This is a genomic window from Promicromonospora sp. CA-289599, assembly GCF_050936155.1.
Lineage (GTDB): Bacteria > Actinomycetota > Actinomycetes > Actinomycetales > Cellulomonadaceae > Promicromonospora.
In genome coordinates, this window is record NZ_JBNJNI010000001.1 from 3,761,757 (window position 1) to 3,872,410 (window position 110,654).

Below are 110,654 nucleotides of genomic sequence, written 5' to 3' on the forward strand. Positions count from 1 at the left end.
GCGCTCGAGACGTGGATGCCCGTCTTGCCGTTGACGTAGGTGTTCTCCGGCTGCAGGTCCGAGCCGTCCGGGTCGAAGTGCAGTCCGTCGATGCAGAAGTTCGCGAACTCGAGCGAGCTGATGCGCGGGCTCCCGCTGCGCTCGACGTAGAAGGCGGCGCCCTTGGACTCGTCCTCTCCTGTGCCAGGCGCAAGGTCGACGAGAACGCGGCTGCCTCCGGGCCAGAGCTCGTGCAGGTCCGGCCACTCGTCCTCGGGGACGTTGAACCGGATGCTCGAGGACGTGAAGCCGTGCCCGGCACCCTCGATCCGGAGGAAGCTGATGTCGATCACGACCTGCGTGCGAAGACGGTAGTCACCCGGCGGGATGTAGATGACGGCGCCGGGCTTTCCGCCGTCAGCCGTGACTGCCTGCCGTTGCTTGACGTCCGCGATGATGCTGTTGATGACCTGGCCGATGTCCTCGGCCGGGTCCCCGACGGGCCACGTCGTCACGTCGTAGTGGTTAGCGCCGGACAAGAGCACTGCCCTCCAAGATCGTGAGGCGTCCGTCGATCCACGCGACGGGCTGCGGGTCCGTGATCTCTCCCACCCAGCCGCCGTCTCCGTCGTTGTTGCGGAACGCGAGGAACTGCGAGTGCCCGGCCCGGTCCTCCACCAGCCGCCCGACGTACAGGTGCTCGTCGGTGACCCGGTACGACTCCTCGGTCCTGAACGGCCCGGCGAGCGAGTCCGTAGGGAACGCCCACACGCCACCGGTCGGATCGTCCCCGCGCCGTCCGCGCGAGAGCTCCGATCCGAGGCAGGAGAACAGGCCGACGGGACGGCCGTCGACGTTCACCGTCTGCGCGACCTCGATGTGGCCGAAGCCTGCGCCGGGCTGGGAGAGCGGCGGCTGAACGGTCCAGGCCTTCAGGTCGGGCGACGTGGCGTGACCGATGACCCCGCGGTCGTCGGCGTCACCGTGGTTCGCACGCGCGGTGATCAACATGTGCCAGGTCTCGCCGTCGCGGAAGACCCATGGGTCGCGCCACGCCTGATCGGGCCACTGCCGGGTCTCGGCCGTCTCGTACCACTGCGGGTCTGGTACGAGAACCTGCCGCCCCGGCTCACGGTGCCAGGTGAAGAGGTCGGCCGAGACCACGGAGCTGATGCGCTGGTTCAAGCCTCCTTCGGCTCGACTGACCGCCGTGTAGAACATGCGCCACGTCCCGTCGTCCTGGCGCACCACGGACCCGGTCCAGGTCGCGAGGTCGTCGAACGCCGGCGAGTCGTCAGGAAGGACGGCGTCCGCGTGCTCGGTCCAGCTCGACAGGTCCGTCGACGTCGCATGCCCGATGGTCGCCCGCCAGTGTCGCCGGTCGGGGTCGATGAGGGCGCGGGAGGCCTTGAGGAAGAAGAGGTGATACCGGTCGCCGTCGTCGGCGATCCAGAAGTCCCAGATCCAGGAGGAGGCAAGTCGAAGCATCGTGCACCTTTCAGTCGGCGTGTGGCGCGGCGACTGAACCTCGTATGACGAGGGGGCAGTCGAGAAGCGTGGGTTCGTCGGCGAGCTGCTTGCGGTCGGCCTCGCCGTGGAGGAGACGCACCAGGGTGTCGACCGCCCAGGCGCCCATCTCGTAGTGCGGCAGGGCGACAGTGGTCAGTCCGGGGAAGAGGTTCGCCGCGATCAGTTCCTGGTTGTCGAATCCGACGATCGACAGGTCATCCGGAATTCCGAGGCCGAGCTCTGTCGCCGCCCGGTAGGCGCCCATCGCCATCCGGTCGTTGTAACAGAACAGCGCCGTCGGGCGATCGCTCCTGCCCAGGATCTCCCGGGCCAGCTCGTAGCCCGGGAGCGTCTCCGACGGAGCCGACAGGACGAGCGAAGCGTCATAGGGAATCTTGTGCTTTTCCAGCACGCTTCGATATCCCTCGAGCCGGCCATGGGTGGCCGGCACGTCGTCGTCGTTGTTGAGGAAGCCGATCCGGGTATGCCCGGCTTCGACGAGATGCGTGACCGCGGCGACCGCGCCACCCACCTCGTCCGGAACGGCCGCGGGAACTATCCCCGCCCTGTCGGTCGAGTCGATGAGGACCGTGGGGAGCCCCTGCAGATTCGGCGGCAGGGAGACCATTCGGTGGTACATCGTGGCGTACAGGACGGCGTCGACCTGCCGGTCGATGAGCGCCTGGACGTCGTCCTTGTGCGAGTTGGGACCGGACTCCCGGTCCGTGTTGATGATGACCAGGGTCAGGTCGTGCTCCCGCGCCGCATTCTGGGCGCCGAGAATGATCCGGCCCGCGTGCGGCGTGGTCGCGATCTCCTCGCTGAGCAGGCCGATGAGCCCGGAGCGGTTCGTGCGGAGTGCCTGCGCCGCACGGTTCGGTCCGTATCCGAGAGTCTTGGCGGCTTCGCGCACGCGTACTCGCGTCTCTTCGGCGACCCGTGTATGAGGAGTGTCGTTGAGGACGTGCGAGACCGTCGTCACCGATACGCCGGCCAGCTTGGCGACATCTCGGATTCCTGTGCTTTTCACGGCCATAGCTCTTCCTCCTCCGGTGCAAGGGATTGGTTGATGTGCCGATTGTTTATATGCGCTCTCATGTTGCTCATATGTCGTGAATTATCCCTTGACCGCGCCGAGGGTGAGCCCTGCAACGATGTGCCGCTGGAGGAAGAGCGTCAGCAGGATGACGGGGATCGAGTAGACCGCCGCGAGAGCCGTCATCCCGCCCCAGTCCAGCCCGAACTGGCTCTGGAAGTTGGCGATCACGACTGGTGTCGTCTGGGCGCGCACTGAGGTGAGCAGGAGAGCGAACAGGAACTCGTTCCAGGAGGCCAGGAAGGCGAAGATCGCGGTCACCGCGAGCCCCCCGGACACGAGAGGCAGGACGACACGCACCATCGCCTGCGGACGGCTGCAGCCGTCGATCTGCGCGGCCTCGCCGAGCTCGTCCGGTACCGCCTCGAAGAAGCTCGCCATCAGCCAGATCGACAACGGGAGCGAGATCGTGGTGTGCGCCAGCGCGAGCCCGAAAGAGGTGTCCGTCACCCCGAGGCCGCGCATGACCTCGACGAGCGGCGCACCGACCGCGATCGTGGGCACCATGCGCGTGACAAGTGCGGCGACGACGAATACCCGACCGCTCGGCGTGCGGAAGCGCGTGATCGCATAGGCGGCGGGCACGGCGAGAACGAGCGAGAGGGCAGTCGAGACGACCGCTGTCACCACGCTGTTGATCACCGCGGCCGGCACACCCTCACGGGCGAGCGCGGATACGTAGTTCTCCAGGGTCAGTATCTCGGGGAACACGCTCGGCGGCACCGCGATCGCGTCGAGCGGCGTCTTGAAGGACGTGAGAAGAAGATAGATGAACGGAAAGCCGTAGAGGATGATCGCGGCCGCAAGAAGAAGCCAGAGGACGACGCGGCTGCGACCGCGGGTTTCGAGTGGATTCATCGTGCACTGCTTCCTGGACGCCAGATGAGCGTGATTGCGGCGATGGCGACTGCCAGCATCACGATGAGGTAGACGGTGCCCATCGCGCTGGCGAGACCCGGATCACCGAACCTGGTCATGGTTCGGTAGATCAGGAGGCTCAGTGTCGTCGTGCTGCCCTGCGGGCCGCCGTCGGTCTGGATGAGGATGATGTCGAAGGCGCGAGCCGCATCGATGCCGCGCACGATGAGGGCGACCGCGATGACCGGTCGCAGCAGCGGGATGATGATGCTGAACAGGATGCGCGGATACCTGGCGCCATCGATCCGGGCGGCCTCGATCACGTCCCCCGGGATGTTCTGCAGGCCCGCGAAGAGCACCAGGGTGATGAACGAGGTCGTGAGCCAGATGTCCGGGATCGCGACGGAGAACAGCGCGATGCCGGGGTCGCTCAGCCACTGGACCTGATCCGGGCTCGACAGGATGCCCGCCTCGAAGAGCAGCTGATTGACGATCCCGAAGTTGTCGATCAGAAGGAAGCGCCACAGGAGGCCGGCCACGACGGGGGCGATCATGAGCGGATACATGAAGACCGTACGGAACACGGCCGATCGCTGGCCGAGCGCGGTGAACAGCAGAGCGATGGCGAGTCCGAGGACGAACTCCATGCCGACGACGACGAGCGTGTACGCCACCGTTCGGACCGACGCCGACCGGAAGGCGTCCGAGGCGAAGGCGTCCGTGTAGTTCGCGAGCCCGACGAACGTCCTCGGTGCACCGGCGAACGGAGAGATCTCGAAGAAGCTGTCATAGATGAATCGGGCGAGCGGCCACAGCACGAACGCCGCGAGGAACAACACCGCCGGTGTCATGAGGAGCAGGGCGAACCGGCGATCGCCTCGATCCTTGCGGCCTGTTCGCGGGCGGCCCGAGGCCAGAACGGTGTGCGCCGTCCCGGCCCCGGCGTGGCGGGAAGGGGTGTCCACGGGTGATGTCTCCTGAGCTCTGGATCGCCTACTCGACGATCGCTTCGATCTGACCCTTGGCCTCTTCGAGAAGCTTGCTCGTGTCCGCGCCGGGCTCGACCGCCTTCTGCAGCATCGGCACGAGCGCCGAGTCGACGATCTCCTGCCAGTTCTCGGTCGCCGGACGAGGTAGCGACTGGGGCGACTCGAGCGTGGCGACCAGCGCTGGATAGTTCTCGTACCCGGCCGCTCCGGCCTTGCTCTCGAAGGCGCTCTTGCGAGCGACGAGGCCCAGCGACGTGTCGGCCGAGAGGTCGTTGTGCTCGTAGGCGAACCGGATGAAGTCCTTCGCCGCTTCCGGGTTCCTGCCGGTGGCCGGCGCCGAGAGGTACCAGGCCCCCGGGACACCGGCGACGCCGCCTGATCCGCCGATCATGGGCGCCACGCCGATGTCGTCCTTGACGGGCGAGTCGTCGGGGGTCTGCCGGTAGGCGTGCCCCCAGAACCGCATCATCGCGAGCTGGCCCTGGTAGAAGAGGTTCTGTGCTCCCGCCCAGTCCAGCTGAGCAGCCCCGGAGGGGGCGTACGGAAGCAGGCTGACGTAGTAGTCGAGGGCGGCCTTGTGCGCTTCGTCGTCGATGGTGACCTCGTTGGTCTCGGCATCGAGGACCATGCGCTCCTCGCCGGCCTGGGACACGGTGGCCAGCCACTCGGTCTCCACCGCAGCCTTGACGTCGGTGCCGTAGAGATCGGTCTTGCCGTCACCGTCGGTGTCTCGCGTGAAGAACTCCGCCGCATCCTTGTACTGCTCCCACGTGGTGGGGGGAGCGAGCGGATACCCGTACTCCGCCTCGAAGTCAGCCTTGTTCTTCTCGTCCTCGAAGAGGTCGGTGCGGTAGAAGAGGATCTCGGAGTTGGTCCATACCGGCATCCCCACGAAGTGGCCGTCCACCTGGGCCTCGGACACGAGACCGCCGAACAGGTCCGACTGCACCTCGTCGGTGACGACGTCGTCGATCGACGCGAGCCCGGGCGCGAAGGCGGTCAGCCAGATGGCGTCGAGCGCGGCGACGTCGAACGACGGTTCTCCCGCCTTCAGCTCCGATGACACCCGGTCGTAGAGGCCGGCGTACGGGAGCTCGACGAGCGCGACCTCTGTGCCCGTCTCCTCCTGGTAGAGGTCGGCCACGGGCTGAAGCTCGGCCTTGCCGCCTCCTTCGACCACGACGGTCAGCGTCCCGCTGTCCGAGGCCGGCTCGGTCGTGCTCCCACCGCCGACGCCGCAGCCGCTCAGGACCACGGCTGCGGCGCCGACGGCCGCGGCGGCAGCGGGAGCGCGCCGGACGTGCCTCTCTGCGTGCATACGAAACTTCATCATTCCGGACTCCACTCGTCATCGAGGTTGAGACCCTCAGTCGCCAAAACGTATTGGCAAATCGTCTTGGCACGAGATTAGCGGTGCCGTCCGCATCACGCAACGTTCGTCCGGCAGAACTGCCTCACGCGGCAGGTTCGACCTGCCCCAGCGCGGCGACCGGGATCACCCGTGCGGCGGCGGGGGCCGGCAGGCCGCCCGCGTGGGCGATGCGTCCCCCTGCCACCGGGCCGCGGGCGGTCAGCCCTGTGCGAGGCTCATGGAGATGTACGCGGCGAAGCCTGCCCGCTTCGCGAACCGGACCGGTCGCCGGGCGGACTCGGCGAAGCCGAGCTTCGTGTACAAGCCCAGGGCCGGGGTGTTGGTGTCCTTGATGTCGCGGAGAACGTACTCCTCGTACTCCGGTAGTGCTATCAGGTGGCGCATGAGCGCGGTCGCGACGCCGCGTCCCTGGTACCGCGGGGCGGTGGCGACGAAGCCGATCTCCGCGAGGCCGGCCCGCGCGCCGTCGTACGCCCCGAGGAACTGGCTGCGCACGATGAGGTAGCTCATCGTGCCGTGAACAGGGCCGAGGTGCCGCCGGATCGCGTCCCGCCGCGGGGCGAAGCACTCCTGCGTGCCCTCGGTGACGGATGCGAGGGCCGCCGGTTCGCCGTCCACGACGGCGACGTAGAAGCGGTCGAGCAGGAGCATGTGCTCGAAGGCGTCGGTGAGGACGCGCGGGTCGTCGGAGAAGTAGGCGAAGTCCTCGGCGAAACCGCGGACGAGGACCTCCGTGATCCCGCGTCGGTACGGTTCGCCCAGCTCGTCGCCGCGCTTGACCTCAATCATCGTCGCTCCCTGCTGTGAGTATGAGTGTGAGTGTCGGTGTGGCTGCTGTGGGTGTCGCCGCTGCGGGCGGGGTCGTGAGCGTGCGGAGCACCAGCTCGGCGCTGGGCAGGTTCAGGTCGTGGCGCAGCGCGAGGCGCATGGTGGTGAGGCCGGAGAGCGTCGCGAAGTAGCACACGGTCATGGTGTCGGGGTCGCCGTCGGCGAGCTGTCCGGCCTTCTGGCCGCGGCGTACGACGGCGGAGAAGGCCCGCCAGAGCGACTGGTGCGGCGCCAGGAGCCGCGCCCTCGTCCCGGTCGGGGTGTCGGTGCTGAACCCCTGGCTGACGACCTCGGAGAACTCCGCCGCGCCGTCGTCGGCGGCCAGGTCCGCCAGGTAGGCGGTAGTGAACTCGCGGATCAGGTCGGTCGGCGAGCCCGGTCCTTCGAGGCGCGCCGCCGCCGCGGTGAGGCCGGTGGCGGCCTGGACCAGGAACTCGTCGAACAGCTCGTGCTTCGTCGCGTAGTGGCGATAGATGGACCCGATGCTCAGGCCGGCCTCCGCGGCGATCGTCCGGATGCTCGCGGCGGTGAACCCGTCCCTGGCGAAGACGCGGATCGCCGCGGTCTGCACGGTCTCTCGTGTCGCGGCCCTCAGCGCCTCGTTCTGTGCGGTCGTGCGGGGCATGGCGTCCTCGGCCTCGAAGGTTTGAATGAACAAGTGTTCACTATACCGCCGACGGTCCGGCTGTGTCGCGGCTCCGCCGGCGCTGAACGTAGGTGTCGGAGTGGTTCCCCACACCGACGGGTGCCGGTCGTCCGGAATTCACCTGCGCGTCGGTGGCCGGCGCTTGCATGAGCTGACGAGCCAGGCCATAGCGGGTACGAGGAGAGAAAACATGCGCGGAAAAACCATCGTCGGTGCGGCCCTCGCGGCCGCGACCCTGTTCGCGGGGCTGGCCACGCCGGCGTCGGCCACCTCGCCCGGACACGACGTCGACCTGGGTGAGCCGCACGACGCCGCGCACGCCCACAACGACTACGAGCACGAGCGGCCGCTGTACGACGCGCTGTCCCACGGCTTCACGAGCGTCGAGGCGGACGTCTGGCTGGTCGACGGCGAGCTGCTCGTCGCCCACGACCTCGTCGACGTCGACCCCGCCAGGACGCTGGAGAGCCTCTACCTCGACCCGCTGCAGGACCTGGCGCGCGGCCGCGGCAGGAGTGTCTACCCCGGCTGGGACGGCAGCCTGCAGCTCCTGATCGACATCAAGTCCGAGGGCGAGGACACGTACGCCGCCGTCCACGAGGCGCTCGCCGAGCACGCGCGGCTCATGACGCGCACCGTGCACGGCAGGGTGCGGACCGGTCCGGTGACCGCCGTCATCAGCGGCAACCGGCCGCTGGAGACCATGCGTGCGCAGCCCGTGCGGTACGCGTTCCACGACGGGCGGGCGGGGGACCTGGGCTCCGGCCTCCCGGCGAGCCTGATGCCGCTGGTCAGCGACAACTGGACCAAGCTCTTCACCTGGCAGGGCGAGGGCGCGATGCCCGCCGCCGAGCGGGAGCGCCTGCACGCCTTCGTGGACCAGGCGCACGCCGCGGGCTACCGGGTCCGGTTCTGGGCCACGCCCGACCAGCCCGGCGCGGCGCGCGAGGCGGTGTGGAGCGAGCTGGCCGCCGCCGGCGTCGACCACATCAACACCGACGACCTGGCGGCCCTGGACGCCTACCTCACGTCCCACTAACCGTCAGTTGAGTGCTGGCTATCTGCGCTGTCCGGGGTCGGAAAGGCACAAATAGCCAGCACTCAACGAGCCGGGGGTTGCGGGCCCGAGGAGGTCAGCGCCGCAGCTCGACAGCGCTCAGGCCCGCGAGGCTGAGGATCAGGCGGTCACCGGCGTCGACGATCGTGGCGAGCACCTGGTCACAGCCGCCGCAGCGGGCCACCAGGCCGGGCGCATCGGTGTAGACCACCGCCTCGGCGATCATGGCCATCCGGCCGCAGCCGCCGCAGCGGGCGCGGGCTGAGGTCACGTCGGCCCTGAACACCTCGGAGAGTGCGCCCGCGAGAACGTTGCCGTCGAGATGATGTGTCATCAGATGCCTCCGAAGCGCTCGGTGTGGATGTCCGTCGCGGGATGGCCGAGCTCTTGCAGCCAGCCCGCGACCGCCTCGACGAACCCCGTCGAGCCGCAGACGTAGATGCGCGGCCGCTGCGCCGCCGGGACGGTGCGGGCGGCGAGCGACTCGCGAGTGACGCGCCCGACGGCGTCGGGCCAGCCGTCCGGCGCCTCGCGCGTGTAGACGAGGTCCAGCCCGAAGGCCGGCCCGGCGAGCGCGGCCAGCTCGTCCGCGAAGAAGATGTCCGCCGGGGTGCGCACGGAGTACAGCAGCTGGAAACGGGTGGTATCGGCGGCGGCACCGTGCGCGGCGGCCATCGCATACAGCGGGACGACGCCGGATCCGCCCGCGACGAGCTGGACCGGTCGCTTGCTCTCGCCCGGCCGCCAGACGAAGAACGCGCCCAGCGGGCCGTGCAGCTCGAGGTGGTCGCCGGGCCGTATCTCGCGGACCAGGAACGGCGAGACCTCGCCGTCCGGCAGCTCGTCGACCACGAGGACCACCTGCCCCGCCGGGGTGGACGAGGCGATCGAGTACGACCTGCTCGCCTGGTAGCCGTCCGGGGCGGTGAGCCGCAGGTCGACGTGGCTGCCCGCCTCGCTGCCCGGCCAGGTGGGCACGTCGAGGACCAGCCGCGCGGCGGTGGGCGTCTCGTGGCGCGTCTCGACGACGGTCGCGACGTGCCACGCGGGGCGCGGACGGGACCGGGGAGCCGGGGTCACGGGTCGTGCGCTCACCAGTAGCGCTCTTCCTTCCACGGATCCCCGTAGAGGTGGTAGCCGTACTGCTCCCAGAACCCCGGATCGTTGTCGGGCATCATCGTCAGCCCGTTCAGCCACTTCGCGCTCTTCCAGAAGTACAGGTGCGGCACGAGCAGCCGGGCGGGCCCGCCGTGCTCGGGATCCAGGGGTCCGCCGTCCGCCTCGGTGGCGATCCAGGCCTTGCCGTCCAGCAAATCCTCCAGCGGGATGTTCGTGGTGTAGCCGCCGTAGGAGTGGGCCATGACGTACTCGTGCTCGGACTCGACGTTCTCGAAGACCTTGTCGAGGCTGACGCCGCGCCAGTCCATGTCGAGCCTGGACCAGTGGGTGACGCAGTGGATGTCGACGGTGACGTCCTCGACCCCGAGCGCGAGGAGCTCGTCCCAGCCCCACCGGTGCTCCGTGCCGGTCTCGTCGCGGATGGTGAGCTCCCAGTCCGCGGTCTCGACGTGCGGGGTGGGGCCGGCGCTGAGCACCGGCCAGTCCTGGACCAGCGTCTGGCCGGGCGGCAGCCGCGTGTCCGGTTCACGTCGGCGGCCGGAGAAACCACGGGTGGCGAAGGACATGCTGACTCCCGTCCGAGCGACCTGCGGCCGGGCCGGCGAGCCCGGCTCGATGGTGGGATCAGCGTAGAGCCGCAGGCCGCCCCGTGGGGCGTGGAACCGGACCTTGCTTGCGGGCGAACTTCCGGGTCGCTCGGGACCACTGCGGTCCAGCCCGCCGACGTCGTAGGGTCGGGCCCATGACCAAGGAGTCGTTGCGGCCGGACGAGCTGGAGGCCTTCGAAGGCTTCCGGCCGCGTCTTGAGGCCATCGCCTACCGCCTGCTGGGCTCCGCCGCGGAGGCCGAGGACGCCGTCCAGGAAGCCTTCCTGCGCTGGGAGGCCGCCGACCGCGCGCAGATCAGGGTGCCGGAGGCCTGGCTGACCCGGGTGCTGACGAACCTCTGCCTCACCCAGCTGGGGTCGGCGCGCGCCCGGCGGGAGGTCTACGTCGGCCAGTGGCTGCCGGAGCCGGTGCTCGGCGGCGACCCGATGCTGGGGCCCGAGGACACCGCGGAGCAGCGCGACTCCGTCTCCACGGCGGTCCTGGTGCTGATGGAGCGCCTCACCCCGAACGAGCGCGCCGTCTACGTGCTGCGGGAGGCGTTCGCCTACTCGCACGCGGAGATCGCCGAGATGCTCGACATCACCGAGGTCGGCAGCCAGCAGATCTTCCACCGCGCCAAGCAGCACCTGGCCACCGAGCGGTCCCGTGCCGCCGTCGACCTGGCCGCGGCCCGGCAGGTGGTGGAGGAGTTCCTCGCCGCCGCGACGAGCGGCCGGACGGAGCCGCTGATCAGGCTGCTGACCTCGGACGCGATGGGCGTGGGCGACGGCGGCGGCAAGGTCCCGGCACGTACCAAGCCGTTCTTCGGTGCCGAGACCGTCGCGAAGTTCCTGCGCGGGCTCTTCAAGCCTGCCGAGGCCAAGCGGGCGGCGCTGGGCGGCAGCCCGGACGTCTACGCCTGGACCGCCAACGGCAGCCCGGCGCTGGTCGCCGTCGTGGACGGCGAACTCATCGGCGTCATGACGCTGGAGGTGACCACCGACGGCATCGCAGCGGTGCTCAGCCAGGTCAACCGGGACAAGCTCGGCCGCGCCGCGCGGCAGTGGGCGGCGTCGGACCACGGCGAGCCGCTGATCAAGGGCTGGTGACCGGGCTCACAGCCGCGGGTGTCAGGGATCGGTCGGCCATCTGGTTCAGATGGCATGACCGATCCCGCGACCCGATCCCGCGACAGACGGAGTGATCCCATGAAGCACCGCATCGTCGTCCTCGGCGCCGGCTACGCCGGCGCTTCCGCCGCAGGCCGTCTGGCACGGCGGCTGCACGCCGACGACGTGGACGTCGTCCTCGTCAACGCCGAGCCCGACTTTGTCGAACGGGTCCGCCTGCACCAGGTGGCGGCGGGGCAGGAGCTGCGACCGCGGCCGCTCCGCGACATGCTCGCCGGCACGGGAGTCACCCTGCGCGTCGCGCGGGTCACCGCCGTCGACGTCGACCGCAAGGTGGTCGCGCTGACTGATGCCGATGGCGGCGCGGCCGACGGCGCTGACGAGCTGGGCTACGACACGCTGGTCTACGCCCTGGGCAGCTCGACGGCAGAGCACGGTGTGCCGGGCGTCGCCGGGCACGCCTACGACGTCGGGAGCCGGCCCGGTGCACTCAGGCTGCGCGACCGGCTGGCGGGGCTGGCCCCCGGCGGCCGGGTGGTGGTCGTCGGCGGTGGGCTCACCGGCATCGAGACGGCGAGCGAGCTCGCCGAGGCCCGGGCGGACCTGGGTGTCACCATCGCCGTCCGCGGTGAGCTGGGCGACTGGCTCTCGCCGTCGGGCCGACGGCACCTGCGCGCGGCCTTCGCCCGCCTCGGCATCACCGTGCACGAGCACGCCGACGTCGAGCAGGTGGGCGCCACCGAGGTGCGGACCGGCGACGGCACGACGATCCCGGCCGACGTCACCGTGTGGTCGGCGGGGTTCGCGGTGCACCCGATCGCGGCGGCCACGGCCCTGCGGGTCTCGGCGAGCGGCCAGATCGTCGTCGACGGCACCATGCGGTCGGTCTCCCACCCGGACGTCTACGCGGTGGGTGACGCGGCGCTGGCGGACGGCGCGCTCGGTACACCGCTGCGCATGTCGTGCGCCTCGGGCCTCCCGATGGCGTGGCAGGCGGCCGACTCCGTCGCCGCGCGCCTGACCGGCGGCAACCTCCCGAACATGCCCCTGCGCTACGTGCAGCAGTGCGTCAGTCTGGGCCGGCAGGACGCCGTCATCCAGATGGTCACCGCCGACGACCGGGCCAAGCCGGCCGCACCCGGCGGACGCCTCGCCGCCGCGTACAAGGAGCTCGTCTGCAAGGGCGCCGCGTACGCGGCCGCTCACCCGCTGCCGTACCCGGTGCGCCGCCGCCGCCTGACCGCGCCGGCCCGCACGACGAGGCCGAGCCGCGTCTAGTCTTGCGCCATGAACGACAGGCCAGTCATCCTCCTGGTCGTCGGCGAGCATGCCGACGTCGTCGAGCAGGAGTTCCGTGCTCGGTACGACCGCGACTACCGGATAGTGGTCGCCACAGGTTTCGACGCGGGCCTGGACCGGGCGCGGGACCTGGTGCGCGACGGCGTGCAGATCGCGATGGTCGCGGCCGAGCACGTCCTGGACGAGGGCACGTCGATCGAGTTCCTGCACCTTGTGCCCGCCGTCGTCGCGACGGCGCGGCGGGTGGCGCTCGTGTGGTTCGAGGACTTCGCCGACGCCATCGACGATCTGCGTGCGGCGGCGCTGCGGCGCGACATGGACACGTTCGCCCTCATCCCACGCGGTCCGCGCGACGAGGAGTTCCACACCGCGCTGATCGAGCTGCTGTCGGAGTGGGGATGGTCGGTCGGGCGGCCGCTGGTGACCGTCAACGACCTGGTCGCGGAGCCCGGCGACCGTGCCGCGGCGGCGGTCCGGGACCTCCTGGAGCGCCTGGGCTTCCCGTACCGTTCGCTCGCGCCGGGTGACGACGAGGCGCAGGAGATCGTCGAGGCCGCCGGGGCCGGCGCGGAGCTCCCGCTGGTGCGGACCTTCACCGGCCGGGTGCTCTCGGCGGCGACGCCCGCAGCGGTCACCGAGGCCATCTACGGCGGGTTCGACTCGATCCCCGACGGGGTGATCGCGGACGTGGCCATCGTCGGTGGCGGCCCGGCGGGGCTCGCCGCGGCCGTCTACGCGGCGTCCGAGGGGCTGGCCACGGTGATGCTCGAGCGCGACGCCATCGGTGGCCAGGCCGGGTCGAGCTCGATGATCCGCAACTACCTCGGCTTCCCGCGCGGGATCTCGGGCATGCGGCTCGCCCAGCGGTCCCGCATCCAGGCGGGCCGGTTCGGCGCGCAGTTCTTCACCGGGCGCCCGGCGATCCGGATCGAGCCAGGGCCGGCGAACGAGCCCGAGCACCAGCACGTGCACGTCGCCGGCGCCCAGATGTGCGCCCGGACCGTCGTCATCGCGACCGGGGTGAAGTACCGCCGCCTGGGCGTGCCCGCCGTCGACGACCTCGTGGGCGCCGGCGTCTACTACGGCGCGGCGACGTCGATGGCGCGCGAGATGCAGGACCGCGACGTCTACGTGGTCGGTGGCGGCAACTCGGCCGGGCAGGCCGCCATCCATCTCGCCAAGTTCGCGGGTGCGGTGACGATAGTGGTCCGGCGCGAGAGCCTGGCCGAGACGATGTCGGCCTACCTGATCCGCGAGATCGAGGCGACGCCGAACATCCAGGTGTGGACCCGGACCGTGGTCATCGACGGCGGCGGGGAGGGACGGCTCCAGTGGCTCCGGCTCGAGAACCTGGACACCGGCGAGCCGTTCAAGACCCTGGCCGACGGCCTGTTCTGCCTGCTCGGCGCCGAGCCCGACTGCTCGTGGCTGCCTGAGGGCGTGGCGCTCGACGAGCGGGGGTTCGTGCTCACGGGCCGGGACGTGCCGCGGGAGTTCTGGGTCGACGGCCAGCCACCGGCCAGCCTCGAGACGACGGTGCCGGGCATATTCGCGGTCGGCGACGTGCGCGCGGGCTCGATGAAGCGGGTCGCCTCGGCGAGCGGCGAGGGCGCCTCGGTCCTCCCGCTGGTCCACGCCCACCTGGCCCAGATCAGGGCCCGCGAGTTCGCGCAGTAACCACCCGGACCCGTTGAGTGCTGGATATTCGCCCTTCCTGACGTGCTGGAGGGGCGAATATCCAGCACTCAACGGGTCCGGGTGGTCGCTCGGGGAACGGCCGTGCAACTTTTCGCCCTCGCGCGGTTCCGCAGGTTCTTGCTTACCGTTTCGACTGTGAAGCGCACCCCAGCCAGCCTGGGCGTTCTCGCGGCGGTAGTGCTCGCCGCGCTGAGCGCCGTCGTCCCGGCGATGTCCGCCACCGCGGAGACGTCCACCGGATGGGCCGGCTGGGAGCCGCTTGCCGGGACGGCGGGGGACTGGTCGACGACGGTGCGGCTGCCGGCCGGCGGCTTCCCCGCCGCGACCGTGACCTCCGACTCCCGGGGCGGCGTCGGCGTCGTCTCCGGCGCCTCCTCGTGGCTCGGCCCGGCGACACCTCCGGGTGAGGTCTTCGGGTCGAGCCGCGACCAGCAGTACCTCAACCTCCGCCCACAGGCGGACCGGCCGACGACGCCGTCGACCACCACCTACACCTTCGAGCACCCGACGCCGGCGGGCGGCTGGGCGCTGGTGCTGGGCGACATCGACGCCGACCGTGCGGTCGTGACCGCTCGCGGCGCGGACGGCCGGCTGCTCGCCGGCGCGGAGCTGGGCTGGCAGGGCGGCTTCAACTACTGCCAGGGGGCGCGGTCGCCGTCCTGTGCGGGGGCGCCGGAGGACGTGCCTACCTGGGACCCGGCCACCGGCGAGCTGCTCGGCAACGCCGGCGCCGCCGACACGTCCGGCGCCGCCGGCTGGTTCCGGCCCACCGCGCCGATCGTGAGCCTGACCGTCGAGTTCTACCAGCGCAGCGGCTTCCCGGTGTACCAGACGTGGTTCGCTTCCCTGGCCCGCGACATCGCCGGGACCGTGGACCTGGTGGACGCAGACGGTGCGCCCCAGGGTGTCCTTCCCGGCGCGACCCTGACGCTCCTCGGCCCGGACGGCGCCGAGCTCGACACCGCGACGTCGGACGAGAGCGGCCAGTACATCTTCCCCGGCTACGTCGCGGCGCCCGGCTACCGCGTGGAGCTCACCACCGTCCCAGAGGGGGATGGCGCCTACCCGCACGGGCTGACCCCCTTCGGCGAACGTATGGTCGACGAGATCGACCTCAGCTCCGCCGACGCCAACGACGTCGACCTCGCGGCACGCGAGATCCAGCCCGTCGCCGTGAGCGGCACGGTGCTCACCGACGACGACGCCCCCGTCCCCGGCGTGACCGTCACGCTCACGCCGGTCGGCGGTGGCACCCCGCTTACCGCGGTGACGAGCTCGGCCGGCGAGTACCTGATCGATGACGTCGGGTGGGACGCCGGCGACGACCGGCCGCAGGACTACACGTTCGCGCTGAGCGACCTGCCCGAGGGATACGTGACGGCCACCGCGCCGGACGGCATCACCATGGCGGTCGGCCAGGAGGAGCCCAGCGCCGGCAACGACTTCGCCGTCCGGGCGCCGGCGTCGCTCTCCGGCACGGTGACCGTCGGCGAGGAAGCGCTCGCCGGGGTCGTCGTGACCCTGACCGGCCCGGACGGGACGGCCGGCACCACGACGGCGGCCGACGGCACCTATGTCTTCGACGGCGTGCTCCCCGGCGACCACACGGTGCGCGTGACGCCGCCCGACGGGTACCGCGCCGACGGACGGGAGGTACGGGACGTCACCGTCGCGGCCGAGGACCTGGCCGGCCTGGACTTCGGGCTGTCCCGCCCCGGCGCCATCGGCGGCACGGTGACCGACGACGCCGACGCCCCCGTGGCCGACGCCACGCTGACGGTGGCCGGTCCCGGTGGGTCGATCACCCTGGCCTCCGACGCCGCCGGCGGGTACTTCACCGGTGACCTGGCGCCCGGCGACTACGTGATCACGCTGACCACGCCCGACGGCTACACCGCTGACGTCACCGAGCGTTCGGTGGAGGTGACCGGCGCCGGGGAGAACTGGCTCGAGGAGCACTTCGACGTCGTGCGGGAGCCCGTGCCTACGCCGAGCCCCGCTCCGAGCGCGACGCGGAGCCTGGGCCCGACGCCGGACGCGACACCGGAGCCGTCGGCCGGTCCGGCCCCCGGATCGGACGGCGCGGGAGGGCCGGGTTCCGGCGACCTCGCCGCGACGGGCGCGACGGTCGGGTCCATCGGCCTGGCCGCGGCCATCCTGGTGGCCCTGGGTGTCGCGCTGGTACGCGCCTCCCGCACGGGCTGACGTTTCCGCAACCGCCCACTGGTCGAAGCGGCCCGGCTCGCCGCCGCCGCCGCTAGCCTGTGCTCCGGGCACGGAGACGGGAGACGCCTCGATGGAGCGGACAGACGCGCACCACCACCTGTGGGTCCGCACGCGGACGCCGCAGCCCTGGATCGACCCGGTGTCGATGCGGGCGATCGACGCGGACTTCACCACCGACGACCTGGCGCGCGCCCTGGCGGGGCAGCACGTGACCGGGACCGTCGTGGTGCAGTCGGTGCCCACCGAGGCCGAGACCACCGACCTGCTCGCCGTCGCGGAGCGCACCCCGGTGATCCACGGCGTCGTCGGCTGGGTGGAGCTCGCGGACCCCGGCGTCGCCGACGCGCTGGCCGGGCTCCGCTCCGGGCCCGGCGGCCGGTACCTCGTGGGCGTCCGGTCGATGGTCCAGGCGGAGCACGACCCCGGCTACCTCGACCGCGCGGACCTGCGCCGGGGCATGCGGGCAGTGGCCGAGCAGGGGCTGACGATCGACCTCGTGACCAGGCACGAGCAGCTGCCCGGCGTAGCCCGGCTCGTGCGCGACCTGCCAGACGTCTCGTTCGTCCTGGACCACCTGGGCAAACCACCGCTCGCGGATCCAGGACCCGCCGCCGGCGGCGGCCTCGCCGGATGGGCGGACGCGATCCGCGAGATCGGCACCCACCCCAACGCCACCGCGAAGCTGTCCGGCCTCGTCACCGAGGCGTCCTGGACCGACTGGTCGAGCCGGGACCTGCGGCCAGCCGTCGACCGTGCGCTGGACGCCTTCGGACCCGAGCGGCTCATGTTCGGGTCGGACTGGCCGGTGAGCCTGCTGGCAACACGCTACGCCGAGTGGGTGGAGACGCTGACCGGTCTGCTGGCTGGACTGACGTCCACGGAACAGGCGGCGGTCTGGCACCGTACTGCCCGGCGCGTCTACGGACTGCCGGCGGAACGCGCGGAGCCCAACACTGACGCGGAGCCCAACACCAAGGAGCACGGATGAAGTTCGCCCGGATCGGAACCCCCGGCCAGGAGCGCCCGGTGGTGCACGACGGCACCGGCTGGCGCGACCTGAGCCCGCTGACCGCGGACGTCGACGGGGCGTTCCTGGAGGCCGACGGCGTCGCGCGCACCCGGGCGGCGCTCGCGGCGGGGACGCTCGCCGCGGTGGAGACGGACGGCGTGCGGTTCGGCTCGCCCGTGGCCCGGCCGTCCGCGATCGTGTGCGTCGGCATGAACTACGCGGCGCACGCCGCCGAGTCCGGGTCCGCGCCGCCGCAGGCGCCGGTCATCTTCCTCAAGACGCCGAACACCATCGCCGGTCCGTACGACACGGTGACGATCCCCCGGGGCAGTGCAAAGACGGACTGGGAGGTGGAGCTCGCGGTGGTGATCGGCCGCCGCGCCTCCTATCTCGACTCGCCCGGGCAGGCCCGCGACGTGATCGCCGGGTACGCCGTGGCCAACGACCTGTCCGAGCGGACGTGGCAGCTCGAGGAGTCGGGCGGCCAGTGGTCGAAGGGCAAGTGCGCGCCGGGGTTCACCCCGTTCGGCCCGTGGCTCGTCACGCCCGACGAGGCCGACGGCGCCGACCCCGCGGGCCTGCGCCTGCGGTCGTGGGTGAACGGCGAGCCGCGCCAGGACTCCACGACGGCGGACCTGATCTTCGGCGTCGACGTGCTGGTGCACACGCTGAGCCAGTACCTGGTGCTGGAGCCCGGCGACGTGCTGCTCACGGGTACGCCGGAGGGCGTCGCGCTGTCGGGCCGGTTCCCGTACCTGCAGCCGGGCGACGTGGTGGAGACCGAGATCGACGGCCTGGGGCGGCAGCGGCAGGAGTATGTGGCCTGGCCGGGCGTGTGATCGTGGTCACGGTGCCCGGCGCCGACGGCTGATCTCGGCGACCCGTTTCGCGGTATGCGAAGACGCCGGGCGGAAAGTGGCACCGAGCACCCCCTGACATGCGGAAAGATGCGCGCATGAGGTTCGAGTACTTCGCAGTCGCGGACGACGAGACAGCAGCCCTGACCATCGACGGTGGCGAGATCGACGGCAGCGTGGGATCCCACGTGGTCGACCCCGCATCGGTGCTGGGTCAGCTCGAACGACTGCTCGGTGGCCCGGTCGGCGACGACGGTCTGCGCAGCGCCCAGCTCGTGGCCGAGAGCGCCGACGGGGCCCGGCTGGTGATCCGCCTGTCCAACCATCTGGTGTCCCTGTTCGGGATGGTGCGCCCGGCGACGCTGGACGACGTCGTGAAGCACTGGTCGCTGTCCCGCCGGTTCCGCCGTGCCGACCCGGAGGACCTGAACGCCTTCGCCGCCGGGCTGAACGAGCTCTGCAAGGGCAGCGGCAAGCGCGTCTACTGCCGCGCGACCGCCGACGAGGCGGAGCTTGCCCCGGGCCGGACCCCGGTCGGGGCCGGCGTCGGCGCGGGTGTCGGTGCGGGCGTGGACGGCGACCCGGAGGAGCCGCGTCCGCTGCCCCGGCGGCGCTGACGTTCAGCCGCTACCCCTGTCCAATTGACCGATAGCGTCGCTGCGGCGACGCTATCGGTCATCCACGCCTAGGTGTTTTCCACGACTGACAGGTCAGTAAGTTAGTCCGTAGGGTGAGGTGTCGCCGCACCGTCGCGGCGCTCGAACTCTTGCCGGAGGCTTGTCATGTCACCTGTTCGGAAGCTGGTCGGCGCGCTCAGCGCCGTCGTACTGGCCGGGCTGCTCGGCGTCGTCGCGTCACCCGGCGCCGTCGCCGCCTCGACCGGCACCATCGTCAGCTCGGCGAGCGGCAAGTGCCTCGACGTCGCGGAGGGGTCCACCGCGAACGGCAACCGGCCCCAGATCTGGGACTGCACCTCGAACAACGCCAACCAGACGTGGACGCTCGCCGACGACGGCTCCGTCCGCGGCCTCGGCAAGTGCCTCGACGTCGCGAACGGCTCGACGGCGGACGGCGCCGTCGTGCACCTGTGGGACTGCTTCGGCTCGCTGGCGAGCCAGAAGTGGACCCTGACCGCGGCCGGAGACCTGGTGAACCAGGCTGCGAACAAGTGCCTGGACGTCGCGGGGGGTGCGACGGCGAACGGTACCCGGGTCCAGCTCTGGAGCTGCACGGGCGCTGGCAACCAGAAGTGGTCCCACAACGGAGGCTCCGTGCCTGGACCGAACCCTGACCCCGTCCTCCCCAACCCGGCCAACCCGGACCTCGGCCCGAACGTCGCGGTCTTCGACACCTCCATGTCCGACTCCGCGGTCCAGGCCAAGCTCAACAGCGTCTTCGACGCCCAGGAGACCAACCAGTTCGGTCCTCAGCGGCACGCGATGCTGTTCTACCCGGGCTCGTACGACGTCGACGCGAACGTCGGCTTCTTCACGCAGGTAGCGGGCCTCGGCCTCGTACCGGACGACGTGAACATCAACGGCCACGTCCACGTCGAGGCTGACTGGTGGCCGGACGGCTCGCAGAACGCCACGCACAACTTCTGGCGCGCCGCTGAGGGCCTCTCCGTGACGCCCGCCGACGGCAACGACCGCTGGTCCGTCTCGCAGGCGGCGCCCTACCGGCGCATGCACCTGCGCGGCAACCTCGCCCTGTCCGACGGCGGCTGGTCGTCGGGCGGTTTCATCGCCGACTCGAAGGTCGACGGGCAGATCAACTCCGGCACCCAGCAGCAGTTCCTCACGCGGAACTCGGCCATGGGCAGCTGGACCGGCTCCAACTGGAACCAGGTGTTCGTCGGCAACACCGGGGCGCCGTCGAACAGCTTCCCGAACCCGCCCTACACGACGATCGCCGCGACGCCGAAGATCGCTGAGAAGCCGTACCTCTACGTCGACGACAGCGGCTCCTACCGGGTGTTCGTCCCCGCCGTCCGTACCAGCTCGACCGGTACCACCTGGGCGAACGGCAACCCCGCCGGACGGTCCCTGCCGATCAGCGACTTCCACGTGGTGCGCCCTGGCGACACCGCCGCGAGCATGAACACGGCGCTCGCCGCGGGCAAGAACCTGCTGGTCACTCCCGGCACGTACCAGGTCAACCAGACCCTCCAGGTCAACCGGGCGGACACCGTGGTGCTCGGGCTGGGCCTGGCCACCTTCGTGCCGCAGGGCGGCATCAACGCCATGAACGTGGCCGACGTCGACGGCGTCCGCCTGGCCGGCATCATGTTCGACGCCGGGACCACCAGCTCCCGCGTGCTGCTCCAGGTGGGCCCGACGGGCTCCTCCGCCGACCACGCGGCGAACCCGACGGTGCTGTCCGACGTCTTCATCCGTGTGGGCGGCTCCATCGCGGGCAAGGCCGAGGTGAGCATGGAGATCAACAGCGACGACGTGATCGGTGACCACGCCTGGATCTGGCGGGCCGACCACGGCAACAACGGCACGGTGGGCTGGACCGTGAACACCGGCCGCAACGGCCTCATCGTGAACGGCGACGACGTGACCATGTACGGCCTGTTCGTGGAGCACTACCAGCAGTACCAGACCATCTGGAACGGCGAGCGCGGGCGCACGTACTTCTACCAGAACGAGATGCCGTACGACCCGCCGAACCAGGCCGCGTACATGAACGGCTCCACCGAGGGCTGGGCGGCGTACAAGGTGGCCGACTCCGTGACCGACCACCAGGCCTGGGGGCTGGGCAGCTACGCGTTCTTCAACGTCAACCCGTCGGTGGCGAACGCGCGGGCCTTCGAGGTGCCGGTGTGGCCTGGCGTGCGGTTCCACAACATGGTTACGGTCTCGCTCGGCGGTACCGGCACCATCCGGCGGGTCATCAACAACACGGGCGAGACGGTGAACAGCGGCCGCCAGGTGACGTACCTGACGACGGGCCCGTGACCCACTGCTGACGTCAGTTCGAGAGGCTCTGGACGACCACGACCCCCAGGGTCAGGGTCGTCCAGAGCCTCTCGAACGGGTGCTCGCGGTGGCGTAATTCCCGGGAGTGAAGCCCAGGGTGTCGCCTACGCTCCGAACGTGATTTCCTTCGAGACACTGCGTGACCTGCCGCACCGTGAGGCGACCGGACGTCTGCTCGCCGACGGCTGGAACGTGTGCGGCATCGGGGACTGGGCGACGGTCTGGCGGTCGCCCGACGGGGCGCAGGTCGCCAGGGTGAGCCCGTTCGAGCCCGCGTATGAGGTCTTCGTGGAGCTGTGCCGTGGTCTCGAGGGGCATCCGTTCCTGCCGCGGATCGACTTCGACGCTCCGCTGGCCGGCGGGGGCCGTCTCACGGTGCTCGAGTTCCTGCTGCCGGCCGACCGGGTGGAGGCGGACGCCGTCGTCGAGCGCTGGGCCGCCGCCGTGCCGGACGACCCGGTCACCGCCGTCCGAAGAGATGCCGAGCGGCTGGATGCCGAGGCCGCCAGGTCCGTTCCGTTCTGGGGCGGGCTCGACCACAACCCGGGCAACGTCATGAAGGACGCCTCCGGCGACCTCAAGCTCGTCGACCTGTTCTACGCCGCGGGCCTGGAGATCTACCGGGTCCTGCTGGAGGACCCGGCGCGGATCACCGAGGCCTTCCCGCCGGACCGGCGCGCCTACCTCCTCGACATCGCGGCAGTGGCCCGGATGTCCACGCCGGACGAGATCGCGGCGCTCCGGACGGCGGCGGAGAGCCTCGGCGGTCAGCCGCCGTACCGCCGCGCGACCTCGTCGAACGCCTCCTTGCGCTGACAGACGCCGTCGTCCGTCACGGCCATGACGCCGAAGCCGGCCTTGTCGAGGTCGAGGCTCGGGTCCTCCCGGCGTGTGAAGTCGGGCATGGCGAAGGTGAAGACGAAGCAGCCGTGGACGCCTTCCGCGTCGTACAGGTCGATGAGCTCGCCGAGGTAGCGGGCTTGGACGGACTCGTCGCGCGGATGGTCGTCGCGGATGCGCGGCGGTTCGGCGAACCAGTCGACTATCTGGAACGAGCCGGCGCCGCGCTGGTCGGCTCCGGTGAAGGCACCGCAGCCGAACTCGGTGATGACCACCGGCTTGCCCTCGTTGTCGCGGACCAGGCCGCGCAGCCGGTCGGGATAGGTCGCCTGGTTGCGCGCGCCTCGGTACAGGCTGACGCCGACCACGTCGAACGGCGACCAGTCGACCTCCTCCCACCCGGCCGCCGAGTAGGTCAGCGGGCCCTGGAAGTGCCGGCGTGCGATGGCCACGGTGCGGAGGAGCAGCCTGTGGAGGCGCCTGTTGACCCGGCGCCGCAGCAGGCGGTGGAACCGCAGGATGAGCTTCAGCCGCAGGAACGAACGGAACCCAGGGACTATGCCGGGCACGGTGTGCGAGAGCTCGGTGCCGACGAGGAGCGTCACGCGGTCCGGGTGCTCGCGCCGCAGCGCCTCGGCCGCGGCGGCCACGGCGGCCAGCCGCTCCAGCAGCTCGCGTCGGGGCCGGTCGGTGTGATCCGGTCTGACGTAGACGGCGAGACCGACGTCGAGGGCGACACGAGCGGCCTCGATCAACCGCTCGACGTCGCCGCCCGTCACCATCACCGTGTCGCAGTGCAGGTCCCGCTCGATGATCTCGAGATCCCGGCGCACGTCGTCCGCGCTCGACTCCCCGATCAGGTAGGAGATGCCGTGGACCTTCAGCATGCGTTCGCCTCCGCTCGGCGCAGGCGCAGGGCTGCCACAAGCAGCAGTGTCGCGACGCCGACGAGCAGCACGGCATTGACCGCGTACTTCGTCGTGAGGTCGACGTCACCCAGCGGTTCGACCAGGAAGGAGATGCTGGCACGCACGACGAGGGCCGCACCGGCGACGGCCAGCACCTGCCGGCGTCCCCAGCCTTCGCGGCGCGACCAGCGCAGCAGAAGCCATCCCAGTGCGAAGGCCGCCGCGACGTTCGCCGTCACACCGAGCCACGTCGCCGGCAGCAGCTGGTTGGCGTACAGGACGACGGCGGTGAGGACGCCGACGAACCACCATGACGGCACCTTGCCAGGCGAGGGGACCTGCTTGCGCCCGACATTGAACGCGGCAGCGATCAGAGCAGCAGCGACCAGGGCGGCACCGACCAGCTGGGCCGCTGTCGCTGTGGAGTCAGCGGCGGTGTCGCTGTAGAGGAGTGCTGCGGCCAGGACCCACAGGACCGTGATGGCGACGATGCCCGGTTTGCCGAGCCACCGCCGGTTCGCGATGCGGGGCGCGCAGGACTCGATCACCGCGATCGGAGCGGCGAAGCTCCAGATCACGTGCCCGCCGACATAGCCAAGGAGGCTGGCGGCGTCGATTCCCAGGCCGGGGATGACCGTCACCGGTGCCTGGGTCGCCCAGTCCGGGTCGTCGGCGGCGAAGTCCCGGAAGAACAGGCTCTGATCGATCAGGCCTGCTTGGATCACTCCGGCGGCCGTGGCAAGCAGCAGGATCGTCGGCCAGCCGCGGCCGGTGCGCCGGGCGACCTCGCGGATGAGGACGGCGACCGAGCCGTAGAGCGGCCCGAGGATGACCAGGCCCGTGAGGAGGTCCAACGGGCGTCCGGTGGCATCGAGGTAGCCGACGAGGTACTCGGCGCTGATCGGGGAGAGCGCCAGCAGCCCGAGCACCGCCGCCCAGCGCTGCCAGAACCTGGGTAGCGCGGTGCGGGACCGTGCATCGGTCGCTTGCGGTGTCGGGGTCGTCAATGGTCGACCTTTCTCACGGCGAGCTCAAAAGTGGTCGCGAGCTCGTCCGCGTAGGCGCGGACGTCGGTGTCGGGCCGGGCGTGCAGCTCGGTGGGGACGGCCTCGAGCGCGGCCAGGAGCGTTGCCGCCATGAGCCGGGACGAGAAGGAACGAAACTCCCCGTCGTCCTGGCCGCTCCGCAGCAGCTGCTCGAAGTCGCCGATCGACTGCTCCCGCTCCTGCGCCCCCCAGCCCTCGGCGCCCTCGATCTGCCCGACGGCGACGAGGCGTGCGGGCCGCGCGGCGCAGTAGTGGACGAAGCCCTCGATCACCGCTCTCAGCACCGCGACGTGGCCCTCGGCGCCCTCGACGCGTTCCTCTATGGCGCGTTCCATGTCGGCGTTCACCTCGGTCACGACCTGCTCCATGAGCTCCTGCTTGTTGCGGAAGTGGTAGGAGATCAGGCCGGGGCTGATCCCGGCGCGCTGCGCGATGCGCGCGAAGGACGCCTTGGCGTACCCGAGCTCGGCGAGCGTGTCGACGGCCGCCTCGACGATCTGCGCCCGTCGCGCCGTCTCGATGAAGGATCGACCTTTCTGATCGACCGACCTGTCGTTTGGTCGCATGACCAGGATTCTACACACTCGACCAGTGGAGGCTCCGCACGAGCGTACCCACCCCGCAGATCAGCGCTGGGCCGCCGGGCGCACGATGATCTCGTTCACGTCGACGTCGGCCGGCTGGTCCAGGGCGAACGAGATGGCGCGGGCTATCGCGTCCGCCGGGATGAGGTTGCGGCGGAACGACTGCATGTAGGTCTGCGCCCCGGTGTCGGAGATGTGCTCCGCGAGCTCGCTCTCGACCGTGCCGGGCGTGATCGTGGTGACCCGGACGCTCGGGTCCGACTCCATGCGCAGGCCCTCGGTGATCGCCCACGCGGCGAACTTGCTGGCGGAGTACACGGCCGACGTCGGGTACACCTCGTGCGCGCCGATCGAGGCGACCGTGACGACGTGCCCGCCGCCCTGCCGCCCGAAGTGTGGCAGCACCGCGGCGATGCCGTGGAGCAGCCCGCGCACGTTGACGTCGATCATCCGGTCCCACTCGTCCACGAGCAGCGCGTCGAGGCGGGACAGGGGCATGACGCCCGCGTTGTTCACGATGACGTCGATCCGCCCGTGCTCCTCGACGACGCGGTCGGCGACGGCGCGCACGTCGTCGCGGTCGGTCACGTCGAGCCGGTGGGCGCTCGCCGCCCCGCCGTCGGCCCGGATCTTCTCGACCAGGGCGTGGAGGCGGTCCGTCCGGCGGGCGCCGAGCACCACGTGGTGGCCCTCCGCCGCGAGCCGGAGCGCCGTGGCCTCGCCGATGCCGCTGCTCGCGCCGGTGACGAGGATGATCTTGGGGGTGTTCGTCTCTGTGCTCATGCACCCAGGCTGCGGCGCCGCGCCGGGCCCAGGAAGGACGCCGTCCTCCTGGGTGCAGCACACCCTGGATACGCGCGGCCTGCCGGGTACCGTCGAAGACATGACCGCATCACCGCTCGGCGACTACCTGCGCGGCAGGCGTGCGCAGCTGACCCCGGAGGCGCTCGGCCTGCCCGTGTACGGGAGGCGCCGCGTCGTCGGCCTGCGGCGCGAGGAGGTGGCGATGCTGACCGGCGTCAGCGTGGACTACTACGTGCGGCTCGAACAGGGACGCGAGGTGAGCCCGTCGCCGCAGGTCCTGGACTCGCTCGGCGAGGTGCTGCGCCTGGACGACGACGGCAGGCAGCACCTCTACCGGCTGGCCGGCCTCAGCCCCCGGCCGGCGAGCCCCGCGGCGGTCGAGGAGGTCGACAGCGCGCTGCTGGAGCTCATGCTCTCCTGGCGGGACACCCCCGCGCTCGTGTTCGGACGAGCCTTCGACGTGCTCGCGAGCAACCCGCTCGGCGAGGCGCTGTTCAACGGGTTCCCGTTCTCCCGGAACCTGACCCGCGCGACCTTCCTCGACCCCGCCGCGCGCACCTTCTACCCCGACTGGCATGCCGTCGCCGAGAACACCGTCGCCGGGCTCCGCCTGGCCGACGGGCTCACACCGGGCAGCCCGGTGATCCGCGCGGTCGTCGACGAGCTGCGTGTCAAGAGCCCCGACTTCGGGCGGATGTGGGACCAGCACGACGCCCGCGGGAAGCGCCTGACCAGCAAGCGATTCCTGCACCCCGAGGTGGGCCACCTGGAGCTGCGGGTGCACGTGTTCGACGTCCGCGGCGTGCCGGGGCAGGAGCTCGTCGTCTACCACGCGACCCCCGGCTCGCCGGCCGCCGAGGCGCTGGCCCTGCTCGGCACGATCGCCGCGACGAGAGCGATCGGCTGACGCCGCCCGACTCTGTCATCCTTGACCCGTGACAGACCGGATCCCCACCGGAGTTCCGACCCGGCCGGGACCCCGGCCTCGGGTGGACATCCCGTATCCCCGCTTGTCCCCAGGACTGCGCAGCTACTTCGCGACCGAGGGTGGGGGAGCGACGCTCCTGCTCGCGGCGTCGGCCATCGCCCTGGTCTGGGCCAACGTGGCGGGCGGCTCGTACCACGCACTGTGGGAGACGCCGGTCAACCTCACGGTCGGTACCTGGGAGCTGCACCTCTCGCTGCACCACTGGGTGAACGACTTCCTCATGGCCGTGTTCTTCTTCGTGGTCGGCGTCGAGGTCAACCGCGAGCTCACCGTCGGCGAGCTGCGCACCTTCCGCGCCGCGTCCGTGCCGCTCTTCGGGGCGATCGGCGGGCTGGCCGTCCCGATCGGTATCTACCTGCTGATCAACCCGTCCGGCCCGGACGCGTCCGGCTGGGGACTGCCGATGTCCACGGACACGGCGTTCGTCATCGGCGTGCTCGCGCTCGCGGGGCCACGCTGCCCCGACCAGCTCCGCGTCTTCCTGCTCACGCTCGCGATCTTCGACGACATCGGCGCCATCGCCCTCCTCGGCATCTTCTACTCCGACGCGCTCTCCATGGGCGCGCTGGCGCTCGCGGCGCTGCTCACGCTGGTGCTGTTCGCGATGCGCTGGATCGGCGTCTGGCAGATCCCGCCGTACCTGCTCGTGGGCCTGATCCTGTGGGTGGCGGTCCTCGAGTCCGGGCTGCACCCGACGCTCGCGGGCGTCGTCGTCGGTCTCGCGGTCCCGACCGCCCGCCGGGGGCGCGACGACGAGGCGCGCCGACATCTCGGGTGGTACTCGCGTGCCCTCATGGAGGATCTCGACCCGGCCCGCTCCCGCCTCGCCGTCAGCGCTGCGCGGTCGGCGGTCCCCACGAGCGACCGCATCCTCGACGCGCTGCACCCGGTGAGCTCGTACTTCGTCGTGCCGGTGTTCGGGCTGGCCAACGCGGGGGTGGCGCTCACCGGGGAGTCGATCAGCGCAGCCATGTCCAGTCCGGTCACGCTCGGCGTGCTGGTCGGTCTCGTGCTCGGCAAGGGGATCGGCGTCTTCGCCGGTGCGATGGTCGCGCTCCTGACCGGGCTCGGCACCCTGCCCGGCCAGGTGCGCTACGGCCACCTCGCCGGCGGTGCGTTCCTGTGCGGTATCGGGTTCACCATCGCGCTGTTCGTCAGCGAGCTCGCGTTCGACGACGAAGCGCTGATCAACGAGGCCAAGGTGGGCATCATCGTCGGGTCGATCCTGTCCGGCGTCATCGGCATCCTGGTTCTCCGGTACTTCGGTGACCGGCTGCCGCTGTGCTCGCCCCACGAGGCCAGCGGTCCGCCGCCGCTGCCGGACGGCGCCTGGCGCCCGCCGGCCTGACGGTTCTTCTGCGCCAACCCAGCGATCAGGCCCAAAGAACCGTGCTTTCTGGGCCTAATCGCTGGGCTGCGCCGATGGTTCGGACCAAGTCGGGTCAGCGGGCGAGGAAATTCGTCAGCACGTCCAGGTGATCCCGCACCGGCCCGGCGGTCAGGACGCCGCTGCCCGCCGACACCTCGTCGGCCGCCGGGGTGAGTGCCGCCCTGGCCCGCTCGGCGACCCGGCGGTCGCCGACCGCGATCGCCGCGCGCCCCGCCAGGACCCAGAGCACCTCGGTGAGCAGGCCCGGCGGGGGGTCGGGGATGCGGCGGACGGCGGCCGCGGCCTCGGCGTCCGCCCCGCGGGCCAGGAGCAGGTGCGGGCGGGCCCACGGCTCGTGGGGGCCCCAGCCGGCGCTGTCCACGTTGCTGTCGCGGCCGGCCGAACCGCCGTCCGCCGGCAGGCCGTGCCACACCCGCACGGCGAGCACCGCCAGCGGGAACAGGCCCTCGGCCAGGCCGGGCATGCCGGAGCCGTCGAGCAGCCCGGCGGCGGTGCGGTAGGCGTCCTCAGCGGCGTCGGCGTCGCTGGCACTCGAACCCGACGCCGCCCGCAGCGCCGCGAACCACCCCGTGAACACCGCGACCAGCGGCCGTTCGTGCCTCCTGCCCAGCGCGGCTGCTGCGTCCGCGTGCTGCTGCGCCGTCTCCCACCGGCCGAGGGCCGACAGCGCCTGCATCCGCACCAGGTGTCCCAGGATCTCGAAGGTGCTCAGCCCGTGCCGGGCAGCCAGGGCCACCAGCTCCGCGCCGAGCTCGTCCCGCTCGGGGGCCAGGCCCGTGCGTCCGAACGCGGTCAGGTACCGGCCCGCCAGGGCGAACGCGAGCACCGCCGGATCGCCTGCGAGCCGCGCGAGGGTCTCCGCCTGACGCGCGGCCTCCGGCCCCCGGGTCCCGGGCAGCCCGCGCGACTCGATCGCGACGGTCGCCAGCAGCCGGGCCCGGACGGCGTCGGGCGCGTCCTCGGGGAGCGCGGCCAGGGTGCGCTCAGCGGCGGCGACCATCTCGGCGGCGGCGCCCGCGTCGTCGGACCGTGTCCATGCCCCGGGGACGTCGAACGCGCCGATCACCCGGGCGGTGAGCTCAGGGTCGCTGAGCTGCTCGGCGGCGCGGACGGCGGCCACCCGCTGCGAGCGGGCGGCCGCCAGGCCCTCGCCACCGGACAGCGCCAGGGTGCGTAGGAGCGTCGCCGTCGACTCCAGGCGGCTGCGGGCGCCGGCGGCGACCACTCGCTCGTACGCGGAGGTGGTGTCCCGCCAGACGTCGTCGGGCGTGGCGGCGTCGGCGCCGACCTCGTGCCGCAGCACCCGGCCCTCCAGCTCCGCGAGCCGCGGCCCCGGGTCGACACCGAGCTCGTCGGCCAGCATCGCTCGCGCCCGGCGGAGCACGGCCAGCGCGTCCGCCTGCCGGCCCGACCGGTACAGCGCGAGCGCGAGCAGGCGCCACGCCTCCTCCCGCCATGGGTGCTCGGCCACGTGCGCGTCCAGACCCGGCACGACGTCGGCCGCGTCACCCAGCGCGATCCGCACCTCGGCGCGGCGTTCGGTAGCGACGAGCCGCAGCTCGGCCAGCCGGGCCCGCTCGGCGACCGCCCACGGCAGGTCCAGCCCCGCGTAGGGAGCGCCGCGCCAGGCGCCGAGCGCCCGGTCGAGCGACGCCCGCGCGGCGGCAGGAGCCAGGTCGCGCGCCTCGGCCACCGCCGCCTCGAACGACCAGGCGTCCACGTCGACGTCGCGCAGCGCGTACCCCGGACCGTCGGTCACGAGCAGCCGGGCGGGGGTGCGCGCCGTCCGCCCGGGCTCGAGGCCGCGGCGGAGCGCCGCGACGAACGTGCGCACGGCGGCCAGCGCACCCTGCGGCGGTTCCGCCCACAGGTCCTGGACCAGGCGGTCGGCGGTCACCGTCCGGCCGCCCGCCGCGACCAGCCGCGCGAGGACGGCGCGCTGGCGGGGGCCGCCCAGGGCCGCCTCCGCGCCGTCGACCCACGCGGTGACCGGGCCGAGCACCCCTACCCGCACGTCCATGCTCACCACTTGCTCATCGCTTGCTCATCCACGTCCTGGAGATTCGGGGCATGACACAGAAGATCCCTGGGTTCGACTACCAGCGCGTCGCCGTGGGCGACCTCGTCCTCAACGTAGCGGTCGGCGGCTCCGGCAGCCCTGTCGTGCTGCTGCACGGCTTTCCGCAGACGCACCTCATGTGGCGGCACGTCGCCGCGGACCTCGTCCGTGACCACACGGTGATCGTCCCCGACCTGCGCGGTTACGGTGCGAGCGACAAGCCCGCCGAGCTCGACCGCGACACCTACTCGAAGCGGGCCATGGCCCGGGACGTGGTCGCGCTCGCCGCCGCGCTGGGCCACGAGACGTTCGCCCTCGCGGGCCACGACCGGGGAGCGCTCGTCGCGATCCGCGCGGGCCTGGACCACCCTGACCGGGTCACGCGCCTGGCCGTCCTCGACGTGCTGCCGACCCTCGACATGTGGGACGTGCTGCACGGTGCCGACGCGGCCGTCGCGTTCCACCTCTACCTGATGGCGCAGCCGCCGGGCCTGCCCGAGCGGATGATCGAGGCCTCCGCCGACGACTTCTTCGGGTTCTTCCTCGACGCCTGGGGCACGAGCCCCGACGCGATCCCTGCGGACGTGCGGGCCGAGTACCTGCGGGCCTCGCGGGAGGCGGTGCCGTCGATAGTGGCGGACTACCGGGCGTCGGCGGGGATCGACGTCGAGCACGACCGGGCCGACCGGGCGGCCGGACGGCGGCTGGCCATGCCGGTCACCGTGCTCCAGCAGGACTGGGGCGCGGCACTCGGCTACGACGCGGCGGGCCTGTGGTCCGCATGGGCCGCCGACCTGCAGCACCGGACGCTGGACGCGGGGCACTTCATGGCCGAGCAGTCACCGCAGGAGGTGGTGGCCCACCTGCGGGCACTTCTGGCGCGATAACGGGCGGGCTACCGGCGGAAGCGGGCGCGCTTGCGGGACATCGCCATGGTGTCCCGCAGGTCGGTGACCGTGACGGCGCCCATGTACGGCTCGCCGTTGATGAACAGCGTGGGTGTGCCGTGCACCCCGGCGTCGATGCCCGCCTGGTAGTCCTTGCGGACGGCGCCGGCGAACCGCTGGGCCGGGTCACCGATCAGGGCGCTGGTGTCGTCGAGGCCGAGCTGCTCGCCGTAACGGATGATCGACGCGTCGTCGAGGCTGTCCTGGTTCTTGAAGAGCAGGCCCGCCATCGGCCAGAACGCCCCCTGGTGTCCCGCGGCCTCGGCGGCGAGGGCCGCTGTCAGCGCGTACGGGTGCGGCTCGAACAGGGGGAAGTGGCGCCATACCAGGCGGACCTGGCCCTCGGAGCCGTTGACGAGCTCGTGCAGCACGGGCTTGGCCGCACCGCAGTACGGGCACTCGAAGTCGCCGAACTCCATGATGGTGAACGGTGCCTCGGGGTTGCCGTACGCCCAGCGGAACGCGAAGTCACCCTCGTGGGGGCCGGTCTGCAGGGCGTACGGAGTGGCTGCCGGTCCGCCGCCGGTGGTGTCGTCGGTCGTCATGTGCTCATCCTCTCGCAGTTGCTACGTCCAGCAGGGTTTCCGCCGCCGCGCGGGCCTGGCGCGCGGCCTCCGGGGTGCCCGCGATGGCGGCGGTGGTCTGTGCGCCCTCGGCGAGGATCGCGAGCTGCGGCGCCAGGGTGGCGGGCGCGCCGGCGTCCGACACGAGACGGGCGACGTACTCCTGGAAGCTGCGCTTCTGCTCGCGGACGGCGTCCGCCACCGCCGTCGAGGAGGCGCCCAGCTCGCCGTGCGTGTTGATGAACGCGCACCCGCGGAAGTCCGGCTCCCGGAACCAGACGTCGAGGAAGTCGAAGACGGCGAGGATGCGCTCGCGCGCCGACGTCGCCCGCTCCGACGCCGACGCGAGGCCGGAGTCCCAGACCGTGGTGCGGTGGCGGAGCACCGCGACGATCAGCTCGTCCTTCGAGGCGAAGAGCGAGTAGATCCGCTTGAGGGACACGCCCGCCGCCGTCCGCACGGCATCCATGCCCACCGCCTGGACGCCATGCGCGTAGAACAGCTCGTCCGCGGCCTGGACCACGGCCTCGCGAGCGGTCTTCTCGTCGATCATCCGATCTCACCCCACTTTTCGCTCCGCACGACTTGCGCGGAGAACGATCGTTCTCTACTGTAGCGGATATCGGCGGAGAACGATCGTTCTCCGCCGGGGCAGCAGGACTCACGAGAGGAATCGGATCATGGGTTTCATCACGGTCGGCACCGAGAACAGCACCACCACCGAGCTCTACTACGAGGACCACGGCACGGGGCAGCCGGTCGTCCTCATCCACGGGTACCCGCTGGACGGCAACAGCTGGGAGCGCCAGTCGCGTGAGCTGATCGCCGCCGGGTACCGCGTCATCACGTACGACCGCCGCGGGTTCGGCCAGTCGAGCAAGGTCGGGGAGGGCTACGACTACGACACCTTCGCCGCGGACCTCGACACGGTCCTGAACACGCTCGACCTGCGCGACGTCATCCTTGTCGGCTTCTCGATGGGTACCGGCGAGCTCGCCCGCTACGTGAAGAACCACGGTCACGAGCGCGTCGCCAAGCTGGCCTTCCTCGCGTCGCTGGAGCCGTTCCTCGTCGCGACCGACGACAACCCGACCGGCGTGCCGCAGTCCGTCTTCGACGGGATCCGTGAGACGGCCCACGCCGACCGGTTCGCCTGGTTCACGAACTTCTACCAGGACTTCTACAACCTGGACGAGAACCTCGGCAGCCGGATCAGCCAGGAGGTCGTCACGGCCAGCTGGAACACGGCGACGGGCAGCGCGCCGGTCGCGGCCTACGCCGTCGTCTCGGCCTGGATCGAGGACTTCCGGGCCGACGTCGAGGCGGTGCGTGCCGCGGGCAAGCCGTCCCTGATCCTGCACGGGACCAAGGACAACATCCTCCCGATCGACGCCACGGCCCGCCCGTTCCACAAGGCGTTCCCCGAGGCGGAGTACGTCGAGATCGAGGGCGCGCCGCACGGCCTGCTCTGGACCCACGCGGCCGAGGTCAACGAGGCGCTGCTGGCCTTCGTCAAGGCCTGACGCACCGCGGGGCGGGCAGGGCCCGCCCGGGCAGTAGTCGGTAGAAGGTCAGGTGATCGGCAACCCGAGTTGCCGATCACCTGACCTTTTGCCGACCACCCGCGTCGAGCGTGTGGCGTGGCCAGATCCGTCCGCCTCACGGCCCGATCCGGCCTCCCGTTCGCGCGCCGCTGTGGCCAGACTGGAGGGATGAACCGAGCGCTGATCGTCGTAGACGTCCAGGAGTCCTTCCGTGTCCGCCCGCAGTGGGCAGACACGCTCAACCCCGCGGTCGCGGAGCCCGTCAACCGGCTCGTCGACCTGGCTCGTGCGGCCGGGGACCTCGTCGTCTGGGTGCTGCACACCGAGCCGGGGACGGGTAACGCGTTCGACCCGGAGTCCGGCAACGTCCGGCTGTTCGCCGAGCTGAGCGGGCCCCTGCCCGAGGAGCCGGTGCTCCGCAAGACCTCGCACAACGCGTTCACGACCACCAACCTCCAGCAGATCCTCACCGCGCACGGCGTGGGGGAGCTGCGTGTCTGCGGCATCCGGGCCGAGCAGTGCGTGGAGACCACCACGCGCGTCGGCTCCGACCTCGGCTACGCCATGACGTTCGTGAGCGATGCCACCAGCACGGACCCGCTCGGCCGGTTCAGCGCCGCCGACATCCTGGAGCGCACCGAGGCCGTGCTCCGCGACCGGTTCGCCCGCATCGCCACCGTCGCGGAGCTCGAGTCCGAGGCCGAGGCCGAGGCGGGCGTGGCAGCATCGACCGCGTGACCACTGTCGTCTTCGTGCTGCTGCCCGGGGTCCACCTGCTCGACCTGGCGGGCCCCGCGCAGGCCTTCTTCACGGCGGGCGACTTCGGCCGGCCCTACGACCTGCGGTACGTGTCCGGCGTCGAGCCGGATGGTTCCGTGACCGGTCGTGGAGGTGGCGGGGCCGGCGGTCCCGGGCACGACGCCGGTGTGGTCGCCTCGGCACAGGGCCTCCCGCTCGTCGCGGGTACCGACTGGCCGGAGGTGGGCCCCGACGACCTCGTCGTCGTACCCGGCTGGCGCATCGGCGGCGTCAAGGTCGCCTGGCCCCGGCTGAGCGTCTCGCTGCGCGAGCGGCTCGCCGCCCACCACGGTGCGGGCGGCACCGTCGCGAGCGTGTGCGCGGGGGCGGACGCCCTCGGCCAGGCGGGCCTGCTCGACGGCCGGCGCTGCACCACCCACCACGCCGTCCAGGACGACCTCGCCGCCCGCTACCCCCGGGCGCACGTGGTCCGGGACGTCCTCTTCACCACGGACGGCGGCGTGGTCACCTCCGCGGGCATCGCGAGCGGCATCGACCTGTCGCTGCACCTGCTCGCCATGCGGCACGGCCCTGCGCTCGCCGCTCGGGTGGCCCGCGAGATGGTGGTCTACACGCGCCGGAACGGGACGGAGCCGCAGGCCAGCGCGATGCTGCGGCACCGGTCGCACGTCGACGACACGGTCCACCGGGTGCAGAACCACATAGACGCCCACTTCGCGCGGACCCTGCCGCTCGCCGACCTGGCCGCGCACGCCGGGGTCGCCGCCCGCACGCTGACCAGGCTCTTCACCCAGGCCGCCGGGATGACGCCGCTGCGCTACCAGCAGCTGCTGCGGCTCGAACGGGCAGAGCACCTGATCGGCCACGGCGCCACTGTCGAGTCAGCGGCCCACATGGTCGGCTTCCAGGACCCGCGCATGCTGCGCCGCCTCCGCAACACCCCCCCACCCCGCCCGTTGAGTGCTGGATATTTGTCCATCTGAGGCTCTCAGATGGACAAATATCCAGCACTCAACGGGATGTCAGAGGAGGAGGGCGATCGTGACCGTGATGATCGCCAGCAGCGGGACGAGGCCCTGCTTCAGTGCCGCGTCGCGCTTGGTCGGGTCCGAGATCACCAGTACGAGCGCCGCCGCGGCCATCGAGCCGGCTCCGGCGAGCACGAGGGCGGCGCCCACCGCCGTCGACCCGGTGGCCGTGAAGACGATGCCGACGCCCGTGACGATCGCGAGGAACAGGTTGTAGAAACCCTGGTTCAGCGCCATCGGCCGCGTCGCCTCTGCCTGCTCCGCGGTCATCCCGAACGTCGCCAACGTCTTCGGGTCGGTCCAGGCGAAGGCCTCCAGATAGAAGATGTAGACGTGGACCAGGGCTGCAAGGCCCGCGAGCACGAGACCGGCGATCAGCATGTTCACTCCTTGGCTGTGGCATGACCTGCGGGCACGCCACCCGCAGTATGTCAGGGCAAGGGCCAGGTCAGCGCGCCGGCGGCTCCGGGAATACGCCGCGCGCGTTCGTGGCTCCGCTTCGTATGGAATGGGACATGACGACGCTGAAGCGCGAGCAGCTACCTGCTGACGCGACGCTGGTGCGGTCCGGTGCCCTGTGGGCCCTGATCCTGTCCGGTGCCGCGACGCTCGAGACGGCCGGCGGTCGCCGGACGATCCTGCCCGGCGACGCCGTGCTCGTCGATCCCCGGACGGCGTACCGGCTCACCGCCGATGTCGACACCGACCTCGTGTCCGGGGACCTCCGGCGCGAGGCCCCCACGCCGTGGTCGAGCCCGCTGGTCCTGCGGGGGTTTGGCGACGAGCACCGCGGCGTCGTCGCCCTCGTGACCACCTGCCCGCTCAGCGTGCCGTGCAAGGCGGACCGGTTCGCGGCGGCCTACGCGGGCCTCATCGGCGCGGCGATCTCCGCCATGTCCCGACCTGTAGACGCGCTCGTCGGCCAGGCCGACGGCGTACGGGGCCCGGCCGACGACCCGGAGGTCGCCGAGGTGGTCGCCGCCCTCGCGGCGAGCCCGGGCGAGCGGTGGACGCTCGACCGGATGGCCGGCCTGGTGCACCTGTCGCGCTCGGCGCTGACCGACCGGTTCCGCCGGGCGACCGGGCACAGCCCGATGCGGATGCTGCGGGAGGTGCGGATGCACCGGGCCCGCACGCTCCTCACCGAGCAGTGCCTGGCGGTCACGCGGGTCGCGTTCGAGGTGGGCTACGGCTCGGTCGCGGCGTTCAGCCGGGCGTTCGCCGCGGACCATGGCGTCTCACCGCTCGGGTGGAGGGCGTCAGGAGCGCGGTATCCGCAGGACCGCCCAGCCGATCCCCGCTGCCACCGCCGCGCCCGCGCCGACCAGCAGCAGTGGCCGGACGCCGTACCCGTCCAGTAGCAACCCGCCCAGCGCCGAGCCCGCGGTGATCGCCACCTGGAAGGCCGTGACGCTGAGCGACATCGCCGACTCGGTCCGCTCGGGCTCGACCCGGGCGCCCCAGAGCTGGACGATGACGGGGATCATGTTGAACGAGAAGCCCCACAGGACCACCGCGACGGCCAGTACCGGCACGGACGGGGCGTTCGCCGTGAGCACCAGTGCGACGCCGAGCGCGATCGGCGCGGCCCCGGCCAGCGGGCGCAGCCAGCGCGCGAGCATCCCCGCCACGATCGTGCCGGTGACGGCGCCGGCACCCCATGCCAGGAGCATCCAGGTGGTGGCGCCGGGATCGATGCGGTCGATCGCGAGGCGGATGTACGGGTACGCCGCGAAGTTGCCGAAAGCGACCAGCACCACGCAGCCGATGCCGGCCATCAGCCGTGTGCTGCGCAGCGCCTCGCGCAGCATCTGCAGGCCCGCCGTCGGGTGGGCCGGGACGGAGGGGAGGGCGATCGCGAGCGCGACCGCGCTGAGCGCGCAGAGTGCGGCGGCGCCTCCGAAGGCCGTCCGCCAGCCGACCGCGTCGCCGACGATCGACCCGAGCGGGACGCCGAGCACCGTCGCGATGCTGACGCCGAACGAGATGGCGGACGACACCACGCGGTCCTTGCCGGGGGCGGCGTAGGTGCCGACGCCGAAGGCGAACGACCAGTACCCGGCGATGGCGACGCCGAGCAGGAGGCGGCCGATCAGCAGCACCGCGAAGCTGGGCGCGAGGGCGACCGCGAGGTTCGACACGGCGGCGGCGGCGAGCAGCCCGAGCATGACCTTGCGCCGGTCGGTCCGGGGGAGGAGCACCGCGATGCTCGGCGCGGTGAAGGCTCCGGCGATCGCCGTCGCGGCGACGGCCAGGCCCGCCGTGCCCTCGCTCACGCCGATGTCGGCGGCGAGGCCCGGCAGCACGCTCGCGGGCAGGAACTCGCTCGCGACCAGGATCGCGATCCCGAAGGAGAGCGCGATGACGGGTGTCCAGGTCGGGGTGCTCGCTGGGACGGGGACGGGGACGGTCGAGCTGGGTGGTGCGCTCGGCGCGACGCTCTGAGTTGGCATGGTTCCAGCGTCGCCGCCGGCTCCTGAGGTCACTTGATCCGCTGACGCCCCCTGTTGATCGCCCGGCCGAGCGCGCGCCGCCGGTCCGCACGTTCGGATCGGCCCCGGGCGGGAATAGCCCGCCCGCTTCCGTGGCTCCGCTTCATATGGAGTGGCAGATGACGACGCTGAAGCGCGACACAGCGGTGGCTCACGTGGTGGCCGAGCTGGTGGCCCGGCCGGGGGAGCCGTGGACGCTCGACGAGATGGCGGGCCTGGTCCACCTGTCGCGTTCGGCCCTCACCGGGCGGTTCCGCCGCGCGACAGGGCATAGCCCCATGCGGGTGCTGCGGGAGGTGCGGATGCACCGGGCGCGCACGCTGCTCGCCGTCGAGCGGCTCTCCGTGACCCGGGTCGCGTTCGAGGTGGGGTACGGCTCGGTCGCGGCGTTCAGCAGGGCGTTCGCGGTGGACCACGGCGTCTCGCCGCTCGCGTGGCGGTCCGGGCCGGTGGCGCCCGTCGGGCCGACGTCGGCCGCGCGCCGCTGTCGGCCCTGGGTCCCGTCGGTCCCGCCGGCACCGGCAGCCCGTCCGGGCCGGACGGCGGCGTCGGCCCCGTGGCCGGTCTCAGGTGCGGGGCACCCGCAGGACCGCCCAGCCGATCCCGGCCGCGACCGCCGCTCCCGCGCCGACCAGCAGCAACGACTGGACGCCGTGCCCGTCCAGTAGCGCGCCGCCCAGGGCTGCGCCGACGGTTATCGCTACCTGGAAGGCGGTGACCTGCAGCGACATCGCGGACTCCGCCCGCTCCGGCTCGACCCTGGTGACCCAGAGCTGTGTGATCACCGGCATCATGCTGATGGAGAGGCCCCACAGCACCATGGCGACCGCGAGCACGGGCAGCGAGGTGGCGAACGCCGCCAGCACGAGCGAGGCGGAGAGCACGACGGGTGCGACGGCGGCCAGCGGCCGCAGCCACCGGGCGAGCACGCCGGCCAGCAGGGTACCCACCAGCCCGCCGAGGCCCCACGTGAGCAGCAGCCACGTGGTAGCGGCCGGGTCCACGTCCTCGATGGCTATGCGGATGTAGGGGTACGCGGCGAAGTTGCCGAGCGCGACCAGCACCACGCACGCGATGCCCGCCATGAGCCGCCCGTTGCGCAGGGCCGCGCGCAGCATGCGCAGGCCGGCCCCCGGATGGGGCGGGACCGAGGGCAGCGCCATGGTGAGCGCGACGGCGCCGAGCGCGGTGAGCACCGCGGTGCCGCCGAACGTGGCCCGCCAGCCGACGGCGTCCCCCACGACGGAGGCGAGCGGGATACCGACCACCGTCGCGATGCTGGTGCCGAACGCCAGCGCGGACGAGACCAGGCGATCCTTGCCCGGCACGGCGTGGGTGCCGGCGCCGAAGGCGAACGACCAGTAGCCCGCCAGTGCGACACCGAGCAGCAGCCGGCCGACCAGGAGCACGGCGAAGCTCGGCGCGAGCGCCACCGCGACGTTCGAGAGCGCCGCGATCGCGAGGAGGACGACGAGCACCGTGCGGCGGTCGGTCCGGGGAAGCAGCACGGCGACGCTCGGCGCGGTGAACGCGCCGGCGATCGCCGTAGCGGCTACCGCGAGACCGGCCCGGCCCTCGCTCACCCCGACGTCGGCTGCGAGGGCAGGCAGCACGCTCGCCGGGAGGAACTCGCCCATGAGCACCATGGCGATGCCGAACGAGAGCGCCGCGACGGGGGTCCAGGTGCGGCGCGGAGGGGCGACGGTGCCGGCTGGTCGGCTGCCCGCGGCCCCGGGTGGGGTGCTCACCGAGACGTTCTGGGAAGGCATGCCTTCTACCCTCGCCGCAACCCACCCGCGGCGGTTGATCCCCCGAAGCGCCCGCTTGATCCCCCGGCGCGAGCGGGTGAGAACGGGGTTGTGTTCGGTAGGCCCGCCAAGACGAACACAACCCCGTTCTCGTGGCGGCTACGCGGAAGTCGTCGTGCTGGTGGTTCGGTCCTGGTGCCAGGCGCGGATGCCCGCTACCACCGACGCCGCGATGACGACACCCGCGACCACGTACGCGATGGGGCGTACCGACGGGTCCGACGCCGCGAAATACCCGAGCACCGTGATGAGGACCGCCCAGCTGAGCGCCCCGAACACGTTCGCCGTGAGGAAGCGCAGGTACGGCATGCCGCCGACCCCCGCGATCACCGGGACGAACACGCGCGCCCACGGCATGTAGCGGCCGATGACCACCGACCACCAGCCGAACAGCTCGTAGAACCGTTCGGTGCGCACCACCATCGACTGCACCCAGCGGCCCTTCCGGGAGCTTAGGTACGGCCGCCCGTACCTGCGGCCCAGGAGAAACGCGACCTGGTCGCCCGCCACCGCCGCGACGCCGACACCGATCGCGAGCACCCAGATGTCTATGCGGTCGGTGCTGCCGGCGACGATGCCGGCGCCGAACAGCAGGCCGTCCCCGGTGAGGAACGGGATGAAGACGCCCACGAAGAACGCGGTGCCGACGAAGACGAGGCCCCAGACGACCAGGTAGAACGCGAGAGGTCCGAGTACGTCGAGCCAGCCGGCGACGTCGTCGGAGACCGTGGTTCTGAGCATCGGGGGCGCCCTCCGGTCCGATAGGGAAAGTCCTGTTAGGACACCCTAAGGCGTAGCGGGCCCGGCCCGGTCATGTCAGGCGCCCGGACGGTCGACGACGCGCGACATCACGAGCGCCGTCCGCGTCTTGACCACGTGCGTGACCGTCCGGATGCGCTCCACCACGTGCTCGATCTGCTCCATGTTCGCGGCCATGACGTGCACCATCGCGTCGGCGTCGCCGGTCACCGTGGAGACCCGGACCACCTCAGGGATGGGCGCGAAGTCGCGCTCGAGCACCGCAGGCGAGACGATGCCGGAGCAGAAGATCTCGACGTAACCCTCCAGCGTCCAGCCCATCGCCTGCGGGTCCACCCGCACGGTGAAGCCCGCGATCTCCCCGCGGGCGATCATGAGGTCCACCCGGCGCTTCACGGCGGGCGCGGAGAGGCCGACGACGCTGCCGACCTCCTGGTACGTGGCACGTCCGTCGCGCAGCAGCTCGCCGACGATTGCCCGGTTCACGGCATCCATGAACGAATCGTTCAGTACAGCGCGCGATTGCGCAAGAAACCGTGGCTGAATGCACAACGGAAGCATGGTTGTTGTGAATCAGTCCGCACGTAGCCTCACGGCATGACGCAGACCACCGCGCCTCTGACGCAGACCACCGCGCAGCGCACCGCGACACCCCGGCACTACCTCATGTGCCCGCCCACGTACTTCGACGTCGTCTACGCCATCAACCCCTGGATGGACCCGTCGTCGCCCGTCGACACCGCCAAGGCGCTCGCTCAGTGGGAGGCGCTGCGCGCCGCCTACGAGGCCCGCGGCCACCGGGTCGACGTGATCGAGCCCGAGCCCGGCCTGCCCGACATGGTCTACGCGGCCAACGGCGGGATCGTCGTCGGCGGACGGGCGCTCGCCGCCCGGTTCACGTTCCCCGAGCGCGCGGCCGAGGGCCCCGCGTACGACCGCTGGTTCGACACCGCCGCCGCGGCGCCCTACCGCCGGCTCGGCGAGGCCGTCGAGACCATGGAGGGCGAGGGCGACCTCCTGCTGATCGGCAAGCTGCTGCTCGCGGGCACCGGCTTCCGCACCACGCCCGCCGGCCACACCGAGGTGGCCGAGCGCCTGGAACTGGCAGAGCAGGGCATCGAGCTGATCCCGCTCGAGCTCGTCGACCCGCGCTACTACCACCTCGACACCGCTCTCTCGGTGCTCGACGACGGTGCCGTCTCCGGCGAGACCGTGGTGGCCTACTACCCCGAGGCGTTCAGCCCCGCCGCGCAGGAGACGCTGCGCCGACTGTTCCCCGACGCGATCCTGGTCGGTGCCGACGACGCCGCCGTGCTGGGCCTGAACGTCGTGTCCGACGGGCTGCACGTGTTCCTCAGCGACCGTGCCCGCGACTACGCCGACGCGCTCAAGGAGCGGGGCTTCGTCCCCGTCGGCGTCGACCTGTCCGAGATCTTCAAGGGCGGCGGCTCGGTCAAGTGCTGCACGCTCGAGCTGCGCCCCGCCACCTCCGAGGAGACCCAGCGATGACCACAGTCCCGTATCTCGACGTCGCCGCCACCGCCCGCTGGGTGGCCCGCCGCGGCCCCGAGGCGGCCATCGCCGCCCTGACCGACGCGTTGGAGCGCGACTTCGCGCGCTGGCCCGAGCTCGACAAGAGGCCGCGCATCGCGTCGCACTCGAAGGAGGGCGTGATCGAGCTCATGCCCACCTCCGACGACACGACCTACGGCTTCAAGCTGGTCAACGGGCACCCGCTCAACCCGACGAACGGGTTCCAGACGGTGACGGCGATCGGTGTGCTCGCCGACGTCGGCAACGGCTACCCGACGTTCCTCGCCGAGATGACGCTGCTCACCGCCCTCCGCACGGCCGCGACGTCGGCCCTTGCCGCCCGGTACCTGGCTCCGGCCGAGTCCCGCACCCTGGCGCTGATCGGCTGCGGCTCGCAGGCCGAGTTCCAGGCGCTCGGCATGCGCGCCGAGCTGGGCATCGAGACGCTCCGCATCTTCGACGTCGACCCGCTCGCCATGGAGAAGCTGGCCCGGCACGCCAAGGCGCTCGGCTTCGACGTGGTCATGGCGGTCGACGCCGCTGACGCCGTCCGCGGCGCGGACGTCATCACCACCTGCACCGCCGACAAGCAGAACGCGACGGTGCTGCACGACGCCGACGTCACGGGCGGGGTGTTCATCAACGCGATCGGCGGGGACTGCCCGGGCAAGACGGAGCTGGACGCAGCGATCGTCGCCCGTGCGAGCGTGTTCGTGGAGCTGCCCGAGCAGACCCGTATCGAGGGCGAGATCCAGCACCAGGCGCCGGACTTCCCGGTCACGGAGCTGTGGCAGGTCGTCACGGGTGTGGCTTCGGGGCGGCAGAACGCCGACGAGCTGATCGTGTGGGACTCCGTCGGGTTCGCCGTGGAGGACTGGACCGCGCTGAAGTTCGTGCTGGAGGACGTGACGGCGAACGCGCCGGAGCTGCTCCAGCACCTCGACCTCATCGCGGAGCCGGAAGACCCGAAGGACCTCTTCTCCCTGGTAGCGGAGGCCTGATCCCTCCGACCGTTGAGTGCTGGATATTCGCCCTTCTTCATGTGTCAGAGGGGCGAATATCCAGCACTCAGCGGGTTAGAGGAGGGTGGGGGTGAGGTTTGGGTCGGTCGCGAACGTGTGGAAGGGGTGGGTCGGGGGCGTCAGGCGGTGGTGGCCCAGGCGGAGCAGGTCCTGGTCGACGCCGCCCGGGGTGAGCATCAGCATCCAGTCGGCCGCCATGTCGTACAGGTCAGGCTCCAGGTAGCCGATCTTCACCACGACGACGTCGGTCCCGCGCGGGTCCAGCCCGATCGACGTGAAGTCGGACTCCAGGTGGTAGGGCTTGCGCCGTTCCGTGAGGATCACGCGCAGCCCGCCCACGCGGACGACGGCGACCGTCCCGGCGTCGGGGTCGCCCTCGCTGACGTGCTCCACGACGCCGCGCAGCCGAACGGGCCCGTGCGGGCCGTCGTCCACCCGGGCGCCCGCCTCGACGTCGACCTCGGCGCCCGTGCCGTGCTCCGCCCAGGCCTTCGCGACCTCGCGGGCCGCTGCAGCGTCGGGCAGTGAGGCGTAGATCGCGGTGCGGCCGCCGGTCGCGACCGGGCCGACGTCGTCGCCGTCCTCGGGTGTCGCGGCGAAGGCCGGCTCGGCCAGCAGGCGCGCGAGCGTCCAGGTGACGTCGCCCGCGCCGCCGGCGGTCGGGTTGTCGCCCGAGTCGGACAGGAAGTACGGCCGCTGGTCGCTCGCCAGGGCCGTCGCCACGCACTCCTCGTACGGGGCGGCCGGCGCCACGAACGCGAACTCGTCGCGCGCGTCCCAGTACCGGCGGCCCAGCCGTTCGGCCTCGCGCAGGATCACCTCCTCGTCGTCACCCGTGACGACGACGGCGGCCCGGCAGCTCGGCTCGTCCGCCCACGCGTACCCGACCCAGAGCGCGGCGTCGACCACGCCGGGCAGCCCGGCGACCCGCGCGACGTCCGCGTAGATCGACGCCGCGGGCTCGATCCGTGTACTCGTCTTCTCGCCTGGGAGCAGCACGGGGACCTGCAGCCAGGCCTTCTTCGGGGCGCCGCCGGACCGCAGCCGCGACAGCAGGTTGGTGGCGGCCCGCTCCCGCGTCTCCCATACGTCCTCGTGCGGGGCCATGCGGTAGCACGTGATCAGGTCGCTGACCTCGGCGAGCTCGCGCGGCACGTTGCCGTGCAGGTCCATGGTGGTGCTGATCAGCGTCCCGGGTCCGACGGCGGCGCGTACGGCCGCCGCGAGGTCGGCCTCGGCGTCGTCCCGCCCGACGACGGTCATCGCGCCGTGGATGTCGAGCAGCACGCCGTCGTACGGGCCGTGCTCGGCCTGCCGGCCGCGCAGCGTCGCGACGATCTCGTCACGTACGGACTCGTAGACGTCGGCGGGCACTGCCCCGCCCGGCAGCGAGCGGGCGTGCAGCACGCCGGTCCAGTCGGCGGCGTCGCGCAGGGGAGCTCCGTCGGCGAGGAACGGGTAGTGCGCCACCAGCTCGTCGCCGCGGCGGAGCGTGAACGCCTCCCAGCCGGAGCGGTGCGGCGAGAAGGTGCTGGACTCGATCGACATGCCGGCGATCGCGACGCGGGGGCGGGAGCTGGTCATCGGGTTCCTTCCGGTGCGGTGGTGGCGAGGGCGTGCGGCACCAGCGTGTCCTCCAGGAGGCGGCCCACGCCCACGAGGTTGGCGTCGGCGCCCAGGCCGGACGGCGCGATCACCAGGTCGCGGGTCGTCAGCGGGTGGGCGCCCTCGTAGATCTGGCTGCGGATCGCCGAGACGAACGGCTCGAGCGTGGACAGCGCGCCGCCCAGGTACACGGCGCCAGGATTGAAGAAGTTGACGACCGTGCACAGCACCTCGCCCAGGTGCCGGCCGGCGGTCCGGGCGAGCGTGGTCGCCACTGGGTCGGCGTCCCGCACGAGGCGCAGGACGTCGGCGGTCGCCGCGACGTCGTACCCCTGCTCCCGCAGGAGCCGCACCAGGTGTGCGCCCGAGGCCACCGTCTCCAGGCAGCCGCGGTTGCCGCAGGTGCACGGGGTGTCGCCCCCGGCGGGTACGCGGGTGTGCGTGATGTCGCCGGCGCCGCCGCCCGCGCCGCGGTACAGGCGGTCGTCGACCAGGATGCCGGCGCCGATGGCGCTGCCCGCCTTGACCGACACCGAGTGCCGGTGCCGGCGCGCGTGCCCGAAGTGCTCACCGACGGCCATCGCGTTGGCGTCGTTCTCGACCACCGCCGGGACATCGAGGGCTCCCTCGAGCCAGGTCCCGACGTCGAACCCCGACCACCCCGGCATGCGCGACGGCGAGTCGAGGGCGCGGCGGGCGACGTCGACCGGACCGGGCAGGGAGATGCCGACGCCGAGCAGCCGACCGCCGGCCGGCGCCTGGCCGCCATCCGACGCGGTGCCCGCCAGCTCGCGCAGAACCTCGGTGACCTGCGTCAGCACCGGTTCCGGGCCGTCCGCGATCGCGATCGCCACCTCGGTCGTCGTGGCGAGCTCGCCGCCGTGCCGCAGGATCCCGAGGCGCGCGTGGGTGCCGCCGACATCGACGACGCCGAGGTAGCCCGTGCTGCCCGGCACGCGCAGGGCGCGGGGGCGCCGTCCGCCGCTGGAGGCGCCCTCGCCCGTCTCCTCCAGGGCGCCCGAGGCGAGCATCGCCTGCACCCGTTGCGACACGGTGGACGGTGCGATGCCGAGCGAGTCGGCGATCTCCTTGCGGGACCGGGCGCGGCCGCTCGACACGAGCACGAGAATCTCCCGCTCGAGCCGCGGTACGCCGACCCGGGGGCGCGCGATCTGGGCCACGGGCATCCTCCGTCTCTGCGGTCCGGCGCGAGTGGGGGCTTCCCGCACTTCCGCCGGACCTGGAACAAGCTGGCGGCACGAGTCTGCACCATCGCCCGCCGTTGCCCGGGCGCAGGGGCTTTTTGCGCGGGCGAATTAACAATCTTGTTACGGATAGCGCGTAGATCGGCAGAACTTGGTGCGTCTACGGTGCTTGATTATTCGGCCGCCGAATCAAGTCTCCAGTACCAGAGGCTCTTGCGTCGACGGCGCTGCACACCAAGGAGACCCAGATGCGCACCACGCATGCCGTACGGGCCGTACGGCTGGCCGTCGGGGCTGCCGCAGCCGTCGCCCTCCTCGCCGGATGCTCGACGTCCTCCGGTGCGGACGGGGCGGACGGGGCGGCCGGCCGCACCGACGTCAACTACGCGCTGCCCGCCAACGCGACCCCGAACTGGATAGTGCCGCTCGGGATCGCGGGCAAGCTCGCCACCCACAACTCCGCGATCATGCGCACCCTCTGGGAGCCGCTCGTCGCCTACGACGGTTCCGAGGGCGAGGTGGGGCGCGTCGCGCAGGCCGACCTCGCCTCCGACATCACCTTCTCCGACGACGGCCGCACCGCGACCATCACGCTGGACGACCGCACCTGGAGCGACGGCGAGCCCGTCACCTCCGCGGACGTGAAGTTCTGGTTCGACCTCGTCAAGGCCAACACCGACGTCTGGGCCAGCTACTCCGAGGGCCGCATGCCCGACAACGTCACCGAGGTCGCGACCCCCGACGACAAGACCGTCGAGCTGACCTTCGACAAGGTCTACAACCCGGAGTGGCTGCAGGCGTCCCAGCTCACGCTCATCGTGCCGCTGCCCGCGCACGCCTGGGCCAAGACCTCCGACGACGCCGAGCCCGACCCGGCGCTCGCCGAGACGGACGAGGGCGCGAAGGAGATCTTCGACTACCTCGTCACGCAGAGCGAGGACCTGTCCACCTACGAGTCGAACCCGCTGTGGCAGACCATCAACGGGCCGTACTCGCTGACCGGGTTCACCGACGCCGGCCAGGTCGAGCTCACCAAGAACGACAAGTACGACGGCGACGACGCCGCCTCGATCACCACCGTCAACCTTCTGCCGTACACGTCGACGGACGCCGAGGTGAACGCCGTCCGGTCCGGCGCGGTGGACTACGGGTACATCCCGACGACCGGTCTCGACGCGCCGGAGCAGTACGAGCAGCTCGACTACACGATCGAGCCGTGGGCGGGCTGGTCCATCACGTACCTGCCGTACAACTTCAACCACCCCGAGCTGGGTCCGGTCTACCGCCAGCTCTACGTGCGCCAGGCGCTGCAGCACCTCGTGGACCAGGAGCAGATCTCTGACGTCATCTGGAAGGGCGCGGCGCTGCCCGGCTACGGCCCGGTGCCGCAGAACCCCGAGAGCGACTTCCTCTCCGACGAGCAGAAGGAGAACCCGTACCCGTTCGACCCGGAGGCCGCCGCCACGCTGCTGGCCGACCACGGCTGGACCGCGGGCTCCGACGGCGTGCTCGAGTGCGCCGCCCCGGGTGACGGGGACGACGAGTGCGGCGAGGGCGTCAAGGACGGCCAGAAGCTCGCGATCACGATCCTGACGCAGAGCGGCTCGGCCGAGACCGACAACATGTTCGCCGAGATCAAGTCCACCTTCGACAAGGCGGGCGTCGCCGTCACCATCGAGTCGGCGCCGCTGAACACGGTGCTCTCGTCCATCGCCCCGTGCACCGCCGACCAGCCGGACTGCGACTGGCAGCTGCCGTTCTTCGGCACGGCGGGCAGCTGGTACTTCGGCGGCTATCCGAGCGGCGAGCGCGTGTTCGGCACCGGGGCGGCGTCGAACTTCGGCTCGTACTCCGACGAGGAGCTCGACACCCTCATGCACGACTCCACCGAGAGCACCGACCCGTCGGTGATGCAGGAGTACTCGAGGTACGGCGCCGAGAACCTGCCGGTCATGTGGCTGCCGAACCCGGTCTACCAGGTGTCGGTGATCAAGAACGGCCTCGAGGGCACCACCCAGGACCCGCTGGCGAGCTTCCACCCGCAGCGTTGGAGCTGGGCCGACTGACATGACAGACGCTCCAGCGACAGAGGGCGGGTCCGCGCAGAGCCGGACCGTCCCACCCGGGGTCGCCGCGCCCGTGCCCGCCAGGGCACAGCGCGGCGGCTTCGGCCGCTTCCTGATCAGGCGGGTGCTCCAGGCGCTCGTCGTGGTCCTCGTCGTCAGCGTGATCGTGTTCGCGCTGCTGCACGCGCTGCCCGGCGGCCCGGCCAGAGGTGTCCTCGGCCAGCAGGCCAGCGCGGAGCAGATAGCGGCGTTCGAGGCCGCGAACGGCCTGGACCAGCCCGTCGTCATGCAGTACCTGTCGTTCCTCGGGCGCTCCCTGACCGGAGACCTCGGCGACTCGTACCTGCTCAACCAGTCAGTCTCGGACGCGATAGCCCTGCGTCTGCCCAAGACGCTGCTGCTGACCGGGCTGTCGCTCGTCGCCGCGGTGCTCGTCGCGGTGCCGGTCGGCGTCTACCAGGCGGTGCGGCGCAACCGCGCCGTCGACTACTGGCTCTCGACGCTCGCGATCGTCGCCTACTCGACCCCCACGTTCTTTCTCGGGATGCTCCTGATCCTGCTGCTCAGCCAGACCGCCGGGCTGTTCCCGGCGGCCGCACCACAGGGCAACGGGGTCCTGGAGGTGCTGTCCCAGCCCGCCGGCCTCGTGCTGCCGGTGCTCACGGGAGCCGTGCCGATAGTCGCCACGTTCAGCCGCTACATGCGGTCCTCGACACTGGACAACCTCGGCGAGGACTACGTGCGCACCGCCCGGGCCAAGGGCACCGCCTACCGGGCGGTGGTGCTCCGGCACGTGCTGCGCAACTCGCTGACGCCCGTCGTCGCGATGCTCGGCTACTACCTGCCCGTCATGTTCGGCGGCGCGCTCGTCGTCGAACAGCTCTTCAACTACCCGGGCATGGGCCTGCTGTTCTGGAGCGCCGCGCAGAGCAGCGACTTCCCGGTGCTGCTCGGCTGCGTGCTCGTCATCTCGGTCGCCACGGTCGTCGGTTCGCTGGTGGCCGACGTCGTCCAGGCGCTCCTGGACCCACGCACCCGGGGGGCCGCACGATGACCGCTCTGCGACGTTTCACGACGAACCGGCTGGCCGTGGTCGGCGCGGTGGCGCTCGCCGTGCTGGTGCTGTTCGCCGTGCTCGGGCCGTGGGTGTATCCGACGGAGCAGGTCGCGACCGACCTCGCGGCCGCGAACCTGCCGCCCGGCGTCGACGGGCATCCGCTGGGCACCGACGCGCTCGGCTACGACAACCTGGGCCGGCTCATGGTCGCCGGCCGGGTATCGCTGCTGGTCGGCGTGGCCGCGGGCGTGCTCGCCACGGTGGTCGGCACCCTGTGGGGCGCGATCGCCGGGTACGTGGGCGGCCCGGTGGACGCCGTCATGATGCGCGTGGTCGACGCCGGGATCGCCATCCCCGCGATCTTCCTGCTGCTGGTGCTCTCCACGATCGTGCGGCCGACGGTCGGGATGATGATCGTCGTGCTGGGCATGGTGTCGTGGCTGGTCCCGGCCCGGCTGATCCGGGCGGAGGCGCTGTCCGTCCGGACCCGCGACTACGTGGTCGCGGCGCGCGCCATGGGTGCGTCGCACGGCCGCACCGTCATCTCGCACGTCATCCCGAACACTGTCGGCACGGTGGTCGTGAACGCGACGTTCCAGGTCGCCGACGCCATCCTGCTCGTCGCCTACATCAGCTTCCTCGGGATGGGCATCCAGCCGCCCACCACCGACTGGGGCGCGATGCTCAACGACGGCATCAACTACATCTACCAGGGCGCCTGGTGGCTCATCCTGCCGCCGGGCCTCGCGATAGTGATCGTCGTGTGCGCCCTGAACTTCGTGGGCGACGGGCTGCGGGACGTCGTCGACGTGAAGGGGAGGACCACATGAGCGCGCTGCCCGCCCAGGCTCAGCAGGGGGACGACGTCGTCCTGCGCATCCGGGACCTGAACGTCACGTTCGGTACCGGGTCCGGAGACGTGCCCGCCGTCCGCGGCGTCGACCTTGAGGTGGGGCGCGGCCGGGTGGTCGCCCTGGTGGGGGAGTCGGGCTCCGGCAAGAGCGTCACGTCACTCTCGGTGCTGGGCCTGCTGCCCTCGACGGCTCGGGTCACGGGTTCGGTGGAGCTGTTCGACGGCGGTGGGCCGCGCGACGTCGTCGCCACGCCCGAGAACGGGCTGGTGGACCTCCGCGGCCGCGTGGCGTCCATGGTCTTCCAGGAGCCGATGACGGCGCTCAACCCGACCATGACGCTGGGCGACCAGGTGGCCGAGGCCGTGCTGAACCACGAGCGGGTCCCGCGGGCCGTCGCTCGCGAACGGGCGGTCGGGCTGCTCCGGGCGGTCGGTATCCCCGAGCCGGAGCGGCGGGCGCGGCAGTACCCGCACGAGCTGTCCGGCGGGCAGCGGCAGCGGGTGGTCATCGCGATCGCGCTGGCCTGCGAGCCGCGCCTGATCGTGGCGGACGAGCCGACGACGGCGCTCGACGTGACCGTGCAGGCCGAGATCCTGGACCTGCTGCGCGAGCTGGTCGCCGAGCGGGGCACCGCGCTGCTGCTGGTCACGCACAACATGGGGGTGGTGGCCGACATCGCCTCCGACGTGGCCGTGATGAGGGACGGCCGGATCGTGGAGCACGGGCCCGTGGAGCAGGTGCTGCTCGCGCCGGAGCACGAGTACACGCGCACGCTGCTCGACGCGGTCCCGGCGGTCCCGCCGGCCTCGCTGGACGACCGCGAAGCAGAGGGTGTGTCCGAGTCTCCCCGGCGAGACCAGGGAGAATCGGACACACCCTCTGCTTCGCGGTCATCCGGAGAGGTGGTGCTCGAGCTGCGTGGCGTGAGCCTGGACTATCGCGTCCAGGGCCGGCACGTGCGCGCGGTGGGGGGCCTCGACCTCACCGTGCGCGCGGGCGAGATGCTGGGCCTGGTCGGTGAGTCCGGATCGGGCAAGTCCACGGCGGGCCGGGCTTGCCTGGGCCTGCTGACGCCGTCGGAGGGTGAGGTGCTGCTGCTCGGCGCCTCGGTCGCCAGGGCACGGGGCCGGGCCCGACGGCGTCTCCTGGCCGACGTCGGCGTCGTGTTCCAGGACCCGGGCGCGTCGCTCGACCCGCGCAAGCTCGTGGGCGAGTCGATCGCGGAGCCGCTGGCGATCCACGGCCGCGACGGGCGGCGGCTGTCGGGAGCCGAGCGGCGGGCGCGGGTCCGCGAGCTGCTGGACGCCGTACGCCTGCCCGTAGGGGCGGAGCGCCGCTACCCGCACGAGTTCTCCGGCGGGCAGCGGCAGCGCATCGGGCTGGCGCGCGCCCTGGCGCTCCGGCCGCGCCTCCTGGTCGCCGACGAGCCCACCAGCGCGCTCGACGTCTCGGTGCAGGCAGAGGTGCTGCAGGTGCTCAAGGACCTGCACGCGGAGCTGGGCTTCGGCTGCCTGTTCATCAGCCACGACCTCGGCGTCGTGCACGAGCTGACCGACCGGGTGGCGGTGCTGCGGGCGGGCCGCCTCGTCGAGAGCGGCAGGACGGCGGACGTGTTCAGCGCCCCGCGGGAGCTGTACACGGCGGAGCTGCTGGCCTCCGTGCCGACGCCCGATCCCGTCGCCCAGCGTGAACGGCGCGAGGCCAGGCAGCGGCTCGCCCCGGGCGCCGCCCGATGAGCGGCGATCCGACTGCGGGGGTCGACATCGGCGGCACCAAGATCCGCGCCGCCGTCGTCGCGCCCGGTGGTGCGGTGCTCGCCTCGGCGACCGCGCCGACGCCGTCGGGCGGGGAGGCGATGCTCGACGTCGCCGCGGACCTGGTCGCGCGCGCCGTCGCCTCGGCAGGGGTACTGGTGGCGGCTGTCGGGGTCGGCGCGGCGGGCGTCGTCGACCCTGGGACGGGGGAGGTGCTCGCGGCCAGCGACTCGTTCACCGGGTGGGTGGGCACCAACCTGAGGGACGGGATCGTGAGGCGGACGGGGCTACGGGTCGTCGCCGCGAACGACGTCGACTCGTTCCTCGTGGGCGAGGCGACGTGGGGTGCCGTCCGGGGCGTCCGCTCCGCGGCGGGTATCGCGCTCGGGACGGGTGTCGGGGGAGCGTTGTGGCTGGACGGCGCGCTGTACCGCGGCGCGGGGGCGGCGGGCGAGATCGGGCACATGCCCGGGTTCGGCGACGCGCGCTGCACGTGCGGTCAACGGGGGCACCTGGAGACGCTGGCCTCCGGCCGGTCGGTGGCCCGCAGGTACGCGGAGCTCGGCGACGGTGCGGACGTCGGGGCCGCGGAGATCGAGGACCGGGCGCGCGCAGGAGACCCGACGGCGGTCCGGGTGCTCGCCGACGCCGGGCACGCCGTCGGCTCCGCGGTGCTGATGCTCGCGGCGCTGCTCGACGTCGGACACGTCGTGGTGGGCGGTGGCCTCGCCCGCGCGTGGGACCTGCTGGAACCCGCGCTCCTGGCCCGGCTGCGCGAGGAACCGCCCGTGTCGGGGCATCCGATCGAGGTGCGCCGTGCGGTGCTCGGGGGTGACGCGACGGTCGTGGGCGCGGCGGCCCTCGCTCGCTGACCGACCAGTCCCGGGAACGACCCCTACATCGTGCACGCGATCATCGGCGTGTCGCGTGCACGATGGAGGGGTCGTTCTTGGGACTGGCTGCGGCTACGGAAGCGTCCAGCGCTGGACCGTGCTCCCGTCGCAGTTGGCTATCTCGGTGCGGGTGCCGTCGGTCTGCGCCCGGCCGACGGGCTGCAGGCAGCGGCCCGACTGCGGGTTGCGCAGCGCCAGCGTGCCGCTGGTCGAGGCCCACTGCTGGGCCCCGGTGCCGTTGCAGTCCCAGAGCTGGACGGCGGTGCCCGCCGCGGTGCCGCCGCCTGACACGTCGAGGCACTTGCCGAGCGCGCGGACGGTGCCGTCCGTGCCGACCGTCCACTGCTGGGCGGTGTTGCCGTTGCAGTTCGCGAGCTGGATGGGCGTGCCGTTCGCCGTGGCGGCCCCCGCGACGTCGAGGCAGATGCCGTTGCTCGCCCGGACCGTGCCGGTGCCGCCGCCTCCGCCGCCCTGGGAGTCGTAGACGCGGACGTAGTCGACGACCATCTGCTGCGGGAACTGCGTGCTCCCGTCGGGGTAGCCGGGCCAGTTGCCGCCGACCGCGACGTTCAGGATGAAGAAGGACGGCTGGTTGAAGACCCACGGGCTGCTGCCGGTGTTCGCCGGCGTGAACGTCTGGTACGCGTTGCCGTCCACGAGCCAGGTGATCGAGTTGGGGCTCCAGTCGATCGCGAAGGTGTGGAAGTCGTCGGCGAAGGACCAGTTCTGCGGGTGCTGGTACGAGCCGGTGATGGGGTTGCCGCCCGAGTAGCCCGGGCCGTGCAGCGTGCCGTGCACCCGGTTGGGCTCGCGGCCGATGTTCTCCATGATGTCGATCTCGCCGGAGTTCGGCCACGGCGTGCCCGGGAACTGGCCGCCGAGCATCCAGAACGCGGGCCAGATGCCCTGGCCGCGCGGGATCTTGATCCGCGCCTCCAGGCGGCCGTACTGCGGCTGCACCTTGCCCTTGGTCGTGAGCCGGGCGGAGGTGTAGCCGCCGCCCTCCTGGCGGGCGGTGATCACCAGGTTGCCGTTGCCGTCCAGGGCCGAGTTGTTCCGGGAGTTGGTGTAGTTCTGCAGCTCGTTGTTGCCCCAGCCGCCTGCGCCGGTCTCGAAGTTCCAGTTGGCGCCGTTGGGCGCGCTGCCCGCGGCACCGTTGAACTCGTCGGACCAGGTCAGGGCGGCGGCCTGCGCTGCGGCGTCCTGCGCGGCAGCGGTGCCCGACGCAGGTGCGGCCCGGCCGTCGGACACCTTGGGTGCCGCCGCCGCGGACGTGACGAGCGAGGCCGACAGGACAAGGGTCAGGGCTGCCACCGCCGTCAGGGCGGTGCGGGTGGTGCGGTGCCTCGTGCTACGCATCGAACGCTCCTTCGAGAACATGTCTCTCCCGCCGCACGGAACCGGGCGACGGGCACAGCATCGGCAGTCGCGCGTGCACTCCGGTGTGTCACGGGCGATGCGTGGGTGATGACGAAACAGTGCTCACGAAAAGTAGCGGCGCCTGGCGGCACCGCACAACGGGCAGAAAGGCACATACGGGTTTTCCCCACGCCCTCCCACGGCTGCCCGCACAGGGCCGGGAACGCGGGCGGCGCCCGGCCGCTGGTGCGGTCGGGCGCCGTCGTGAGGCCGCTGAGGTGATCAGGCGGCGGTCTTGACCTCGATGCGCTGCGGCGTCGTGCCGGCGAAGACGCCGGGGACGGTGACCGTCAGCACGCCCGCGTCGTAGGACGCGCTGACGGCGTCGCCGTCAACGGTCTTCGGCAGCGTGACCGTGCGGCGGAAGGAACCGAAGCGGACCTCCGAGATGCGGCGGCCCTCGGACTCCTCCGAGCGCTGGTCCTTGCGCTCGCCGCGGACGACGAGCTTGCGACCCTCGACCTCGACGGTGATGTCGGTGGCCGGGTCGACGCCCGGCAGGTCGAGGCGGGCGACGAGGTCTTCACCCTCGCGGTAGACGTCGGCCGCGGGCACGGGGCCCTGGTCGACGGCGGACTGCGGGCTCCACGGGTCGCGGAGCCACGTCTGGGTGAACGGCGAACGAGTCAGAACGGTGGTCATGGTGTTCTCCTCCGGATGGGATTGATATCAGGCTCAACCTGAGTCGACCCGACTCAATTTCCGGGTTCGCCGACGGCGGACGACGAGTTCCGCGCTGAGGCCGGAATGAACAGGATGCGGAGCGCAAAAGGGCGCCTAGCGCCACATCTCCGGCGCGTTGTTCTGACTTACGGGCGCTAACTCAGAATAACTATCGCGAAGTCTGACTTACGGTGCGCTCGGCGTCGCCCCCGCGGACGTCAGACACTCAAGTCGCTCTGGTGATCTCGGCGTCTGACACGCGGAGTCAGTGGCGCGTGATCGTCACGCTTGTTGCGTCCTCGGCGACGGCGAGCTCCGCCGTCCCGCCGACCGGGAACGTGAGCAGCGGGCTCGTGTGCCCGAAGTCCATGCCGGCCAGCACCGGCTTGCCGCGCAGGGCCGGCTGGCGGGCGACGATCTCGTCGAGCGCCTCGCGCGTCACGCCCGAGCTGGCCTGGAACCGGCCGACGACCAGCCCGGCCACGCCCTCGGCGTCGGGCAGCTGGAGCAGGGAGGTGAGGCAGCGCGCGACGTGGGCGGCGTCCGACTCGAAGTCGTCCTCGAGGAAGAGGAGCGCGCCGTCGAGCGACGGCATGTACGGCGTGCCCTGCAGCAGGTTGAGCGTGCCGAGGTTGCCACCGATGATCCGGCCCGAGGCCTGCCCGGGGCGCAGTGCCCACCAGCCCTCGTTCGCCACGAGGGTGCGGGCGTCCTGGTCGGCGAACCACATGTCGTCGGTCCAGGCCTTGGCGGGTTCGACGGCGATCGGGGCGTCGCTCATGACGGCGGCGCGGAACCAGTCCCCGGTGGGCTCGAAGTGGTCGCGCATGCCCCAGCTCGACCAGTGCGGCCCCGAGTACGTGACCAGGCCGGTGCGGGCGAGGATCGCGTTCTGCAGCGCGGTGATGTCCGAGTACCCGCAGAACACCTTCGGGTTGGCGGCGATCAGGTCGAAGTCGAGGTGGGGGAGCAGCTCGTTGCTGTTGAAGCCGCCGATCACGGTGAGGATCCCGGCGACGTCCGGGTCGGCGAACACGGCGTGCAGGTCCGCCACGCGGTGCTCGATGGTGCCGCTGCGGAACTGGTCGTCCTCGTCGACGTGCTCGCCGAACGTGAGGGTGAGGCCCATGGCGGCGAACCGCTCGTCGATCCACCGGGTGTTGTCGTGCTCCATGATCATCGCCCGCGACCTGGCGGGTGCGACGACCCGGAGGGTGTCGCCGGAACGGAGCTTGGGCGGGACGATGGTCTGAGTTGGTGCGGCCATGCTCGCAGCGTAGAGCCGGGCTTCGGTCGTCGGCCCCTGCATATCGGCAGGCGGGGGAAGCGACTCCAACACAGTGCACGCGATCGTCGGCGTGTCGCGTGCGTCGTGTAGGGGTCGTCTTGCGGTCCGTGCGGGCTGCCCCCGGTTCAGCGCAGGTCGGACCCTGGACCTCAGCCGTGGATCGGGCCGTCCGTCTCTCGCAGCGGCCGGGCCGAGGCGCCCGAGCGGGCGGCGATCATCTCGGCCGCTATCGACACGGCGGTCTCGTCCGGGGTGCGCGCGCCGAGGTCCAGGCCGATCGGGCTGCGCAGCCGCGCGAGGGCCTCGGGCGGGACGCCGTCCTCGATCAGCCGGGACTCCCGTTCCGCGTGCGCCCGGCGCGAGCCCATCGCGCCCACATACGTCCCGGCCGGCAGGTCAGTGAGGGCGGTGCGCAGCAGCGGCACGTCGAACTTCGGGTCGTGCGTCAGCACGCACACGGCGTCATGCTCGGTGACCCGTCCTGCCTCGATCTCGGCGGCGAGGTACCGGTGCGGCCAGTCGACGACGACGTCGTCGGCCTCCGGGAAGCGCGCCGACGTCGCGAAGATCGGGCGCGCGTCGCACACCGTCACCCGATAACCGAGCAGGCGTCCGGCGCGCGCCATCGCCGCGGCGAAGTCGATGGCGCCGAACACCAGCAGACGCGGGCGCGGGGCGAAGACCTGCAGGAACACGCGCGTCCCGGTCCCGGTGCGCTCGCCGCGTGGCCCGTACTCCCGCACGTCGGAGGCGCCGGCGGCGATCTGTCCGACGGCGTCGGAGGCGACCGCAGCCAGGAGCGGATCCACGGCTGGGCGGCCCGCCGCAGCCCAGGGATTGGGCCCGTAGAAGGGCGAAGTCCGGGCCGAATCACTGGGTGCGCGCATCGGAGCGGCTCCGTCCCCGACCTGACCGTCGGCCGTGATCGTGAGGCGCCGGCCCAGCGGGGCGGCGACGGCGTCCGGGTCAGCGCTGGTGCCCGCGCCCGCCTCCGCTGCGATGACCGTGGCGAGGCAGACGCCCGACGTGCGCGCGCCGCCGTCGGGCAGCGCCGGGCCGGTGCCCAGGACCTGCCGGGCGAAGGGCTCGAAGTCCGGCCAGGTCGTGCGCGAGAGCGGGGCGACGAACACCTCGATGGTTCCGCCGCAGGTCAGGCCCACCTCGAAGGCGGACTCGTCGGAGACGCCGTACCGCGCCAGGACGGGGCGGCTGGTCTCGGCGACCTCCAGGCACAGGTCGTACACCGCGCCCTCGACGCAGCCCCCGGACACCGAGCCGATCACCTCGCCGCCCGGCCCGACGGCCATCGCGGCACCAGGCTCACGCGGCGCCGACCGAAAGGTGCGCACCACCGTGGCGACCACGACGCGCTCGTCGGCGCGCCACCAGTCCAGCAGCTGCGGCAGCAGATCCCGCATTCGGCGCGCCTCCCGTCGTTCGAGCACTTGCCCGAGCTTCAGAATCCCACGCACTCGTCAAACGCTGATGTCGTGCGAGTTACCGGTGCGTCCGACACGGCCGGCGAAAGGGGGAGATGATGGAACCGATCGCAGCGACGCGAGGAGGACCCCATGAAGGCAGCGGTTGGCGACCGGATAGTCACGGCCTCGGGAGTGGTCGGCGGTGTGGTGCGCGACGGCGTGGTGACCGGGTGTCCCCACGACGACGGTTCGCCGCCCTACCGGGTCAGGTGGTCCGACACCGGCGAGGAGACGCTCGTCTACCCCGGCTCCGACACGATCGTCGACGCCCAGGTCGAGGCCGTCTCGGACGAGTGGAGTGAGCCGCGGCAGGCCAGGGCGGTCACCTGGGACGTGCGGATCACCGTGGTCGAGTCGGGCGGCAGCACGACGGCGGAGGCGACGGTGACGAACGGTCCGCCGGACGCGCTGCGCGCCGTCGGGCACGCGAGGAAGTCGCCGGAGGACCCGGAGGTGCCGCTGATCGGCGACGAGATCGCCGCCGCCCGCGCGCTGCGGCGGCTGGCCGACCGCCTGCTCGCCGTGGCCGAGCAGGACGTCTCGGCGGCGGTCGGGCACCGGGCGCACGTGCACCGCTAGACGGGGCGCGCCGCGAGCCGGGCCAGGATGCCCGGGCTACGCCAGGATGCCCGAGGCGTCGAGCGCGCCCCGCACCTCGGTGTCGAGCCAGGGCACTATGCCCTCCCAGGTGGTGCGCCACGAGACGCCGCTGAGCTGGGTGCCGTCGGGGAACGTCTCGATGTAGTCGGCCTGGAGCACGCCGAAGCTGTCGCACCAGAACGAGTTGGCCGGGCTGCCGTCGAGCAGCTGGTCGATGCGCATCGCCGACGTCGAGATGCCGTCGGGCAGCAGGAGCGGTTGTGTGTCGGTGCGGATCAGCAGGGCCTGCCGGGTGCGCGTCGGGTCGGCGTCGTCGAGCTGGATGTACTCGGCCCAGGAGCCGACCGTGGCGAGCTCCAGCACCAGCAGGTACCGCGCGAACGAGGGCACGCCGTCGCGCGCACCGGGCGGGAGGTCCGCGCGGTCGAACGTGACGTCCACGCCGCCGGGCTCGCGCTGCGTGGAGTAGCGCACCCAGTTGCGGATGTTGCCGTCGTACTCCACCCGCTGCCGGGCCCGCAGCACCACGTCGGGCGTAGGGCGCATGGCCAGTACCGAGTCGAGGATCCGCAGGCCGTCCGGGGACTGGGAGTCCCGGCGCACGAGAGCGCCGTCGGGCGTCGTCCCGTTGTTGCTCAGCGCGTGGATGTGCATGGTCGATTCTGGCGCCGGTAGCGTCCGGGCGCCAGAGCAACCGGTGTGCTTCGCCCGGGGTGTCCCGGGTAGGTTGCGAGCATGAGCGAGCGCGTTGACGTGGAACAGCATCGGGCCGACGTCGCGGAGCTCCTCGCGGAGCTCGCCGACCGGCCCACCGAGGAGGTGTCCGTCCACCGGGGGGTGCTCGGGCGCGTGCTGGCGAGCGACGTCGTCGCCCCCGGGCCGCTGCCGCGCTTCCGCAACTCGCAGATGGACGGCTTCGCGGTCCGCGCGGCCGACGTCGCCCCGGCTGGGCCCGGGGCGCCCGTCACCCTGCCCGTCGTGGGCGACGTCGCCGCGGCGCCGGGCGAGCCTGCGCCGCTGGAGCCCGGCACCGCGGTCCGGATCATGACCGGCGCGCCCGTACCCGAGGGCGCCGACGCGGTGGTCCCCGTCGAGGACACGGACCACGTGACGTTCAACGGCGCCCACGACAACGCCGCCCACCACGACTCCGCGATGAACGTCGATATCGCCCGCGGGCGGGAACCTGGCGAGTTCGTCCGGGAGCCCGGGTCCGACGTCGCGCAGGGCACCGTGGTGCTGCGCGCCGGGACGGTGCTGGCGCCGCATCACGTGGCGGCCGCCGCGGCCTGCGGTATCGCGCGGCTGACGGTCCGCGTGCCGGTCTCGGTGGCCGTCGTGTCCACGGGGAGCGAGCTCGTCGCACCCGACGCCGAGCCAGGCCCCGGCCAGATCTGGGACGCCAACGGCCCGGCGCTCGCGGCCGCCGTCGTCGCGGCGGGCGGGCAGGTGGGCCTGCGCCTGACGGTCCCCGACGACCCCGAGGTCGTGCGCACGGGCCTGGAGCGCGCTGCGGCGATGTGTGACCTCGTGCTCACGACCGGCGGCGTCAGCCAGGGTGCGTACGAGGTGGTCAAGGACGCGCTGCCGGAGGTCACGTTCCGCTCGGTGGCCCTGCAGCCCGGCGGGCCGCAGGGCCTCGGGCGGTTCGCCGGCACGCCGGTGCTCGCCTTCCCTGGTAACCCGGTCAGCGCCCAGGTCTCGTTCGTCGTGTTCCTCCGCGACCTCCTGCGGCAGGCCGGTGGCCTCCCGCCCGTGCGACAGGTCCCCGCGGTGCTCGACGCCGCGATCGTCTCACCGGCCGGGAGGCGTCAGCTCCTGCGGGGTCGCTGGGTCGACGACGCCGTCGCGCGGGTCGCCGTCGTCGGCGGGCCGGGGTCGCACCTCGTGGCGTCGATGGCGGCCGCGGACGTGCTGATCGACGTCCCCGCCGCCGCGACTAGGCTCGACGAGGGCGCCGAGGTGACCACATGGCCGCTGTGATGCCGGGCCCGCGCTCGGCACGGACGAGGGAGTACTGATGGACCAGGTGGTGCGGGTGACGCAGGACGTGCTCGACGACGCCGTCGGGCGGGCCGTCGAGGCAGCGGTGGCGGCCCCCGAGTGCGGCGCCGTGGTGACGTTCCGCGGTGTGGTCCGCGACGACGACGGCGGCCGGGACGTCACGAGCCTCGACTACGAGGCGCACCCCGACGCGACCGCCGTCCTGCAAAAAGTGTGCCAGGCGGTGGCCGCCGAGACGGGGCTGCGGGTCGCGGCGACCCACCGGTTCGGGCACCTCGTGGTGGGGGACGTCGCGCTCGTGGCCTCGGCGTCGGCCGGGCACCGCAAGGAGGCGTTCGAGGCGTGCTCCCTGCTGGTGGAGCGCATCAAGGCCGAGGTGCCGATCTGGAAGAAGCAGCAGTTCACCGACGGCGAGTCCGAATGGGTCGGTCTGTAGCGATCCGGCGCATCCGCGTGGCCGCCCGGCGGACCGTGTCGCTGCCGGGCATCCGGTCCGGCAGCAGCTCGGGGAGCCGGGCCGGGTGCATGCGCTGGGTCAGGTTCCGCGCCGACCGGAGGGTCAGGCTCGGCATCGACAGGCCGGTCACGGTGAAGCTGGTCAGGTTCGGCACGCTCAGGTTGATGGCGGGCAGCCGGTGCATGCCGCGCCGCCAGATGCGCTCCCGCACCGGCGGGGGCGGTACGTCGAGCTGGGCGTAGAACGCCTCGGCGCACGCCCGCCACGAGAAGAGCTCGGCGTACCGGCGCGTCTCCTCGCGTGAGCAGTCCAGCGCGGCGAGGCAGGCGGCCCGCAGGTCGTCGTCGACGGCCCCAGCGCCGGACCCCGGGATGAGGTCGCGCGGACCGGGTGCGTCGAAGCCGGCCACGGGGGTGCCTGACGCCATCGCCTCCAGGATGACCAGGCCGAACGTGTCGGTGCGGCTCGGGAAGACCAGGACGTCGGCGTCGGCGAAGTGCTGTGCCAGGTCCTCGCCCGAACGGCGTCCCCGGAAGTGCGCGTCGGGGTGGTCCGCCTCGAGGTCGGTCCTGGCCGGTCCGTCGCCGACCACCACCTTCGAGCCCGGCAGCTCGAGGTCGAGGAACGCCTGGACGTTCTTCTCCACGGCCAGCCGCCCCACGTACAGGAAGACGGGTCCGGGCAGGTCGCCGTAGACCCCGCGGCCCCGTCCGGGGTCCGCCGTCGCCGCCCGTCGACGGGGGTGGAACTGCTCGGTGTCCACGCCGAGGCTCCACGGCGTCACGTTGCTGATGCGCCACCGGGTCAGCTGCGCGCGCATGGTCGGCGTCGTGACCAGGACGGCGCCGGACTTGCCGTGGAACTTGCGCATGTACCGGTACCCGGCCCAGAGCGGGATCCACGACCAGCGGGCGGTCAGGTACTCGGGGAACTGAGTGTGATAGCTGGACGTGAAGGGGAAGCCGAAGTGGTCGCAGACGGCGCGCGCGTACCAGCCGAGCGGACCTTCGGTGGCGATGTGCACCGCGTCGGGCGCGAACTCCAGGAACCGCCGCTCCACGTCGTCGCGGGCCATGATCGGCACACGGATCTCGGAGTAGCTGATCAGGGGGATGGTCCGGTACCCGTCCCACGGTGTCACCACCTCGACGGCACAGCCCATGCGGCGAAGCTCGGTGACCGTGCGGGAGAGCGCCGTGGCGACGCCGTTCACCTGCGGCTCCCAGGCGTCGGTCACGATCATGATGCGGTGCGGCCGTTCGGTCGCTGTACTCACGCCGAAATTCAACCACGCCCACACATCGCCCCTGACCACAAAGGACGGGTCAGCCGCCTATCGTGCCCATGCTGCGTTCGGTGGGTGTAGGGGGTCAGGGTCCGAGCAGTGCCAGGGGCACGACGGCGACCCCGTCCGGCCGGCGGTAGGCGAACTCGCCGGTCGTGATGACTACTCGGTCTGCCAGACGATCACCGATCTGATCATGGAGCCAATTGAGGTGCCGTACGTCCTTGTCGGTGATCGTGGCTGCCAACTTGACCTCGATCGCGACGACTTGTCGGTCTTCCCCTTCGACGATCAGATCCACCTCGTGATCAGTGTTCTTCGTGCGGAGGTGTCCAACTTCGGCATCGATTGCTCCTGCGTAGACCCGCACGCTCTGTGCCGTGAGCGACTCGAAGAGTGCTCCGAGCCAGGTGCCCGTCTGCGCCGAGACCCGTGTTCCCTCGCCACGTAGCAGGCCAGGTTTGCCGACTCCGACCAGGCGAGCGGCGAGCGCGGGATCGACGAGGTGGTGCTTGGGGGCGTGGGTAAGACGCTTGAGAGTGTTGAACGTGGGTATCCAGGCCGGAATCGGGTCGAGAACGAAGATTCGTTGGAGATGCTCGCGGTAGGAGTCGGCAGTGGGGCGTGTTGGTTTGTCGTTCTCTCCTGCCGTCGCGGCGTCCAGGATCGTGGAGTACGACGCATCGGTGGCCGTGGCAGCACCGTAGGCGGTGAGCCAAGACTTGAGAGCGTTCGGTCGCCGGACGATGACACCGTTCTCGGGGAGCTCTCGTTCTGCAATCCGTGTCACGTAGCTGTCCAACTGGACCCTGCGGGCGCGCTCCGGAAGCTCTCGAATACCAGGGAACCCTGACCTAAGGATCTCGTCGGTATACGTCGGTAGGTCGGTGGCTGTGCGGCCGGCGATCTCCGACTGTCCGCCCTGGAGCAAGGTCCTAAGGGAGACGGTCGGCTCGCCCAAAGCTCGTTCAGAGAACGCAAGAGGCCGCATCGGGAAGCTGACGATGCGCCCAGCTCCGGAGTGGATTCTCACCCCGGGTGGAATACCGGCTGATCCGGCAAGCAGGAACTGTCCGCCCGCACTGTTGTCGTCGACGGCTCGGCGCACTCGGTCCCAGACGGATGGTTCGAGTTGCCACTCGTCGATGAGCACGGGAGGCGGTGCCTGGACCACGTAGTCGGGGTTGCCTGTGAGCACCTCCCGCTGGCGAGGTTCGCTGAGCGTCAGGGTCGTCGTCGCTCTCTGGCTGGCCGTAGCTGTTTTTCCCACGCCCTTGGCTCCCTCCAGGGCGATTGCGGCCAAGTCGGGGAACAGTTCGTCGAGGACGTCGTCGACGATCCGGCGCTGGTATGCCATGCCTCGAATCTAGCAGTTGGACGACGTCCTATTTGTAAACTCGACGAAGTTCTACTTTGCAAATGGACGAAACGCCAATATGCATCTCGACGCCCTCGGCCGACTTAGCCGCCGATGGCGCCCATGCTGCGCTCGGTCTGGGCGAAGGCGTCCGACGCCAGCTCGACGGCGTCGCTGCCGTGCGCGCGGGGCTTGGCCCACATCGCCGCGCGCCAGGCGTCGCCCACCTCGTCGTCCGTGGCGCCGTTGCGCAGCAGGGCCTTGAGGTCCGTCTCCTCGTTGCCGAACAGGCACGAGCGGACGGTGCCCTCGGCGGTCAGCCGGGTGCGGTCGCAGGCCCCGCAGAAGGACCGGGTCACCGACGCGATGATCCCGACGGTCGCCGGACCGTCGTCGACCAGCCACTCCTCGGCGGGGGCCGAGGGGTCCTCCCGGCCGGCGGGCGTCAGCCGGAACCGCGACCCGAGCACGCCGAGCAGGTCGGCGGCGCTCACGACGTCGTCGCGCGTCCACTGCCCGTCCGCGTCGAGCGGCATCTCCTCGATGAAGCGCAGGTTGCAGCCGTGCTCGACGGCCCACGCGAGCAGGTCCGCGGCGCCCGTCAGGGTCTCGGGCAGGAGCACCGCGTTGATCTTGACCGGCGCCAGCCCGGCGGCCAGCGCCGCGCGGATTCCCTTGAGCACGTCGTCGAGGCGGTCGCGGCGGGTCAGGGTCGCGAACGCCTCCCGGTCAACCGTGTCGAGGGAGACGTTGACCCGGTCGAGCCCGGCCGCGACCAGCGCGTTCACGCGCTTGTCCAGCCCGAGCGCGTTGGACGTCATGGCGATGCGGACACGCTCCGGGGTGCCGCCGCGGGTGCTCCGGACGGCCGTCATCCCGTCGTCCGCCGCCGTCCGGGCCGCGCCGATGATGTCCTCCAGGTCGCGCCGCATGAGCGGCTCGCCGCCGGTGAACCGGATGTCGCGGATACCGAGGTCACGCACGCCGATGCCGACCAGCCGGCCGATCTCCTCGGGCGTCGTCAACTCGTCCTGCGGCACCAGCGGCAGGCCCTCGGCCGGCATGCAGTACGTGCAGCGCAGCGAGCACGCGGTGGTGATCGAGACCCTCAGGTCGCGCGCCACGCGGCCGTACCGGTCCACGAGCAGCGGAGTCTCGGGGCGCGGGCGGCCGGTGGGTGTCGCGGCGCGTCGGGGCACGCCACGCACCGACGGGATCCCGAGAGTGACTGCCATGTCCCGAGAGTAGACCAGCGGCATACGCGTTCGGTGGCGCCGGAGCGCAGGTTAGGGGTTCGTAAGGTCGTCGCGCCGATCCCCTGTTAGCGCGCGGTCGGCACCTGCCTACGATGTCGCCCATGACTGAGAACGTGATCGCCGTCGTGGGACCCGGTGCGATCGGTGGCCTGGTGGCCGCCATGCTGCAGCGGGCGGGGCACGACGTCGTCGTGGTGGCCCGGGAGCGGACCGCCCAGCAGGTCTCGGAGCACGGCCTCGACGTACGGACCGACGAGTTCGGCACCTGGCACGCCCCGCTCACGGCCGCGGCGGTGGTTCCGCACGGCGCACGCGTGATCGTGGCGGTCAAGGCGGAGGGCGTCGCCGACGCCGCCACGCTGCTCGCCGGCACCGCGCCGACCGAGGTGGTCTCGCTGCTCAACGGCCTGGACCACCTGGACGTGCTGCGCGCGGCGCTGCCCGGGGCGCGGGTCGTGGGCGCCACCATCGCGGGCGAGACGCTGCGGACGGGCGCGGGCGGCTTCGGTCCGGCTCTCGTCCGGCACCGTGGCACCCTGCTGCGCGCGGTCGTGCCCGACGACGCCGCCGAGCTCGGCGTCGTGACCGCCCTGCGGGACACGCCCATCGAGGTGCTCACCGGCGGCACCGAGACCGAGGTGCTGTGGAAGAAGCTCCGGTTCCTCGCGCCGCTCGCCCTGCTCACCTCGGCCTGGGCGACCGGTATCGGGGACGCGCTGAGCCGTGACCCGGAGCTGACGTCCGGCCTGCTGGCCGAGATCGCCGCGACCGCCACCGCCGAGGGCGTGCCGACCACGGGCGAGGACCTGCACGGGATCCTGAGCGGGTTCCCGGCCCCCATGCGGTCGTCGCTGCAGGCCGACATCGAGGCCGGCCACGAGGGTGAGCTCGATGCCATCGGCGGCGCGGTCCGGCGCCGGGCGGCGTCCCACGACATCCCCACCCCGATCCTGGATGACGTCATCGGCCGGATCGAGACCCGGGCTGCAGCTGGCGCTCATCCAGCCTGAGCCGCGGACGGCCCGCGGGCTTCTGACAGGTCAGCGCACCCGGATCGTCGTCGGCGTCCCGACGACCAGCGGGGCCACGGTCACCCTGTCGATGTCCGGAGCCCAGGACGTCGGGTTTCCGATGCGGAGCTCGTCGGTACCCGTGGTCAGCGTGACCGGGATGGTCCGTTCCCAGAAGCTGTGCCACGAGTAGGTGTACCGGAAGTACGCGGAGCCGACGGGTGCCGCGGCGTCGCCCTCGGTGACCACGACCTGCCGGTCGACCACCTGCGGGTTGTAGTAGTGCTCCCCGGAGAGCTCGGCGTTCGCGTAGTGGACCACCACGTCGTACTCGCCGGGAGCGTCGAACCCGGCGCCGCGCGGGACGGCGATGTGGTTGCCGGCACCTTGACCCACCCACCCCACGTACTTGCCCCCGGAGGCGTTCGAGCCCGACGACGGGTCGAGGCTCACCACTGCCGCGTCGCCGCGCAGGGTCAGCTCCTCGGCCTCGAACGTCGACGCCGCGGCGTCGCCCTCGGCGGCCCGGGTGACGGTCACCGACTTCACGCGGGCGCCACGGCCCGACCGCAGCTCGAGCTCGTTGATCCCCTCGCTGAGGTGGGCGCGGACGGTGGTGCGGCGGTGGCCGCCGTCCGGGACCCGCACGTCCGCGAGGACCCGGCCCCCGAGCGCCAGCCGCAGGTCCGACGCCCCGGCGGTGTGGTACTCGACGGCGACGTCGTAGTAGCCGGTCTCCATGGCGGTGACGTACGCGTCGGCCCGCTGGCCCTCGCCCGCGAGGGCGCCGAAGCCCCGCGTGCCGGACTGCCAGCTCAGGCCCGCGCCGCCGTAGTAGCGCAGGGTGCTGGCGGGGTACGTGGTCGGCTCACCGTCGGTGATGTCGGTCAGCAGGAACTTGTCGAGCGTGATGTCGGAGCCCGGCAGGACCTCGTTGCCGTCCCGGCTCGCCCGGACGGACAGGACGTGGCTGCCCTCGGTGAGCTCCACCGCGACCTCCGTGCTGCCGCGGTACTGCCACCGGGCGGTGTCGGTCAGGGCCAGGTTGGCCGCGTACTGGATGTCGTCGCGGTGCGCGCCGTCGACGAACAGCGCGTGCCGGCCGGGTTCGCCCGGCGTGGCACCGATGACCTGGAACCGGTACGTACCGGTGCGCGGCACCGTGACCGTCCAGTCGGCAGCCGACGTCGGCTGGTTGAACGACCCTACGTCCTGCCCGCCCGAGGCGAGGAACGTCCAGCCCTTGGACCCCTGCGGGTCCTGGACGCGGGTCTGGGCCGCCGTGAGCTCCGTGTCCTCGGCCTCGATGCTGGTCGTCCAGACCGGGTCCACCGTGACCGTCCGGTCCTGCGCCGGGGTTATCACCACCTGGTAGGCGGCGTACCGGTCGTAGGTCGGCACGGTGAGCTCCAGGGTGCCGTTGTCCGCGACCGGTGCCCCGTCGACCGCGTGGACGACGCGGGGCGTGCCCGCCAGGCCCTCCGCGCCGCTCAGCGTGACCTCGCGGACCTCGACGTCGACAGCCTCGCCGAAGACGGCGGGGGACAAGCCGCGCAGATCGAGGCGGACGTCGGAGTCGGTGCCGCCGTACAGGACCGTCGCCCGGCGGTTGGCAGCGTCGATCGCGCCGATGCCCTGCAGGGTGTCGGTCACGTTCAGCTCGGGCGGCGTCACCCGGACGGTCTGCGAGCCGGCCAGGTCGCCGTACCACTTGAACATCCACCAGCCGCCGTTGGCGCCGTTGGGCCGGGCGCTGTTGTCGGAGAAGTTGCCCGCGTAGTTCCAGTAGGCGGTCTGCGCGTCGACCTTGGCGTCCTCGAACATGGAGAACCACTGGATGAGCTGGCCGGGCACGCCCATGTCGCGCGGCACGCCGTACTCGGTGATGTTGACGGGGATCGGCGTGACGTCCAGCTCGCGTTCGAGCGCGCGATACTCCGCGAAGTTCGACCGGAACGTCGCGAGGTTCTCGATGCCGAGCTCGTGCCAGATGAAGACGTCGGGCAGCACGTCGTGCTGCTTCGCGAAGGTGAGGAAGTCCCGCGACCGCTCGGGCTGCCAGCCTGCGTCACCAGGGCCGCCGATCCGGGCGGGCGCCAGCCCGTGGCGGGCGTAGACCTCCTGGATCTTGTCGTGGACCGCCTTCCAGTCGGCGAGGAAGGTGTCCCGCATCGTCGGCCAGTCCTCGTACCAGATGCCGTCCGGCTCGTTGATGGGGATGAACAGGTACTTCTCGGGGTGGTCGGACTGCGTGGCGATCACCTCCACCATGAGCTCGACGACCTCGAGGTAGTCCCACACACCGTTGGGCTCCTCGACGTACTCCCCGGTCGCCTGGTCGTACGTGCGCTCGTCGCCCACGCGCACGCCACCGTGATACGTCCAGTCGGGGTAGTGGTCCTGGATGTAGACCGCGAGCTCCTCGCCGTGCTTGGCGAAGAAGCCCTCCTCGACCTTGAGGACGTCCCCGCTCGGGTGCTGCGTCCCGAACGGCGGCTTCTGCGACGAGTTGGTGATGTGCGCACCGTTGATGAGCGCCCGCGTGGGTGCGCCTTCGTCGCCGAACCCGTAGAGCGTGCCGGTGGCGCCGCCCCGGAAGGCTCCGGTCGGCGCCCCGAGGTCCACCGTGAGGTTCTCGGGTTCGGTGGCCGCCGGCTGCGCGACCGTAGGTGTTGCCGCTGTCAGAGGTGTCACTGCGATACCGCTCCATCCTCGTTGCTGTCGGGAGCCTGCCAGGATCGCTGACGGGTACGGCCGCCGCGATCGGTTCTGATCTGCGTTATCAGGAATTCTCACCTATGTTCCACACCTTCGTGGATCGGGACCGAGATCGTCTCAGCGACGCGGTGCCCGGACCATGAAAGCGTTAATCATCCGAGTTTGGCAAGAGTGCCCTCCGACGGCTGCCGGGTTTGGCCGTAGCCTGGCCCCGTGGAACCTGACCGCCCGATGAAGCCGCCTGTCATCGCCGACGTCGCGCGCGTCGCCGGCGTCTCCGTCCCCACCGTCTCCCGCGTGCTCAGCGGCTCGGTGCCGGTAGGCCCCGAACGCCGCGCACGCGTGCTGGCGGCGATCAAGGAGCTGGGCTTCCGGCCCAACGGGGCCGCCCGGGCGCTCGCGACCGGCGGGCAGCCCATGATCGCCGTGTTCGCCGGCAACACGACGCGGTACGGCTACGCCGCCACGCTCCAGGGCATCGAGGAAGCCGCACGTCAGGCCGGCTACATGGTCGTCATCTCCGTGGTCGAGACCGACGACAGGCGCACGGTCGACGCCGCGATCGACCACGCCCTCGGCCAGCCGATGGCCGGCGCCATCGTGCTCGAGTACGACCCCCCGGGCGTCGCGGCGCTCGCCGCGATCCCGCCGTGGCTGCCCGTGGTCGCCGCGGCGTCGGGCCGGCCGGCGGACGAGCAGGTGGCGCACGCGTTCATGGACGACCGGTTCGCCGCCGCGCGCGCGACCAAGCACCTGCTCGAGATCGGGCACCGCACCGTGCACCACGTGGCCATCCCGTCGCCCGGTCGGCCGAGCGCTCGGCTGCTGGGCTGGCGCGACGCGCTCACCGAGGCGGGTGCCCCGGTCCCGCCCGTGCTGTACGCCGACTGGTCGCCGGACTCCGGCTACGACGCGGGTACCCGGCTCGCCCACCAGGGCGAGGTGACGGCGGTGCTCTGCGGCAACGACGAGCTCGCGATGGGCCTGACCAAGGGCCTGGCCGACGCCGGCCGGAGCGTGCCCGGGGAAGTGAGCGTCATCGGGTTCGACGACCACCCGCTCAGCCACCTGTGGACGCCGCCGCTGACCACGGTGCGTCAGGACTTCGTCCGGCTGGGGCAGAAGCTGTTCCAGCTGCTCAATGCTCAGATCGACAGCGGGACCGTCCCGGCGTCCGTGCGTTTTGTCCCCGATCTGATCCTGCGCTCCTCGGCCGCGCCGCGTGCCGCACGCGCCCTCGACGACGGCTGAAAGCGGTTGCGGCGCGCTAGCGCCATGGAAACAGTCCTGCCGGACGGAGTCTTGCGCTCGGTTCTGATATGCGCTTTCATGACGTCGTGCAAGGAAGCCAGCCGACGACGGCGAACGATCACCCAGCAGCGACGCGGGTAGCTCTCTGGTCCCGGGACGGGGCCGAGCTCGCGCTCGTCCTGCCCACCGACGCCCCGGCGGCGCTGTCGACGGCGCTGTCGACGGCCGCCGACGCCGAGACCCCGACCCAGCCCCTGGTCGAGATCCTCGCGGTCGGGCACGGCCGGGCCAGCGGCAACACCCGCAACACCGCAACGGCGATCGGAGCCCGGCTGCGCGTGCTGGGCCACGACGTGACGGAGGCCGACGGCTGGCGGACGGTCCGGGTCTTCCAGGGCGACGCCGCCACCACGCTGCACGTCACCTCCCACCTCCGGGTGCGCGCGGACGGCGCCTCGCTGCAGTCGTGGACGACGGTCCGGAACGACGGCTCGGCGCCCCTGGTGCTCCAGGCCGTGTCGTCACTGGTGATCGGGCGCCCGGTCGGGACGGCACCCGTCGCGGAGACCCTGTCGCTGGAGGGCCACGGCGAGTGGGTGGGCGAGAACCGCTGGGCCTGGACGAGGCTCTCGGACCAGGCTGGACTCGTCGGGCTCGACCTGCCCGCGCACCAGCACCAGGATGCCCGCGGCTCCCGCAGCCTGGTCAGCACGGGCACGTGGTCGTCCGGCCGGTACAACCCGGCAGGCGTCGTCCTGGCCGACGGCGGGCCCGCGCTCGCCTGGCAGGTCGAGCACAACGGCGCGTGGCGCGCGGAGCTCGGCGTCCGCCTGGACGCCCGGGACTCCGATGTGCTCGTGCTGGGCCTGTTCGGCCCCACCGACGACGACCACGCCTGGACCCGCGTGCTCGGCGCGGGCGAGTCGTTCGACACCGTGCCGGTATCCGTCGCGGCGTCGGCGGGCTGGCAGGGGTCGCTGGCCGAGCTGACGCGGCACCGCCGCGCGCTGCGCCGCGACCCGCGCCGTCCCGTCATCGTCTTCAACGACTACATGAACACGCTCATGGGCGACCCGACGACCGCCAAGCTGCTGCCGCTCATCGACGCGGCGGGCCGGTCCGGGGCCGAGTACTTCTGCATAGACGCCGGCTGGTACGACGACGGCGGTGACTGGTGGGACTCCGTGGGCCTCTGGGAGCCCTCGGTCACGCGGTTCCCCGAAGGCGGCCTGCGCCGCGTCGTCGACGCGATCCGTGCCGCCGGGATGGTGCCGGGGCTCTGGCTTGAGCCCGAGGTCATGGGTGTGCGCAGCCCGCTCGCCGAGCGGCTGCCGGACGAGGCGTTCCTGCAGCGCCACGGCGTCCGGCTCACCGAGCACGACAGGCACCTGCTCGACCTGCGGCACCGCGACGTCGTCAAGCACCTGGACGAGGTGGTCGACCGTCTGGTCGAGTGCTTCGGTGTCGACTACCTCAAGCTCGACTACAACGTCACGCCGGGCGCGGGCACCGACCTGGACGCAGACAGCCCCGGTGACGGCCTGCTCCAGCAGAACCGTGCGCACCTCGACTGGATCGACGGCGTGCTCGCACGGCACCCCGACCTGGTGATCGAGAACTGTGCTTCCGGCGCCATGCGCTCGGACTACGCGCTGTTGTCCCGGCTCGACCTGCAGTCGACGTCGGACCAGCAGAACCCCCTGCTCTACCCGCCGATCGCCGCCGGCGCGCTGGTCGGAATGGTGCCGGAGCAGGCGGCGAACTGGGCCTACCCGCAGCCCGACATGACCGACGAGGAGATCGTCTTCACGCTCTCCACGGGCCTCGCGGGGCAGCTCTACCTCTCCGGCAGGCTGCACGACATGACGCCCGAGCAGGCGGCGCTCGTCGCCGACGGCGTGGACCTGGCGAAGCGGTGGACGTCCCACCGGGTCGACGCCGTCCCGTTCTGGCCGCTCGGGCTGCCGGACTGGACCGCCCCGCTCGTGGCCTCCGGCCTGCGCGGCATCGACGAGTCACTGGTCGTCGTCTGGTGGCGCGGGACCGAGGGCACGGAGCTCGAGCTCGACCTGCCCGCGGGAACCGTCGACGTCGCCTACGGGCCGCCCGCCGACGAGTGGCACGTCGTCCGTGACGGGGACGGTCCCGTCCGCGTCCAGATCCCCGCCGGCCCACAGGCCCGCGTCCTGAGAGTCCGGCACACAGGGCTCGTCTGACCACGACGGCCTGATGAGCCCGGTGTTGCTCCGTCGGTCGAGCTGTCGAGGCCCCTCACCAGGTCTCGACGAGCTCGACCAACGGTTGCGGGAGCTCTGCGGGCAGAGCGTCAGGCGTAGCCGGCCTTGACCACGAGGACCGGCGCCGGGGAGTCGAGCAGCACCCGCTGCGTCGTCGAACCGACGAGGAACTTCCCGACCGTCGAGTGCTTGCGCGAGCCGATCACCACGAGCTCGGCCGAGACCGCCTCGGCCTGGTCGACTATCGCGTCGGCGACGTCGGCCTGCTCGGCGCGGAACGCTATCGGCGCGACGGTGACGCTGCCGGGGACGGCGTCGAGCAGGTGGGCGAGCGCCGCGGGGACCTTGGCCCCCACCTGCGGAGTCAGCACGAGAACGGCCAGCTCCTGCTCACGTCGCGTCGCCTCGGTGACGGCGGCGCGCATCGCGGCCTCACCCTGGGGTGACTCGTTGTACGCCACGAGGACGGTCATCGGTCCTTGCACCTCCGGACAGGTTCGCCGGGTGTCACCCCTGCTGGTGAAACTCTCTCACATGTCCAGGTCACTGGCAGTCGTCCGCTGCCACGTGATACGACGCCGGGCAGGTCGCGACCTTCTTTCGTTCCCCCTGGTGCGCCGGACTTGTATCGTCCGAGGTGCTTGCAGCGTCCGGGCGAGCGTCCCGGGTAGGAGCGAAAGAGGAGCACGTCATGGGCCTGCTGGACAAGATCAAGGGCGAGCTGGTCGACATCGTCGAATGGCTCGACGACACCCGGGACACCATCGTGTGGCGGTTCCCCCGGTACGAGAACGAGATCAAGATGGGCGCGCGGCTCGTCGTCCGCGAGTCGCAGACCGCCGTCTTCGTCAACGAGGGCGTGATCGCCGACGTGTTCGCGCCCGGCACGTACACGCTCGAGACGCAGAACCTGCCGGTGCTCTCGACGCTGAAGGGCTGGAAGCACGGCTTCCACTCGCCGTTCAAGGCCGAGGTGTACTTCGTCAGCACCCGCCAGTTCACCGACATGAAGTGGGGCACCAAGAACCCCGTCATGATGCGGGACCCGGAGCTGGGCATGGTGCGCGTGCGGGCCTTCGGCGCGTTCTCGGTCCGTGTCGTCGACCCGTCGAGGCTGCTGCGCGAGCTGGTCGGCACCGACCCGCAGTTCCGCACCGACGAGGTGCACGAGTACCTGCGCCAGAACATGGTGAGCCACCTCGCGAGCGTGCTCGCCTCGTCCGGCATCCCCGTCATCGAGCTCGCCGCCCACCACGGCGACCTCGGCGACCAGCTCGCGGCCCGGCTCACCGACGAGCTCGCGGACCTCGGCATCGCCGTCCCCAAGTTCGTCATCGAGAACATCTCCCTGCCGCCCGAGGTCGAGGCGGCGCTCGACAAGCGCACCTCCATGGGCATCGTCTCGTCCGGGACGGTCGGCAGCATGGCCTCCTTCCAGCAGTTCCAGGCGGGTCAGGCGATGGAGGCCGCGGCAGAGGGCGGCGGCAGCGCCGGCGCGGTGATCGGCATGGGGCTCGGGCAGTCGGTGGGCAACGCGATAGTGCCGCCCACCCAGACCGCTCCGGCGCAGACCGCACCGGCGGCGTCGGGCCCGCCGCCCATGCCCGGCTGGTACCTCGGCAACGGTGGCGCGCAGACCGGCCCGTTCGACGACGCCGCGCTCGCCGCCCAGGCCGCCGCCGGGACGCTGACCGCCGGCACGCTGATCTGGCGTGCGGGCATGGCCGGCTGGGAGCCGGCGTCGTCGGTGCCGGACGTCGCGAAGCACCTCGGCGCCACCCCGCCGCCCCTCCCGCAGGCCTGACGATGGCGGAGCTGACCGAGGGCGGCGTCACCGCTCACCGCTCCTACCCGTGCGAGCAGTGCGGGGCCAGCGTCGAGTTCGCCGCCGGGACCGGCGCGCTGACCTGCCCGTACTGCGGGCACACGCAGCAGGTGACGCCGGCCGGCGGCGAGGTGCGCGAGCACGACTTCGCGGCCCTCGCCGCGATGCGGCGCACTGCCGCGCCGGCCACCCACGACTACCGGTGCGGCACGTGCGGGGCCATGACGACCAGCGACCACCTGTCGCAGAAGTGCGGGTTCTGCGGGTCGCCCATGGTCGCGGAGGTCGAGAGCCTCGGCCTGGTCGAGCCGGAGGCCGTGCTGCCGTTCGGCGTCGACCGGGCCTCGATGCAGAGCGCGCTGCAGAAGTGGGTGCGCTCGCGGTGGTTCGCGCCGTCGGCCCTCAAGAAGGTGGTGTCCGCGGAGCAGGCGCACGGCGTCTACCTGCCGCACTGGACGTTCGACACGCAGACGCGGTCGGACTACACCGGGCAGCGGGGCGAGCACTACTGGGTCACCGAGACGTACACGACCACCGACTCCGAGGGCCGCAGCCAGACCCAGACCCGGCAGGTGCAGAAGACGCGCTGGTACCCGGCGTCCGGCACGGTCGCGCGGGCGTTCGACGACGTGCTCGTCGCGGGGACGCGGCGGGTCATGCCCGAGCACCTGGAGAAGCTGAGCCCGTGGCCGCTGGAGCAGGCGGCGGCGTACCAGCCGGACTACCTCGCGGGCTACGAGACCCTCCGGTACGACGTCGAGCCCGAGGCCGGGCTGGAGGTGGCCAAGCACAAGATGGCGCCGGTCATCGAGAACGACTGCGAGCGGGACATCGGCGGCGACGTGCAGCAGGTGCACCACGTGGCGACCAGCTACTTCGACGTGACGTACAAGCTCCTGCTGCTGCCGGTGTGGATCGCCACGTACCTGTATGGCGGCAAGCCGTTCCAGGTGCTGGTCAACGCGCGCACCGCCGAGGTCGTGGGGCAGCGCCCGTGGTCGGCCTGGAAGATCGCGTTCGCGGTCCTCGCGGGGCTGGCGCTGATCGCCGGGATCGTGTGGGCGGTGGTGGCGGCCCAGGACGACGGCGCCGCGAGCGTCGTCTACTCGGGGCTCGCACTGTTGGGTGATCCGGTCTCTCGTGAGAGCGTGGGTTCTTCCGCGGATCCCGGCAGCTGACGGCCGACGTCACGGAACCGCGCGACCGGCTCGTCCGTTGGGTGACCGGCAGACGACGACCGCTAGGAGACCACACGATGCTGTGCCCCATCGACCAGACCACGCTCGTCATGTCCGAGCGCAAGGGGATCGAGATCGACTACTGCCCGACGTGCCGTGGCGTGTGGCTCGACCGTGGTGAGCTCGACAAGGTCATCGACCGCTCGGTCGAGACCGAGATCGCCGCGGAGAACCGGCCGACGGCGCCGTCGGCCCCCGTGGCGCCGCCGGCTCCGCCCATGCCGAACCCCGTGCAGGCGGGGCCGTACGGTTCGCCGCAGCCGGCCTACGACCCGCGCTACGACGACCGCCGGCGCGACGACCGCCGCTACGACAGCGACCGGGACCGTCGGTACGACGGCGACCGCCGGTACGACGGCGACCGGGATCGCGACCGCCGGTACGACGGCGACCACCGGAACGACCCGCGGTACAAGAAGAAGCGCAAGGAGTCCTTCCTGGAGGACCTCTTCGACTTCTGATGCCGTCCGGGAGTCGAACGACCCCAACACGGTGCACGCGACACGCCGAGAGTCACGTGCACGGTGTTGGGGTCGCTGGGTAGTCCAGCAGTTCTGTCTCGGCGGCCGGGCGCGGCGTCAGGAGGGTGTCAGGGTCGTCGGCGCACGTGTCAACGTTCCGTCAAGGGCGCGGTCCGCCGGGCGGCGTCGGGCATAGACCTGAGACATGACCGATCTGGCCTTCATCCTCCTGACCGTGGCGTTCTTCGCCGTGGTCGCAGTGGTGGCGCGTCGCGCCTCCTCGAACGAGTCGTCCGTGAGCCCTCAGGGGAGGCGGAGGTGAACCCGTTCGACGCCGTGGGCCTCGTGCTCACCCTCGCGGGCCTCGCGTACCTCTTCGTGGCGCTGATCCGCGCCGACCGGACGCGGTGATCGTCCGGTGAACACCGCAGTCCTCGTGACCGTGGCACAGATCCTCGTGCTGCTCGCCGCCCTCGCCGCCGCGCACGCGCCCCTCGGCGCGTACATGGCGCGCACCTACACCAGCCCCAACCACCTGCGGGTCGAGCGCCTCTGGTACCGCGCCGTCCGCGTGGACCCGGACGCCGAGCAGCGCTGGACCACCTACCTGATGTCCCTGCTGGGCTTCTCGCTCGTCTCGGTCCTCTTCCTGTACGGGATGCTGCGCCTGCAGTCGTACCTGCCGTGGAGCCTCGGCTTCACCGGGTTCGACCCGGCCGGCGCCTGGAACACCGCGGTCAGCTTCACCACCAACACGAACTGGCAGTGGTACTCGGGCGAGGCGGCGGCGGGACACCTGGTCCAGATGGCCGGCTTCGCCGTGCAGAACTTCGTTTCGGCGGCTGTCGGCATGGCGGTCGCGATCGCCCTGGTGCGCGGCTTCGCCCGCTCCGGCACCGACGCGCGCATCGGCAACTTCTGGAGCGACCTGACCCGCGGCGTGACGCGGATCCTGCTGCCCCTGTCCGTGGTGGCTGCGATCATCCTCATCGCCGCAGGCGTGATCCAGAACCTGGACCCGCACACCGCGCTCACCACCGTCGAGGGCGCCACGCAGCACGCGCTGGGCGGCCCGATCGCCTCCCAGGAGGCCATCAAGGACCTCGGCACCAACGGCGGCGGACCGTTCAACGCGAACTCCGCGCACCCGTACGAGAACCCGACGCCGTTCACCAACATCCTCGAGATCTTCCTGCTGCTGGTCATCCCGTTCACGCTGCCGCGCACGTTCGGCATCATGGTCGGCGACAAGCGCCAGGGCTGGGCGATCCTCGGCGTCATGGCCGGCCTGTGGGCGGCATCGCTGGCGCTGACCACGTGGGCCGAGATGGCAGGCCCCGGCGCCGCGCCCCAGGCGGCGGGCGCCGCCATGGAGGGCAAGGAGTCCCGGTTCGGCCTCGCCGCGAGCGCCCTGTTCGCGGTGTCGACGACTGCGACGTCGACGGGCTCGGTGAACTCGATGCACGACTCGTTCACGGCGCCGGGCGGCGGGATGCTGCTGTTCAACATCCTGCTGGGTGAGGTCGCCCCGGGAGGGGTGGGCGCGGGCCTGTACGGGATGCTCATGCTGGCCGTGGTCGCGGTGTTCGTCGCGGGCCTGATGGTGGGCCGTACCCCGGAGTACCTGGGCAAGAAGATCGGCCGCCAGGAGATGACGATCGTCGCGCTGTACGTGCTGACGGTGCCGGCGCTGGTGCTGGTCGGCACGGCGGTCGCCGTCGTGGTCGAGCCGGGGCTGGCGGGTATCCAGGACCCCGGAGCGCACGGGTTGTCCGAGGTGCTGTACGCGTTCGCGTCGGCCGCGAACAACAACGGGTCGGCGTTCGCCGGCCTGTCCACGGGTACCCCCTTCTACGAGGTGACGCAGGGCCTGGCGATGCTCGCCGGCCGGTTCGTCCCGATCGCGCTGGTGCTGGCCCTGGCCGGCCGGCTCGCGAGCCAGAGGACGGTCCCGGCGACGTCGGGCACCCTGCCGACGCACCGCCCGCTGTTCGCGGGTCTGCTGGCCGCGGTGACCATCGTCGTCGTGGGCCTCACCTTCATCCCCGTTCTTTCCCTCGGTCCCGTTGTGGAGTCTCTGTCATGACCATCGACACCCGGAACGCTCCGGAAGTCCCCACCCAGGAGCCCGCGTCCGGCGGGATCCAGCACCACTCGAAGCGCACCACCCCGCGCGCCCTGACCGGGGCGCAGCTGCGGGCGGCGCTCCCGGGCGCGCTGCGCAAGCTCGACCCGCGCGTGCTGTACACCTCGCCGGTGATGTTCGTGGTCGAGGTGGGCGCGTTCGTCACGACGGTCCTGGCGATCATCGAGCCGGGTGTCTTCGCCTGGTGGATCGCGGTATGGCTGTGGGCGACGGTGTTCTTCGCGACCCTCGCCGAGTCCGTGGCGGAGTCGCGCGGCAAGGCTCAGGCGTCGAGTCTGCGTGCCACGCAGAAGCAGACGACGGCGCGCAAGGTGTCAGCCCCGCGGGACATGCTCGAGCTCGGCTCCCGCCTGGACCTGCTGCCGACCGTCGAGGTGCCCTCCTCGACGCTGCAGGTGGGCGACGTCGTGGTGGTCGTCGCGGGCGAGACGATCCCGGGTGATGGCGACGTCATCGAGGGTGTCGCGTCGGTGGACGAGTCGGCGATCACCGGCGAGTCGGCCCCGGTGATCCGGGAGTCCGGCGGCGACCGCAGCGCGGTCACGGGCGGCACCGTGGTGCTGTCGGACCAGATAGTCGTGCGCATCACCGCGCCCGCGGGCTCCACGTTCGTGGACCGGATGATCGCGCTGGTGGAGGGCAGCGAGCGGCAGAAGACGCCGAACGAGGTGGCGCTGAACATCCTGCTCACGTCGCTGACCATCGTGTTCCTGCTGGCGGTCGCCACGCTGCAGCCGTTCGCCGTGTACTCGGGTTCGCGGCAGTCGCTGCTGGTGCTGGTGGCGCTGCTGGTCTGCCTGATCCCGACGACGATCGGCGCGCTGCTCAGCGCCATCGGCATCGCGGGCATGGACCGGCTGGTGCAGCGCAACGTGCTGGCGATGTCGGGCCGCGCCGTCGAGGCGGCGGGCGACGTCGACGTGCTGCTGCTCGACAAGACCGGCACGATCACCTACGGCAACCGGCGGGCCACGGAGGTGCTGCCGGTCGGCGGGGTGTCGCCCCGGGAGCTGGCGGCAGCGGCTCGTCTGGCCTCGCTCGCCGACGAGACGCCGGAGGGCCGCAGCATCGTCGAGCTGGTCGACGGGAAGTATGGCGTGGGCGACGAGCTCCCGCTGGACGCCGAGCTGGTGCCGTTCACCGCCCAGACCCGCATGTCGGGTGTCGACCTGCCGCTCACCGACGGGGCAGGGCACACGGCGATGCACCACATCCGGAAGGGGGCCGGCAGCGCCATCCAGCTCTGGGTCCACAGCACCGGCGCGCACGTCTCCGCCACGGAGGCCGAGGAGCTGGCGGCGCACGTCGACGCCGTCTCCCGGCTGGGCGGCACTCCGCTCGTCGTCGCGGAGCAGGTGGGCGAGGCGCCGGCGCGGGTGCTCGGCGTCGTCCGGCTGAAGGACGTGGTCAAGGAGGGCATGCGCGAGCGGTTCGACGAGCTGCGCGCCATGGGCATCCGGTCCGTCATGGTCACGGGTGACAACCAGGTGACCGCCCGGGCGATCGCGGAGGAGGCCGGCGTGGACGACGTCCTGGCCGAGGCCACCCCCGAGGACAAGCTGGCGCTCATCAAGCGGGAGCAGGAGGGCGGCAGGCTCGTCGCGATGGCCGGGGACGGCACGAACGACGCCCCCGCGCTCGCCCAGTCCGACGTCGGCGTCGCGATGAACACCGGGACGTCCGCCGCCAAGGAGGCGGGCAACATGGTGGACCTCGACTCGGACCCCACCAAGCTGATCGAGATCGTGGAGATCGGCAAGCAGCTCCTCATCACGCGCGGGGCGCTGACCACGTTCTCCGTGGCGAACGACGTCGCGAAGTACTTCGCGATCCTGCCCGCCATGTTCGTGACCGTGTTCCCGCAGCTCGAGGTGCTGAACATCATGCGGCTGGAGAGCTCCGGCTCGGCGATCCTGTCGGCCGTCATCTTCAACGCGCTGATCATCCTCGCGCTGATCCCCCTGTCGCTGCGCGGCGTGCGTTACCGGCCGGCGTCCGCGTCGTCGCTGCTGACGCGGAACCTGCTGGTCTACGGCCTCGGCGGGCTGGTGGCCCCGTTCATCGGGATCAAGCTCATCGACCTGGTCGTCTCGCTGCTCCCGGGCCTGTAGCCCGACCCCGAAGCCCGACCCGAGCCAGACCCACAAGCTCAGGAACACAAAGGAACTCACATGGCAACGACCACAGTGGCGAGCGATCTCGCGACGCTGACCCGGCACTCGCTGGCCGGGCTGCGCATGCTGCTCGTCCTCACTCTCGTCACCGGGCTGGCGTACCCGCTCGCGATGACCGCCGTCGGGCAGTTGGCCTTCCCCTGGCAGGCAAGCGGCTCGCTCGTCCGGTCCGACGGCGCCCCCACCGCCTCGCGCTCCGACGCCGTGGGCTCCGCGCTCGTCGCGCAGGGCTTCACGAGCCCGGAGTACTTCCACCCGCGCCCGTCGGCAGCGGGCGACGGGTACGACACCCTCGCCTCGGGCGGGTCCAACCTGGGCCCGCTCAACCCCGACCTGGTCGCGACGATCGAGGAACGCAAGGCCGCGGTCGCGGACCTGGAAGGTGTGGATCCGGCAGACGTCCCGGCCGACGCCGTCACGGCGTCGGCCTCGGGCCTGGACCCGCACATCAGCCCCGAGTACGCGGCGATCCAGGTGGCCCGCGTCGCGGAGGCGCGTGGGCTGTCCGTGGCCGACGTCGAGCAGGCGGTGGCCGAGCACACCGCAGGCCGCGACCTGGGTGTGCTGGGCGACCCGCGCGTGAACGTGCTGGAGCTCAATCTCGCCCTCGATGACGCAAACTGAGGCCATGACCACCGGACGCCGGGGCCGTCTCACCGTCTATCTGGGGGCGGCCCCGGGCGTGGGCAAGACCTACGCGATGCTCGACGAGGCGCACCGTCGCCGCGCACGGGGCACCGACGTCGTGATCGGCCTCGTGGAGACGCACGGCCGGACGGCGACGGTCGAGCGGATCGGTGACCTCGAGATGCTTCCGCGGCGGCTCGTCGAGCACCGCGGCACGATGCTCACCGAGCTCGACGTCCCGGCCGTGCTGGTGCGGGCGCCCGAGGTGGTGCTGGTGGACGAGCTCGCGCACACCAACGCCCCCGGCTCGGAACATCCCAAGCGCTGGCAGGACGTGCACGACCTGCTGGACGCCGGCATCGACGTGGTCACCACGGTCAACGTGCAGCACCTCGCCTCCCTGACGGACGACGTCGAGGCCATCACCGGAGTCCGGCAGCGCGAGACGGTGCCGGACAAGGTGGTGCGCGAGGCCGACCAGATCCAGCTCGTGGACCTCTCGCCCGAGCAGCTGCGGCGTCGGCTCGCGCACGGCAACGTCTACCGCGCGGACCAGATCGACGCGTCCATGTCGTCGTTCTTCCGCGTCGGCAACCTGACGGCGCTGCGCGAGCTCGCCCTGCTCTGGCTCGCGGACCGGGTCGATGACGCCCTGACCAGGTACCGCGCCGACCACGCGATCGGCGGCACGTGGCCCGCCCGCGAGCGCATAGTCGTGGCCGTCACCGGTGGCCCGGAGACGGAGACGCTGCTGCGCCGGGCGGCCCGGATCGCCCAGCGGGCGGCCGGTACCGAGCTGCTGGCGGTGCACGTGCTGCCGACCGACGGCCTGCCGTCGACGCCGTCGGCCACCATCGCGGCGCACCGTGCGCTCGCCGAGTCGCTCGGCGGCGTGTTCCACACGGTGGTGGGGGAGGACGTGCCGAGTGCCGTCGTGGACTTCGCGCGCGGGGTCAACGCGACGATGATCGTGGTGGGTGTCTCCCGGCACAGCGTGTGGCGGCAGGCCCTGCTCGGGTCCTCCAGCGCGGAGATCGCGCGCCTCTCGGGCACCATCGACGTGCACCTGGTGACGCACGAACGGGCACACGTCGGAACGGGCGTCGGGTCCCGGTACTCGTCGCTGTCCCCGAAGCGCCGGGCGGCGGGCTGGGGATCGTCCCTGGTGCTGCCGGCGGCCCTGACGGGAGTGCTGCTGCTGGTCGGGCGGGACGACGTCGCTCTCGCGACGGACGCCATGCTCCTCCTTGCGGGTGTGGTCGGTGTCGCCCTGATCGGCGGGCTGTGGCCGGCCGTCGCGGCCGCGATCGTGTCGAACCTGTGTCTCAACTGGTTCTTCACGCCCCCGGTGGGCCTGTGGACGATCGCCGAGGCGGAGAACGTGTTCGCCCTGGCCGTGTTCGTGGTGGTCGCGGTGGCCGTCGCGTCGGTGGTCGACCTCGCGGCGCGGCGCACCACCCAGGCGTACCGGGCCCGGGCGGAGGCATCGACGCTCGCCGCGCTGTCGCGCTCGGTGCTGTCGGGGGACGACACGGCTCAGGCGATCGTGCAGCGCCTCGCGCAGACCTTTGCGATGGCCGACGTGCGCCTCGAGGAGCGTGCCGGCGACCGTGCGCCGTGGATCGTGGTGGCACACGAGAGCTGGGTCACCGAGGCTGGACCGGCCGGTGGTGCCGGACGCGCCGGCGTGGGTGAGGACGACGCCGTCACCGAGGTGGCGATCGACGACCGGCACCGGCTCGTCCTCGCGGGCCGTGTCCTCCCGGCCAGCGACCGGCAGGTCGTCGAGGCGTTCGGCGCGCAGGCCGGCATCGTGCTGGAGCACCGGCGACTGCGGGAGCAGGCGGCCCAGGCGGAGGTGCTGGAGCGGACCGAGAGCACCCGCACCGCGTTGCTCGCCGCCGTCTCGCACGACCTGCGCACCCCGCTCGCGGTGATCCGCACGGCGGTGGACGGCCTCGCCTCGCCGGACGTCGAGCTCGACCGCGAGGACCGGGACATCCTCACGGCCGCCATCGCGGACTCGACCTACCGGCTGGAGCGGCTCATCGGCAACCTCCTGGACCTGTCGCGCCTGCAGACCGGCGCCGTCCGGCCGGTCCTGCGCGCCGCGTCCCTGGAGGAGGTGGTGCCGATCGCCGTCGAGCCGTGGCTCTCCGGCCTCGCGCTCGACGTGCCAGAGGACCTCCCGCTCGTGCACACGGACCCGGGCCTGTTCGAGCGGGTGGTGGCGAACGTGGTCTCCAACGCGGTGCGCCACTCGCCGCCCGGTGCGAAGGTGCTGTTCACGGCCTCCGCGACGCGTGCGGCGGTCGAGCTGCGGATCGCCGACGCCGGGCCCGGCGTGCCCGACGACCGCAAGGCCACCATGTTCGAGCCCTTCCAGCGGCTCGACGACACGAGCGTCAACGGCCTCGGTCTCGGGCTGGCGGTCGCGTCTGGGCTCGCGGACGCCGTCGGCGCCCGGATCGCGGCGGAGGACACCCCCGGTGGCGGCCTCACGATGGTGCTCACCGTCCCGCGCGAACCGGCGCCGAATTCTGGTCGGGATGATGGGATGGTCCCGTGACGGGGGAGTCGGACGGCGGGGGAGAGCGGGCGGTGACGGGCAACCGCGTCCTCGTGGTGGACGACGACGGCGCGCTCGCCCGCGCCCTGGCCATCAACCTGCGGGCCCACGGCTGGGACGTGACGGTCGCGCCGACGGGTACGGCGGGCCTCGACGCGGCGGCGTCCGCCCGGCCGGACGTGGTGCTGCTCGACCTGGGGCTGCCCGACATGCCGGGCCTCGACGTGATCGCGGGGATCCGCGGCTGGACGCGGGTCCCGATCGTCGTGCTGTCCGCGCGGCAGCTCGGCGACGACAAGGTGGACGCCCTCGACGCCGGCGCCGACGACTACGTGACCAAGCCGTTCGCGATGAACGAGCTGCTCGCCCGGCTGCGCGCCGCCGTCCGCCGGGCGGAGCCTGCCCACCCGGAGGAGGCGGTGGTCGTCGCGGGCGAGCTGCGGATCGACCTGGCGCGGCGGCAGGTCTCCCGCAGCGGGGCCGACGTGCGGCTGAGCCCCACCGAGTGGGCGCTGCTGGAGGTCCTGGTGCGCAACCGCGGCCGGCTCGTGGACCGCAAGCTGCTGCTGCACGAGGTCTGGGGCCCCGCGTACTCGACCGAGACCAACTACCTGCGCGTCTACACGGCGCAGCTGCGGCGCAAGCTGGAGAAGGACCCGTCGCACCCGCGGCACATCCTCACGCACCCGGGGGCGGGGTACCGGTTCGAGGAGTGAGCCGGTCATCCGGCCTGGTGATCGGCTGTGCCGCGAGCACACCCGATCAGCTCCGCGAGGCGGTGCGCCGGATCGCACAGGTTCTCGTGTCATCAAGAACGGCGTTCGACGTGCGGTGATGAAATGCGCGATCTGGTCGTTCACAAAGCAGTGAGGCCCTTTCCCGAAATTCGGGAAAGGGCCTCACCGGTAGTCTTTTGCACCAGCCCCACCGTTCGCGAACAGCTGGCGGAAAAGACGTCAGATACCGGCCGTGCTGGCGACGTCCGGCGAGTTCGTCACATCCCCGGAAGGGGAAGGGGAAGGGGCAGGGGGAGGGGAAGGCCGAGGCTGCCGAGGAGCGAGCCGAGCAGGTCGCCGAGCGTGGCGAGCAGGCCGTCCAGCAGGCCGAGGTCAGGAACCGGGAGCGGCACCGGGAGGTCCGGGACCGGGAGGTCCGGCACGGGGACGTCCGGCACCGGAAGGTCGGCCGGGGCCTCAGGAACTGCCTCGACCGCAGTCGCGGCTTCGGGTACCGCCACGGCCTCGGTCGCTGCTTCCGGGACTGCCTCGGTCTCGGTCGCGACGTCCGGCACTGCCTCGACCTCGGTCGCGACGTCCGGTACCGCCTCGGTCTCGGGCGCAGCGTCCGGTACTGCCTCGACCTCGGTCGCGGCCTCCGGCACTGCCTCGACCTCGGTTGCCGCTTCCGGAGCGGCCTCGGGCTCAGCCGCGACCTCCGGCACCGGATCGGTTGCGGTGACCGCGGCCGCAGGCGCATCGCCCTCGGCCGTCACCAGGGCGCTTGCCCCTGTCGTGGCTGCGCAGACCATGCCCGCCGAGACGGCCACGGTTACGACAGCTCGGCTGACTGCACGGAATCCTCGGATCATGGTATTTCCCCTCGAATAGCTCCGTCGAAACAGCGGTGGCGCACACTCATGTGTTCCATGGAGAAGAGTCAGACGCACTTTTCACCCTGTCAATCGCAACGCATTGAGGTGTGCGCGGAATGAAACGAGACAATCCAGGATCGAACCCGGCGGAAGAGTGATAGGAAATGCCCGTAACTCCGACATCACAGTGGTGATACAGGACGGGTGTCCAGGTCGGGTATCGGGTATCGGCCGGCGGGTGTCAGGCGTCAGGAACCAGGCGCCACAGCGAGGTGACCTCACGCCGTCGGGCTTCGTGCAGCAGGTCCGCGGCGTCGTTCGCCCGGGGGTGCCGTGGGCTCGTGTCGTGCCGCTCGGCGACCCGCAGCCCCGCGTCGGCGATCCGGGTGAGGAGCTCGCCGCGCGTCCGCAACCCGAGGTGCTCCGCGAGGTCCGAGAGGACGAGCCAGCCCTCACCTCCGGGCGCGAGGTGCTCGGTGAGCCCGTCGAGGAACCTGTGCAGCAGGTCGGAGCCGGCGTCGTAGATACCGAGCTCGAGAGCAGAGGTCGGTCGCGCGGGGAGCCACGGCGGGTTGCAGACGATCAGGTCCGCCCTGCCGCTGGGCCACAGGTCCGCCTCGACGACCCGCACCCGGTCGGCCAGCTGGAGCCGACCCACGTTCGAGCGGGCGCAGGCCACGGCCCGTGGGTTGATGTCGGTGGCGATGACCGTGCGCGCCCCGCGCCGGGCGAGGAGCGCCGCGAGCACACCGGTCCCGGTACCGAGGTCGAAGACCACCGGCGGCGTGGCCTCGCCGGCGAACGGCATGTTCGCGACCAGTTCGACGTACTCGCCGCGCACCGGCGAGAAGACGCCGTACGCGGGATGGATGCGTTCGCCCAGTGCCTCGATCTCGACGCCCTGCTGGTGCCACTGGAAGGCGCTGAGCACGCCCACGAGCTCGGTGAACGCCACGCAGGTTCCGCGCCGTTCGACGTCTGGTGCGCTGCCGGTGGCGTCCGCAGGACCGTAGGCGTGGTCGCAGGCCGCGCCGACGTCGGGCGCACGGCCCAGCCTCAGGGTGTGGTCCGGTTCGAGCAGGACCAGCAGGCTGCCGAGGAGCCCGGCGCGTTCGGCACGTGCCGCCCGGTGGCCGTGGAAGAGCGCTGCGAGGCCGTCGCCGGTCGTGCGGGCCGTCGTGCCGGGTGCGGTGCTTCCTCCGGTCCGTCCGGAGCCCGACCGTTCGTGCAGGCGGTCCATGGCGCGGAGCAGCTGCCGGGCATTGTGGAAGTCGCCACGCCACAGCAGTCCGGCGCCGCCGTGCGCCATGCGGTAGGCGGCCTTGGCGGTGGTGCGGTCGTCGACGACGACAACCCGTCCCGGCGCGGGCGCGTCGTTCTCGGAACGCCAGCGTGCGGCGTAGGAGGCGCCGCCCTCGGTCCAGTGGACAGCTGCCATGGCGCGCTCCCGAACGGGTCGAAGTGCCGGAGCCGGCGACGCTTCGAACCGGAATGTGCGTCCGTATCTTCTCACGGTGCCGGCGCGACCGGCGCAACCGGAAATGCCCTCGTCGGGCAAGGTGGGCGGTTGGCATGATCGCCGCATGACGCGCGTCCGACCGACCTGGCCCGACCTCCCGACGCACGTGCGCGACGCCGTCGCCGCGCAGCTCGGTGGACCGGTCACGGGCTGGACCTCGCACGACGGCGGCTACTCGCCCGGCTGGGCGCTCACGCTCGAGACCGCGGCCGGCAGCACGTTCGTGAAGGTCGCCTCGACGGAGCACGAGGTCGCCGCGCGCCTGCACCGCCGGGAGGCGGTGCGTGCGGCGGCGCTGCCCGACGGCGTCCCCGCGCCGGCCTTCCGTTGGATCATGGAGCTGCCCCAACCGGGGGAGACGGAGCCCGCGTGGGTGGTCGTCGCGTCGGACGTGGTCGACGGTCGGGCGCCCCGGACCGAGCCGTGGGACCTGGACGACCTGGACCGCCTGCAGCACCTGGCCCGGCGCATCGCCGAGCACGAGGTGCCGGACGGCGGGGCGTTCCCCACCTTCGGCGACCATGCGTGGCCGGAGTCGGCCGAGCTCGTCGACGAACGCCCCGCGGGCCTGGCGACCTACGACCCGTGGCTCGCGGCGAACCTCGACCGGATCGCCGAGATCGCGTCACCCGAGCGGCAGGTCGAGGCGTTCGCCGGTCCGCATCTGGTGCACGGTGACCTGCGCGCGGACAACGCGCTCGTCGTCCGCCGGGCCGACGGGGTGGAGGAGGCGGTGGCCGTGGACTGGCCGCACGCCGTGCGCGGGGCTGCCTTCCCGGACCAGACCGGCATGCTCCCGGCCGTGCACGCCACGGGCGGGCCGGCCCCGGAGGAGGTCCTGCGGCGGACGCCGCTCCCGGCGGGTGTGGACCCGGAGGCGGTGACGGTGTGGGTAGCGGTGCTGACCGCCTACTTCGTGCGCAGCTCGCTGCAGGACCCGCCGCCCGGCATCCCGCATGTGCGCGCATTCCAGCGCATCCAGGCGGAGGCGTGCATCCCGTGGCTCCGCGCCCGCCGGGGCTAGGGGGAGAAGCCCCGCGAGAACGGGGTTATGTGTCTTCGCGGGCCGGAAAGACACATAACCCCGTTCTCGCCGGGCGCAGCCGACAAGCTAGACCTGGGCGGCCGCGAGTTGCTCCCGGACCTGACGCTTCGCGCGCGTCAGCATGCCCGCCATACCGTTGAGGCGCAGCAGGCTGACGACCTTGGTGAGGCCGAGCTGGAGCGGGAAGTCCTCCGGCACGTCCAGCACCTGCTGCGCCGTCAGTCCGGTGAGGCCCTGGGCGAGGATCGACGCGAACCCTCGTGTGGTGGGCGCCTCCTCCGGGGCGCTCGCGTGGAAGGCGACCACCCCGGCGTCGTCCACCTCGGCGAAGGCGTAGACCGGGGACTGGCACTCCTGGACCCGTTCGAGCCGCTCGGGCGCGTCCGCATAGCTGGCGGGCAGCGGCGGAAGCTCGCGGGAGACCTCCAGCAGGAGCTGCAGCCGGTCGCGCTCGGGCGTCTCCAGGAAGGCGTCCCGCAGCTCGGCGAGGGCTTCGGGCAGGTCGACGTCGTTGGTGCTCATCTGTTCATCCTCCCACCGTGCGCGAGGCTCGGGCGAGCGACCGGGCGGCGTCGTACGGTTGACGTATGGCCGAGAAGAAGCGGTCGGGGAAAGACCGCGAACGCTGGTCTCAGGACGTCACCGAGGGCAGTGACGCCCTGGACCTCGAAGAGGGTGTCTTCACGTGGCAGGACCCCGCGCGGATCGCCCGGTCGCTCAAGCGGTCCGCGGAGTCGAGCGATCGGCGCAAGAGCTCCCCGTACCGTTCGGCGATGTCGATGCTCACGTTCTACGTGAACCGAGCTGGCAAGGAGCTGGGCGCGGACCAGCGTGAGGTCCTGGAGCGGGCGAAGGACGAGCTGCGCAAGGCCTTCGGCCGCGCTTGACCTGTCAGAACCCCGCGAACGTGTCAGACACACAGGTCACCCGGGTGGCCTGTACGTCTGACACGTCTGCGGGGTTCTGACAGGTCCTCATCAGACGGTGCCAGGCTCGGTGCCTGTCGCCACCGGGACGCGTACCGCGTTGCCCCACTCGGTCCATGAGCCGTCGTAGTTGCGCACGCCTCTGTAGCCGAGCAGGTAGGTCAGCGCGAACCAGGTGTGGCTGGACCGCTCGCCGATGCGGCAGTAGGTGATCACGGCATCGGCCGGGTTCAGGCCCAGGCCCGCGGTGTAGATGGCCTCGAGCTCCTCGCGCGACTTGTACGTGCCGTCCTCGGCGACCGCCGTCGCCCACGGGACGTTGCGCGCGGTCGGGATGTGACCGCCGCGCAGCACACCCTCCTCCGGGTAGTCCGGGATGGCGATGCGCTCGCCCGTGTACTCCTGCGGCGAGCGGATGTCGACGAGCGGGCCGTTGCCGAGGTGGGCGAGGACGTCCTCGCGGAAGGCGCGGATCGCGGTGTCGTCCCGCTCGACCACTGGGTACTCGACGGGGGCAGGTGCCGGGACGTCCGTGGTGAGCTCGCGGCCCTCGGCGCTCCACAGGCCGCGGCCGCCGTCGAGCAGGCGGACGTCGGAGTGCCCGAACAGCGTGAACACCCAGGCCGTGTACGCGGCCCACCAGTTGTTCTTGTCGCCGTACAGGACGATCGTCGTGTCGCGCGTGATGCCCTTGGCGCCCATGAGGGCGGCGAACGCCGCGCCGTCCAGGTAGTCGCGCATCTCGGGGTGCTGCAGCTCGGTGTGCCAGTCGACCTTCACGGCGCCCGGGATGTGGCCGGTCTCGTAGAGCAGCACGTCCTCGTCGGACTCCACCACGACGATCCCCGGGTCCTTGAGGTGTTCGGCCAGCCACGCGGTGCTCACCAGTCGTTCCGGGTGGGCGTACTGCGCGATCTTGTCCGAGGTGTCGATGGGCGCGGGCATGGGTCCTCCTCGTAGAGCACTGCACTGACAGTCAAGGCAACACCTGGCCCCGCCGAAAAGATCCCGGCTCGGAAGGCGTCTGTGAACTTGGCATGTGTCCCCGCTCGGGTCGATGTCAGTGTCTCGGTCTACCGTTCGGGGCATGGCTCGGCACACCACCTTTCGGTTCTGCCTCGACCCCACGGTCGAGCAGTCGGTGGCGCTTGCCCGCTATGCGGGCGCGGCCCGGTTTGCGTACAACCAGTGCCTGCGGCTGCACCTGGACGCCCGCGAACGGCGCCGCGCTCTCGATGGTCGCGATGGCGGCGCTCACGACGAGGACCAGACACGGGACGGGGTGCCGTGGTCGCGATTCAGCCTGGTCAGCGCGTTCGGTCGGTGGAAACGGTCGGAGGCCGCCGGACGGCGCTTCCTCGTCGCGAGCGACCGGGTTGCCGAGGTGGAGGTGACCGGACTCGCCTGGAGGGGCGAGGTGTGCTCGCAGGTCTTCGAGGAAGCCGCCGTCGACGTCGGTCACGGCCTGGCCCGGTGGATCGAGGCGCGACACGAGAAGCGTAAGGAGCGTCCGGTCGGACATCCGCGCTTCAAGAAGAAGAACCACACCGCTGGGTCGTTCCGGATGCGGAACAAGATCACCGGCGGGCGCGCCTGTATCCGTGTCGGCTCCGGAGCCGAGCCGCGGTCGGTGACGCTGCCAAGGATCGGCAGCATCCGTGTCCGGGAGGGCACTCGGCGCTTGCGCCGGATGATCGCCACGGGTCGAGCCCGGATCCTGCAGGCCACGGTCACCCGCGGCGCACGCCGCTGGTGGATCTCGATCACCGTCGAGGCCGTCGACCTGCACGCCGCCGTCCAGCACCCGGCCCGTTCGGTCGACGACAAGACCGGGTGGGTCGGCGTCGACCGGGGCCTGCACGCCCTCGTCGTCGCAGGGACCCGGGACGGGTCCGAGGCCCTGCGCGTCCAGGCCCCCAAGATCCTGGCTGTGGGGCTGCGTCAGCAGCGTCGTCTTGCCCGCTCGGTTTCGCGCACGAAGCGCGGCTCGGCGGGCCGCCGCAAGGCCACCGCCCGGCTGGCGAACCATCACGTCCGGGTGCGGGACACCCGGCAGCATTTCCTGCACCAGGTCTCCAACCAGCTGGTCAAGAGCCACGATCGGCTGGTTCTGGAGGACCTGAACATCACGGGCATCATGTCCAACCGCAAGCTCGCCCGGGCCGTCGGTGACGCCGCATGGGGTGAGCTGGCCCGCCAGATCACCTACAAGCAGGCCTGGCGTGGCGGACAGGTCGTGGTCGCGGACCGGTGGTTTCCGTCGTCCAAGACCTGCTCGTCCTGCGGCAGCGTGCGCAAGGACCTGACGCTCAAGGAGCGCACGTACACGTGTGGTCATTGTGGGCTGGTTCTGGATCGGGATCTGAACGCCGCTGTCAACCTCGCCGCCTGGGCCGAGGACCACACCCCCGCCGTCACAGACGGTGGTGGGCGTGGTGAAGTCCGGGTCGGGGACCGTCAAGCAGCCGGCCCCGTGATCAAGGCCTGCCGACGGGACGGCACTGGTCCACACACCCGTGCGGACGAAACCAGCCCGGACGACGCAGGAACCCCGGTTCAAGCCGCACCAGCGGCCTGAACGAAGGGGCGCCCGAGAAGGGCGGTGCCTGCGGACATCACAGTTCACAGGCACGCTGTCAGGACAGGCGTCGCTCCAGCACGCTCAGGTGTGCCCAGGCCCGCACCGACTGCGGCCCGCCGGGCGGCGCGAGCCGGGCCAGCCGCATCCAGGCCGTGTGGTCGTCCGCCCCCTCGCTGCGGCCGGTCCACTGCTCGACGGCGGCCGCGTCGTCGCAGGCGTGCACCGCCTCGCGGACCTCGGCCTCGAGCTCCTCGCGCAGCCGCTCGACTCCCGGTGCGACCGACCGCCGCAGCAGGGGTTCGGGGTAGGCCGACAGCGCGCCGCGCACGTCGCCCCGACCTAGCAGGGAGTGCACCGAGCCGACGTCGGACCGCAGGGGCCGGGCGAGCCGGTACGGGCGGGAACCGGCGAGCAGGGGGCCACCGAGGACGGCGTCCGCGACCCGGCGCAGACGGGAGATCTCCGCACGCACGGCGACCAGGGACAGATCGCCCGGGTGCAGCAGCACCGCGAGCTCCTCCGCGCCGAGGCCGCGCGGATGCTCGGTGAGCAGGAGCAGGATCTCGGCATGCCGCAGCGACAGACGCCGCCCGCGCAGCGTGGGCGGCCCGAGCAGCCGGAGGTCCGGCGGCTGGTCGGTCGCGCCAGGGCCGGCGGCCCGTGCGGCAGCGCGGGTGGCGAGCTCGCGCTCGACCATCGCGACGGTGGCCCGGACCAGCGCGAGGGCGACGTGGCTCCCGGCGACGCTGCCGCCGGTGAGGTCGAGGACGCCGACGATCCCGCCCGCCGCGTCGCGCACAGGAGCCGCGGTGCAGCTCAGCCGCTGGGCCGGACGCATGAAGTGCTCGGCGCCGAGCACCTGGACGGGGCGCCGCGTCGCCAGGGCTGTGCCGGGTGCGTTGGTGCCGACGGACTCCTCGCGCCACACCGCGCCCTCGACGAACCCCACGTGGTCGACCGCGGAGCGCACCGGCCCGCGACCCTCCACCCAGAGCAGCCGGCCGACGTCGTCCGACACCGCGACCACCAGGTCGTCGCCCGTCGCGCCACCCACCAGATCCCGGACCATGGGCATCGCGACCGCCAGGGGATGGTCGCGGCGGTAGACCTCGAGATCGTCCGACGCCGCGACAGCCACCTCGTTCGGCTGGTCGGGGTCCACACCGTTGCGAAGGCTCCTGCGCCACGAGGCCGCGACGACGGGGTCGATCCCCGCGGGCTCCTGCGAGCCGGCGGAACCGACGAAGCTCTCGTATGCCGCGCGTACCCACTGCGCGTCCCGGTGTGGCACCTTCGCCATGCTGCCCCAGACCTCGTTCGGACGCCGTCGTCGAACCACGCCAGTCTAGGCGCCAGGCCCAGCCGTCGACAGGGTGCCCGTCGCCGAACGTGGACCAAGTACCCGGCCGAACGACTTTCCACAGATCACAGGTGTATTACGGTCTCGCCGTGCGCTACTCAAGAAGTAGTTCTAGCGTCATTCTCATCGGTAGTTAAAGGGCTTCGAGCCCGACATCTTGTTTTCATGGGATCTCTCTTTGGGGGAAGAGTTGAACACCATCGCTTTGGCGAAGGCGGAACCCGAAATATCCGAGAGCGACGAACAGCCGACCGACAGACCGACCCGACTTCCCGCGCCGAAGGCCGCACAGCTGCCGCCGCTCGACGTACCTGAGCCTGAGCTTGCCGATCTGGCCGGCGCCCGCGGGCGGCGCCCCTGGGTCTTCGGCGCCGCGATCGTCACGGGTGTGGCCGTCGCCATCACCCTGTGGGCGGCCTCGGCCCATGCCGACAGGACCAGCCGCCTCACGGCCCTCAGCTCCCAGATCGACATCCAGGTCAGCACCACGTCGGCCCGGTCGCACGACCTGACGGCGGTGATGGACATGGCCCAGCGGGTCTACGAGCACTCGGAGGGCCAGGTCGCGGACCCGGCCACGCGCGACGTCCTCGCCCAGGCGCTCGCCGACGCCCGGTCGGCCGCGGCGCAGCGTGTGACGGACGCCCCGCCGTCCTCCGTGACGCAGGCTCAGACGCTGCTCGCGCAGGCGACCTACATGGAGAACTCCCTGGACTGGGCCACCGAAGACCTGCGTGTCGCCGTCGACATGGTCCAGCAGTCGCAGGGTGCGCAGCGCGTCCTGGATTCCCGGGACCCGCTCGACAACCGGACGATCCTGACGTCTCGCGAAGGTTCCTGAGGCGTATTCGTCGGCATTTGCCGACGGCCTAAAGTTCCGGTGCTCGTCACGTGTCGAAACCTCTTTCCACGATTTCCAGGCCTCTTTGTCACCGTGCACGGCCTTTCCGATCAGGCCAATGCATTGAGCGTCCATGCCCACGGCAGTGCATTTGACGCGTAGCAGGGATCACGCCACCCGGCGGTAGGCGTCGACCAGATCGACGAACTCCGCCCGCAGGCCGTACGGGTCGCGGCCCAGAGCGCTCGACGCACGTTCCCGGACGGCGTCGAGGCTCGCGTCGGCCCGGTACTCCGACGCGGTGGCGATCAGCCCGAGCTCCGCCACGGCGGAGGCGAAGACGAAGTCCGCCGTCGGCGCCGACGTGAACGCGTCCGCGCCGACGGGAAGCTCGACCTCGGTGCTCGTGCCGGGCTCGTCACCGTCCGGTGTCTTGTACCGGACGTGCACGGTCATGAAGTCGTCGCTCGTGCCGACCTCCCGTTCGGTGTACTTCAGGTCGTCGCCGTCGGAGCCGGGGTCCGTGCCGGGACCGCCGCCGGCCGGGACGAGCTCGTAGAACGCGGTCACCGCGTGCCCCGCACCGACGTCGCCGGCGTCCTTGGTGTCGTCGTCGAACTCCGCGTCCTCCAGGCGCCGGTTGTCGTACCCGATCAGCCGGTACGAGGAGACGGTCGCCGGGTTGAGCTCCACCTGCAGCTTCAGGTCCTTGGCCACCACGAACATGGTGGAGCCGAACTCGTCCACCAGGACCTTGCGTGCCTCGGCCAGGGTGTCGATGTAGGCGTAGTTGCCGTTCCCGTGGTCGGCGATGGCCTCCATCGTGCTGTCCTTCAGGTTGTACATGCCGAAGCCGAGCACGGACACGTAGATCCCGGACTCCCGCTCGGCCTCGATCAGGTCCGTGAGCTCCTCGGGGGTCGACGGGCCCACGTTGAAGTCGCCGTCCGTCGCGAGGATCACCCGGTTGTTGCCGCCCTCGACGAAGTTCTCCTCGGCCAGCTCGTACGCGGTCCGCAGGCCGTCCGCGCCGCCGGTCGACCCGCCCGCGCGCAGCGAGCGCAGGTGATCCACCAGCACGCCGTGCTCCGAACCGGGGACCGAGTCCGCCACCACCCGGTTGTCGCCCGCGTAGGTCACTATCGACACCCGGTCGTCCTCGTCGAGCTGCTCCACGAGCAGTGCGAACGACTCGGCGAGCAGCGGCAGCTTGTTCGGCTCGTCCATCGAACCGGACACGTCGAGCAGGAAGACGATGTTGTTGCCCTCCGACGTCGGGATCGCCTCCGTGGCCTGCACGCCCACCATGGCGAGCTGGTGCTCCGGGTTCCAGGGTGCGGTCGCCACCTGGGCCGTCATCGAGAACGGGTGCTCCGCGCCCGGGGCGGGCGCCGGGTAGTCGTAGTCGAAGTAGTTGACGAGCTCCTCGATGCGCACACCCTCCGGCGCGACGCCCTGGTTCACCTGGCGGCGCAGGTTCGAGTACGACGCCGTGTCGACGTCCGCCGAGAACGTGGACAGCGGGCTCGTGGCGACGTCCTGGAACGGCGTCTCGGTGGAGTCGTCGTACTCCTCGCCCGAGCCGTCCGGCTCCCGGCCGGACGGTGGCGCGACGTCCGCGCCCCGCAGCGACTCGAGAGCGGGCGCCGGGAAGCCCGCCGCGTCGACGGCGGGCTCGGCCTCCCCGCCGGCGTCGGCCGTGCAGCCCGTGAGCGCGAGCGCCGCGGCCAGCATCGCCGCGGCGGACCAGGACGCGCGGGTCGTGCGGGGTGCGGAAATCATGGTGGTTGGCCTCTCGTCCGGGTGATCCGTCCTCTGGTGTCCATCTGTTCCGCCATGGGCCCGGCTTGCCCGGTCCAGGTCACGGTCCGGTTGCAACCCCGATGCAACGCCCCGCTGCCTAACCTCGGCCCACCCGGTTGCACCGCCGCATCCGGGCGTGACTCCGCCGTCGGGCATCCGACGACGGGCACGGGAGAACCTGCGAGGAGGCAGACCATGACCGTGTACGCAGCCCCGGGTACCGAAGGTGCCATCGCCACGTTCCGGCCCAGGTACGACCACTGGATCGGGGGCGAGTACGTGGCCCCGGCGAACGGCCAGTACTTCGAGAACCCCAGCCCCGTGAACGGGCGGACGTTCACCGAGGTCGCGCGCGGCGACGCCGACGACATCGACCGTGCCCTGGACGCCGCGCACGGCGCGGCACCCGCATGGGGGCGTACCTCGGCCACCGAGCGCGCGATCATCCTGAACAAGATCGCCGACCGCATGGAGGAGCATCTCGAGGAGCTGGCCGTCGCCGAGACATGGGAGAACGGCAAGCCGGTCCGCGAGACGCTGGCCGCGGACATGCCGCTGGCCATCGACCACTTCCGCTACTTCGCGGGTGCGATCCGGGCGCAGGAGGGGTCGATCAGCGAGATCGACGGCGACACCATCGCCTACCACTTCCACGAGCCGCTGGGCGTGGTCGGGCAGATCATCCCGTGGAACTTCCCGATCCTGATGGCCGTGTGGAAGCTGGCACCAGCACTCGCGGCGGGCAACGCCGTGGTGCTCAAGCCCGCCGAGCAGACGCCGACGTCGATCCTGTACCTGATGGAGCTCATCGCGGACCTGCTCCCGCCGGGCGTCGTGAACGTCGTCAACGGGTTCGGCGCGGAGGCGGGCAAGCCGCTGGCGAGCTCCCACCGGATCCGCAAGATCGCGTTCACCGGCGAGACGACCACGGGCCGCCTGATCATGCAGTACGCGTCGCAGAACATCATCCCGGTGACGCTGGAGCTGGGCGGCAAGTCGCCGAACCTGTTCTTCAGCGACGTCGCGGCGGCGCACGACGAGTTCTACGACAAGGCACTGGAGGGCTTCACGATGTTCGCCCTCAACCAGGGCGAGGTGTGCACCTGCCCGTCGCGTGCGCTCATCCAGGCGGACATCTACGAGTCGTTCCTGGCCGACGCCGTCGTGCGCACCGAGGCGATCAAGCAGGGCAACCCGCTCGACACCGACACGATGATCGGCGCGCAGGCGAGCAACGACCAGCTCGAGAAGATCCTCAGCTACTTCGACATCGGCAGGGCGGAGGGCGCCAAGGTGCTCACCGGCGGGTTCCGGGCGGAGCTGGACGGGGACCTGGCGGGCGGGTACTACGTGACCCCCACGATCTTCGAGGGCAAGAACTCCATGCGGATCTTCCAGGAGGAGATCTTCGGGCCTGTCGTGGCGGTGACGGAGTTCGCCGACTTCGACGACGCGATCAAGCTGGCCAACGACACCCTGTACGGGCTGGGCGCCGGCGTCTGGACCCGGTCCGGCGCCGACGCCTACCGGGCGGGGCGCTCGATCGAGGCGGGCCGGGTGTGGACCAACAGCTACCACACCTACCCGGCCGCCGCGGCGTTCGGCGGGTACAAGGGCTCGGGCGTGGGACGCGAGAACCACAAGATGATGCTCGACCACTACCAGCAGACGAAGAACCTGCTGGTGAGCTACGCGCAGGGCAAGCAGGGCTTCTTCTAGGAGCGAGCCCCCGTGTCAGACGTACAGGTCGCTCGGGTGACCTGTACGTCTGACACCGCACCCCACACGAGGAGGATCGCCATGTCCAAGGACGCCCGGTCGCGCCAGGGGGCTCCCGCACGGGTCGCCCTGACCGACGCCGCGGCAGCGCTGCTCGTGCGCCTGCGCGACAAGCACGGCGAGCTCATGTTCCACCAGTCCGGCGGCTGCTGCGACGGCTCGTCGCCCATGTGCTTCCCGGACGGCGACTTCATCACCGGTGACGCCGACGTGCACCTCGGCGACCTCGCGGTCGGGCCGGACGGTGCCGCGTTCACCGTCCCGGTCTGGATGAGCCGCAACCAGTTCGAGTACTGGAAGCACACGCACCTCACGATCGACGTGGTCCCCGGCCGCGGTGCCGGGTTCAGCGTGGAGGCACCCGAGGGTGTGCGCTTCCTCATCCGGTCCCGGCTGTTCACCGACGAGGAGTGGGAGCTGCTCCGGGGCTGACCCGGGGACCCGCCCGCACCCGTCAGTCCGGTGTGAGGGGACGGACCCCGTGCGCCGTCGCGAGGAAGAATCCGGCGAGCGTGATGCCGTGCTCCGCCGCGGCCGAGCGCAGGGCCGCGCGCCAGGCGAGATCGTCGAACGAGGCGACCGCCGGCCCCGGCCGTTCGAGCATCAGCACCACCGAGGAGCCCGGCTCGTCCCGCAGGATCTCGTGCCAGGCCTGACCCAGGTTGCTCACCATGAGCACATCGGGCTCGTCCGGTACGTGGTCGATCGGCACGATCACCGGCAGCGGGCAGCGCCGGTGATCCAGCATGACGAACCACAGCGTGCGGCGGCGCGGTGTGACGCCGTCGTGCAGGAACCTCACGAACGCGAGCAGGGCTGCGTCGTCGGTCAGCGGTTGATCCGGGATGATGTCACTTGATGTGGTCATGGCTTCAGTATCGACGGGCGGGCGCAGGGGCGATCCGAGTTATCCACAGGTAGCTGTGGCATCCGGCCGAAATTTCTCGGGATCAGGGCTTGAAGTTGACGCGACGTCAACCTCTACGGTGATGAACATGCACTGGTCCATCCAAGAGATCGCACGGCTGACCGGCGTCACGAGCCGGACGCTGCGGCACTACGACGCGGTAGGGCTCCTGCCCGCCGTCCGGACGACGGCGAGCGGCCCACGCCGCTATGACCGCACCGCCCTGGTGCGGCTGCAGCGGATCCTGCTGCTGCGCGATCTCGGTCTCGGCCTCGGCGACATCGCCGAGGTGCTCGACAGCGAACAGGACGAGGCGAAGGCGTTGCGCCGGCACCTCGACTCGCTGCGGGCTGAGCAGCACCGGCTGGCGCGGCAGATCGCGTCGGTCGAACGAACGGTCGCCGCTCTCGAGAAGGACCCCGAAGCGAAGGAGGACATCATGGCGAAGGACATGCTCGACGGATTCGACCACACCCAGTACGAGCAGGAGGTGACCGAGCGGTGGGGCCGCGACGCGTACGCGAAGAGCGACGCGTGGTGGCGCGGGCTCGGCAAGGAGGGGCAGGACCGGTTCAAGGCGGAGGTGCAGGCACTGAGCGCTGCCTGGACCGAGGCCGGGGAAGCAGGCCTGGACCCCGCATCGGACGAGGCCCAGGCGATCGCCGCCCGGCACGCGGCGTGGCTCGTCGCCGTCCCGGGCACGCCTGGTCACGAGCAGGGCCGCCCCGACAAGGGCTACCTGCTGGGGCTCGCCGACATGTATGTGGCGGACGACCGGTTCGCCGCGAACTACGGCGGCACGGGAGGTGCCACGTTCGTCCGCGACGTGCTGCGTGTCTACGCCGAGCGGGCCTACCCGAAGGGCGAGGTCTGAGCCCGGTACGGGTAGCGCAGAAGGCAGGTCTCGTCGTCGGCCGGCGCGTCGGTGGGTCCGAACAGGGCCCGGGCGCGCCGGCCCGGCTGCGGTCACTTCAACACCAAATCCTCGGTCACTGACACTCAGTTTCACAGGTAGCCTCTGCACATGCCCGACGTGCCAGCCAAAGTCAACAAAAACACGCCCGTGACCTGCTGGTTTGCCGGCCTGGCGACGCTCGATGTGATCCACCGCAGCGCCGTTCGGCCGGGTCCGAACCAGAAGATCACCGCCGTTCGTCAGGACGTCTCCGCGGGCGGCCCGGCCGCGAACGCCGCGGTCACCGCCGCGACGCTGGGGGCGCGGGCCCTGCTGATCAGTGCCCTGGGCTCGGGTCCGGTCGGTTCGGCGGCACGCGGTGACCTCGAGCGGCACGGCGTCGAGATCTACGACACCGCCGAGGGGCACGAGATCCCGCTGGCCGTCTCGGCGGTGATGGTCGACGACGCGACGGGCGACCGGTCGGTGGTCTCGCCCGACGCCATGCTGACCGAGAGGGTCGACGTCACGCCAGGTGCTCTCGACACACTGCCGCGGCCCGCCGTGGTCCTGCTCGACGGGCATCATCCGGATCTCGCGCGGAGTGTCCTCGCGTACGCGAACGCCCTGGAGCCGCGCCCTCTGATCGTGCTCGACGCAGGCCGCTGGCGGCCCGTCTTCGCCGATCTGATGGGGCTGGCTGACGTCACCGCCCGGTCGGCGGACTTCCGCGCTCCGGCCGGTGTGGCGCCTTCCCGGGCCACGGTCGCCACGCACGGGCCGGACCCTGTGACCTGGTGCGACGCCGATGGACGGCACGGCACCACCGAAGTACCGAAGGTCGACGTGCGTGACACGCTCGGTGCCGGCGACGCGTTCCACGGCGCACTGGCCGTGGCGCTCGCCCGCGGTGCGGACCTGGAGGCGGCCGTCGAGGAGGCGGTGCGGGTGGCGTCGCTCCGCGTGCAGTACGTCGGGCCCCGCTCCTGGCTGGAGAACCTGACGTGCGCCTGACCACGGCCGAGCTCGTCGGACGGGCGGCGGAGCTGGCGGCCCAGGCCGCGCACAGCGGGCGGGCGCGGGTCCTCGGCATCACCGGACCGCCCGGCGCGGGAAAGTCGACGCTGGCCGCCGCGCTGGTCGAGGGCCTGGCACCCGGTACCGCCGTCGTGGTCGGCATGGACGGCTTCCACCTCTCGAACGCCGTCCTGGAGGCACTCGGCCGCCGCGACCGCAAGGGCGCCGTCGACACGTTCGACGACGCCGGGTACGCCGCCCTGCTCCGCAGGCTCGCCGACCGGCTCCCGGGCGACCCGCCCGTCTACGCGCCGGAGTTTCGCCGCGAGATCGAGGAACCGATAGCCGCGGGCACCGTCGTCGCCGACGAGCCGCTGGTCATCACCGAGGGCAACTATCTGCTCGCCCCCGGCGGCGCCTGGCCGACGGCTCGTGCCCACATGGCGGAGGTCTGGTATGTCGACCTGCCGGACGCCGAGCGTCTGCGGCGCCTCGTCGCCCGGCACCAGGCCTACGGCAAGCCGCTGCCCGACGCCGAGGCCTGGGCCGGCGGCACCGACCAGCGCAACGCGGAACTGATCGCGGCGACCCGGGACGAGGCGGACCTGATCATCGAGTGGGTCTGACCGGCCGGGTCCGTGTCAACCGATCTCGAGGACCGCTACCCGCCAGACCCCGCGCCGCGCCTCCAGCCGGACCGCAGCTGCCCGGACACGGCCCTCGTCGTGCAGGATCACCGTCGCCTCGGCGGACGAGGTGCCGAGCCGCACCATCCGCACGCGTCGGACCGTCGCCGCGTGCGCCTTGGGCCGCGGCGGCCGGCTCTGCTGCGCCTCGCGCATGAGCCTTCCGCGTTCCAGGAGCTGGTCGTAGACCTGCGGGGTGACCCAGCGGGCGAGCTGTGCCGCGGGCCGCTCGCCGCGCAGTACCTCGACGGCCGCGCGGACCACGCGGCACACCTGCGCGGTCGGGTCGGGGAGGGTCGGGTCCGGCTCGGGGGTCGGCCGGCCGGTCACTGCCTCCAGGGCCGCGGCCGCGTTCTGCAGGTCCGAGTACGGCGTGCCGCCGATCCGCATGCGCCGCAACCGCCGGCCGATCCCAGGGCCGGTGACCGGGCCGACCTGCGGCGTGGCGGGCCGACGGATCGGTGTGGTCGGGGTCTTGGCCGGGGCGGCCGCACGGGCCGCCGGCGTCCGGCGGGCGGCCGGGATCGGCCGGGCCTGCCGGGCACCACCGGGTGTGCTCTGTGCCGGCGGATCCTGCGGGAGTGTGGTCATGGTGTCTCCTGGGGCGAGGCGGAACGGGGCGGGGCGTCAGTGCGGGCGGTCGGTGATGGGCCGGCCGCCGTCCGGTCAGGGCTGCCGCAGCACCATGCCGGGGCGGATGAGGTCGGGGTTCGCACCCAGCGTCTGACGGTTGGCGTGATGCCAGCGCGTGACGGCGGCGGCGATCTCGGCGTCGGACAGGGGCGTGCCGGCCTGTTCGGCGGCGAGCCTGCCGGCCGCGATCGCCCAGAGCGTGTCGCCGGGTTCGACGACGACCAGCGGCTCACGTCCGGTCCCGGTGCGCTGGCCGCGGTTGACCAGCGACAACCGTTCTGGTCTCGGCCGCTGGCTCGACGACGCCGAGCGGTTCGGCGCACGGGCGTCTGCCCGGTCCGCCGCCACCCGCTCGGTCGGCTGCCAGCCGAGGTCGAGGACGACGGCGGTGCCGCCGCCCGCGGACGGGTCCGTCCCAGAGGCAAGGTCGGACGCCATGGCAGTGGGAACAGTGAGGGCGAGTCCCACACCGGCCCCTGCGGCAGCGCGGGCGAGGCGACGGACGAAGGCCGGTGCGTGCAGTGCGACGGCTCGTTCGCCTGCCGCCCAGCGTGGACCCCAGCGGCCCGCGACGACACAGGCCAGGGCCAGGAACGCGTGCAGGCCGACCCAGCCGGCCATCAGCGTGCCGGTAGCGACTGTCGCGAGCTCGACGATGTCCTCGACCGGGAAGAGCGCGGCACCCAGGTCCGAACCGACCTGCCAGGTGCGCACGCCGAGCGCGCCGGCGGCACCGGTGAACGCGACGGCCAGGATGGCCAGGCCTGCCAGGCTGCGCCGAGCGCTCGTCGATGGAGTGCCTGGGAGGGCGTTGTTCGACATGGTTCCCCCTGCGGTAGTCGGCTACTGAACTCATCGAACTCTTCAGGGCCGTTTGATAGTGTTTGATGTTTTCCGATGGCCGATATTCAACCTCGGTGCCGCTGGGGTGTCCACCGGAGAGCGAGATGGCTGTGGATGACGCAGGGTGGCCTCATGGCATTCATGCACCCGGGTGGTCCCACTCGCTGGGAGGCGCTCTTCGGGGACCTCGAGGCGCAGGCCCGTGCGCAGTCGGCGGCGGAGTCCGATGCGCTGGTCTCCGAGATGACGCGCGCCGAGCATGCGACGATGACGCTCGCGGACCGGTTCCGCGCCGTCGTCGGGGCGGTGGTGACGCTGGAGCTGCTCGCCGGCGCCCCGCTGCGGGGCGTCGTCCGGGAGACAGCGGACGAGTGGGCGCTGGTGCAGGGCGTCCGGCCCGAGCCGGTCGTCCAGCACCTCGTGCCGCTGGCGGCGCTCACCGGGGTGCACGGGCTTGCCCGTCAGGCGGCGCCGGCGACGTCGCGGCGTGCCGCGCTGGGGCTGGGTCCGGTGCTACGGGCGCTGCAGCGCGACCGGGCACGTGTCACGGTGCGCACGCTGAGCGGCATCGTGGGCGGCCGGATCGCGCGGGTCGGGCGGGACCACCTGGACATCGATGTGCTCGACGACCGCGGAACTCGCCTGGTTCCGTTCAGTGCCTTGCTGGTCGTGAGCGAGGCGCCCTGAATCGTTCAGGACCCTTCAGGGTCCTTAACAAATAACGCAAATGGAGAACGGGACCGGTGTCGCTCGGCATCGAGTGCGTCCGGTCCCGTCGGTGTACAGCTGAGGGCTTTCAGGCGTCCGTGGTCGCCGAGCCCTTGAGTCGTTCGCGGCTCTTTGCATACATGCGCTCGATGTATGCCTCGAGCTCTGCGGCTTCGACGCGCCAGACCTTCTTGGGGCCTACCTGGATGGCGGGAAGGTCGCCGGTCCGAACCAGTGCGTAGCCCTGGGCCATCGAGATGTTCAGTGTCTCGACCACGTCGGCCAGAGAGAGAAAGCGCTTTTCCATGGGAACAGTGTGGCACGAGACACCGACATGAGGGGGTTATCCACAAGAAGTGTCTATCTGATGCCGGATCGGCGGCGTTCGATCACTATGGTTCCGGCGCTCTGCCTACGCTGTGCGCCATTCTGTCCGGATCGTCGCTTCGACTCGTACGCGAAGTTGTACGCGAAGGTCCAACCAAAGTCCACCAAAGTACGCGGAAGGTTCGAGATGACGTATGCCCCGGCACCCCCGGGCCAGGGTCAGGCTCTCCCCGAGCCGGTGGCCACGCGGCTGCGGCGACCTCGTTGGCGTGATCCGCGCCTGCTGACCGGCGTCGTCATCGTCGCGGTGTCGGTGGCGCTCGGCTCGTGGGTGGTCTCGTCGGCGAGCCGCACCGTCCCTGCCTTCGTCGCGGACGGTGCGCTGACACCCGGTGAGCCCCTCACGGCCGACGGGCTGCGTGCCGTGGACGTCCGGCTCGGTGCCGGGACGGGCCGATACCTTCCTGCGGACGAGCCGCTGCCCGCCGACCTCGTGGTGCTCCGTGTGGTGGACGACGGCGAGCTGGTCCCGCTGACCGCGCTCGGCGCCGATGCCGACGTCCGATCCGTGGCGGTGCCGGTCGCCTCCGGTCTCTCGGACCGGATCCGGGCCGGGGCGGTGGTGGACCTGTGGTTCGTGCCGGACGCACCGATCGCACCGATCGCGCCGGACGCCGCCGACGACAAGCCGGTGCCGAGCACGCTCGCACGGAACGTCGTCGTCGAGCAGGTGGATGCCGACGAGGGCGGGATGATCGTGGACGGCACCGTGACCCTGCACGTCCTGGTCCCGGCCGACTCGCTCCCGACGGTGCTGAGCGCGCTGTCGGACGCCGGCACGGTCGCCGTCGTACCGGTGGCTGGTGACGTCGGATGAGCGAGGAGCGGACGGTCACCGTGCTGGTGGCGGTGCACACGCCTGAGGTGGAGGCGGACGCCGTCACCGTGCTCGGCGCTCAGCCGCAGGTGACCGTGGCGCGCCGGTGTGCGGAGCTGGCAGAGCTTCTGGCGGCCGCCGAGGCCGGGGCGGGGACGGCCGCCGTCGTCTCGGGGGACCTGCCGGGCCTGGACCGGGAGGCGGTGGCGCGGCTGCGCGGCGCGGGCCTGCGGGTCGTGGCCCTCGACGACCGGGCGGCCCCCGCTGAACGACTCGCGGGGCTCGGGTGCGACGTCGTGGTGGCCGAGGGGGACGCGGAGAACCTGGTCGCCGCGGTGCGTGGCGACGCGCCGGAGGTAGCGGCACCCGCGGCCGCCCTGCCGGACCTCGGGGGCCGGCCCGGCACGATCATCGCGGTCTGGGGTCCTGTCGGGTCGCCCGGCCGGACCACCACCGCCATCGAGCTCGCCGCGGCCCTCGCCGGGGTCGGGACCGCCGCTCCGCGCCGTTCCGGCCTGCTGCGCCGGCCGCGTCCAGCGGCGCCGCCGAACGGCGCGCGCACGGTCCTGCTGGCGGACGCCGACACGTACGCGTCGTCGGTGACCTCTCGCCTCGGGCTGCTCGACGACGCACCGGGCCTCGCGGCCGCGGCCCGCGCAGCCGGGCAGGGCGTGCTCGACGTCGTGACGCTCGCCGGGCACAGCCCGGTGGTGCTGCCCGGCGTGCGGGTGCTGACGGGCATCACCCGGGCGTCTCGCTGGCCGGAGCTGCCCGCCGCCTCGCTGGACATGGTGTTCCAGCGGTGCCGCGAGCTCGCCGCGTGGACCGTCGTCGACTGCGGTCCGGTCCTCGAGACCGACGAGCTCCTCATGTACGACACGCGTGCGCCCCAGCGCAACGGCGCGACCCTGAGCGCCCTGCAGGCGGCCGACATCGTAGTGGTGGTCGGCGGGGCGGACCCGGTCGGCCTGCAGCGCCTGGTGCGGGGTCTGGAGGACCTGCGTGACGCCGCGGTGCCCGTGCCCGCGGCGCGGCTCGTGGTGGCGAACCGCGTCCGCGACTCCGCCGTCGGGCGCCGGGCCGAGTCCCAGGTCCGCGACGCGCTCGCGCGGTACGCGGGGGTCGACGACGTGCACCTGGTGCCCGACGACCCGGTGGGCCTCGACGCCGCGCTGCTGGCGGGCCGGGTGCTCGCCGAGTGCGCCCCGGGCTCCCCGGCGCGGGCCGCGTTCGTGGGGCTCGCGAGCCGCGTCCGGGAGCTGGTGCCGGCCCCGGTCTGACGGCCCGGCTCCGACCTCCCGGGAGCCGCCGCGTAACAATTCGCCGGATCGGCGCGGCCCAGGACATAAAATATGACCTGGGCCGCTAGGTTGTGGGCGTGGCCGCCATGACGAAGGACAACTACGCCGACGACCTGCGTCTGGCGCACGTGATCGCCGACCAGGTCGACTCCATCACCATGTCTCGGTTCAAGGCGCTGGACCTCAAGGTCGAGACCAAGCCGGACCTGACGCCGGTCACCGACGCCGACCGGGCGGCCGAGGACTTCATCCGCGGTCAGCTCGCCCGGGCCCGCACGCGCGACGCGATCGTCGGCGAGGAGTACGGCTCCGCCGGGAACGGCGCTCGGCGCTGGATCGTCGACCCGATCGACGGCACCAAGAACTTCGTCCGCGGCGTTCCCGTATGGGCCACGCTGATCGCCCTCGCCGACGGCGAAGAGGTGGTCGTCGGTCTCGTCAGTGCGCCGGCGCTCGGCCGCCGCTGGTGGGCCGCGAAGGGCTCGGGCGCGTGGACGGGCAAGTCCCTGGCCGCCGCCTCGCGGATGTCCGTCTCCGGTGTGTCCCGGATCGCCGACGCGTCCTTCAGCTACGCTTCCCTCGGCGGCTGGGAGGAGCGCGGCTCGCTCGACGGGTTCCTCAACCTGACGCGGGCCTGCGCGCGCACGCGCGGGTACGGCGACTTCTGGTCGTACATGCTGGTGGCCGACGGCGCGGTCGACATCGCCGCGGAGCCCGAGCTCGAGGTGTACGACATGGCGGCACTCGTACCCATCGTCACCGAGGCCGGCGGTACGTTCACGTCCCTCGAGGGCAAGCCGGGCCCGTGGGGCGGCAACGCCATCGCGACCAACGGCAAGCTGCACAAGGAAGCGCTCGACTACCTGGCCTGACCGATCCGCGGTGCCCGCCGCACCGCCGGCCGAGCCTGTCGAGACCGCTCAGCCGCGCGGGATGTTCTTGATCTCGCTCCAGTCGTACCAGAGCAGGTCCCGGTCGGTGACCCGCTGCAGCGCCGCGTCCAGGGCGGTCTCCGACTCAGCGCCTACGTCGGCGGTCGACTCGGCGTCGCTCTCCTCGTCCGCTGCCGCGAGCACGTCCGCGATGTCAGCGGCGGCCTCCAGCTCGTCGACGTGCACACAGACGATCGCCACGCCCTCCACGGTGCTGACGACCTCGACCTCTGAGGCGACCGCCTCGTCGTCGTCCGGGTCGCCGGAGGCCGAGCCCTGGACCGGGCCTACGGCCGTGTCCGGCACCTCGACCGTGATGACCACGCGCTGGTGCGCGGCGTCGGGACGGCCGGCGATCAGCGCGAGGGAGTCGTCGGCGGCGTTCAGCGCTGCGATGTACTCGAGCCCCTCGGCGTCCTCGTCGGGGAGACCTGCCTCGAGGTCCTTCGTGACGGCGTGCACGCGGCGCGGGGCGACGGTCCAGCGGGCAGCCGCGGAGGTGTGGGTGACGGCGTCGAGCTCGTCGAGCGTTGCGGGCACGTAGATGCGCATGTGCCCAGTCTGCCGTGTGCTGGGCCGTGCGCGAGCCCCGGCGAGGCACGCGGGTCCGGTGGCGATGTCGGCGGGTGCCCGTACTCTCGTGTGCGGCGCCGGGGCGGGGCGCCGAGGGTAGGTACCGCAGTCGAGGGCAGGAGACAAGATGGGCGCCAGGACAGCGATGCTCGTGTACGCGGACGGCGACGTGGCGGACGGGCTGGCGGACGCGGCGGAGTTCGCGGACGAGGCGGGCGCGGCCGAGCTGCTCGGCCTGCTGTGGCCGCCGGCACGCATCCAGCCGGACGGCGAGGAACCGTGGGAGCTCGGCGACGCGGTGTTCCCACCGCAGGGCCGGGCGTGCGCGCTGTCGACGCCGGCGGTGGACGTCCTGTGCGACCAGGCGCTCATGCTCGACCGGCCCTCGCAGCTGCCCGCGCACCTGGTCGACGCGAGCCTCGGCCGCACGCTCTACCTGCACGCCATGCACAGCGCCGTCGACTGGTTCGCCTTCGCGGTGTGGCAGGACGGCGCCCTGGTGCGGTCCCTGAGCCTGTCACCCGACGACGGGGTGCTCGAGGACACCGGGGACCGGATGGCGTTCGAGGAGCCGTTCTGGGCGGGCAGGCACCCGGCGCCGGCCGGCACCGCGTACCCGTTCCCCTTCCACCCGCTGGTGCTGGGGGAGCACGCGCTGCAGGAGTTCTTCGGTTTCAGCGGCGACGGGTCCGACGACGGCGGCCCGTCGGCCGGCCGGCTGGACCCGTGGGCCGTCGAGCTGTTCGGCTTCCAGGTCGTGTAGCCAACCGTGCGGGCAAGGGCACCGGACAGGCCTCGCTCGACAGATCGTCGAAAGACTCGTACATTTGTTCGAGAGCAAGGAGGTCTGTCATGTCCGAACCCACAGCCGCCGCCGTACCCGCAGTCATCCCCATGCTGTCCTACCAGGACGGCGTCACCGCCATGGACTGGCTCATCCAGGCCTTCGGCTTCACCGAGGCGGAACGCTGGCTGGATGACGACGGCCATCTCTCCCACGGTGAGCTCGACGCCGGCGGCGGGCGCGTGATGTTGTCGGAGCTCGCTTCCTACGAAGGACCGGCGGCGCACCGCAAGCACTGCACGGCGGCGGACGCGTGGCTGTCGACGCCCTGGGTGATCGACGGGGTGCTGGTCCACGTGGCCGATATCGACGCCCACTTCGCCCGGGCGCAGGCGGCCGGCGCCGGACTGCTCTCCGAGATCGAAAAGGCCCCGTACGGCAGGCTGTACCGCGCCGAGGACGTCGAGGGCCACCGCTGGATGTTCTTGCAGCCCTGAGCTGGTGGCGCGGCCGCGTGGTGCGGTTCAGCCTTGCGCGGGCTCGGCCGGTGCCGCGCCACGCGCCAGCCGGTCCACGCGGCGCAGTGCATCAGGGAACCGTCCGTCTCCGGCCATCCCGTGCACCAGGTCGGCGGCGACCTCAAGCGCCACGCCCGACGCCGTGACGTACAGCGGCCGGACGGACTGACCGCGCAGCACCTCGGCAGCATGAGTCGCGGCGCGGAACCGGGTCTTGGCGACACCGAGCACCACGGGAGCGAGGCCGGCGTCGGCCACATGGGCGCCCAGCCCAGGTCTCCCGGCCGGGTCCAGATCCACGTAGCCGTCGACGATCAGCAGGCCCAGCGGCGCGACGCCGGACAGCACCTGCTTCAGCGCGGGCAGCTCGCGCTCGTAGAAGTGTCCGGGCCGGTACGGAGCGACCGTCTCGACGTGCACGGTGCGCTCCTCGACCAGCGTGGCGAACGACGCGTCCTCGGCGACGACCAGCGCGGCCCGCGCCCCGCCGTCGTCCAGATACTGCACGTCCACCGCGCCGTAGCGCGAGCTGTCGGTCACGGTCAGGCGTCCGAGCCGGTCCGTGACGAGAGCAGACGGCGGAACGAGGTGAGCCGGGCCTCGCGGGCCGGCCGTTCGTCCTCCGGGGAAGCCGCTATCCAGTCGTCGAGCGCGCAGTCCGGCGCGTCCGCGAGGTGCGTGCAGCCGCGCGGGCACTCCTGGGCCACGTCGTCGAGGTCGTCGAACGCCCGCAGCAGGTGCGACACCTCGACGTGCGCGAGGCCGAAGGAGCGGACACCCGGGGTGTCGATCACCCAGCCGTCGAAGACGTCGGAGGGCTCGCCGTCCGACGGCGACACGGGCAGGGCGAGCGCGACCGCGGACGTCGAGGTGTGCCGGCCGCGGCCCGTCACGTCGTTGACCACACCGGTCGCCCGCTTGGCGTCCGGCACCAGGGCGTTGATCAGCGTGGACTTGCCGACGCCGGAGTGGCCGACCAGCACGGACACGAGGCCGCGCAGCCGGCCGCGGACCTCCTCGACCGACTCGGGAGCCAGGACCATGCCCCCGGCCGACTGGCCGGCGACGTTCGCCCGGTCGGCCTCGTCGCTGGACGCCTCCCGGCGGGTCACGACCACCTCGACGCCGAGCGGCTCGTAGAGCTCACGCAGCACGTCGGGGGAGGCCAGGTCGGCCTTGGTCAGGCAGAGCAGGACCGACATGCCGGCGTCGTAGGCGGCGACGACGCAGCGGTCGATCATGCCGGTCCGTGGCTCGGGCTGGGCCAGCGCCGTGACGATGACCAGCTGGTCCGCGTTGGCGACGACTATCCGTTCGTACGGATCGGTGTCGTCCGCGGTGCGGCGCAGCGTCGAGGTCCGCTCCTGGATGCGCACGATCCGGGCGAGCGAGCCCTCGCCGCCCGACACGTCGCCGACGACGTCCACCCGGTCGCCGACGACCACACGCGTGCGGGTCAGCTCCCGGGCCTTCATCGCGGTCACGATCTTCTCCCCGGACGGCCCGGCCGGGCCGGCATCGGCATCCTTGACCAGGAGCGTGTACCGCCCGCGGTCCACGCCGGTGACCAGGCCGGTCACGGCGTCGGAGTGCTCGGGGCGCTGCTTGGTGCGGGGGCGCGAGCCGCGCTTGGACGGGCGGGAGTGGAAGTCCGACTCGTCGACGCCGCGGCGGCCCATCAGGCGGGCCCCATGAGCCAGACGCCCATCAGCAGACGCCCATCAGGAGGCCGAGCCGAGCATGCGGAGCCACATACCGGTGAAGTCGGGCAGCGTCTTCGCCGTCGTGCCGACGTTCTCCACCCGCACGCCGGGCACGCGCAGCCCGAGCAGCGCGGCGGACGTCGCCATGCGGTGGTCGGCGTAGGTGCGCACGACGTCGCCGCGCAGCGGCCGGGGGGTGATGACCAGGCCGTCACGGGTCTCCTCGGCCTGTCCGCCGAGCCGCGTGATCTCGCGGGCCAGCGCCGCCAGACGGTCGGTCTCGTGGCCACGCAGGTGCGCGATGCCGCGGAGCCTGGAGGGGGAGTCCGCCAGCGCGGCCAGCGCCGCGAAGGTGGGGGCGAGCTCGCCCCCGGCACGCAGGTCGACGTCGATCCCGTGGATCTCACCCGTCCCCGTCACGGAGAGGATGCCGTCGGCAAGGGTGTAGGTGCCGCCCATGCGCTCCAGCAGCTCGGGAACCATGGCCCCGGGCTGGGTGGTCAGCGTCGGCCAGCCGGGGATACGGACGGTGCCACCGGCCACCAGCGCGGAGGCCAGGAACGGCGCGGCGTTGGAGAGATCGGGCTCGACGCGGACGTCGCGGGCGGCGATCGGCCCGGGGGAGACGCCCCACATGCCGTCACGCGAGTCGTCGACCACGACGCCGGCGTCGCGCAGCGTGGCGACCGTCATCTCGATGTGCGGCAGGCTCGGCAGCGTGGCGCCGATGTGCCGCAGGGTCAGGCCGCGCTCGAAACGCGCGGCTGCGAGCAGGAGGCCGGAGACGAACTGCGAGGACTCCGAGGCGTCGACGTCGACGGCGCCGCCGAGCACGCTGCCCCGACCCTCCACGGTGAACGGGAGGTGGGTGGGCACGTCGGTGGACCCCGGCCCGGCTTCGGGGTCGTGCACCGTGATGCCGAGGGTGCGCAGCGCCGCGAGCACGGGCAGCATCGGGCGGACGCGGGCCTCCGGGTCGCCGTCGAACCGGACCGGTCCGTCGGCGAGCGCCGCGAACGGGGGCAGGAACCGCATGACGGTGCCGGCCAGGCCTGTGTCCACCTCGGTGCCGCCGGCCACGGGGCCTGGTGTCACGTGGAGGGTGCTCGGGTGGTCACCCACGTCGATGCGGGCACCCAGGGTGCGCAGGGCGCGGATCATGAGGTCGGCGTCCCGGCTGCGCAGGGCGCCGCGCAGGGTGCCGGGCCCTTCCGCGAGCGCCGCGAGCACCAGGAGCCGGTTGGTGAGCGACTTGCTGCCGGGTATCTCGACCGTCGCGTCCAGCGGGGCGCCGGCGAGCGGCGCCTCCCATGTCGGTGCGGGCGCGGTGGTGGAGGAGGTCATGTGCCGAGATTATCGCGGACGGCGCCGGAGCAGCGGCTCTGTGTCGCAGTGCGTCAGGCCTTGACGACGGCTGCCTTTGCCTCCGCGCGCGCGGCACGTGCCTGCTGGACCCGCCAGGACAGCCCCGGCCGGCCTTCGAGGTCGGCGCCCGCGATGAGGGCCGCACCCACGGAGGCGAGGCTGTGCAGGAACCGGTCGGTGCGCACGGGACGCTCTTCCTTCGGGGCGGTGAAGGGCTGGTTCACCACGGCGAGCGGCAGCGTGAGCAGGGCCAGGGCGAGCGCTGAGGCGCGTGGCGCCTTGCCGAGCGCGAGCAGCGTGCCGGCGGCCGCGGTGGCGATCCCGTGCGCGCGGACGAGCGAGGTGACCTGCTTCTCGCTGAGCGGCTCGGCGCCCAGGGCCTGGGTGGCCAGGGCGGACCCGGACCTGGCCGCGGCCACGTGCTCGCTCGGGTTCCGGGCAGCCTGCACCCCGTCGTAGATGAACGATGAGGCCAGCAGGGGTCGCGCGATGTGTCGAAGCAGCATGCCTCCACCTTGGCAGATGAGGGCGGCGAATGCAGCAGGATGGCGGCACGGAAACACACCGGGAATTCGACGCCGGGGGCGGGAGTTGAACCCGTCGTGGAGCGATGCCTCGAGAAGGATCAGGTGGAGAGCAGGGTGATCGACACGGTGACGGACACGGCGACCAGCATGGTGACGGGTGGAGCGGTCGACGCGGGGATGAACCCGATGTCGGGCGTGACCACGGGTTCGACGTCGGGTGCGCAGGTGCCGCCCGTGGGGTTCGGCGCGGTCCCGCCGCACCTGCTCGGCACCTCCGTCGACACCGTGCTGTCCTCGGCGAAGGCCACGGCGGACGCCCTGTCGGCGGCCCTGGCGAACACGGGTTGGCCGACGAGGCTAGGCTCGAGTGCGATGACTGACACTTCCCGCGAGCAGAACCAGGGTGCCGACGCGATCGGCACCGATGTCGGGGCGCGCCCCGACAAGAGCGCGAGCGAGGGTGTTGTCGGATCCACGGAAGCGACCGCGGCCGAGAGCACCACTGAGCCCAGCACCGTGACCAGCCCGGGGACCACCGGCGAGGGCAGCGACGACGAGAGCACCGAGCGCTCCCCGCAGGAGGAGGACGCCGCGGCTCGCGCCGCGCGGTTCGAGCGGGACGCGCTCCAGTACCTCGACCAGCTGTACTCCGCGGCGCTGCGCATGACGCGCAACCCCGCGGACGCCGAGGACCTGGTGCAGGAGACGTTCGCCAAGGCGTTCGCGGCGTTCCACCAGTACCGGCCGGGCACCAACCTGAAGGCCTGGCTGTACCGCATCCTCACGAACACGTTCA

The 110,654-nt window shown here is 71.8% G+C and carries 107 protein-coding genes (2 of these 107 cut by a window edge); 56 read left to right on the forward strand and 51 right to left on the reverse strand.

What is annotated here, in order from left to right; translation table 11 throughout:
• The 8 genes from ACQEVI_RS16620 to ACQEVI_RS16655 all read right to left on the reverse strand — a co-directional run.
• Positions 1-518, reverse strand: partial view of a right-handed parallel beta-helix repeat-containing protein gene (locus ACQEVI_RS16620; RefSeq protein WP_432900745.1) — the beginning only. It extends 817 nt beyond the left edge of the window; only the first 518 of its 1,335 coding nucleotides appear in the window; the start codon lies at positions 516-518; its stop codon lies off the left edge, out of view.
• Positions 505-1,467 (reverse strand): glycosyl hydrolase family 32, encoded by a 963-nt coding sequence (locus ACQEVI_RS16625; protein ID WP_432900747.1) that lies wholly within the window; start codon positions 1,465-1,467, stop codon positions 505-507. Before ACQEVI_RS16625 ends, ACQEVI_RS16620 begins: the two co-directional genes overlap by 14 nt.
• A gap of 10 nt (positions 1,468-1,477) precedes the next feature.
• On the reverse strand, positions 1,478-2,524 hold the full coding sequence (locus tag ACQEVI_RS16630) for a LacI family DNA-binding transcriptional regulator (RefSeq protein WP_432900748.1): 1,047 nt from the start codon (positions 2,522-2,524) through the stop codon (positions 1,478-1,480).
• A gap of 81 nt (positions 2,525-2,605) precedes the next feature.
• Complete coding sequence (locus tag ACQEVI_RS16635; RefSeq protein ID WP_432900750.1) at positions 2,606-3,442, reverse strand: carbohydrate ABC transporter permease; 837 nt, start codon at positions 3,440-3,442, stop codon at positions 2,606-2,608.
• The gene (locus tag ACQEVI_RS16640) at positions 3,439-4,293 is read right to left on the reverse strand and encodes a carbohydrate ABC transporter permease (RefSeq protein ID WP_432905969.1); all 855 of its coding nucleotides are present in this window, start codon (positions 4,291-4,293) and stop codon (positions 3,439-3,441) included. Before ACQEVI_RS16640 ends, ACQEVI_RS16635 begins: the two co-directional genes overlap by 4 nt.
• Positions 4,294-4,435: 142 nt before the next feature.
• Positions 4,436-5,749, reverse strand: coding sequence for an ABC transporter substrate-binding protein (locus ACQEVI_RS16645; protein ID WP_432900752.1), 1,314 nt, complete (start codon positions 5,747-5,749; stop codon positions 4,436-4,438).
• 252 nt (positions 5,750-6,001) lie between these two features.
• Positions 6,002-6,592: a GNAT family N-acetyltransferase gene (locus ACQEVI_RS16650; RefSeq protein WP_432900754.1), complete on the reverse strand. Its 591-nt coding sequence runs from the start codon at positions 6,590-6,592 to the stop codon at positions 6,002-6,004.
• Positions 6,585-7,289 (reverse strand): TetR/AcrR family transcriptional regulator, encoded by a 705-nt coding sequence (locus ACQEVI_RS16655; protein WP_432900756.1) that lies wholly within the window; start codon positions 7,287-7,289, stop codon positions 6,585-6,587. Before ACQEVI_RS16655 ends, ACQEVI_RS16650 begins: the two co-directional genes overlap by 8 nt.
• A 178-nt stretch (positions 7,290-7,467) precedes the next feature.
• On the opposite strand from ACQEVI_RS16655, the gene ACQEVI_RS16660 reads away from it, so the two are divergent.
• On the forward strand, positions 7,468-8,316 hold the full coding sequence (locus ACQEVI_RS16660; RefSeq protein WP_432900758.1) for a phosphatidylinositol-specific phospholipase C/glycerophosphodiester phosphodiesterase family protein: 849 nt from the start codon (positions 7,468-7,470) through the stop codon (positions 8,314-8,316).
• Between the two features lie 94 nt (positions 8,317-8,410).
• Here the strand turns inward: ACQEVI_RS16660 and ACQEVI_RS16665 are convergent, their stop codons facing one another.
• The 3 genes from ACQEVI_RS16665 to ACQEVI_RS16675 are packed head-to-tail and all read right to left on the reverse strand — an operon-like array spanning position 8,411 to position 10,019.
• A complete protein-coding gene (locus ACQEVI_RS16665; protein ID WP_432900760.1) occupies positions 8,411-8,668 on the reverse strand; it encodes a DUF6510 family protein in 258 nt (85 codons plus the stop codon).
• On the reverse strand, positions 8,668-9,429 hold the full coding sequence (locus ACQEVI_RS16670) for an FAD-binding oxidoreductase (protein ID WP_432900762.1): 762 nt from the start codon (positions 9,427-9,429) through the stop codon (positions 8,668-8,670). Before ACQEVI_RS16670 ends, ACQEVI_RS16665 begins: the two co-directional genes overlap by 1 nt.
• Positions 9,426-10,019 (reverse strand): molybdopterin-dependent oxidoreductase, encoded by a 594-nt coding sequence (locus ACQEVI_RS16675; RefSeq protein ID WP_432900764.1) that lies wholly within the window; start codon positions 10,017-10,019, stop codon positions 9,426-9,428. The genes ACQEVI_RS16670 and ACQEVI_RS16675 overlap by 4 nt, the downstream gene beginning before the upstream one ends.
• Positions 10,020-10,195: 176 nt before the next feature.
• On the opposite strand from ACQEVI_RS16675, the gene sigJ reads away from it, so the two are divergent.
• The 9 genes from sigJ (at position 10,196) to ACQEVI_RS16720 (ending at position 22,059) form a co-directional block, all read left to right on the forward strand.
• The gene (gene sigJ / locus ACQEVI_RS16680; RefSeq protein WP_432900766.1) at positions 10,196-11,149 is read left to right on the forward strand and encodes an RNA polymerase sigma factor SigJ; all 954 of its coding nucleotides are present in this window, start codon (positions 10,196-10,198) and stop codon (positions 11,147-11,149) included.
• A gap of 99 nt (positions 11,150-11,248) precedes the next feature.
• Complete coding sequence (locus ACQEVI_RS16685) at positions 11,249-12,448, forward strand: NAD(P)/FAD-dependent oxidoreductase (RefSeq protein ID WP_432900767.1); 1,200 nt, start codon at positions 11,249-11,251, stop codon at positions 12,446-12,448.
• Positions 12,449-12,457: 9 nt separating this feature from the next.
• Entirely contained in the window at positions 12,458-14,146 is a 1,689-nt protein-coding gene (locus ACQEVI_RS16690; RefSeq protein ID WP_432900769.1) for an FAD-dependent oxidoreductase, read from the forward strand.
• 156 nt (positions 14,147-14,302) lie between these two features.
• Positions 14,303-16,372, forward strand: coding sequence for a carboxypeptidase regulatory-like domain-containing protein (locus tag ACQEVI_RS16695; protein ID WP_432900771.1), 2,070 nt, complete (start codon positions 14,303-14,305; stop codon positions 16,370-16,372).
• Between the two features lie 91 nt (positions 16,373-16,463).
• Positions 16,464-17,381 carry an amidohydrolase family protein gene (locus ACQEVI_RS16700; RefSeq protein WP_432900773.1) on the forward strand — a complete coding sequence of 306 codons (918 nt, stop codon included), beginning with the start codon at positions 16,464-16,466 and terminating at the stop codon, positions 17,379-17,381.
• On the forward strand, positions 17,378-18,241 hold the full coding sequence (locus ACQEVI_RS16705) for a fumarylacetoacetate hydrolase family protein (protein WP_432900775.1): 864 nt from the start codon (positions 17,378-17,380) through the stop codon (positions 18,239-18,241). The genes ACQEVI_RS16700 and ACQEVI_RS16705 overlap by 4 nt, the downstream gene beginning before the upstream one ends.
• Before the next feature lie 116 nt (positions 18,242-18,357).
• Entirely contained in the window at positions 18,358-18,876 is a 519-nt protein-coding gene (locus tag ACQEVI_RS16710; protein WP_432900777.1) for a hypothetical protein, read from the forward strand.
• 165 nt (positions 18,877-19,041) lie between these two features.
• On the forward strand, positions 19,042-21,222 hold the full coding sequence (locus tag ACQEVI_RS16715) for an RICIN domain-containing protein (RefSeq protein ID WP_432900779.1): 2,181 nt from the start codon (positions 19,042-19,044) through the stop codon (positions 21,220-21,222).
• A 138-nt stretch (positions 21,223-21,360) separates the two neighbouring features.
• On the forward strand, positions 21,361-22,059 hold the full coding sequence (locus ACQEVI_RS16720; RefSeq protein WP_432900781.1) for a hypothetical protein: 699 nt from the start codon (positions 21,361-21,363) through the stop codon (positions 22,057-22,059).
• Here the strand turns inward: ACQEVI_RS16720 and ACQEVI_RS16725 are convergent.
• Genes ACQEVI_RS16725 through ACQEVI_RS16740 form a run of 4 tightly spaced genes read right to left on the reverse strand, consistent with a single transcriptional unit; the run spans position 22,011 to position 25,404 of the window.
• A complete protein-coding gene (locus tag ACQEVI_RS16725; RefSeq protein ID WP_432900783.1) occupies positions 22,011-22,970 on the reverse strand; it encodes a hypothetical protein in 960 nt (319 codons plus the stop codon). The two genes, ACQEVI_RS16720 and ACQEVI_RS16725, sit on opposite strands and share 49 nt — an antisense overlap.
• On the reverse strand, positions 22,964-23,998 hold the full coding sequence (locus tag ACQEVI_RS16730; protein ID WP_432900785.1) for a hypothetical protein: 1,035 nt from the start codon (positions 23,996-23,998) through the stop codon (positions 22,964-22,966). The genes ACQEVI_RS16725 and ACQEVI_RS16730 overlap by 7 nt, the downstream gene beginning before the upstream one ends.
• Entirely contained in the window at positions 23,995-24,603 is a 609-nt protein-coding gene (locus tag ACQEVI_RS16735) for a TetR/AcrR family transcriptional regulator (protein ID WP_432900787.1), read from the reverse strand. The genes ACQEVI_RS16730 and ACQEVI_RS16735 overlap by 4 nt, the downstream gene beginning before the upstream one ends.
• Positions 24,604-24,663: 60 nt before the next feature.
• Positions 24,664-25,404, reverse strand: coding sequence for an SDR family oxidoreductase (locus ACQEVI_RS16740; RefSeq protein WP_432900789.1), 741 nt, complete (start codon positions 25,402-25,404; stop codon positions 24,664-24,666).
• Positions 25,405-25,504: 100 nt separating this feature from the next.
• Between ACQEVI_RS16740 and ACQEVI_RS16745 the strand changes: the two genes are divergently transcribed.
• Together ACQEVI_RS16745 and nhaA are read left to right on the forward strand one after the other, a co-directional pair.
• Positions 25,505-26,332: a helix-turn-helix transcriptional regulator gene (locus ACQEVI_RS16745; protein ID WP_432900791.1), complete on the forward strand. Its 828-nt coding sequence runs from the start codon at positions 25,505-25,507 to the stop codon at positions 26,330-26,332.
• Between the two features lie 28 nt (positions 26,333-26,360).
• The gene (nhaA, locus tag ACQEVI_RS16750) at positions 26,361-27,761 is read left to right on the forward strand and encodes a Na+/H+ antiporter NhaA (protein WP_432900793.1); all 1,401 of its coding nucleotides are present in this window, start codon (positions 26,361-26,363) and stop codon (positions 27,759-27,761) included.
• 94 nt (positions 27,762-27,855) lie between these two features.
• Here the strand turns inward: nhaA and ACQEVI_RS16755 are convergent, their stop codons facing one another.
• The gene (locus ACQEVI_RS16755) at positions 27,856-29,823 is read right to left on the reverse strand and encodes a BTAD domain-containing putative transcriptional regulator (protein ID WP_432905972.1); all 1,968 of its coding nucleotides are present in this window, start codon (positions 29,821-29,823) and stop codon (positions 27,856-27,858) included.
• A gap of 50 nt (positions 29,824-29,873) precedes the next feature.
• Between ACQEVI_RS16755 and ACQEVI_RS16760 the strand changes: the two genes are divergently transcribed.
• Positions 29,874-30,749 (forward strand): alpha/beta fold hydrolase, encoded by an 876-nt coding sequence (locus ACQEVI_RS16760; protein WP_432900795.1) that lies wholly within the window; start codon positions 29,874-29,876, stop codon positions 30,747-30,749.
• Positions 30,750-30,757: 8 nt separating this feature from the next.
• On the opposite strand, the gene ACQEVI_RS16765 is transcribed toward ACQEVI_RS16760, so the two are convergent.
• Together ACQEVI_RS16765 and ACQEVI_RS16770 are read right to left on the reverse strand one after the other, a co-directional pair.
• Positions 30,758-31,354, reverse strand: a complete 597-nt coding sequence (locus ACQEVI_RS16765) for a DsbA family protein (RefSeq protein ID WP_432900797.1) — start codon at positions 31,352-31,354, stop codon at positions 30,758-30,760.
• Positions 31,355-31,358: 4 nt separating this feature from the next.
• Positions 31,359-31,925: a TetR/AcrR family transcriptional regulator gene (locus tag ACQEVI_RS16770; RefSeq protein ID WP_432900799.1), complete on the reverse strand. Its 567-nt coding sequence runs from the start codon at positions 31,923-31,925 to the stop codon at positions 31,359-31,361.
• Positions 31,926-32,052: 127 nt separating this feature from the next.
• Here ACQEVI_RS16770 and ACQEVI_RS16775 point away from each other — a divergent pair, with 127 nt between their 5' ends.
• The 3 genes from ACQEVI_RS16775 to ACQEVI_RS16785 all read left to right on the forward strand — a co-directional run bounded on the left by ACQEVI_RS16775 (position 32,053) and on the right by ACQEVI_RS16785 (position 34,658).
• Positions 32,053-32,895 (forward strand): alpha/beta fold hydrolase, encoded by an 843-nt coding sequence (locus tag ACQEVI_RS16775; RefSeq protein WP_432900801.1) that lies wholly within the window; start codon positions 32,053-32,055, stop codon positions 32,893-32,895.
• Between the two features lie 189 nt (positions 32,896-33,084).
• Positions 33,085-33,654, forward strand: a complete 570-nt coding sequence (locus ACQEVI_RS16780) for a cysteine hydrolase family protein (RefSeq protein WP_432900803.1) — start codon at positions 33,085-33,087, stop codon at positions 33,652-33,654.
• Positions 33,651-34,658, forward strand: coding sequence for a GlxA family transcriptional regulator (locus ACQEVI_RS16785; protein ID WP_432900804.1), 1,008 nt, complete (start codon positions 33,651-33,653; stop codon positions 34,656-34,658). The genes ACQEVI_RS16780 and ACQEVI_RS16785 overlap by 4 nt, the downstream gene beginning before the upstream one ends.
• 39 nt (positions 34,659-34,697) lie before the next feature.
• On the opposite strand, the gene ACQEVI_RS16790 is transcribed toward ACQEVI_RS16785, so the two are convergent.
• Positions 34,698-35,084 carry a DUF1304 domain-containing protein gene (locus ACQEVI_RS16790; protein WP_432900806.1) on the reverse strand — a complete coding sequence of 129 codons (387 nt, stop codon included), beginning with the start codon at positions 35,082-35,084 and terminating at the stop codon, positions 34,698-34,700.
• Between the two features lie 134 nt (positions 35,085-35,218).
• Here ACQEVI_RS16790 and ACQEVI_RS16795 point away from each other — a divergent pair, with 134 nt between their 5' ends.
• The gene (locus ACQEVI_RS16795) at positions 35,219-36,064 is read left to right on the forward strand and encodes an AraC family transcriptional regulator (RefSeq protein ID WP_432900808.1); all 846 of its coding nucleotides are present in this window, start codon (positions 35,219-35,221) and stop codon (positions 36,062-36,064) included.
• Here ACQEVI_RS16795 and ACQEVI_RS16800 read toward each other — a convergent pair.
• Positions 35,963-37,156, reverse strand: coding sequence for an MFS transporter (locus ACQEVI_RS16800; RefSeq protein ID WP_432900810.1), 1,194 nt, complete (start codon positions 37,154-37,156; stop codon positions 35,963-35,965). The two genes, ACQEVI_RS16795 and ACQEVI_RS16800, sit on opposite strands and share 102 nt — an antisense overlap.
• Positions 37,157-37,314: 158 nt before the next feature.
• On the opposite strand from ACQEVI_RS16800, the gene ACQEVI_RS16805 reads away from it, so the two are divergent.
• Positions 37,315-37,863, forward strand: coding sequence for a helix-turn-helix transcriptional regulator (locus tag ACQEVI_RS16805; RefSeq protein WP_432900812.1), 549 nt, complete (start codon positions 37,315-37,317; stop codon positions 37,861-37,863).
• On the opposite strand, the gene ACQEVI_RS16810 is transcribed toward ACQEVI_RS16805, so the two are convergent.
• The 3 genes from ACQEVI_RS16810 to ACQEVI_RS16820 form a co-directional block, all read right to left on the reverse strand.
• Positions 37,762-38,964, reverse strand: coding sequence for an MFS transporter (locus tag ACQEVI_RS16810; protein ID WP_432900814.1), 1,203 nt, complete (start codon positions 38,962-38,964; stop codon positions 37,762-37,764). The two genes, ACQEVI_RS16805 and ACQEVI_RS16810, sit on opposite strands and share 102 nt — an antisense overlap.
• Positions 38,965-39,102: 138 nt before the next feature.
• Complete coding sequence (locus ACQEVI_RS16815) at positions 39,103-39,744, reverse strand: DedA family protein (protein ID WP_432900816.1); 642 nt, start codon at positions 39,742-39,744, stop codon at positions 39,103-39,105.
• Between the two features lie 75 nt (positions 39,745-39,819).
• The gene (locus tag ACQEVI_RS16820; protein ID WP_116673850.1) at positions 39,820-40,257 is read right to left on the reverse strand and encodes an Lrp/AsnC family transcriptional regulator; all 438 of its coding nucleotides are present in this window, start codon (positions 40,255-40,257) and stop codon (positions 39,820-39,822) included.
• A gap of 102 nt (positions 40,258-40,359) precedes the next feature.
• On the opposite strand from ACQEVI_RS16820, the gene ddaH reads away from it, so the two are divergent.
• The gene (gene ddaH / locus ACQEVI_RS16825) at positions 40,360-41,271 is read left to right on the forward strand and encodes a dimethylargininase (RefSeq protein ID WP_432900818.1); all 912 of its coding nucleotides are present in this window, start codon (positions 40,360-40,362) and stop codon (positions 41,269-41,271) included.
• The gene (locus ACQEVI_RS16830) at positions 41,268-42,296 is read left to right on the forward strand and encodes an ornithine cyclodeaminase (protein ID WP_432900820.1); all 1,029 of its coding nucleotides are present in this window, start codon (positions 41,268-41,270) and stop codon (positions 42,294-42,296) included. The genes ddaH and ACQEVI_RS16830 overlap by 4 nt, the downstream gene beginning before the upstream one ends.
• 75 nt (positions 42,297-42,371) lie before the next feature.
• Here the strand turns inward: ACQEVI_RS16830 and ACQEVI_RS16835 are convergent, their stop codons facing one another.
• The gene (locus tag ACQEVI_RS16835) at positions 42,372-43,901 is read right to left on the reverse strand and encodes a M81 family metallopeptidase (RefSeq protein ID WP_432900822.1); all 1,530 of its coding nucleotides are present in this window, start codon (positions 43,899-43,901) and stop codon (positions 42,372-42,374) included.
• Complete coding sequence (locus ACQEVI_RS16840) at positions 43,898-45,103, reverse strand: ROK family protein (RefSeq protein ID WP_432900823.1); 1,206 nt, start codon at positions 45,101-45,103, stop codon at positions 43,898-43,900. Before ACQEVI_RS16840 ends, ACQEVI_RS16835 begins: the two co-directional genes overlap by 4 nt.
• Positions 45,104-45,375: 272 nt before the next feature.
• On the opposite strand from ACQEVI_RS16840, the gene ACQEVI_RS16845 reads away from it, so the two are divergent.
• Genes ACQEVI_RS16845 through ACQEVI_RS16865 form a run of 5 tightly spaced genes read left to right on the forward strand, consistent with a single transcriptional unit; the run spans position 45,376 to position 51,730 of the window.
• Positions 45,376-47,193, forward strand: coding sequence for a peptide ABC transporter substrate-binding protein (locus ACQEVI_RS16845; protein WP_432900825.1), 1,818 nt, complete (start codon positions 45,376-45,378; stop codon positions 47,191-47,193).
• A gap of 1 nt (position 47,194) precedes the next feature.
• Positions 47,195-48,247, forward strand: a complete 1,053-nt coding sequence (locus tag ACQEVI_RS16850) for an ABC transporter permease (protein WP_432900827.1) — start codon at positions 47,195-47,197, stop codon at positions 48,245-48,247.
• The gene (locus ACQEVI_RS16855; protein ID WP_432900829.1) at positions 48,244-49,080 is read left to right on the forward strand and encodes an ABC transporter permease; all 837 of its coding nucleotides are present in this window, start codon (positions 48,244-48,246) and stop codon (positions 49,078-49,080) included. Before ACQEVI_RS16850 ends, ACQEVI_RS16855 begins: the two co-directional genes overlap by 4 nt.
• Positions 49,077-50,840, forward strand: coding sequence for a dipeptide ABC transporter ATP-binding protein (locus ACQEVI_RS16860; RefSeq protein ID WP_432900831.1), 1,764 nt, complete (start codon positions 49,077-49,079; stop codon positions 50,838-50,840). The genes ACQEVI_RS16855 and ACQEVI_RS16860 overlap by 4 nt, the downstream gene beginning before the upstream one ends.
• Positions 50,837-51,730, forward strand: a complete 894-nt coding sequence (locus tag ACQEVI_RS16865) for an ROK family protein (RefSeq protein WP_432900833.1) — start codon at positions 50,837-50,839, stop codon at positions 51,728-51,730. Before ACQEVI_RS16860 ends, ACQEVI_RS16865 begins: the two co-directional genes overlap by 4 nt.
• A gap of 93 nt (positions 51,731-51,823) precedes the next feature.
• On the opposite strand, the gene ACQEVI_RS16870 is transcribed toward ACQEVI_RS16865, so the two are convergent.
• From ACQEVI_RS16870 to ACQEVI_RS16885, 4 genes are all read right to left on the reverse strand, one after another.
• The gene (locus ACQEVI_RS16870) at positions 51,824-53,110 is read right to left on the reverse strand and encodes a family 16 glycosylhydrolase (RefSeq protein ID WP_432900835.1); all 1,287 of its coding nucleotides are present in this window, start codon (positions 53,108-53,110) and stop codon (positions 51,824-51,826) included.
• Positions 53,111-53,392: 282 nt separating this feature from the next.
• Complete coding sequence (locus ACQEVI_RS16875; protein WP_432900837.1) at positions 53,393-53,812, reverse strand: Hsp20/alpha crystallin family protein; 420 nt, start codon at positions 53,810-53,812, stop codon at positions 53,393-53,395.
• 286 nt (positions 53,813-54,098) lie between these two features.
• Positions 54,099-55,100 (reverse strand): S66 family peptidase, encoded by a 1,002-nt coding sequence (locus ACQEVI_RS16880; RefSeq protein WP_432900839.1) that lies wholly within the window; start codon positions 55,098-55,100, stop codon positions 54,099-54,101.
• A 170-nt stretch (positions 55,101-55,270) separates the two neighbouring features.
• Positions 55,271-56,539 carry an XdhC family protein gene (locus ACQEVI_RS16885; protein WP_432900841.1) on the reverse strand — a complete coding sequence of 423 codons (1,269 nt, stop codon included), beginning with the start codon at positions 56,537-56,539 and terminating at the stop codon, positions 55,271-55,273.
• Positions 56,540-56,692: 153 nt separating this feature from the next.
• Here ACQEVI_RS16885 and ACQEVI_RS16890 point away from each other — a divergent pair, with 153 nt between their 5' ends.
• Entirely contained in the window at positions 56,693-57,181 is a 489-nt protein-coding gene (locus ACQEVI_RS16890) for a dsRBD fold-containing protein (protein WP_432900843.1), read from the forward strand.
• Positions 57,182-57,217: 36 nt separating this feature from the next.
• On the opposite strand, the gene ACQEVI_RS16895 is transcribed toward ACQEVI_RS16890, so the two are convergent.
• On the reverse strand, positions 57,218-57,856 hold the full coding sequence (locus ACQEVI_RS16895) for a hypothetical protein (RefSeq protein WP_432900845.1): 639 nt from the start codon (positions 57,854-57,856) through the stop codon (positions 57,218-57,220).
• Between the two features lie 81 nt (positions 57,857-57,937).
• Here ACQEVI_RS16895 and ACQEVI_RS16900 point away from each other — a divergent pair, with 81 nt between their 5' ends.
• Positions 57,938-59,185 carry a molybdopterin molybdotransferase MoeA gene (locus ACQEVI_RS16900; RefSeq protein WP_432900847.1) on the forward strand — a complete coding sequence of 416 codons (1,248 nt, stop codon included), beginning with the start codon at positions 57,938-57,940 and terminating at the stop codon, positions 59,183-59,185.
• Between the two features lie 37 nt (positions 59,186-59,222).
• Positions 59,223-59,642: a molybdenum cofactor biosynthesis protein MoaE gene (locus tag ACQEVI_RS16905; RefSeq protein WP_419704002.1), complete on the forward strand. Its 420-nt coding sequence runs from the start codon at positions 59,223-59,225 to the stop codon at positions 59,640-59,642.
• On the opposite strand, the gene ACQEVI_RS16910 is transcribed toward ACQEVI_RS16905, so the two are convergent.
• The 3 genes from ACQEVI_RS16910 to moaA all read right to left on the reverse strand — a co-directional run bounded on the left by ACQEVI_RS16910 (position 59,608) and on the right by moaA (position 63,540).
• Entirely contained in the window at positions 59,608-60,939 is a 1,332-nt protein-coding gene (locus tag ACQEVI_RS16910; protein ID WP_432900848.1) for a glycosyltransferase family 4 protein, read from the reverse strand. The two genes, ACQEVI_RS16905 and ACQEVI_RS16910, sit on opposite strands and share 35 nt — an antisense overlap.
• 94 nt (positions 60,940-61,033) lie before the next feature.
• Positions 61,034-62,305, reverse strand: coding sequence for an ATP-binding protein (locus ACQEVI_RS16915; RefSeq protein WP_432900850.1), 1,272 nt, complete (start codon positions 62,303-62,305; stop codon positions 61,034-61,036).
• 104 nt (positions 62,306-62,409) lie between these two features.
• Positions 62,410-63,540, reverse strand: coding sequence for a GTP 3',8-cyclase MoaA (gene moaA / locus ACQEVI_RS16920; protein ID WP_432900852.1), 1,131 nt, complete (start codon positions 63,538-63,540; stop codon positions 62,410-62,412).
• Positions 63,541-63,662: 122 nt separating this feature from the next.
• Between moaA and ACQEVI_RS16925 the strand changes: the two genes are divergently transcribed.
• Complete coding sequence (locus ACQEVI_RS16925; RefSeq protein WP_432900854.1) at positions 63,663-64,571, forward strand: ketopantoate reductase family protein; 909 nt, start codon at positions 63,663-63,665, stop codon at positions 64,569-64,571.
• A gap of 30 nt (positions 64,572-64,601) precedes the next feature.
• Here the strand turns inward: ACQEVI_RS16925 and ACQEVI_RS16930 are convergent, their stop codons facing one another.
• Positions 64,602-67,265 (reverse strand): hypothetical protein, encoded by a 2,664-nt coding sequence (locus ACQEVI_RS16930; protein WP_432900855.1) that lies wholly within the window; start codon positions 67,263-67,265, stop codon positions 64,602-64,604.
• A gap of 237 nt (positions 67,266-67,502) precedes the next feature.
• Here ACQEVI_RS16930 and ACQEVI_RS16935 point away from each other — a divergent pair, with 237 nt between their 5' ends.
• Positions 67,503-68,540: a LacI family DNA-binding transcriptional regulator gene (locus ACQEVI_RS16935; protein WP_432900857.1), complete on the forward strand. Its 1,038-nt coding sequence runs from the start codon at positions 67,503-67,505 to the stop codon at positions 68,538-68,540.
• Positions 68,541-68,626: 86 nt separating this feature from the next.
• The gene (locus ACQEVI_RS16940; protein WP_432900859.1) at positions 68,627-70,756 is read left to right on the forward strand and encodes a glycoside hydrolase family 36 protein; all 2,130 of its coding nucleotides are present in this window, start codon (positions 68,627-68,629) and stop codon (positions 70,754-70,756) included.
• A gap of 110 nt (positions 70,757-70,866) precedes the next feature.
• On the opposite strand, the gene ACQEVI_RS16945 is transcribed toward ACQEVI_RS16940, so the two are convergent.
• Positions 70,867-71,250, reverse strand: a complete 384-nt coding sequence (locus ACQEVI_RS16945) for a universal stress protein (RefSeq protein WP_432900860.1) — start codon at positions 71,248-71,250, stop codon at positions 70,867-70,869.
• Positions 71,251-71,468: 218 nt separating this feature from the next.
• Between ACQEVI_RS16945 and ACQEVI_RS16950 the strand changes: the two genes are divergently transcribed.
• From ACQEVI_RS16950 to ACQEVI_RS16990, 9 genes are all read left to right on the forward strand, one after another.
• Entirely contained in the window at positions 71,469-72,581 is a 1,113-nt protein-coding gene (locus ACQEVI_RS16950) for an SPFH domain-containing protein (protein WP_432900862.1), read from the forward strand.
• A gap of 2 nt (positions 72,582-72,583) precedes the next feature.
• Positions 72,584-73,780, forward strand: coding sequence for a hypothetical protein (locus ACQEVI_RS16955; protein WP_432900864.1), 1,197 nt, complete (start codon positions 72,584-72,586; stop codon positions 73,778-73,780).
• Positions 73,781-73,857: 77 nt separating this feature from the next.
• Positions 73,858-74,301, forward strand: a complete 444-nt coding sequence (locus ACQEVI_RS16960; protein ID WP_432900865.1) for a zf-TFIIB domain-containing protein — start codon at positions 73,858-73,860, stop codon at positions 74,299-74,301.
• A gap of 318 nt (positions 74,302-74,619) precedes the next feature.
• The gene (locus ACQEVI_RS16965; protein ID WP_116673876.1) at positions 74,620-74,712 is read left to right on the forward strand and encodes a potassium-transporting ATPase subunit F; all 93 of its coding nucleotides are present in this window, start codon (positions 74,620-74,622) and stop codon (positions 74,710-74,712) included.
• Positions 74,713-74,719: 7 nt separating this feature from the next.
• Positions 74,720-76,387, forward strand: a complete 1,668-nt coding sequence (gene kdpA, locus ACQEVI_RS16970) for a potassium-transporting ATPase subunit KdpA (protein ID WP_432900867.1) — start codon at positions 74,720-74,722, stop codon at positions 76,385-76,387.
• Positions 76,384-78,558, forward strand: coding sequence for a potassium-transporting ATPase subunit KdpB (kdpB, locus tag ACQEVI_RS16975; protein WP_432900869.1), 2,175 nt, complete (start codon positions 76,384-76,386; stop codon positions 78,556-78,558). The genes kdpA and kdpB overlap by 4 nt, the downstream gene beginning before the upstream one ends.
• A 60-nt stretch (positions 78,559-78,618) precedes the next feature.
• Entirely contained in the window at positions 78,619-79,245 is a 627-nt protein-coding gene (kdpC, locus tag ACQEVI_RS16980) for a potassium-transporting ATPase subunit KdpC (protein WP_432900871.1), read from the forward strand.
• Positions 79,246-79,249: 4 nt separating this feature from the next.
• Positions 79,250-81,817, forward strand: coding sequence for a DUF4118 domain-containing protein (locus tag ACQEVI_RS16985; RefSeq protein WP_432900873.1), 2,568 nt, complete (start codon positions 79,250-79,252; stop codon positions 81,815-81,817).
• Entirely contained in the window at positions 81,814-82,533 is a 720-nt protein-coding gene (locus ACQEVI_RS16990; protein ID WP_432900874.1) for a response regulator, read from the forward strand. Before ACQEVI_RS16985 ends, ACQEVI_RS16990 begins: the two co-directional genes overlap by 4 nt.
• A gap of 278 nt (positions 82,534-82,811) precedes the next feature.
• Here the strand turns inward: ACQEVI_RS16990 and ACQEVI_RS16995 are convergent, their stop codons facing one another.
• Positions 82,812-83,405, reverse strand: a complete 594-nt coding sequence (locus tag ACQEVI_RS16995; protein WP_432900876.1) for a hypothetical protein — start codon at positions 83,403-83,405, stop codon at positions 82,812-82,814.
• A 244-nt stretch (positions 83,406-83,649) separates the two neighbouring features.
• Complete coding sequence (locus ACQEVI_RS17000; protein ID WP_432900878.1) at positions 83,650-84,846, reverse strand: methyltransferase; 1,197 nt, start codon at positions 84,844-84,846, stop codon at positions 83,650-83,652.
• Positions 84,847-84,991: 145 nt separating this feature from the next.
• Between ACQEVI_RS17000 and ACQEVI_RS17005 the strand changes: the two genes are divergently transcribed.
• The gene (locus ACQEVI_RS17005; protein WP_432900880.1) at positions 84,992-85,951 is read left to right on the forward strand and encodes a hypothetical protein; all 960 of its coding nucleotides are present in this window, start codon (positions 84,992-84,994) and stop codon (positions 85,949-85,951) included.
• 87 nt (positions 85,952-86,038) lie between these two features.
• Here the strand turns inward: ACQEVI_RS17005 and ACQEVI_RS17010 are convergent, their stop codons facing one another.
• On the reverse strand, positions 86,039-86,494 hold the full coding sequence (locus ACQEVI_RS17010; protein ID WP_432900882.1) for a SufE family protein: 456 nt from the start codon (positions 86,492-86,494) through the stop codon (positions 86,039-86,041).
• 65 nt (positions 86,495-86,559) lie between these two features.
• Between ACQEVI_RS17010 and ACQEVI_RS17015 the strand changes: the two genes are divergently transcribed.
• Positions 86,560-86,859 carry a DUF3175 domain-containing protein gene (locus tag ACQEVI_RS17015; protein ID WP_432900884.1) on the forward strand — a complete coding sequence of 100 codons (300 nt, stop codon included), beginning with the start codon at positions 86,560-86,562 and terminating at the stop codon, positions 86,857-86,859.
• 90 nt (positions 86,860-86,949) lie between these two features.
• Here ACQEVI_RS17015 and ACQEVI_RS17020 read toward each other — a convergent pair whose 3' ends face one another.
• Positions 86,950-87,843 (reverse strand): sulfurtransferase, encoded by an 894-nt coding sequence (locus tag ACQEVI_RS17020; protein ID WP_432900886.1) that lies wholly within the window; start codon positions 87,841-87,843, stop codon positions 86,950-86,952.
• 142 nt (positions 87,844-87,985) lie between these two features.
• Here ACQEVI_RS17020 and ACQEVI_RS17025 point away from each other — a divergent pair, with 142 nt between their 5' ends.
• Positions 87,986-89,476, forward strand: a complete 1,491-nt coding sequence (locus ACQEVI_RS17025; protein ID WP_432900887.1) for an RNA-guided endonuclease InsQ/TnpB family protein — start codon at positions 87,986-87,988, stop codon at positions 89,474-89,476.
• A 58-nt stretch (positions 89,477-89,534) separates the two neighbouring features.
• On the opposite strand, the gene ACQEVI_RS17030 is transcribed toward ACQEVI_RS17025, so the two are convergent.
• Positions 89,535-90,779 (reverse strand): transcriptional regulator, encoded by a 1,245-nt coding sequence (locus ACQEVI_RS17030; protein WP_432900889.1) that lies wholly within the window; start codon positions 90,777-90,779, stop codon positions 89,535-89,537.
• Positions 90,780-91,029: 250 nt separating this feature from the next.
• Between ACQEVI_RS17030 and ACQEVI_RS17035 the strand changes: the two genes are divergently transcribed.
• Entirely contained in the window at positions 91,030-91,680 is a 651-nt protein-coding gene (locus tag ACQEVI_RS17035) for a hypothetical protein (RefSeq protein WP_432900891.1), read from the forward strand.
• Positions 91,681-91,848: 168 nt separating this feature from the next.
• On the opposite strand, the gene ACQEVI_RS17040 is transcribed toward ACQEVI_RS17035, so the two are convergent.
• The gene (locus ACQEVI_RS17040) at positions 91,849-93,462 is read right to left on the reverse strand and encodes a vWA domain-containing protein (protein ID WP_432900893.1); all 1,614 of its coding nucleotides are present in this window, start codon (positions 93,460-93,462) and stop codon (positions 91,849-91,851) included.
• A gap of 216 nt (positions 93,463-93,678) precedes the next feature.
• Between ACQEVI_RS17040 and exaC the strand changes: the two genes are divergently transcribed.
• Together exaC and ACQEVI_RS17050 are read left to right on the forward strand one after the other, a co-directional pair.
• Positions 93,679-95,202 (forward strand): acetaldehyde dehydrogenase ExaC, encoded by a 1,524-nt coding sequence (exaC, locus tag ACQEVI_RS17045; RefSeq protein ID WP_432900895.1) that lies wholly within the window; start codon positions 93,679-93,681, stop codon positions 95,200-95,202.
• Between the two features lie 81 nt (positions 95,203-95,283).
• Positions 95,284-95,694 carry a DUF779 domain-containing protein gene (locus tag ACQEVI_RS17050; protein ID WP_432900896.1) on the forward strand — a complete coding sequence of 137 codons (411 nt, stop codon included), beginning with the start codon at positions 95,284-95,286 and terminating at the stop codon, positions 95,692-95,694.
• Between the two features lie 22 nt (positions 95,695-95,716).
• On the opposite strand, the gene ACQEVI_RS17055 is transcribed toward ACQEVI_RS17050, so the two are convergent.
• Positions 95,717-96,130 carry a hypothetical protein gene (locus ACQEVI_RS17055; protein WP_432900898.1) on the reverse strand — a complete coding sequence of 138 codons (414 nt, stop codon included), beginning with the start codon at positions 96,128-96,130 and terminating at the stop codon, positions 95,717-95,719.
• A gap of 127 nt (positions 96,131-96,257) precedes the next feature.
• Here ACQEVI_RS17055 and ACQEVI_RS17060 point away from each other — a divergent pair, with 127 nt between their 5' ends.
• The 3 genes from ACQEVI_RS17060 (at position 96,258) to ACQEVI_RS17070 (ending at position 98,707) form a co-directional block, all read left to right on the forward strand.
• Positions 96,258-97,043 (forward strand): MerR family transcriptional regulator, encoded by a 786-nt coding sequence (locus tag ACQEVI_RS17060; RefSeq protein WP_432900900.1) that lies wholly within the window; start codon positions 96,258-96,260, stop codon positions 97,041-97,043.
• A gap of 189 nt (positions 97,044-97,232) precedes the next feature.
• Positions 97,233-98,078: a PfkB family carbohydrate kinase gene (locus ACQEVI_RS17065; protein WP_432900902.1), complete on the forward strand. Its 846-nt coding sequence runs from the start codon at positions 97,233-97,235 to the stop codon at positions 98,076-98,078.
• Entirely contained in the window at positions 98,069-98,707 is a 639-nt protein-coding gene (locus tag ACQEVI_RS17070; protein WP_432900903.1) for a nucleoside/nucleotide kinase family protein, read from the forward strand. The genes ACQEVI_RS17065 and ACQEVI_RS17070 overlap by 10 nt, the downstream gene beginning before the upstream one ends.
• A gap of 15 nt (positions 98,708-98,722) precedes the next feature.
• On the opposite strand, the gene ACQEVI_RS17075 is transcribed toward ACQEVI_RS17070, so the two are convergent.
• On the reverse strand, positions 98,723-99,358 hold the full coding sequence (locus ACQEVI_RS17075; protein WP_432900905.1) for an Rv3235 family protein: 636 nt from the start codon (positions 99,356-99,358) through the stop codon (positions 98,723-98,725).
• A gap of 75 nt (positions 99,359-99,433) precedes the next feature.
• Positions 99,434-100,222, reverse strand: coding sequence for a hypothetical protein (locus ACQEVI_RS17080; protein WP_432900907.1), 789 nt, complete (start codon positions 100,220-100,222; stop codon positions 99,434-99,436).
• A 153-nt stretch (positions 100,223-100,375) separates the two neighbouring features.
• Here ACQEVI_RS17080 and ACQEVI_RS17085 point away from each other — a divergent pair, with 153 nt between their 5' ends.
• On the forward strand, positions 100,376-100,930 hold the full coding sequence (locus tag ACQEVI_RS17085; protein WP_432900908.1) for a hypothetical protein: 555 nt from the start codon (positions 100,376-100,378) through the stop codon (positions 100,928-100,930).
• A 109-nt stretch (positions 100,931-101,039) separates the two neighbouring features.
• Here ACQEVI_RS17085 and ACQEVI_RS17090 read toward each other — a convergent pair whose 3' ends face one another.
• On the reverse strand, positions 101,040-101,258 hold the full coding sequence (locus ACQEVI_RS17090) for a helix-turn-helix transcriptional regulator (protein WP_116673897.1): 219 nt from the start codon (positions 101,256-101,258) through the stop codon (positions 101,040-101,042).
• A gap of 207 nt (positions 101,259-101,465) precedes the next feature.
• Here ACQEVI_RS17090 and ACQEVI_RS17095 point away from each other — a divergent pair, with 207 nt between their 5' ends.
• The 3 genes from ACQEVI_RS17095 to hisN all read left to right on the forward strand — a co-directional run bounded on the left by ACQEVI_RS17095 (position 101,466) and on the right by hisN (position 104,328).
• Entirely contained in the window at positions 101,466-102,155 is a 690-nt protein-coding gene (locus ACQEVI_RS17095) for a hypothetical protein (RefSeq protein ID WP_432900910.1), read from the forward strand.
• Positions 102,152-103,435 carry an AAA family ATPase gene (locus tag ACQEVI_RS17100; protein WP_432900912.1) on the forward strand — a complete coding sequence of 428 codons (1,284 nt, stop codon included), beginning with the start codon at positions 102,152-102,154 and terminating at the stop codon, positions 103,433-103,435. The genes ACQEVI_RS17095 and ACQEVI_RS17100 overlap by 4 nt, the downstream gene beginning before the upstream one ends.
• 107 nt (positions 103,436-103,542) lie before the next feature.
• Positions 103,543-104,328: a histidinol-phosphatase gene (gene hisN, locus ACQEVI_RS17105; protein WP_432905975.1), complete on the forward strand. Its 786-nt coding sequence runs from the start codon at positions 103,543-103,545 to the stop codon at positions 104,326-104,328.
• A 48-nt stretch (positions 104,329-104,376) separates the two neighbouring features.
• Here the strand turns inward: hisN and ACQEVI_RS17110 are convergent, their stop codons facing one another.
• A complete protein-coding gene (locus ACQEVI_RS17110) occupies positions 104,377-104,940 on the reverse strand; it encodes a DUF6912 family protein (RefSeq protein ID WP_432900915.1) in 564 nt (187 codons plus the stop codon).
• Between the two features lie 148 nt (positions 104,941-105,088).
• On the opposite strand from ACQEVI_RS17110, the gene ACQEVI_RS17115 reads away from it, so the two are divergent.
• Both ACQEVI_RS17115 and ACQEVI_RS17120 read left to right on the forward strand, forming a co-directional pair.
• Positions 105,089-105,724, forward strand: coding sequence for a DUF6928 family protein (locus ACQEVI_RS17115; RefSeq protein ID WP_432900917.1), 636 nt, complete (start codon positions 105,089-105,091; stop codon positions 105,722-105,724).
• An 89-nt stretch (positions 105,725-105,813) separates the two neighbouring features.
• A complete protein-coding gene (locus tag ACQEVI_RS17120) occupies positions 105,814-106,242 on the forward strand; it encodes a VOC family protein (protein WP_432900919.1) in 429 nt (142 codons plus the stop codon).
• A 27-nt stretch (positions 106,243-106,269) separates the two neighbouring features.
• Here ACQEVI_RS17120 and ACQEVI_RS17125 read toward each other — a convergent pair whose 3' ends face one another.
• The 5 genes from ACQEVI_RS17125 to ACQEVI_RS17145 all read right to left on the reverse strand — a co-directional run bounded on the left by ACQEVI_RS17125 (position 106,270) and on the right by ACQEVI_RS17145 (position 110,199).
• The gene (locus tag ACQEVI_RS17125; RefSeq protein ID WP_432900921.1) at positions 106,270-106,803 is read right to left on the reverse strand and encodes an endonuclease V; all 534 of its coding nucleotides are present in this window, start codon (positions 106,801-106,803) and stop codon (positions 106,270-106,272) included.
• Positions 106,804-106,805: 2 nt separating this feature from the next.
• Positions 106,806-107,942, reverse strand: coding sequence for a ribosome small subunit-dependent GTPase A (gene rsgA, locus ACQEVI_RS17130; RefSeq protein ID WP_432900924.1), 1,137 nt, complete (start codon positions 107,940-107,942; stop codon positions 106,806-106,808).
• A 42-nt stretch (positions 107,943-107,984) separates the two neighbouring features.
• Positions 107,985-109,310, reverse strand: coding sequence for a 3-phosphoshikimate 1-carboxyvinyltransferase (aroA, locus tag ACQEVI_RS17135; RefSeq protein ID WP_432900926.1), 1,326 nt, complete (start codon positions 109,308-109,310; stop codon positions 107,985-107,987).
• A gap of 53 nt (positions 109,311-109,363) precedes the next feature.
• Positions 109,364-109,837 carry a DoxX family membrane protein gene (locus ACQEVI_RS17140; RefSeq protein WP_432900929.1) on the reverse strand — a complete coding sequence of 158 codons (474 nt, stop codon included), beginning with the start codon at positions 109,835-109,837 and terminating at the stop codon, positions 109,364-109,366.
• A 119-nt stretch (positions 109,838-109,956) separates the two neighbouring features.
• Entirely contained in the window at positions 109,957-110,199 is a 243-nt protein-coding gene (locus ACQEVI_RS17145; RefSeq protein ID WP_432900932.1) for a hypothetical protein, read from the reverse strand.
• Positions 110,200-110,230: 31 nt separating this feature from the next.
• Between ACQEVI_RS17145 and ACQEVI_RS17150 the strand changes: the two genes are divergently transcribed.
• Positions 110,231-110,654, forward strand: partial view of a sigma-70 family RNA polymerase sigma factor gene (locus tag ACQEVI_RS17150; protein ID WP_432900934.1) — the 5' portion only. The gene runs 371 nt beyond the window's last position; only the first 424 of its 795 coding nucleotides appear in the window; its start codon is at positions 110,231-110,233; the stop codon falls past the right edge of the window.

Coding starts and splice junctions, on each gene's coding strand:
- exaC (WP_432900895.1), top strand. CDS start 93,679: ATGACCGTGTACGCAGCCCCGGGTACCGAAGGTGCCATCGCCACGTTC.
- ACQEVI_RS16815 (WP_432900816.1), bottom strand. CDS start 39,744: ATGCTCAGAACCACGGTCTCCGACGACGTCGCCGGCTGGCTCGACGTA.
- ACQEVI_RS17055 (WP_432900898.1), bottom strand. CDS start 96,130: ATGACCACATCAAGTGACATCATCCCGGATCAACCGCTGACCGACGAC.
- sigJ (WP_432900766.1), top strand. CDS start 10,196: ATGACCAAGGAGTCGTTGCGGCCGGACGAGCTGGAGGCCTTCGAAGGC.
- ACQEVI_RS16855 (WP_432900829.1), top strand. CDS start 48,244: ATGACCGCTCTGCGACGTTTCACGACGAACCGGCTGGCCGTGGTCGGC.
- ACQEVI_RS17090 (WP_116673897.1), bottom strand. CDS start 101,258: ATGGAAAAGCGCTTTCTCTCTCTGGCCGACGTGGTCGAGACACTGAAC.
- ACQEVI_RS16650 (WP_432900754.1), bottom strand. CDS start 6,592: ATGATTGAGGTCAAGCGCGGCGACGAGCTGGGCGAACCGTACCGACGC.
- ACQEVI_RS16860 (WP_432900831.1), top strand. CDS start 49,077: ATGAGCGCGCTGCCCGCCCAGGCTCAGCAGGGGGACGACGTCGTCCTG.
- ACQEVI_RS16805 (WP_432900812.1), top strand. CDS start 37,315: ATGACGACGCTGAAGCGCGACACAGCGGTGGCTCACGTGGTGGCCGAG.
- ACQEVI_RS17015 (WP_432900884.1), top strand. CDS start 86,560: ATGGCCGAGAAGAAGCGGTCGGGGAAAGACCGCGAACGCTGGTCTCAG.
- ACQEVI_RS16865 (WP_432900833.1), top strand. CDS start 50,837: ATGAGCGGCGATCCGACTGCGGGGGTCGACATCGGCGGCACCAAGATC.
- ACQEVI_RS16690 (WP_432900769.1), top strand. CDS start 12,458: ATGAACGACAGGCCAGTCATCCTCCTGGTCGTCGGCGAGCATGCCGAC.
- ACQEVI_RS16795 (WP_432900808.1), top strand. CDS start 35,219: ATGACGACGCTGAAGCGCGAGCAGCTACCTGCTGACGCGACGCTGGTG.
- ACQEVI_RS16715 (WP_432900779.1), top strand. CDS start 19,042: ATGTCACCTGTTCGGAAGCTGGTCGGCGCGCTCAGCGCCGTCGTACTG.
- ACQEVI_RS16945 (WP_432900860.1), bottom strand. CDS start 71,250: ATGACCGTCCTCGTGGCGTACAACGAGTCACCCCAGGGTGAGGCCGCG.
- ACQEVI_RS16675 (WP_432900764.1), bottom strand. CDS start 10,019: ATGTCCTTCGCCACCCGTGGTTTCTCCGGCCGCCGACGTGAACCGGAC.
- ACQEVI_RS17120 (WP_432900919.1), top strand. CDS start 105,814: ATGTCCGAACCCACAGCCGCCGCCGTACCCGCAGTCATCCCCATGCTG.
- ACQEVI_RS16765 (WP_432900797.1), bottom strand. CDS start 31,354: ATGACGACCGACGACACCACCGGCGGCGGACCGGCAGCCACTCCGTAC.
- ACQEVI_RS16960 (WP_432900865.1), top strand. CDS start 73,858: ATGCTGTGCCCCATCGACCAGACCACGCTCGTCATGTCCGAGCGCAAG.
- ACQEVI_RS17000 (WP_432900878.1), bottom strand. CDS start 84,846: ATGGCAGCTGTCCACTGGACCGAGGGCGGCGCCTCCTACGCCGCACGC.
- ACQEVI_RS16890 (WP_432900843.1), top strand. CDS start 56,693: ATGAAGGCAGCGGTTGGCGACCGGATAGTCACGGCCTCGGGAGTGGTC.
- ACQEVI_RS16885 (WP_432900841.1), bottom strand. CDS start 56,539: ATGCGGGATCTGCTGCCGCAGCTGCTGGACTGGTGGCGCGCCGACGAG.
- ACQEVI_RS17140 (WP_432900929.1), bottom strand. CDS start 109,837: ATGCTGCTTCGACACATCGCGCGACCCCTGCTGGCCTCATCGTTCATC.
- ACQEVI_RS17020 (WP_432900886.1), bottom strand. CDS start 87,843: ATGCCCGCGCCCATCGACACCTCGGACAAGATCGCGCAGTACGCCCAC.
- ACQEVI_RS16700 (WP_432900773.1), top strand. CDS start 16,464: ATGGAGCGGACAGACGCGCACCACCACCTGTGGGTCCGCACGCGGACG.
- ACQEVI_RS16845 (WP_432900825.1), top strand. CDS start 45,376: ATGCGCACCACGCATGCCGTACGGGCCGTACGGCTGGCCGTCGGGGCT.
- ACQEVI_RS16625 (WP_432900747.1), bottom strand. CDS start 1,467: ATGCTTCGACTTGCCTCCTCCTGGATCTGGGACTTCTGGATCGCCGAC.
- ACQEVI_RS16905 (WP_419704002.1), top strand. CDS start 59,223: ATGGACCAGGTGGTGCGGGTGACGCAGGACGTGCTCGACGACGCCGTC.
- kdpB (WP_432900869.1), top strand. CDS start 76,384: ATGACCATCGACACCCGGAACGCTCCGGAAGTCCCCACCCAGGAGCCC.
- ACQEVI_RS16950 (WP_432900862.1), top strand. CDS start 71,469: ATGGGCCTGCTGGACAAGATCAAGGGCGAGCTGGTCGACATCGTCGAA.
- ACQEVI_RS16955 (WP_432900864.1), top strand. CDS start 72,584: ATGGCGGAGCTGACCGAGGGCGGCGTCACCGCTCACCGCTCCTACCCG.
- ACQEVI_RS16665 (WP_432900760.1), bottom strand. CDS start 8,668: ATGACACATCATCTCGACGGCAACGTTCTCGCGGGCGCACTCTCCGAG.
- ACQEVI_RS16850 (WP_432900827.1), top strand. CDS start 47,195: ATGACAGACGCTCCAGCGACAGAGGGCGGGTCCGCGCAGAGCCGGACC.
- ACQEVI_RS16915 (WP_432900850.1), bottom strand. CDS start 62,305: ATGGCATACCAGCGCCGGATCGTCGACGACGTCCTCGACGAACTGTTC.
- ACQEVI_RS16635 (WP_432900750.1), bottom strand. CDS start 3,442: ATGAATCCACTCGAAACCCGCGGTCGCAGCCGCGTCGTCCTCTGGCTT.
- ddaH (WP_432900818.1), top strand. CDS start 40,360: ATGACGCAGACCACCGCGCCTCTGACGCAGACCACCGCGCAGCGCACC.
- ACQEVI_RS16775 (WP_432900801.1), top strand. CDS start 32,053: ATGGGTTTCATCACGGTCGGCACCGAGAACAGCACCACCACCGAGCTC.
- ACQEVI_RS17025 (WP_432900887.1), top strand. CDS start 87,986: ATGGCTCGGCACACCACCTTTCGGTTCTGCCTCGACCCCACGGTCGAG.
- ACQEVI_RS17040 (WP_432900893.1), bottom strand. CDS start 93,462: ATGATTTCCGCACCCCGCACGACCCGCGCGTCCTGGTCCGCCGCGGCG.
- ACQEVI_RS16880 (WP_432900839.1), bottom strand. CDS start 55,100: ATGGCCGCACCAACTCAGACCATCGTCCCGCCCAAGCTCCGTTCCGGC.
- ACQEVI_RS16645 (WP_432900752.1), bottom strand. CDS start 5,749: ATGCACGCAGAGAGGCACGTCCGGCGCGCTCCCGCTGCCGCCGCGGCC.
- ACQEVI_RS16800 (WP_432900810.1), bottom strand. CDS start 37,156: ATGCCAACTCAGAGCGTCGCGCCGAGCGCACCACCCAGCTCGACCGTC.
- ACQEVI_RS16810 (WP_432900814.1), bottom strand. CDS start 38,964: ATGCCTTCCCAGAACGTCTCGGTGAGCACCCCACCCGGGGCCGCGGGC.
- ACQEVI_RS16760 (WP_432900795.1), top strand. CDS start 29,874: ATGACACAGAAGATCCCTGGGTTCGACTACCAGCGCGTCGCCGTGGGC.
- ACQEVI_RS16710 (WP_432900777.1), top strand. CDS start 18,358: ATGAGGTTCGAGTACTTCGCAGTCGCGGACGACGAGACAGCAGCCCTG.
- ACQEVI_RS17075 (WP_432900905.1), bottom strand. CDS start 99,358: ATGACCACACTCCCGCAGGATCCGCCGGCACAGAGCACACCCGGTGGT.
- ACQEVI_RS16640 (WP_432905969.1), bottom strand. CDS start 4,293: ATGACACCGGCGGTGTTGTTCCTCGCGGCGTTCGTGCTGTGGCCGCTC.
- ACQEVI_RS17060 (WP_432900900.1), top strand. CDS start 96,258: ATGCACTGGTCCATCCAAGAGATCGCACGGCTGACCGGCGTCACGAGC.
- ACQEVI_RS16790 (WP_432900806.1), bottom strand. CDS start 35,084: ATGCTGATCGCCGGTCTCGTGCTCGCGGGCCTTGCAGCCCTGGTCCAC.
- rsgA (WP_432900924.1), bottom strand. CDS start 107,942: ATGGGCCGCCGCGGCGTCGACGAGTCGGACTTCCACTCCCGCCCGTCC.
- ACQEVI_RS17115 (WP_432900917.1), top strand. CDS start 105,089: ATGGGCGCCAGGACAGCGATGCTCGTGTACGCGGACGGCGACGTGGCG.
- ACQEVI_RS17030 (WP_432900889.1), bottom strand. CDS start 90,779: ATGGCGAAGGTGCCACACCGGGACGCGCAGTGGGTACGCGCGGCATAC.
- ACQEVI_RS16835 (WP_432900822.1), bottom strand. CDS start 43,901: ATGACCAGCTCCCGCCCCCGCGTCGCGATCGCCGGCATGTCGATCGAG.
- ACQEVI_RS16705 (WP_432900775.1), top strand. CDS start 17,378: ATGAAGTTCGCCCGGATCGGAACCCCCGGCCAGGAGCGCCCGGTGGTG.
- ACQEVI_RS16630 (WP_432900748.1), bottom strand. CDS start 2,524: ATGGCCGTGAAAAGCACAGGAATCCGAGATGTCGCCAAGCTGGCCGGC.
- ACQEVI_RS16770 (WP_432900799.1), bottom strand. CDS start 31,925: ATGATCGACGAGAAGACCGCTCGCGAGGCCGTGGTCCAGGCCGCGGAC.
- ACQEVI_RS16830 (WP_432900820.1), top strand. CDS start 41,268: ATGACCACAGTCCCGTATCTCGACGTCGCCGCCACCGCCCGCTGGGTG.
- ACQEVI_RS17095 (WP_432900910.1), top strand. CDS start 101,466: ATGACGTATGCCCCGGCACCCCCGGGCCAGGGTCAGGCTCTCCCCGAG.
- ACQEVI_RS16725 (WP_432900783.1), bottom strand. CDS start 22,970: ATGCTGAAGGTCCACGGCATCTCCTACCTGATCGGGGAGTCGAGCGCG.
- ACQEVI_RS16755 (WP_432905972.1), bottom strand. CDS start 29,823: ATGGACGTGCGGGTAGGGGTGCTCGGCCCGGTCACCGCGTGGGTCGAC.
- aroA (WP_432900926.1), bottom strand. CDS start 109,310: ATGACCTCCTCCACCACCGCGCCCGCACCGACATGGGAGGCGCCGCTC.
- ACQEVI_RS17005 (WP_432900880.1), top strand. CDS start 84,992: ATGACGCGCGTCCGACCGACCTGGCCCGACCTCCCGACGCACGTGCGC.
- ACQEVI_RS16735 (WP_432900787.1), bottom strand. CDS start 24,603: ATGCGACCAAACGACAGGTCGGTCGATCAGAAAGGTCGATCCTTCATC.
- hisN (WP_432905975.1), top strand. CDS start 103,543: ATGACGAAGGACAACTACGCCGACGACCTGCGTCTGGCGCACGTGATC.
- ACQEVI_RS16780 (WP_432900803.1), top strand. CDS start 33,085: ATGAACCGAGCGCTGATCGTCGTAGACGTCCAGGAGTCCTTCCGTGTC.
- ACQEVI_RS17080 (WP_432900907.1), bottom strand. CDS start 100,222: ATGTCGAACAACGCCCTCCCAGGCACTCCATCGACGAGCGCTCGGCGC.
- ACQEVI_RS16900 (WP_432900847.1), top strand. CDS start 57,938: ATGAGCGAGCGCGTTGACGTGGAACAGCATCGGGCCGACGTCGCGGAG.
- ACQEVI_RS16895 (WP_432900845.1), bottom strand. CDS start 57,856: ATGCACATCCACGCGCTGAGCAACAACGGGACGACGCCCGACGGCGCT.
- ACQEVI_RS16660 (WP_432900758.1), top strand. CDS start 7,468: ATGCGCGGAAAAACCATCGTCGGTGCGGCCCTCGCGGCCGCGACCCTG.
- ACQEVI_RS17110 (WP_432900915.1), bottom strand. CDS start 104,940: ATGCGCATCTACGTGCCCGCAACGCTCGACGAGCTCGACGCCGTCACC.
- ACQEVI_RS16740 (WP_432900789.1), bottom strand. CDS start 25,404: ATGAGCACAGAGACGAACACCCCCAAGATCATCCTCGTCACCGGCGCG.
- ACQEVI_RS16870 (WP_432900835.1), bottom strand. CDS start 53,110: ATGCGTAGCACGAGGCACCGCACCACCCGCACCGCCCTGACGGCGGTG.
- ACQEVI_RS17100 (WP_432900912.1), top strand. CDS start 102,152: ATGAGCGAGGAGCGGACGGTCACCGTGCTGGTGGCGGTGCACACGCCT.
- ACQEVI_RS16685 (WP_432900767.1), top strand. CDS start 11,249: ATGAAGCACCGCATCGTCGTCCTCGGCGCCGGCTACGCCGGCGCTTCC.
- ACQEVI_RS16875 (WP_432900837.1), bottom strand. CDS start 53,812: ATGACCACCGTTCTGACTCGTTCGCCGTTCACCCAGACGTGGCTCCGC.
- ACQEVI_RS16745 (WP_432900791.1), top strand. CDS start 25,505: ATGACCGCATCACCGCTCGGCGACTACCTGCGCGGCAGGCGTGCGCAG.
- ACQEVI_RS17050 (WP_432900896.1), top strand. CDS start 95,284: ATGTCCAAGGACGCCCGGTCGCGCCAGGGGGCTCCCGCACGGGTCGCC.
- ACQEVI_RS17085 (WP_432900908.1), top strand. CDS start 100,376: ATGGCATTCATGCACCCGGGTGGTCCCACTCGCTGGGAGGCGCTCTTC.
- kdpC (WP_432900871.1), top strand. CDS start 78,619: ATGGCAACGACCACAGTGGCGAGCGATCTCGCGACGCTGACCCGGCAC.
- ACQEVI_RS17010 (WP_432900882.1), bottom strand. CDS start 86,494: ATGAGCACCAACGACGTCGACCTGCCCGAAGCCCTCGCCGAGCTGCGG.
- ACQEVI_RS16995 (WP_432900876.1), bottom strand. CDS start 83,405: ATGATCCGAGGATTCCGTGCAGTCAGCCGAGCTGTCGTAACCGTGGCC.
- moaA (WP_432900852.1), bottom strand. CDS start 63,540: ATGGCAGTCACTCTCGGGATCCCGTCGGTGCGTGGCGTGCCCCGACGC.
- ACQEVI_RS16985 (WP_432900873.1), top strand. CDS start 79,250: ATGACCACCGGACGCCGGGGCCGTCTCACCGTCTATCTGGGGGCGGCC.
- ACQEVI_RS16925 (WP_432900854.1), top strand. CDS start 63,663: ATGACTGAGAACGTGATCGCCGTCGTGGGACCCGGTGCGATCGGTGGC.
- ACQEVI_RS16820 (WP_116673850.1), bottom strand. CDS start 40,257: ATGGATGCCGTGAACCGGGCAATCGTCGGCGAGCTGCTGCGCGACGGA.